Genomic DNA, 115,343 nt, shown 5'->3' with positions numbered 1-115,343 from the left:
GCGCAATGATGACGGCTGCAAATACCGCCGAAGCGGCGAGCGAGCTGACCACGACCATCAGCGATTTCAAAATCCGGCTTTGCTTCATCTGAACCTCCTTGCCAACAATGAATGAAGTCGATCAGTCAGGGCGCGATCCAGCGGGACGCTGGCGCCGATCCTCACCCGTTCGTGCCAACTGCCTTCGAAGCGGGCGGCGCAACCGTGGTTTCGCCCGCGTTTCGCACGTCCTCCGGCACCGCTGTCCAGCCGCCGCCGAGTGCCTTATACAGCGTCACATAACCGGTCATCAGATCGACCCGCCCCTGCGCGGCCGCGAGTTGCGCATTGAAGAGCTTCTCCTGCGCGTTCGTCACTTCGAGGTAGCTCGAATAGCCGCTCTCGTAACGTGCGTCAGACTGGCTCGCATAGATGACCAGCGCCTTCTGCTGATTCTCCAGGCTGGCGAGGCGCAGCCCGGACTCCTGCGTCGCAACGAGTGCATTGTCGACATCCGCTAGCGCCGAGAGCACCGCGCCCTGGTACGTCAGCAGTGCCTGCTCGCGTTGCGAACGCGCGACGCGGACCTGGCCCTGAATGGCGCCGCCTTCGAACAGAGGCTGCGTCAGGCCGGCGGAAATCCCCCAGATCTGGGACGCGCCATGCCAGAGTGCCCCCGTGGTGCTGGCCGCCTGCCCGAGAAACGCGGACAGACTCAGCGTCGGCAAATAGAGCGCCTCCGTTGCGCCAACCAATGCATTGGCCGCAACGGCGTTCTGCTCGGCCTGCAGCAAATCGGGACGCCTGTTCAACAGATTGACCGGCGGGTCCGCGTCGAGTGGCGGCAGTTGCATCCCGGCTAGCGTCTTGCCACGAGGAATCGGACCAGGCGGGCTGCCGATCAGCACCGAGAGCGCGTTTTCGGTCTGCGCGATACTCTCGCGCAGCGGCGGAATCGCCGCCTCGGTGGAATAGAAATCGTCCTGCGCCTGGCTCAGCTCCATCTCCGAAATCACGCCGTGCTGGTAGCGCAACTTGAAGATCGCGAGTGCGTGCGCACGCGCGTCGAGCGTTTGCTGTGCAATCGCGAGTTGGGCATCAAGGCCACGCAGCGAAAGGTAGCCCTGCGCAACCGATGCCGCCAGCGACAGATCGACGCCCCGTCGTGCGTATTCCGCCGCCCAGAGATCGGCCTTCGCGGCTTCGGTCTGCCGGCGAATCTTGCCCCACAGATCGATCTCCCAGCTCACGTTGCCGAGGGCCTGATACTGGTTGCTGGGACCGTCGAAACCCGATAGCGGCGTGTTCGCGAACAGCGACCGCTTTTGCCGGTCCGCGCCAAACGAGACGCCCGCTTGCGGGAACAACCCGGCGCGCGCGGTCTCCATCTGGCCGCGGAACTGCTCGATCCGCGCCGCCGCGACCCGCGCGTCGTAGTTGTTGCGCATCGCCTCCTCGACCAGCGATGACAGCACGGGATCGCCGAAAGCCTGCCACCACGCGACATCCGGATTCGCCTGCGCGTTCGCGGCACCCGCGTGGCGGTACCGCTGCACGTCCGCGGTTGCCGGGCGTTGGTAATCAGGGCCAATCGCGCAACCTGTCAGCGCGAGCGACAGTGCGGTGAGTGTGACGCCGAGTCGCTTCATCGCGCATCTCCTTCGCCAGTCAGTGTGCCTGGCTGTTTGCCGTGCGCATCCTCGGGGCCCACCGGCTTGTCGCCCGATTTGCCACGTTTGCCGCCAAGCCGCTCCGAAAGCGAGGTGATCAGATGGAAGAACATCGGCACGAACAGCAGGGCCAGCGAGGTGGCCGCAATCATCCCGCCGATAATGCCCGTGCCGATCGAATGCCGCGAATTCGCACCCGCGCCGAACGCAATGGCGAGCGGGATCGCGCCGAGAATGAAGGCGAGCGACGTCATCACGATGGGGCGCAGACGCAGTCGGGCCGCTTCCACCGCAGCCTCGATCGAACTCATGCCCTCCTTGCGCTTCTCAACGGCAAACTCGACGATCAGAATCGCGTTCTTTGCCGCCAGCCCCACCAGCGTCACCAAGCCGATCTGGAAGTAGACGTCGTTGTCGAGACCACGCAGCCAGATCGCAATCAGCGCACCGAAAATACCGAATGGCACGGCCGTCAGGATCGAAAGCGGGAGCGACCATGATTCGTACTGCGCAGCAAGAATCAGGAACACTATGATAATGCCGAAGGCAAACACAGCGACCGTCGTATTGCCGGACTTCTGCTCCTGGTACGCTTCACCGCTCCAGGCAAACGCATAGCCAGGCGGCAAGGTTGCATGGGCAACCTCCTCCATCGCCGCGATGGCCTGACCCGAGCTGTACCCCGGTGCCGCGTCGCCCGTGATCTTCGCCGCCGGAAAACCGTTGAAGCGCGTTTCGAGATCCGGGCCGCTGATGTACGAGGTCTTCACAAGGCCGGCGATCGGCACCATCTTGTTGTCGCTCTGGCGAACGTAGACGTTCTGCAGGTCCTGTACCCGGTCGCGGTATTGCGGCTCGGCTTGCAGGATCACTTGCCACACGCGGCTGTCGAGTGTGTACTGGCTCACGTACAACGAACCGAAGAGCGTCTGCAATGCGCCGTAGACGTTGGAGATCGGTACGCCGAGTGCCGCGGCCTTGTCGTTATCCGCTTCCACGCGCAGTTGCCGGGACGTCGACTTGATGGTGGTCATCAGACTGGCAAGCTCAGGCCGTTTCGAAGCGGCGGCGATAAATGCACGCGTGGTGGCCTCCAGTTGCGCCGCTGTGCCGTCCGTGCGGTTCTGCACCCAGAACTCGAAGCCGCCCTGCGTGCCAAGGCCCGGAATCGACGGCGGCGCAACCGGCACCACGACCGCCTCCTGGATTTCGCGCAACTGTGGCACGAGGCTGCGCATCACGCCGAGAATCGACAGCTTCAGGCTGCCCGAGCGCTCCTTGAAATCTTTCAGCGCAATGAACACGGTTCCCGCGTTGGTCTTGTACTGGCCGTCAATGAAGCTGTAGCCCGACAACGCCGACGAATCCTCGACGGCCGGATGCTTCCTGAACATGTCCGCCACCTGCTCCGTCGTCTTCTGCGTACGGTCAAGGCTGGCCGAGTCCGGCAGGAATGCGGCAGCCAGCGCGTAGCCCTGATCCTCCTTGGGCACAAAGCTGCTCGGAATGTGCTCGAAGAGCCCCCACACCGCGACGAGCATGGCGCAACACAGCAGAACCGACAGCGTCGCCCGGCGCATCACCGCGCGTACGCCCGAGGTATAACGGGTGGTGAGGTTGTCGAACTTCGTGTTGAACCATGCGAAAACACGCCACGGCTTGCCGTGTGTCGGCTTGAGAATCATGGCCGCGAGCGCCGGCGACAAGGTCAGCGCGACAAACCCGGAAATCACCACGGAGACGACCAGCGTCAGCGCGAACTGCTTGTACAGCATGCCGGTCGTGCCGCTGACGAAGGCGACCGGAATGAACACCGCGGAGAGCACCAGCACAATCGCGATCACCGGGCCGGTCACTTCTTCCATCGCGCGCAACGTCGCTTCCCGCGGCGACAGGTTGAACTGATGCATGTTGCGCTCGACGTTTTCGACCACGACGATCGCATCGTCAACCACGATACCGATGGCGAGCACCAACGCAAACAACGTCAACAGATTGATCGAGAAGCCGAGCGCCAGCAATCCGGCGAAGGTGCCGATCACCGAGACGAACACGGCGACCACCGGAATGACCGTGGTACGCCAGCTCTGCAGGAACACGAACACGACCAGGATAACGAGGATCACCGCCTCGATCAGCGTATGAACCACCTCGTCGATCGACGCCTTGACGAATTGCGTCGTATCGAGCGACACCTTCGTCGCGATGCCCTGCGGCAGCGTCGGTTGCATCTTCGCGAGCACATCGCGAACGCCCTTCGCGACCTGCAGCGCATTCGAGCCCGGCTGCTGATACACGGCGATAATCGTCGCGGGCTTGCCATCGAGCGACGAGCGCAGCGCATAGCTGTTCTGCCCCACCTCCGCGCGTCCGATATCGCGGATGCGCACCACCGCCGCGTTCTGGCTCGCCGCGCGCACGATGATGTTGTCGAAGTCAGCAGGTTTCGCGAGACGTCCCGGTGTGACGATCGGGAAGCTCAACACCGTGCCGCGCGAACTCGGCGCCTGGCCGATACTGCCTGCGCCGTATTGCTGGTTGTAACTCGCCACGGCATTTTGCACGTCCGTCGTGGTAATGCCGAGTGCTGCCATTCGATCAGGCTTGAGCCAGATACGCATGGCAAGGTCCGCGTCGCCCATGATCTGTGCCTGGTTCGCGCCCGGCACCCGTTTGAGCGCATCCAGCACATACAGATTCGCGTAGTTGCCGACGTATTGCTGGTCGTAGCGGCCATCCGGCGAATACACGGCGATCAGCATCAGGAAGCTCGACGAACGCTTTTGCACGTTCACCCCGTTTTGCTGTACCGACTGGGGTAGCTGCGCAAGCGCGAGGCTGACGCGGTTCTGCACCTGAACCTGAGCGATATCGGGATCGGTGCCCGTGTCGAAGTAGACGTTCAGCGACATCTGACCGGTCGGCGAACTGGTCGATTGCATGTAGATCATGTTATCGACGCCGTTCACCTGCGTTTCGATCGGCGCCGCAACCGTGTCGGCCACGGTCTGCGAATCGGCTCCTGGATAGGTCGCCGTGACCGTGACCTGAGGCGGAGTCAGTTCCGGATACTGCGCGATCGGCAGGTTGAACATCGCGACGAGGCCCGCGATCACAATCACCAGCGACAGCACGATTGCGAAGACGGGGCGCTTTACGCAGAAGGCAGAAAGCATGCGTGGCTCCGTCAGTTTGTGCCGGCCGCCGCAGCGGCGGGCGGCAACTGCTTCGAAATCCCGATCGGGGCGCCGGCGCTCAACTTCATCGCACCGTCGACGACCACGTTGTCACCGTCTCTCAAACCCTCGTTGACGAGCCATTGATCCCCGACGGTTTCTCCGACCGTCACCGGCCTTTGCTCGGCCTTGTACTGCGCGCCCTCCTTCGTATCCTTATCGGCGGGCTCCACCACATAGACGAAGTCACCCTTCGGCCCATGCATCACCGCCTGTTGCGACACCACGATCGCCGACGGGAACGACGCACCCAGCACGCGGGCGCGCACGAACTGGCCAGGCCGCAGTTGCGACTGTGCGTTCTGCACTTCCGCGCGCACGAGGAACGTGCCGGTTTGCTGGCTATAAGTGGAATCGGCAAACGTAATGCGGCCGCGCTGCGGATACGTCGAGCCGTCGCTCAAGGTCATTTCGACTTCGTACTGACCGTTCGACGGCGGCGTCAGGCGGCCCGACTTGCGGCCGTTCTGCAACTGCAGCATCTGGTTTTCCGACACGCTGAAGTTCACGCGCATGGGCGACAGCGACGATACCGTCGTCAGCAAGCTGTTCTGCGCGTTCACATACGCGCCTTCCATCTGGCTCGCGAAGCTCGCTACGCCATCGAGCGGCGAGCGGACATACGTATAGGAGAGGTCGAGCTGTTTCGCCGCGAGGTTGGCCTTCGCCCCATCGACGGCCGCTGCTGCTTCGTGCTCGTTCGCGACGGCGTCGTCGAGATCCTTCTTGCTCAACGCGTTCTGCTCGGCAAGGGGCTGCACTCGGGCGAGATTTGCCTTCGCACGTGCGAGACGCGCGTTCTGCTGCGCAAGCTCTGCCTTGGCCGCGTCGACCTGTACCTGGAACGGTTCGTGATCGATCTCGAACAGCACCTGCCCCGTCTTCACCACCGCGCCTTCTACGTAGTCGCGCTTGATGAGAAAGCCCGACACGCGCGAACGGATCTGCACTTCATGATCGCTTTCGGTCTGGCCGACGAACTCCATGGTGGCCGGCGCCTCATGCGCAGCGACCTTTTGTGCAGTGACCTGCGCCGGCCCCGTGGCAGGCGGAACCCCCGCCGGTTTGCAACCGCCGAGTGTCAGGAGCACGCCCGCCAGAAGGGCCGAGACAGTGGCCCCGCCAACTGCGGACCTCGTACGCACGCCTTGCGCGGCAGGTTTTGGAAATGTCATGAATCATCCTTATGTAGAACCATCTGCACTGGCCTATGCCGGCTTCCCTGGACCGCGTCTCCCGGCCCTTCGCCCATCTGCTGCCTCGCCTGCACCCCTGACAACGAACGCCATTCGCGCTGCCGGATCGGCAGATATGGCGCCGCTAATAAGCCACTCCCGCAACGCCACCTTAAGCCCTGCAACACGCGCGAAATTGGCCCAATAAGACCTTCCGCCCGACGTAGTTACGGACGGGCAAACAATACGCGTGAGAATTAACAGCGTGTTTGAAGCAGGCTTTCCATAACAGTGCCGCACGCAACCATAAATTCAGGTCGAATTTGGTTCGCATCCTATAAATGATTCGGCGCCATTGTGCGTTCTAACCATCCACCACTGCAAAGAAAATTTCCCATAACGACTAGGAAATTTCCCATGAAAAATAGATGAAACACTCCAATCGCCCACATATAGCATTCAATATTTCAATGCATCGCTTTACGTGGACGCACGACCTCGCTATCGCGAGAAGCCCGTCCTGCATAGGTTTTTTGAGGGATATCTTTCAGCGAGACGGCTTCTATCATTCCCGAACAACATGAAAAATTGATGCGAACGTCCAGTCTGACTTAAAGGTTTCATGCCCCGATCAGAGAGCGCCCTAGAGTTGCGTTATAGATAGTTCTTACGTACATTCTCGCTTCGCAAGCGAAATTTCCTAAAGCGCGGCGCTGCAATATCACAGAATTGCCGCACAAAAGTCAATTCAAAACTATTCGAACGAGGCTTGAATGAAAGCAACAACGGTTGGAGTCGCTCTGCTGATCTCGGTATTCGCCCATACTGCTCAAGCGCAGAATGCGCCGGCCAGCGCCACGCCGGAAGTTGTCGCGGCAGGGGCTGCCGTGCATGTCGTCGCTCAAATCGTCAGCATCGACATGGGTGCCCGTACGCTCGGCCTGAAGGGTCCGCGAGGAAACGTCGCTGTCGTTGCCGTGAACCCTGAGGTTGCAGGATTCGACGAGTTGAAGATCGGCGACAAGGTGGAAGTGCTTTACAAGAACGCCCTTCTGCTGACCGCGGATAAGGTGTCAGGTGCCGACTCCGGTATTCGCAAGCGCGTCGACACGCAGACGTATTTGCCGGGCGCGACTAATGCGCCGGGCAAGGCGGGTTATGCATCGGCACATCGCGTCGACCTGATCGCTACCGTGCTTAAGGTGGACCACAAGAAACGTCTCGTGACGCTGCGTGGCCCGTACCAGTCGCAAACACTTGCCGCCGGTCCGGACATCGATCTCAGCGATCTGAAGGCCGGCGACACCGTGCACGCGGCGTTCGAGTCGGCTACGGCCGTGCAGGTCACGCCGCAAGGCGCCCAAGCCCAATAACAGAAATTGACTTGCGTGCCGGGAGGGTAAAACTTCCCGGCATTGGGTGGTGTACGCTCTATCAGCCGGCCGGCGCGTCGCATGACTCACGCATCACAACGCATCACACCGCGTCGGTACCGCCATGATGGACGTGAACTTACCAGACCGACATTGCGGTTCACTGGTCATACGCGGCACGTACTGGCGCTGCGTCTTCGCTGGCCGGAAACGCACTTACTCAAGGGGCTCCCATGTTTTACCACTCCAATGATCGTTCCTCCGTCGGACGACGATGTGCGGCCGTCGCCGTTGTTGTCGGCCTGTCGTCCTGGCTGTCTGTTTGTGCCGCCGCGGACAGCGTCGCTTCGGCACCGGCGCCCGCGGTACAAAGCGGCGCGACGGTGGATAACGAAAGCGGCACAGTGAGTTTCATCGACAAGAAGAATTCGATCATTGTCGTGTCGGGCAGCGGTGGGCAACAGCTCAGCCTCAATGCAAAAGATCATACTGACGTGCTGGATCGTGTTCGCATCGGCGACAAGATTGCAATCAGCTATCAGGAGCCGTACGTAACCGGCCTGACTCGCGCGAAGGGTACGCCGCTCACGCGCATGGCCCGCACTGTAAAAGTGACCCAGTCCGCGGCAGAGGCTGGAAAAGACGGTTTCCAGGCGGTGCGGACCTATAACGGCGTGGTGGAAATCACCGCGATCAATCATAAGCAGCATGTCCTGACCATTGCCGACGCATCCGGTGCCGCTCACTCGATCAAGGTGACCGACCCTGCACTGGTGAAAGCCGCGAGCTCGCTTGTGCGTCACGATCATGTTCAAATCGGCTACGAATCCGCTGTCACGGTAACCATCGTTCGCTGACGCCGGCCCCAAAATCGCGCCTTGACACCGTGACATCATGACGTCATGATGTCACGCATGAACGCCGACCGAATCAGCCAACTCCCGCTCTACGCACAAGTCGAAGCGGCACTCGCCGAGCGGATCGCGAACGGCACGTATCCGCCGGGCACTCAGTTGCCCAATGAAGCGAGCCTGCTGGCCAGCTTCAACATCAGCCGCACCACGCTGCAAAAAACGGTGCAGAACCTGATCACGCGCGGCTTGATCGAAATCCGCCGCGGCAAAGGCACCTTCGTCACGCAGCCGCGCCTCACACAGCCGCTCACCGAACTGAGCGGCTTTGTCGAGGATATGCGTGCACATGGCCGCCATCCGAGCGCCCGGCTGTTAGCGAGGCAAATCGAAATCGCCAGCGGCACTGTCGCCAGCAAGCTGGCGCTCGAACCGGGTACGCCCGTCGTCCACATTCAGCGCGTGCGCATCGCCGACGGCACACCGCTTTCCTTCGACGAAACCTGGCTGCCGAAAGACATCGGCGAAAAGATCATTGAAAACGATCTGGAAGCGGAGCCGATCTTTACGCTGCTCGAAGAGAAGTACGGCATTCCGCTGATCGAAGCCGAATACCGGCTCGAAGCGATCGCCGCGAACGAAGCCGTCGCGCAGGCCCTCGAGGTCGATACGGGCAGCCCGATTTTCCTGATCGAGCGAACCTCGTATGGCGACGGCAACCGTCCGGTCGACTATGAAAAGCTGTACTACCGCGGCGATCAGATCCAGTTCGTTACCCGTCTCGCCCGGCGCAAGCCGAATAGCCAATGACCGGCGTCCAAACCGCGATGGATCTGAGCTACACGCTGTGGCTCTTCGCGGTGTCGTTCGGGGCCAGTGCGCTGGGCGGCATGCTCGGCATGGCAAGCGGCATTTTTATCGTGCCCATTCTGACCATGTTCGGTCACCTCGATATTCACGTCGCGATTGGCGCCAGCATCGTTTCGGTGATCGCCTGTTCGTGCGGGGGCGCCGCGCCCTCCCTGCGCGGCCGCTTGACCAATGTTCGCCTCGCCGTGGTGCTGGAAACCGCCACCACGCTGGGCGCATTGTCCGGCGTGCTGTTGAGCGGGCTCATTCCGGTGCCTGTGCTGTTTTTCATTTTTGCCGTCATTCTGCTGCTCTCCGCCCAGCAAATGCTCGCACGGCGTGCCGACCCGGTCGCCAGTCAAAGCGCTAACGCGGCGGGCACACGTTCGTGGGGCGCTTCGTTACGTCTGGATTCAAGCTATCCGGATCGTGCGCTAGGACGCGATGTCGACTATCGCGTGCAACGCGTGCCCCTGGGCTTATCCCTGATGGTCGGAGCAGGGTTGATTTCGGCGTTGCTCGGCATTGGCAGCGGCGTCCTCAAGATTCCGGCCATGGATACGGCGCTGCGCTTGCCGATCAAGGTTTCGTCCGCCACGTCCAATTTCATGATCGGCGTGACGGCGACAGCCAGCGCCGGCGCTTACTTCCTGCGCGGCGAGATTGTGGCTGCCATCGCCGGCCCGGTGGCATTGGGCTCGGTGGTGGGTGCCGTGCTCGGCGCGCGCATCCTCACACGGGTCTCGGGCGACAAGCTGCGCGTACTCTTTGTCGTGGTGCTCACGGTGCTTGCGGTGCAGATGCTGCTCGAAGCCTTCGGCGTCCACCTTTCCGGTGCGTCGGCATGAGCCGCATCGCGCCGGCCGGGGGGCGGCTCGAACACTGGCTTGCGAAACTCCTGCACTACGGCACATGGGTGGCGACGGCCACGATTGCGGCCGGCCTTGCAATCAGCCTGCCAGGCGGCCTGAAAAACCACCTTGAAAGCGCGCTGCCCGGCATGCGAGCGCACCCCGGACTGCTTTCAATGACGGCCGGCACGCATATTGTGACGATTGGCATCGCGCTTTTCATCCTGCTGCCGGTAATGCGGCTTATATTGATGTTAGGGATGTTCCTGCATCAACGCGACTACCAATTCAGCGCGATTGCCGCCCTCGTGCTGGTGATCGTCGCCGCGGGATTGCTGGCCGGCGCGGCGTGATGTGTGCGGCACGAACGACCCCAGGTATGATGCAATCGCGCGCCGCCCGGTGCTCGATTCATCGCCGCGCTTTGTAGCAGCGCTTTGTCGTTACGCTTTGTCACTGCGTTCAGAAGTTGCATTTGCAGCCGCGTCTCGCGCGGCACTTCATCCAGCCACGAGAACCATCATGCCCGCCCATCACGACGAAGTCCCCACTGCCAGCACCGAGCCGGGCAAGGCAAAGCACAAGGATCTGTCCATTGTGTCGCGTAATCTTCTGATGGTTGCGGTCGGCGTCGTGGTCTTCGCGATCGTTTCGACCGTCGTGCTCTACGGTCCGATCACTTACGGCGACGAGGTTCCCAACTTCGGCATCATTCTGATGATGACCGTGCCGGTTATCGCGGGTGTGGCGTTCCGGGTGGGACTGGATGCGTGGCTGGATAGGCAATGAGCGGCAATACCACCCACACCTCCAGCCCGCCGCCCTCGCGCGCATGAAACTGCACGCCGCCGCCGTGCAACCGCGCGATCCGCTCGACAATCGCAAGCCCCAGCCCAGTCCCGCCGCTATGCGCGCGAGCATTGCGGCCACGTTGAAACGGCGCTTTTAGCTGTTCCAGTTCCTCGGCCGTTAGCCCTTTGCCGCGATCGCCGACCGCGACATACGCGGCTTCGCCGGTAGCCCAACTCCGTACGGCGAGCCCGCTGCCGCCGTATACGATCGCGTTCTGCATGAGGTTCATCAGGAGCCGCATCATGCTGATCGGCCGATACGCAACCGCCGGCAAAACCGCGAGCGACAACGCAAACTCGTGACCGAGCCCCGCGAAATCGCCGGCGAGCCGCTCGATCAGCGCATTGAGATCGCCAGCTTCAGCCGGTTCACGCTCGCCACTGCCCGCGTAATCCATGAACTGCTGCAAGATCGTCTCGATCTGGTCCAGATAGGACTCCGCGGCGACCACAAAGCTGCTGTCGCTGCCGTCCGGCATGGCCATGGCCATCGAGAGCCGCAATTTGGTGAGCGGCGTGCGGATGTCGTGTGAAATGCCCGCCAGCATCAGCGCGCGCGTCGCCTCGGCTTGCTGCAGCGCATGCGTCATCTGATTGAAAGCACTGCTCACCGTGGCGATTTCGGTAGGACCGTCGGTCGGCAGCGGTGCGGGCGTTTCACCGGCGCTGACGCGGCGCGCCGCCTGCGTCAACTGCTGGAGCGGCTGGTTGAGGTGGCGCTGGATCACATAACCGGTCAGCGCCGCCAGCGCGCCCAGTCCGAGCGACAGCAGGATCGCGGCGTCGAGCCCGGCGCCTTGCGCGTCCTCTGGAATCGGCAGCGCGATCCAGTACGGCGCGCGCGGCGCATCGGCCGGCGCATGCATGCGAATCCACAACCGTTGACCGCCTTCGGACTGCCAGAGCGCGGGCATGTCGACAGGCAGATGCTCGCGCAAGCTGTCGAGAAAGACGCTGCGTTGGTACGTACGATAGGCGAGCATCAAACTGGGCGCGGGTTCGACGGTGGCCTCGCTGGGTAGCGCCGTGCGGGCGTCCAGACGTGCGGTCAATGCAGCGCGCGCGCCAGGCGGCGTGGCGGCGAGCAACTGATCCATCGTCTTCACGTAGGTCGCAAACACAGCCGCCGCGCGTTCGACGCGAGGGCGCTGCACGTAATGCATCAACACGCCGAGCGCGCAGATCTGGCTCAGCATCACCAGCACGATCAGCAGGACGATATTGCGCGTCAATAGCGTTTTCGGGAGCAGCCTCGGCAGCCAGGCGCGCGTCATGAGTCGACGTCCGCGACCAGCATGTAGCCGACACCCCACACGGTCTTGATGAAGCGCGGCTTGGACGGATCGTCCTCAACGATCTGTCTGAGCCGCAACACCTGCACGTCGATGCTGCGATCGAGCGCATCGTGCTCCCGCCCACGGGCGCGCGCCAGCAGATTGTCCCGGCTCACGGGCCGGTTCGGCGACGAAGCCAGCGCGACCAGCAGCAGCATCTGCGCCGAGTGAAGCTCCAGCAGTTCTCCAGCGCGCGACAACTGCTGCTTGCCGACGTCGAGACTGAAATCGCCGAAACGCACGCTCTGCGAGGTCACGGTGACGTCCCCCGACGCGATCTTCTGGCGGCGCAGCAGCGCATTGATCCGCGCCACCAGTTCACGCGGCAGGAACGGTTTGGCGAGATAGTCGTCGGCGCCGGTTTCGAGGCCGACCACCCTGTCGAGCGGATCGCCCTTGGCGGTCAGCATCAGGATCGGCAACGTCTGCCCTTGCGCGCGCAAACGGGCGCAGATTTCGAGGCCGTCTTCTTCGCCGATCATCAGATCGAGCACCAGCAGATCGAACGGCTCGCGCTCCAGATAGCGGTCGAGCCGCTTGCCGTCTTCCGCGATCCGCACCTCGAAACCGTGGCCGCGCAGGAAACGCTGCAGCATGTTGCGCAGTTCGGCTTCGTCGTCGAGCACAATGATTTTTGCGGGGCGATCCATACGAAAGCTCCTCGGGTTAGGCGTCGGGCGGTGCATGCCGCGCCGCGTGCCGTTCGGCCTGGCGCTGCAACAGCACGTAGATCGACGGAATGAACAGCACGGCGATGCACGTTGAAGCAAGCATCCCCGAAAATACCGCAATACCAAGCGAACGGCGTGCGCTCGCACTCGCGCCGGTGGCGATCACGAGCGGTACCACGCCGAGAATGAACGCGAACGAGGTCATCATGATCGGCCGGAATCGCAGTCGCGCCGCTTCCACCGCGGCCTCGGCGATGCTCACGCCCTGCGCGCGCAGATGCCGCGCGAACTCGACGATCAGAATCGCATTCTTCGCCGACAAAGCGATCAGCAGCACGAGGCCGATCTGCGTGTACAGATTATTAGCCGCGCCGAGCGCGGCAAGCGTACCGGCCGTACCGAGCAACGCGATCGGCACGGCGAGCACCACCGCCACCGGCAACAACCAGCTTTCGTATTGGGCAGCCAGCACGCAGAACACCAGCAATACGCCCACGGCAAACACCCAATAAGCCGAATTGCCGACCAGTTTCTCCTGATACGACATCGCGGTCCATTCGTAGCCGATACCCGCGGGCAGCGCGCGCGCGGCCTCCTGCTCGAGCGCGGCGATCGCCTGGCCGGTGCTATAGCCGTTCGCCGGAATGCCGTTGATGGCAGCGGCCGGCGCCAGGTTGTACAGCGTCGCCACGGCGGGGCCTACGCTCGCATGCGCGTCGATAAAGGTGCCCAGTTCCACCATATGCCCGCTGTTGCTGCGTATCTGCAAACGGCGAATGTCGTCGGTTTGGCGGCGAAACGCGCCGTCGGCCTGCACGAATACGGGGAACGTATGGTTGAACGTCGTGAACTGGTTCACGTAGCTGGAGCCGACGTAATCCTGCAGCAGGTCGAACACATTGCCGACCGGCACCTGCAGCGACTCGGCCTTGGCCCGATCGAGCGTGAGTTCGACGGTCGGCACGGCCGCGCGAAACGGGCTGAACACGCGCTGCAATTCGGGCCGCTTCGAGACGTTGGCGATCAGCGTGTTGGTGGCGTCCTGCAGCCGCTGATAGTTTTGCGAGCCGTCCGTGAGCATCACCTGCATCTGCACGCCGCCGCTATTGCCCAGGCCCTGAATCGGCGGCGGCACGATCACCACGGAGCGTACGTCGGGCAGTTTCGCGAGTTCGTCATTCATGCGCAAATAGAGCGAGCGAAGATCCTCGCCTTTGCCGCGCTTGCTCCAGTCGTCGAGCGTGACGTAGATCAGCGCGGAATTCGGCAGCGATGCGTTGTTGTCGAGCGGCGAGATGCCGCCGATCGACACCACGTGGCTCACGCCGGGAATCGCGCCGATACGTTTTTCTATCTGGGCGCTCGCCTCGCGGGTACGTTCGAGCGAAGCGGCATCCGCCAGTTGCGCGGCGATCAGGATATAGCCCTGATCTTCGAGCGGAATGAAACTGGTGGGCACACGCGTCAGCAGAAATGCAGACGCCGCCCCGAGCACCAGCGCGATGACGAGCGCCAGCCCGCAGCGCTGCACGAACCACGAAACGATCCGTACATAGACGCCTTCGACGCGGGCATACCCCTTGTCGAACACGCGATACACGATGTTCGGCTTGCCGGGCCGCGCGTGGCGCAGCCAGCGTACGCTCTGCACCGGCTTCAGCGTGACCGCGTTGATCGCGCTGATTATCGTCGTTGCGACGACAACCAGCGCGAACTGCCGGTACATCTGCCCGGTGACGCCGCCGAGAAACGCCGACGGCAGAAACACCGAGATCAGCACCAGCGTGATACCGACAATCGGCCCGAGCAACTCGTGCATCGCGTCGATGGCGGCCTGCTTCGGCGTTTTGCCCTGCTCGATATGCTGCGTAATCCCTTCGACCACCACGATCGCGTCGTCCACCACGATGCCGATCGCCAGCACGATCGCGAACAGCGTCAACAGATTGATCGAAAAACCGAGCATGTAAATCGCACCGAACGTGCCGATGATCGTCACCGGAATCGTCGTGGCGGGCACCAGCATCGCGCGCCAGTTCTGCAGGAACAGCAGGATCACGGCGAGCACCAGCAACGCGGCTTCGAACAGGGTCTTGTACACGTCGATCACCGACTGCCGCACGAAGATCGTCGTATCGAACGGCAATTGATAGTTCACGCCCTTCGGCATGTCCCTGGCGAGACGCGCCATGGTTGCCTTCACGGCATTGCCCACCTCCAGCGCGTTGGCCTCGGGTAGTTGATAGATCGCAATACCCGCAGCGGGTTTGCCGTCGATATTGAAGAATTGTCCGTAACTCGACGAGCCCAGTTCGGTGCGGCCCACATCGCGAATGCGAACGAAGTGGCCACCATTGTTTGAATCGGCCTTGATGATGATGTCGTCGAACTCGTGCGGATCGGAGAGCGCGCCCTGCATGTTCACCGTGAGCTGGAACGCCTGGCCGCCGGCATTCGGCTCGGAGCCGAGCTGGCCCGCGCTCACGTCCTTGCTTTGACTCTGGATCGCTTGCATCACATCGGCTGCGCTCAGATTGCGCTCGCTCAGCTTCTGCGGATCGAGCCATACGCGCATGCTGTACTGCCCCGTGCCGAACACGGTGACGTCGCCGACACCCGGCAAACGCGCCAGCGTATCGCGCAGATAAATCACCGCGTAGTTGCTCAGAAACAGCGTGTCGTATTTCGGGTCTGGCGACTGCAGCGTGTACAACTGCAGGATCGCCGTGGAGCGCTTGCGCACGGTCACGCCCTGCTGCTGCACCGCTTGCGGCAATTGCGCGGTGGCGGCCGAAACGCGGTTTTGCACCAGTACCTGCGCTTTATCGACGTCCGTGCCGACGGCGAAGGTGACGGTGAGCGTATAGGTGCCGTCGTTCGTGCTGGTCGATTGCATGTAAAGCGCGTTTTCCACGCCATTCACCTGCGTTTCGATCGGCAACGCCACGCGGTCGATCACGGTCGCCGCGCTCGCGCCCGGAAAGCGTGCGACAACCTGCACGGTCGGCGGCGTAATCGGCGGATACTGCGCGATCGGCAAGTTGATCAGCGCGACGGCGCCGAGCAGCATCACGATCAACGCGATCACATTGGCGAGGACCGGACGCTCGACGAAGAAGCGGATCATGACTGGCCCAGCGCCGCGGCGGCGACCACCTGCACTTTGGCGCCGGGTGCGACGGCCAGCGCGCCGCCGGTCACAACCTGGTCGCTCGCATTGAGACCCGAGGTGACGGCCCGCTGCGAACCGTACAGACCACCCGTAACCACCGCGCGTTTTTCGATCACGCCCGCACTGTTCACGGTCAGCACCGACGCACCCGCCTGCTCACGCAGCAATGCGGTATCCGGCACCAGCAACACGTTATGCGGCGCACCGGCGGGAATATGCACTTCGACTGACATGCCCGGAATCAGATGCGCGTCCTGGTTGACGATATCGGCGCGCAGCTTGACCGCCCCGCTGTCCGGATCGACCCGTGTGTCGACGAATTCGAGTGCGGCGTCCTCACCCTGCCCCTCACCGCCGGCCGCGCCGAGCACATTGACCCGCACCGTGCGCGGCGGCTGCGTAAAAATCCCGATGCGATTCGCGTCGCGCTCGTTGAGCGTGAAATTCACGTACACCGGCTGAATACGGTCCAACGTAGCGAGCTTCGTGGAGTCCGAAGCGCCCACCAGATTACCGACATCCAATGCGCGCGCACCGATGCGTCCGCCAAAGGGCGCGCGTATTTCCGTGTAGTTGAGATTGATACGCGACATGTCGCGTTTGGCGAGCGCCTGGTCGCGAGTGGTCTGTGCTTTTTGCAGCGTCGATTCGGAGGTCGCGTTATCGGAGGTGAGCTGCTTTTGCCGGACCAGTTCCTGATTGGCGTTGTCGAGCGCTGCCTGGTCGTAGGTCAGTTGCGCACGATACGTATCCGGCTCGATGCGAAACAGCACCTGCCCTTGCTTGACATAAGCGCCATCGGTAAAGCCGATCTCCTTCAGCACGCCTTGCACGCGCGCCACGAGCGTGACACTCGCCGAGGGCGCGACGGTGCCGCTCAGGTCGAGCTGTTCGCGCACCTCGCGCGACATCGGCCGCGTCACGCTCACTTGCGGCAAGGGTGCCGATTGCGTGGATTGCGCCGATTGCGCAGCAGGCGCGCCGCCGTCGTGGCACGCGGCCAGCGCTAACGCCACGGCCAGCACGATGCAAAGCCTCGCTCCGACGTGCCTGTTTGCCGCGCTACGCCGCGCCCCGCCCCTGTTTGTCAGGTTGTTATTTCGCATTATCGAGCCGGTCTCCACTAGTGCGCGCCAGCGCGGAATTCGCCGGCGGATTCAGCAACCGCCCCCAGTCCGTGCGCTGCGCCATCTGTTCGGCAATCTGTTCGCTCACCACCTGCTGCCCTTGCGCCACTTCCCAGCCGCCACCCAACGCGCGATACAACGACACCGCCGCGAGCGCGGCGATTCCCTGGTTCTGCGCGAGCGAGTCGCCGTCGCGCAACACCGAACGCGATGCGTCGATCACCGTGTCGTACGTGACCGAGCCGGCGCGATACTGGATATTGGCGAGCTTCAAAGCACGTTGCGACGCATCGGACGCACGCGACGACGCCGCCAGCGCATCGAGCGAGGTGCGCAGCGCGGCAATGGCGTCTTCCACTTCTTTCTGCGCTTGTAGCACCGTGTTCTGATAGTCGAGCACGGCCTCCTGGAAGGCGGCGTCCTGAATCCGCACGGCGTTTTTTAATTGGCCGCGATCGAAGATCGGCAGCGTCACGCCCGCCGAAAAGAGGCCGATGGTCTTGCTGCCCCATTGCGTCAGTCCGATACCGTGCTGCTCGCCCGACGAAAGCCCGAACAGCCCCGTCAACGATAGCGACGGGTACAGCTTCGCCTTGGCCGCGCCGATCAGCGCCGATTGCGCCGCTGCGTTGAGCGCGGCCTGGCGCACATCGGGACGGCGGCGCAACAGATCGGCGGGAATCCCCACGTCGATCTGCGTTGGCGGCACGGGAATCGCCGTGCTGCCTTTGAGTTGCGCGTCGACGGCGTCGGGGGGATCCGCGAGCAGCACGGCGAGCGTGTCGCGGTCTTGCGCGCGTGCCTTGATGAGCGGTGGAATCGCCGCCTCGGTTTCGGCCACCAGCGTGGCGGCCTGTTCGACATCGAGCTGAGTCGACGCGCCGCGTTTGTAGCGCGCCTGGGTCAGCGTAAGACTCTGCTGCACCGCCTTCAGGTTCTGCTGCGCCACCACGATACGCTGCTCGAGCGCGCGCAGATCGATGTACGCATTGGCGACATCGGCGAACAGCGACACGAGCGAGTTGTCATACGCGGCTTCCGATACACGCAGTTGTGCGCGGTCCGATTCGATCTGCCGGCGGTACTTGCCCCAGAAGTCGATTTCCCAGCCGACGTTCGCACGCAGATGCTCGGCCCACAGATGCGCCGGCGGAATGGGACCGACGCCGCTCGTATTGATATGGTCCGCGCCGGCTGAGACGCTGCCCGATTGCGGCAGCAGATTCTCCGCACTGGTCGCGAGTTGCGCGCGCGCCTTGAAAATGTGCAAACCCGCCACTTGCAGCGACAGGTTGCGCTCATACGCGCGCTGTTCCAGCGCGCTCAACACCGGATCGTTAAACGCGGCCCACCAGGCCGCCTGAGCGGCGGGCGCGGCCTGTGCCTGATGAGGCAAGCTCTCGAGCCACTGGTTTTCCAGCGTCACGTCCGGCTGTTTGAAGTCGGGCCCGACTGTCATGCAACCAGACAGCGCCACGCTCATTGACACGATCAGCGCGCAGGCGAGGGTCAGGCGGCAGGACGGGGCGGGTTTCATCGCACGCTAGGGCGTTAAAAACTCCTACGATCCCGCCGATGCCCGCGCAGCTCAGTGCGCTGCCCCGCGTTCCCGCATGAATGCCGCGATCTGCGGCAACGTGATGTAGCCCGCCTTCTGCGTGTCGATTTCGTCGAAATGCTTCGCGACCATCGGCATGCCGGCTGCCGCCTGTTCCTTGGTGAGCTTGCCGTCGTGCGTGGTGTTGGCGCTGGCAAAACGCGTTTGCAACTGCTGCGCCATGCGTTCCATGCGCTGGGGATTGGCGCCCTGCGGTGCGGCCGTTTGGGCGAACGTGACGGTGGATGCGCAGCACAGCAGCACAACGGCGATCAACTTTTTCATAACTGACTCCTTGGATTAAGCCATCGTGCGTCGCCTGCAAACCGCCGCGATCCGTTCGATGACAGGCCGAATTCTTGAGGAAAAACCGCCGGAAGGCAATGTCGGAATCATGTCGCCATGTGTCATTTTTTTCGTGGTGTCCGCCTGGCAGGCGCGCGCGCTGTTGCGGCAACACAGCATGCGCTTCATACACCCGCACGCCGGTCTCCCGGCTCGCATTCATGCGACATCAAATGAAATAAGTTCGCGCTGCCGTTTCGAATGCGGTTTGCGTATCTTTCGTTTGCCGGCGCCACCAACGCCTCAAGCGCATCAAGCGCATCAAGCGCCTCGACGGTTCGGCAAGGTTCTCAAGCAATCCGAACCAGCCACCTTGCTTCTTCACCGGAAGACGCGCCGCGCCGTTCAAAACGTCTCAGGAGTATCAAGTGAGTATTCGTCTCGTCTGCGCCTCTACCTTCACCGCCCTCGGTCTCGCCTGTTCGTCGACGGCGTTCGCCCGGGTGGTCGTCTACATGCCCGCCGCCGTGGTCTACGCGCCGCCGCCCCGCCCTGTGTATTACTACGCGCCGGCCAACCCGGTCTATGTGGTGGCGCCCCCGCCCGTTCCCGCGCCCGTTCCCGTTGTTATTCCTGTCGCGCCCGGCACGCCCGTGCCGCTGCCCGCGAAACCCGTCAACTCGTACTCGACGGTCGTGCTGCCCGCGCCTGTCGTCACTTACGCGCAGCCTGTGCTGGTGGTGCCGCGGTAACTACGTCACAGCCCTACGTCACAGTGAACGCCAACGCGGTGGATCAGGCTACGTGCGGCTAACCGCCGGCGGCAGCGGATCTGAAACGCGGCTGAATCGGGCCAGGCTGAAGCGGGCCAAAACAGGCGGTCGGGCACGGCATGGCGACCGATCGGTAGCTTGTGTTCTACGCCACGATTCTTACAGGCAGAGATGCAAAATCTGCTCGCTTTCTTTGGCGCTTCGCCATGTTGCGCCACGTTCCGCCCTGTATTGGCGGATTAAAACAGGAAGAGGGTTTGTCTGCGCCAAAGTCCTTCCTGCCTGGAAGGTGTCGATCTATCAGACAAATACCGGGCGGTTGACGGCTCGATACCCACCCAACATAGCGGCGCGCGGCACGGCTCTTGCTGAAATCTGTACCAACGTCAGGCGTGTCCAATAGTTGGACATATCCGTCCGATTGACGTGGCCTACTCACCTCTCCTTAAGGGCTGTTAGATGAGCTACCAGGACATAGACAAAGAGATTGCCCATCTCGAACACGTATTCAGGCTGATTTCCGCCAACGATCGCATTCCGTTGTCGTATTGGCGCAATCGGCTGGGCATGCTGCCTAAAACATTGCTGATGCCGACACAGCGCGCACGCCTCGCACGGCTTGAAGCCGCGCTGCGCAAACTCGAGCAGTCCGCGCAAAAACTGATGGCCGAGCGGCCCATGCGGGCGACGGGCACCCGGGCATAACGCGGGCGGTGAGGATCAGGCAATCAGAATCCGCGCGGCGAGCGCCAGCGCGAGGGCCGGCAGCATCACCACGGCCCCGACTTTCAGAAACGTCATAAAGCTCACGTCCTCGCCCTCGCGGCGAATTGCGTTGAGCCAGAGGATCGTCGCGAGCGAACCGGTGATCGACAGGTTCGGCCCCAGATCGACACCGATCAGGAACGCATCGATCACGCGCTCCGGACTATGCGCCTGCGTCACGGTCGAACTGGCGACCAGCCCTGCCGGCAGGTTGTTCATCAGATTGCTCCCGATCGCGATCGCGCTGCCCGCCCAACCGGCCGTGGCGAGTTCACTGCGTTGCGTCGCGTCCTGCAGCAGTTTGACGAAGGTCCCGATGACGCCGGTGTGATCGAGCATTTCGACCAGCACGAACAAGGCGGCGACCAGCGGCAGCACGCTCCACGATATCTCCTGGATCATCGGCAGCGGCGATTTGCGCTCCTGGATCAGCACGACCACGGCGGTGAGTGCGCCGAGTATCGCAGTGGGCAGACCGAGCGGGACATCGAAGGCGGAAACCGCCAGTAGCACAACGGCGGTCACCGCGATACCCGCAAGTGCAACCCGCCCGCTCGACGACAACTCCAGCGGCTCGAGATCGGCCTCGCAGGTGCCTGCAAGTGCTTCACGCTGAGTCCAGCGCAACAGCACATAGGTCGCAACGATCGACAGCAGCGAAGGCAGCGTGAAGCGCATCAGCCAGGCACCGAGCGCGGGCGTGTGGTTGCCGTACAGCACGATGTTGGCCGGGTTCGAGATCGGCAGCACGAAGCTCGCGGCATTCGCGATGAACGCGCAAACAAAGAGGAAGGGCAACGGATGCGTCTTCGCTTTTTTGGCGGCGGCAAATACTGCCGGCGTGAGGACGACCGCGGTGGCGTCATTGGAAAGGAACGCGGTGATGACCACGCCGACCAGATAGACGAGCAGAAAGAGCCTTCTCGGCGAGCCTTTGGCGTGATTGACCGCGAAAACGGCGACCCAGTCGAACAGGCCTTCGCGGCGCCCGACTTCCGATAGCAACATCATGCCGAACAGGAAGAGGTAAACGTCCGTGCCTTTGCCGACTGCCTCGATGGCCAGATCGACGGGAAGCAGACCCAGCGACACGAGTAATAACGCGCCGGCAACGGCCCACACGGCCTCGGGCCATTTGAACGGACGGGTCATGACGCCGGCCGTGGCGGCTATGGCGATACCCCAGGATAGAAAAATCGAATGCACGAAGTGGGTCCTGGATCCTGATCTGGAGTTTGATTGCGCGCGAGCGCGGTCGTAGACCGCAGCATAACCCATGCTCCTAATCCAACCGGAATTGGGCCGCAAGTTGCGTGCCACGCAACATTCAGCCCGCCGTACGCGTTCATTTCATCCCCATTAGCGTCATGGCTAGAACAATCTGTTCTCTTCTCGCCGTCTAGTCAGGCTTCATTGACATCCCTACCATCCGCATTCACACGTGACATACCGTACGCGGCAAGCACAACGAATTGCGAGCATGAATCCATGAAACCCCGTCCCACAGATGTCGAGCATTACAGCGGCCCTGCCGTCGCCCTGCATTGGCTCATCGCATTGCTGATCATTTGCGGGTTCTATATCGGCTGGATCATGACCGACATTCCCGGCTTCACGCCCACCAAGCTGAAGTACTTCTCGTGGCACAAATGGATCGGCGTAACCGTCTTCATGCTGGCCGTGGCCCGCGTGCTGTGGCGCGCCACGCACCGCGCACCGGCGCTCGATAGCGCAACGCCCACGTGGCAGAAGGCTGCCGCCCATCTCGTGCACGGCGTGCTCTACGTGCTGATGCTGGCGATTCCGCTGTCCGGCTACTTCTATAGCTCGGCCGCGGGCATTCAGGTGGTGTACCTCGGCATTGTGCCGCTGCCCACCTTCATCGGCCCGGATCAGGCGCTCAAGGCGATCCTGCGCACGGTCCACATACTGCTCAATTACACGCTGCTGGCACTCGTTGTGATGCATGTCCTCGCGGCGCTCAAGCATCAATTTGTCGACCGCGACGGATTACTCGCGCGGATGATTCCGTTCCTCAGATAGCACACGAACAACACACGCGTAGCAGGTCATTAGCGAAGGCCTGTTGGCAATTTAATTCCCAGCGGTGTGCAATTCGCGCGCGCCGGTTCGATAGGATGCGTACCACTATGAAATCAAACTTTTATCACGCCACTCTGGCCGGCATCGCCGCATTCTCATTCTTCGGCGCAGCCCTTGCGCACGCCGATGTCGACACGAGCAAAAGCACCGTTGTCGCTACGACGAAACAGATGAACGTGCCGGTGGACGGCAAATTCAAAAAGTTCTCGGCGCAACTGAATTTCGATCCGGCCAAGCCGACCGCCGGCAGCGCCAACGTGTCGATCGACACCGGCAGCTACGACCTCGGCGCCGACGACTACAACAAGCAGGCCCAAGGCAAGGAGTGGTTCGACAGCGCGACCTATCCGGCCGCCACGTTCATTTCGAGCGCGATCGCGCCGGCCGGCGGGAATCAGTACAAGATCACCGGCAAGCTCACCATCAAGGGCAAATCGCAGACCGTCGTGGTGCCGGTCACCATTGCCAGCCAGGGCAGCACACAAACCTTCGACGGCACATTGCCGATCAAACGTTCGCAGTTCGATGTCGGTACGGGCGAATGGAAAGACACCTCGGTTGTCGCCGACGAAGTCGTCATCAAATTTCATATCGTCGCTTCGAAGAAGTGACGAGACACACTAAAGCGGCGCAGCACTTTCCGAAGCGTCGCGGCACTTTTGAAACCAGGAGAATCACTTGAAGAAACAACTTCTGCTCGCCGCAGGCGCACTGACCGCTGCCATGTCGTTCAACGCAATGGCCGCCGATACGTATCAGCTTGATCCGATGCACACCTACCCGAGCTTCGAAACCGACCACTTCGGCGGACTGTCGATCTGGCGCGGCAAGTTCACGAAGAGCAGCGGCACCGTGGTGCTGGATCGCGCGGCGAAGACCGGCACGGTGGACGTGACGATCGATATGCGCTCGGCGGATATCGGTAACGACAAGCTCGACTCGGAACTGGTCACGGACAAGTTCTTCGATGCAGCCAAGTACCCGAGCGCGACCTACAAGGGCACGCAGATCCGCTTCGACGGCGACAAGCCGGTGGAAGTGATCGGCGCGCTGACCCTGCATGGCGTGACCAAGCCGGTCAACCTGAAGATCGAATCGTTCAAGTGCATCATGAACCCGATGCTCAAGCGCGAAGTGTGCGGCACTGAAGCGACCGCGACGTTCAATCGCGACGATTTCGGCGTCGACTTCGGCAAGACCTACGGCTTCAAGATGCTGACCACGCTGAATATCCAGGCTGAAGGCATCAAGCAGTAAGAGCTACTCCCCTGTAGCTTGCGGCAGGCGGTGGAATAACTCCCCGCCTGCTCGTCCGTCATATCTTCCGGTTTCTTCGCGCGCGAAAACCTGAGCGCGAAGAGTCGCAATAACTGAAGAGACCTCGGCGAAGACTTCCTTTACGGCCGCTTTACTGTCGCTCAACAGGCGGATAGGCGAACGTGAGCGAAAGATGGGGGGCTCGCGGCACGTAGAGACGCAACGCCAGATAGAACCCTGCAGACGGCGCCGGTAGCCAGTTGCTGCGCAGCGCGGGGTCCACAGGCTCCTCTGCAGAAATGGCGATGCGCAAACCCCCGTCGCTGTCATAGCTCAGTCCCTGCGTACGGTCACCAATCGAATAGCGCTGAAGCGGATTTTCGACGAGCATTCGCGTCGTCTTGTCGTACATCGTAATTGACCAGAACGCGTCCGTTTGCGGCAGCCCCTCCGGCAGGAAATGAAGCAGGTATTGCATGCGTCCGTCGAGCGGTGCGTCCGCGGCATCGCGATCAGCGATGACGTACATGGCTTCTTCGATCCCAAGCGCGCCAATATAGTTGAGCGCAACCTGCGCCCGTTCGCGATACCGGGTACCGAACGAATCGCTCACAGCGACAGGCAGCGCCCACCCGCCCCCCAGCGCGGACGGCAACGCCCCGCTCAATTCATCAAGCGCTTCTGTCAGCGCCCTTTCGATCGCGCCATGTTGCTGATGACTCAACGCGTCCGCATCCAGACCCGGGCCGATGCCACAGATGGCGATGTACGCGAGATCGTCCGCAGCTTCAGCAGGCAGAGGGCATTCCGCCAGCGCACGATTGACCACACGCACGAATAGCGTGGTGTCCCCTGGCCTGTCACCCGGTTGCATACCCGCATCGATCAGGCTGGGCACCCTCGCGCCGGAACCCGGCAGTGGCCTCAACTTCAGACGATCCTGTAGTGCAACCACTTGCGCGACATCGTCTGCGCCATCCACCAGAATGCGTCCGATCAACCACGTACTGTCCGTCGGGCAGACAATCGTCTGTACGCCGTCCGGCACCGTACCGTCCCAGTCGGGACCGTGCAGCAGAAATACCTCACCGTCGTTTCCGGTGGTCCGGGTGCCAATATAGGCAAACGGGTTGGTATAGAAATCCAGCAAGCCCAGCACGAAATAGCGCCCCGGCATGGATGGCACATCCAGCAGCAACGGGCCATGAGCAAGATCGAGCCACGTGCTCGAGTAAAGGGTGTCGTTATTCGGCGTGACCACTTCCCGATTCCGGGGACCTAGCGGTTCTCGCGTGTGAACCCATTGATTGGCCCATCGGCAGGTTGATTCCGGCGAGCCGCCGGCAAAGTGACCCGCGCTATCGCGCCGCGCCGAGGTAGCGGATCGCATGCGCGACATTTCGTAAAGCGGCAGGGTGAAGAGCACGGCTGCACGCGCGGCGGCGGCGAGGTCCTGGTTTTCCGCGAGCGTGGCTTGAGCGTCGGTATCGAACGTAGACATAGGTTGGTTCCAGTTAGCAGTTCAGATTGCGGACAGCCGGAATCTCGTAGCGGTTTTCAAGGAACGCTGCACCGGGCTGATAGAGCCGAAGGATCAGATAGAACCGCGCCGAGGGAGCGGGAAGCCAGTTCGCTTCAACGGCTGGCGCGTCGTGCTGAATGAGAATGCGCAGGCCACCGTCCGCTTCGTAGCGCAGGCCCTCGGTTCGATCGCCAATCGCGTGACGCGCGAGCGGATTCTCGACGAAGAAACGATCCGCGCCGTAAAGCGAAATCGACCACAACGCGCGCACCGGCGGCAGGCCACCCGGCGGGAAATACAACTCGTAGCGATGGCGCCCGTTCAGGTGCTCGCCCGCGCCATCGAAATCAGCTACGGCGTAGACGGCCTCAGTCGCGCTGAGCGCGCCAAGTCCCTTCATGGCCGTGCAGGCGCGCAGCAGATAATCGCTGCCATAGCGGCCGAGCTTCAGGTTGTAGCCCCAACTGCGCCGCCCACGGCTTTCGGTGTGAGCGGCGATCAGCCGGTGAGCGTCCCCATAGGCGAGTTGCAAACCGCGTCGCACGAAGGGCGAAAGCGTCACAACATCGACCGGTTTGCCGGGGTACAGATCGGCGCGTGCGAGGAGGCCGAACAAAGCGGTTTCGTCAGCGCGTGGTGGCACCTCTTGAAGCGCATTGAACAGGTTCTGGAAAAAATCAAGCGCGGGCTCGGTGCTCACGCGCCAGTCTCGCACGCAGGCGAATCCCACTGCGTCACGCCCGCTGAGAGCAAATCCTGACGCTGCCTGCTGAGCCTCAGGCAAGTCATCGTCTCCTTTGACAAGCACGCGCCCCAACATCCACACGAGGGGCGTCGGGCAAGCGATCGGCTCTGCGTTCAGGCTCGCCGGTGCCACCTCGCTCGCGCGATGCAGCACATACCGTTTGCCGGAAGAGCCCGCGTTAAGCGGACTCAAATTGACGAAATTGTTGGTGAACGCATCAAGCAACTCGATGACGTAATACCGGTCCTCGTCCACTGCGGGAATGTCGAGCACGACCGGACCGTCGGTGAGATCGATCCACGCGTTCAGATAAAGAAAGTCGTTCGCCGGCGTGACGATGTCGCGATCCTGATGTGTCCAGCGGCGCATGCTTGCGTGGATCGAATTGAACGGCGCACGCAGAGGGCTCGTCGAATCGGGAGACGTGTGCATTGCGCACGTACGTACCACCTCGACAAGCGGATATCCATATATGGCAACTGGCGCCGCGGCCATCCTGACGAATGCCACCCTGGGGTCGTCGTCCTGCGTCGAATCTGCCTCGCGTGTCTCTATCACATGGTTATTCATGAGTGTTCCGTACAAAAGTGGTCGGGATCGCGCCGATCCGCGCGCAGGTCGACGCCAGACACGCAAAGCGCCGCCGGTCTCCGGCCGGGTCTACCAGACACGCCGACGCGACGCCCGCGACCACGGCGAACCCGCCGGCCAGTGCGATGCCCAGGCGATAGCCCGTTAAGGCGTCGCCAGCCACGTCGATGATCTGGCCCATGACAGCCGGCGTAATGAGTCCCGCCAGCGTGGTCAGGCAGATATTGATGCCGAGCACGCCCCCGCGCTGAGAGGCGGGCACCACCTCACCCGCCAGCGCGACGCCCGTCGTGAAGGCAAACGACGCGAGCGAGAAACCGACCGTCACGGCGGCGATCAGTCCCGCACCAGGCGGCAGCACCGGCATCAGAAGAAGTGCGCTACCCGACAGCACGACGGCCGCCGCACCCAGCGTGCCCCGCGCATGACGGCTGGCGACGCCGCGCTTCATCAACCGTTGAGACCACCAGCCGAGCAGCGGCGCCATCACCATCTGGCCGAACGCGGGCAATACAACAATCCATCCCACTTGCATCAGCGAATAGCCCGCTACTCTGACCAGATAACTCGGCAGCCAGATCGTCGAGAGCGCGAGCACGACGTACGCCGCAAATCCGGACAGATTGCAGCCAAGGCATGTGCGCGACAGCAGCAATACGCGTAGCGGTATCTTTTCCTCCAGCGACGCGGCTTCTGCGACCTGGGCGCCGGGCGCACGGTCGCCGGCCGATTCGAGCGGTCCTTCACGGCCGATCGCGAGCCAGATGGCGCTCCAGACGAGACCCACTACCGCGAGGGCCAGGAAGGCCGCGCGCCAGCCAAAATACAGAATGATCGCGGTAATGACGGGCGCGATGAACCCGGCCCCGAACGCCGCGCCGATCGTCAGCAGCGCGGTCGGCAAGGTCCGCTCCGCGTCCGGAAACCATTTGTAGAGCGAGTGAATCGCGACTGGATACGCCGGGCCTTCGCTCGCGCCGAGCAGTATTCGCGACATCACAAGCGTGGTGGGCACCGCGGCGAGGAGCAGCGGCGCCTGCGACACGGACCAGACGACGGCCATGGCCAGCAGCAGCCAACGGGTTTTCACGCGGTCCGACAACAGCCCGACCAGCAGAGACGAAAGCGAAAACAGCAGGAAAAAACTGGCGGCGATACGCCCGAACTGGGTATGCGTCAGGCCGAGTTCACGCATGATCGGCTCGGCTGCAAGCCCCATCAGCGCCTTATCGGCAAAGTTGATCGCAAGGAAAAAAAACAGACCGGTCACCACGATCCACCGGTGACGGATGTCGTGCGTCGAGAGTTGCATCATGTCTCCAGTCGCGGCTATCCGGGACGTCGCCCTCAAGCTGAAGGCGACCTCGTTGCCGCGTGGAAGACATTGAACGACGCACTGATCAATAAGACAATTGCATAGTTTTCATCGAATTAATGTGTTTTCAACATTTATCCGACTGGGGTGCCGCGTTCACGCAGGTTTCACCGCGGCCGCACGCTTGATGGCCGTGATCGCCTGCTCGGCTGCCGGCGAAAGCGTACGTCCAGCCAGATGGACGATTGCGAACTGCAGCCACAGATGCGACCGGGATGGCACCGACAGCGCGACCAGACCGGCCGAGCGCTCCCGTTCCCAGCCGGACTGCTCGGTGAGCAGCAGCAACGCATCCGTCTTGCGGGCGTACTCACGCAGCACGTTGACGTCGTTACAGGTCAGGTGAAACTCCATTTCCTGCTTGGGCGGAAAACGCAACCACTTGCGCAGCGACTCGCGCATCGCCTCCGGCAGCGGGACCGATATGACGGGATAAGCTGACAGTTGCTGCACCTCGATCGGATCGTGCAGGGTCAGTGGGTGACCCTCGCGAACGAACCAGGCCGCACGGTGCCGGGGCAATGCAATGACCTCGAGCTTGCTGCTCGACGGCACGCCGCGAATGTCGACGATCAGAAAATCCAGCCGCTCCGCGTGTAACGACTCCAGCAGATTCTTCCAGTTGTCGACGGCGGCGTTGATACGCAGATTCGGATGACTTTGGGCGAGTTCGTCCAGCGCCGCGGGCAACAGCATCGCAGCCGGATAAGGCCCGGAACCAAAGTTCACCGAACCGAGATCGTGGCTTTTCAGTAAATCCACGTCGCGCAACAGGCAGCGCGCTTCGAACAGGACCTTCCGCGCGCGCTGCACGACCGTCTGGCCGGCGGGCGTGATGCGTACTTCGCGGGTGCTGCGGTCAAACAGCGCCATGTCCAGATGCTCTTCGATGGCCTGAATACTTCTGCTCAGCGCCGGCTGACTTAGATGGACGCGCACGGCAGCTCGCGCAAAGCTGCCCTCTTCTGCGAGCGCAACGACGTGTTCGAGTTGGCGAAGATTCATGAGATCGGGAGGAATAATTGGATTTCGGCCGCGTTCGTTCAGGTGCGGCGTGACGATGCATCGGAGTGTCACATAGTTCGGCTCGGCGGCAGACCCCGTTCTTGCGAACACGCCTCGTGTTCGGGGCTCAAACCGAGGCTCAAACAGACTCGCCGCACCGACCACCTCTTGTTATAATTCTCTCATCAACTCGAACAAAACATAACGTTCCTCCACACTGCGCGACAGGACCTCCATGCTGAAACCCGACCGCCTCCGCGCCCTCGCCGATGCGCTGGCCAAGCAGAGCGTGATGCGCCTGCGCGACGCCGCCAGCCTGCTGGACGTATCGGAAATGACTGTCCGGCGCGATATCGCGGGCAGTCCTGAGCGATTCACGTATCTCGGCGGCTATATCGTCAGCGCGACCGACGTACCCAACAGCGCCGGCTACTCACTCGAAGAAGAGAAGGATCATTTCGCGCAGGCCAAAGCGGAAGCCTCCGCGATTGCCGCGAAGCTTGTTATCGACCACGAAACCATCTTCATCGATTGCGGCACGACGCTCACCACGCTCGCGCGCCTGATTCCGCTCGAGCGTCACGTCACGGTGGTCTGCTATTCGCTGAATGTGGCGGAGATTCTGCGGCGCAAGCCGAATGTGCGGATGATTCTGCTGGGCGGCGTCTACGTGCCTTCTTCAGATTCGTTCGCGGGCGAAGAAAGTCTGGAGATGCTGCGCCGCATGGGCATCAACAAGGCGTTCATTTCCGCGGGCGGCGTGGATAGCGCGCGCGGGGTCACGTGCTGGAACTTTCACGAAGTGGCGCTCAAGCAGGCGGCCATGGCAAGTGCGGTCGAGCGGCATCTGGTCGTGGATCAGAGCAAGTTCGGCGTGGTCAAGGCGGTACGTTTCTCGCAGGTCGACGACTTCGATTCCATCATCACCGAGAAAGGCCAGGAGCTTCGCAAGCGCAAATGAATGCGCCAGCCGCGCAGCGTAGCGCAGCCAGCGTTCAATTTTCAGCTTTTGCGCTGCAACGCGAACAGCGTCCCGGCGATCAGAATGAACGCGCCGATGATCACTTTCTGCCAGGTGCTCGGCACGCCGATCAGAATCAGCACGCTGTTGATCAGCGTCACCAGCACTACGCCGAGCAACGTGCCGGCCACCGTCCCCGTGCCGCCCGTAATGCGCGCACCGCCCAGGATCACCGCGGCGATCACATCGAGCTCCGAGCCCACGAGATCGAACGGATTCGCGAGCCGGTTGTTCGATACATGCAGAATGCCCGCAATGCCCGCGAGCATGCCGGTATAACCGAACACGAACAGATGAATCGCGCGCAGGTTATAGCCGAGCCGCTCGGCGATCGCGAGGCTGCCGCCCATCGCATAGACGCCGCGCCCCATCATGGTCCGGTTCAACAGCCACCAGGTGACAACGGCGGCCGCCACCAGCGCCAGCACCGAAATGGGCAGCACGGCGCGCAGGCCCTCGCTGGTGTGATAGAAAAACAGCGGAATCCGGCCGAAGTGATCCATGCTGTGCGGAATGTTCATAAAGAACGTCGTGCCGATAAACGTCAACAGCAGGCCGCGAAACAGATACTGCGTGCCGATCGTGACGATCAGCGAAGGCGCTTTCAACCGATGCACCAGCAGCCCGTTGACGATGCCGAGCAACACGCCTCCCAGTGCGCCGGCAATCAGGATCAGCGCGAACGGCGCGTCCGGCCACCAGGCAAACACCGCCTTCGTGATGCCGTACATCGTCAGCGCCGCGATCGCCGTGAACGAGACGTCGATGCCGCCGGACGCCAGCACGACGAGCGTCCCCAGCGCGAAAAGCGACATCGTGGTGGCCGAATGCAGCAGATCGAAGAGCGTGGCAAGCTGAAAGAACCGTGGGTTGATCGCGCCGACAATCAGGCAGGTCGCCGCGATCAACGCGACCGTAAACCATTCGGGGTTGCGCGAGAGCCTGGTCCGCAAGGTGGGCGGCTTGACCTCGGGGGCGACTTCGACAACGGTCGGGGTGGTCATGGTCTGGTTCATGCGCGATTGGATCCGCGAGTTCATGGGTATCGGCGTCCTTATGCGGCTTCCGAAAGCAACGCGTGGTACAGGTCGGCTTCGCTCAACGTGTCGGCCCGATATTCGCTGGCCACACGCCCCTTCTTCATCATCAGGATGCGATCGCAGTTCTGCAGCAGTTCAGGCAGGTCGTCGCTGATCAGAATGATGCCGATGCCGCGTTGCGACAGGCGCTGCATGATGCGGTAGATGATGTCCTTCGATCCGACGTCGACGCCGACCGTCGGTCCATGCAGAATCAGCACGCGCGGATCGATGGCGAGCCAGCGGCCGATCAGCACGCGCTGTTGATTGCCACCCGAGAGCGACTGCACGGGTTTGTCCACGCCGGGCGTCGCGATCTGCAGATCTTTTACCGTCTGTTCCGCGAGCGCCTGCGCGCGAGCGCGATCGATCTGGCCGAAGCGGTCCTTCAGGCTCGCGATCATCGCGGTAATCACGTTGTCGCGAATCGGCTTGTCGAGAAACAGCCCTTCGTTCAGGCGGTCTTCCGGCACGTAGCCAATGCGATGATGTTTCGCATCCGAGGGCGTGCGCAATGAAATCGCCTTGCCGTCGAGCGTCACCTGTCCCGATTGCGCGGCCGCAACGCCCGCGAGTGCGCGTGCCAGTTCGTTGCGCCCCGAGTCGAGCAGACCGGTAATGCCGAGAATTTCACCGCCATGCAGCGCGAACGAGACGTCGCTGAACTGGCCCGCGCGTGTGAAGCCGCGCACGTCGAGCACGACGTCCTCGCCAACCGCGCCTTCACGATAGCGCTCGTTCGACAGATGGCGTCCCGTCATCAGCTCGCTGATCTGCGCTTTGGTGAATTGCGCGATCGGTCCCTGCGCCATCTTCTGGCCGTCGCGCAGCACGATGACTTCGCCGCCGATCGCGTAGCACTCGTCGAGCTTGTGGCTCACGAACAGCACCGTCACGCCTTGCGCGCGCAGATTCGCGAGCACGGCGATCAGATTGTCGACTTCCTTTTGCGTAAGCGACGTGGTGGGCTCGTCCATGATGACGAACTTTGCCTCGCTGGCGATCGCGCGAGCAATGGCGACGAGTTGACGCGTGGCAAGCGGCAAGTGCTCGATCAGGGTCGCCTGAAATTCGGCGTCGCCGGGCAGCCCGACCGATTCCAGCGCTCGCGCCGCCGTGCGCGCGAGCAAACGTCGATCGAACGTACGCGCAAGCCTGCCTGCGTGCGTGGCCAGCTCCGCGGTGAGCGCGACATTCTCCGCCACGTTCATGTTGGGCAGCAGCGAGAGATCCTGATAGACGGTTTCGATTCCCGCAGCCAGCGATTCCAGTGCGGAAAGCCGCGCATGCCGAACGCCTTCGATCACGAGCTCGCCTTCGTCGGGCGGCTGCGCGCCTGAGATGATCTTGATTAACGTGCTCTTGCCGCAGCCGTTCTCGCCGAGCAGGTGATAGATCTGGCCGCGCTCGAACGACAGGCTCACCCCGCGCAAAGCATGCACGCCCGTGAAGCGCTTGTGCACGCCCACAACCTGCAGAAACGGTTGCGGTGTGTCGGAACGCGGTGGCAGCGGTGACTGCCGTGAAGCTGCATCTTGATTCATGATGGCGAGTCGCAAGTTAAGGCGTGCCCACGCAGGCACGCCCCGAAGGAAGCCCCCCGCTCCGAAGGAAATCTCCTCGAAGGATCGGGGGCGTTCCGCGTCAGAACGGATACTGCTTGTAGTTCGATTTGTCGACGTTCACCCAGCCCTGGCCGCGCACGATGATCCCCTTGCCCGGCCCCTTCGCGACCGTGACTTTCGTGTAGCCCGGAATGCCGAGATCGGCGCCGTTCTCGACGGTCTTGCCATCGATCAGCATTTGCGCAACCTTATTCATCGCGATGCCCGCAAGCTTCGGATCCCAGAACGCAATGCCGTTGATCGCACCGCTCTCGAGGAACTTGCCTGCTTCAGTCGGCAGGCCCGTGCCGTAGACGCAGATCTTGCCCTGCATGCCGGCTTCTTCAACCGCACGGCCGATGCCGATCACGTCGAGCGAGGACGAGCCCTGGAAGCCCTTCAGGTCCGGATGCTTGCGTAGGACTTCCTTCGCGACTTCATAGGCGCGCTCGCCGTCGTTATTGGTTTCGAGTTTCGGTTCGACCAGATCCATCTTCGGATATCTGGCCTTGGCGTTGCCGATCCCGCCGTCAGCCCATTGCACCTGCGAGCGGCTGCCGAGCGAACCGACCAGCGCCACCCACTTGCCGTCGTCGTGCATGCACGAAGCAAGGCGTTCGTTCAGGCCGGCGCCGTAGGCCGTATTGTCGAACGCTTCAATGTCGACCATCGTGTTCTTCGCGTTGTCGGCTTCATGCGTCACCACCTTGATGCCGCGATCCATCGCCTTCTTCAGCGCCGGTTCGAGCGTCGGCGGATCGTAGGGCACCACGGCAATCGCCGTGACCTTCTTCGCGATCAGGTCTTCGATAATCTTCAATTGCTGTGCCGCATCCGCGCGGCCCGGGCCGGTCTGATACGCGTTCACGCCGGGGTTGTCTTTCGCGAATTGCTTGACGCCGTCGTCCATCCGGTTGAACCAGTTGATACCGGTCACCTTGACGACCGTGACGATCGTCTCGTTGATTGCCGCGTGCGCAGCGGCAATCACGCCCACCGTCAGCACGCCTGCTGCGAGCGCGGTACCCAGTCGAGTCAATTTCATGCGATGTCTCCTTTATGGTTCGATGTCGCCCCACTTCACTGTCACGGACAGCCAGGGCTCGTTGTCCGCCGCGTACTTCAACCTTGCTTGCGCCTCGCATCCGCTCGGCGCGCTAGCTTTTCGGGGCCGTGCCGGAACTCGCCGCACTGCCGCCACCGGCACCACCACCGCCACTGCCGCTAAAACCGAAGATCGCGCGCACCCGCTCACCGCCCGCGAATGCGAGCGACAGCAGCAACAAAAAACCCCACGCGCAATCGCCGAAAAACTGCGACACGCCCAGCAGGTTGAACAGGCTCGAGAGAAACTGCAGCACGGTGGCGGCAAAGAACACGCAGATGATGCGGCCGTGGCCGCCGGCGGGATTCACACCGCCCATCACCGCGATCAGAATGGCGATCAGCAGATAGGAGTTCCCGTAATCCCATTTCGCACTGGACGTATGCGTCGCGCTGATCAGACCGGCCAGCGACGCCAGCACGCCGCACATCGCATAGGTTGTGATCAGCATCCGCGCGCGCGGAATGCCGGCATAGAACGCGGCTTTGGGATTGGTGCCCATCAGGTAGAGACGCAGACCGAACGGGCTGCGTTTGAGCAGCCATCCCAACACGATCACCGCAGCGATAAAGATGCAGAACGCGATCGGCACCTGAAACACGGTACCGTTACCGATATTCGACAACGGGTCGACATAGTCGACATGCACCGAAGCGCCATTGCTGAGCACCACCGCACAACCCGTGAAAAGCAGTTGCGTACCGAGCGTGCAGAGAATGGGCGTGAGCCGCAGGCGCGCGATGACCACGCCGTTCAGGAGCCCGCCGAGCAGCCCCATCGTCACCACGATCGCGCAGAAAAGCGACGTGTAGAGCACCGGCGAGTCGTCGCCGCTAACGAAGCGCGGCACGATCAGTGCGGCGGCCATGCCGGACAGGTTCGCGAGCCCGACGCCCGACAGGTCGATCCCGCCGTTGCCCGACACCATCGACAACATGATGCCGAGCGCGAGCAGGCCGAGCTCGGGCAACTGCCCGCCCATCGACTGCAAGTTGTCGATATCGACGAATTGCCCGCGCGAGAGCCACGTCGCGACCAGCACGACGAACACGTTGACGATCAGCAGAAAATTCAGTTGCCGGTCGCCGAACATTTTTCCTGCGTTTCCAGCGGTAAACGAGGACTTCATGTGAGCAAGATCTCCTTGGGCCTTCGCGAATGGTCAGGACAGCGGCGAGGACGCCTGGGACAACTCGGCTGGCTGATTCAACACGCGGTTCACTTCGTCGAGCGTCGGCATGGAAGGCGCCGTCCCTGGACGTGTGACGGAAATACCCGCGAGCGCGCAGCCGAAACGCAGTGCCGACACGGCGTCGTCGCCCCGTGCCAGGGCTGCAGCGAAGCCGCCCGTAAAGCCGTCGCCCGCGCCCGCGGTCTCCACCACGCGGCCACAGCGATAGGCCGGCACCAGCACCGATTGGGTGGCCGAGTGCAGCAGCGCGCCACCTTCTCCCAGCGTGACGATGACCGCGCCGACACCTTTGGCGAGCAGCACCTCGGCGGCACGGCGCGCGTCGTCGGCATTCGCGATCGGCACGCCGGTGAGTGCGCTGGCTTCGGTTTCGTTGGGGGTGATGAAGTCGCACAACGGGAAGATAGCGTCGTCGAGCGGCATGGCGGGCGCCGGGTTGAACACGGTGATGACGCCGTGCCGGCGCGCCACTTCGAGCCCGTGGCGCGCGGCCTCGAGCGGCTGTTCGAGTTGCGTGACGAACACGCGCGCGGCGGCGATGTCGGCTTCGATCGCGTCGACGTCGGCGGCATCCATCGTGCCGGCGGCGCCGGAAGCGACAATGATCGCGTTCATGCCGGTGGTGTCGTCGACGAAGATATGCGCGGCCCCCGTGGACACGCCTTCGATCACCGAAGCGCGCGCCGTGATGCCTTCAGCGGCCCACGTTGCACGCGCAATCTCGCCGAACGCGTCGTTGCCGATGCGGGTACAGAACACCACTTCGGCACCGGCGCGCGCCGCGGCCACCGCCTGGTTCGAGCCCTTGCCGCCCGGCCCCATCGCAAACGCCGTGCCGGCGATCGTCTCGCCGATCAGCGGCATACGCGCGGCGCGAAACGTCAGATCCGTGACGTAGATGCCGAGAATGACGACACGCCCGTTTCGTTGTAACGACGTGTTCATTCGCGTTCCCCCTGAGGCACGCTCATCGGGAAGCATTCACGCGAGGCATGCGCGGCGCGCAGCGCACCAGCATTCGATACCAAAAATCGCAAATCCAGATTCTTCAGCACGTTGTCTCCTCCATTTTCTGGTTGGCGTGCATGTTGTTCAGGCGCAAGCGCCGATTTTCAGTCAGTCGCCGTACGGTATCCAGATGTTCTTCACCTGCACAGCCTGACGCAGAAACGGCCGGCCTTCGCTCGCACGGTCGAACCAGTCGAACTGGCGGCCGTGATCGACAAAGGTGCGCTTCAGATTGCCGATCGACTCGCGCTCGACCAGCGTCGAATCCGCTGCATGGCCGAAACACCAGACGGCATCGACATCGTCGTGTTTCGCAAGCGCGGGCAGCAGCGCGCCACGCTCTCCCGTGACGATGTTCAGCACGCCGCCCGGCACATCCGATGTCTCGGCCACCTGGTAAAAGTCGGTCACCGTGAGCGGACACGCCGCGCTCGGCAACACCACCACGCGATTGCCCATTGCCAGCGCGGGTGCCGCCAGCGAGACGAAGCCGAGCAACGGCGCTTCGTCCGGACAGGCAATACCGATCACGCCGAGCGGCTCGTGCATCGCCAGCGCGACACCGCGCAGCGGCGGCGTATGCACTGCGCCGTCGAACTTGTCGGCCCACGCCGCATAGGTGAACAGACGCGTGACCGCTGCCTCGACTTCCGCATGCGCCGCCGCTTCCGTCGCACCGTTTCTGATCACCAGTTGCCGCGCGAATTCGTCCGCACGAACAGCCAGGTTCTCCGCGAGATAGAACAGCACCTGGGCGCGGTTATGCGTACTCGCCTGCGACCATTTCTGCGCCGCGCGCGCCGCTTCGACCGCGTTACGAATGTCCTTGCGGTTCCCCTCGCCCACTTCACCCACCAGCGTCCCATCCGGCGCGTGAACCGGCAACGAGTAGCCGCTGTCCGGACGCACCTGCTTGCCGCCAATAAAGAGCTTCGCGGTGCGATCGATGAGCGTGACATTCGACAACGGATCGCGCTCGCCTGTGCCCGCTATCGGTTCAGCACGCGCGGCCCGACGGACGGGAAGATTGAGCCAGGCGCGCGGTTTCAGATATTCGTAGATGCCCTCACGACCGCCTTCGCGGCCATAGCCCGACTCGCGATAGCCGCCGAAGCCAACCGCCGCATCGAACAGATTGGTCGCGTTGATCCACACCACGCCGCATTGAAGGCGCGGCGCGATATCGAGCGCGCGGCCGATGGTTTCGCTCCACACGCTCGCCGCGAGCCCGTAGCGCGAATTGTTGGCAAGCGCAATCGCTTCGTCCGGCGTGCGAAAGCTCATCGTGACCAGCACCGGTCCGAAGATTTCTTCCTGAGCCAGAACGGAAGCCGGCGCCACGCCGGTGACGAGCGTGGGCGGATAGAAACAGCCGCCGGCGGGCATCGTTGTATCGGGCGACTGCCACACCGCGCAGCCTTCACGCCGTCCGGTTTCCACCAACGATTGAATGCGTTCGAGCTGCACCGGATCGACGATCGCGCCGATATCGATACTCTTATCGAGCGACGTGCCGACGCGCAGCGTTTCCATGCGGCGCTTCAGCTTCGCAATGAAGCGTGCTTCGATCCCCTCCTGCACGAGCAGGCGCGAACCCGCACAGCACACCTGCCCCTGGTTGAACCAGATCGCGTCGACGACACCTTCGACAGCGCCGTCAAGATCGGCGTCGTCGAACACGATGAAGGGCGACTTGCCGCCGAGTTCGAGCGTCAGCGATTTGCCCGAGCCGGCCGTGGCCGCGCGGATCAGGCGCCCGACTTCCGTCGACCCCGTGAAAGCGATCTTGTCCACCTGCGCATGCTCGACGAGCGCGGCGCCGGTTCGGCCGTCGCCCGTCACGACGTTCAGCACGCCTGACGGCAAACCGGCTCGATGGGCCAGTTCGGCAAACAGCAACGCGGTGAGCGGCGTGTATTCGGCCGGCTTCAACACGACGCAGTTACCCATTGCAATTGCCGGGGCGATTTTCCATGCGAGCATCAGCAGCGGAAAATTCCACGGCACGATCTGCCCGACGACCCCGAGCGGCGCGAAATCGGCGAACTCGCTCTCCTGCAACTGCGCCCAACCCGCGTGATGCAGGAAGTGCCGTGCGACGAGCGGCACGTCGATATCGCGGGTTTCGCGGATCGGCTTGCCGTTGTCGAGCGCTTCGAGCACGGCAAAGAGCCGGCTATGTCGCTGGACCATGCGTGCGAGCGCGTACAGATGCCGTGCGCGCCCGGCGCCGCCGAGTGCGAACCAGCCCGGCTGCGCGGCGCGCGCGGCGGCCACCGCCGCGTCGACATCGGCCGCGTCGCCCTGGGCGATGCCGGCGAGCCGCTCGCCCGTGGCGGGCGCGTGCGAGACGAAGCGCTCACCGGCGGCCGGCGCGTGCCATGCACCGCCGATGAAATGCCCGAAGCCCGACTCATGCTGCGCGAGCCACGCGCGCGCGGGTTGATCGTCCTCGGGTGCGGGACCGTACTCCATCGATGAAAAATACTCGGCTACGCTCATGGGATCGGTCTTCTGTTCAGGCTACGGGGTGACGGTTGAAAGCGGAGTAACGACCGCTCACGTGATGTTCGAGCTGGCGTTCGATATCGGCCAGCAGGCTCGATGCACCGATCCGGAACAGTTCCGGTTCGAGCCATGGGCGGCCGAGTTCCTCCTTCATGAGGATCTGATAGGACAGGACGGATTTCGCGCTCGACACGCCACCCGCCGGTTTGAACCCGATCGGCACGCCGGTGCGTTCCTGGTACTCGCGGATCATGCGCACCATCACCAGCGAGACATCCAGCGTGGCGTTGACGCCTTCCTTGCCGGTCGACGTCTTGATGAAGTCCGCGCCGGCCATCATGCAGACCATCGAGGCGCGCGCCACGTTGGAGAGCGTGCGGATGTCGCCGGTCGCCAGAATCGCCTTCAGATGCGCCGGGCCGCAGGCCGCGCGGAACTCGCGCACTTCGTCGTAAAGCGCCTGCCAGTTGCCGGTCAGCACGTACTCACGCGTGACGACAATGTCGATTTCCTGTGCACCGTCCGCGACCGAGGCCTCAATCTCTTTCAGCTTCAGCGGATGCGGAATCAGTCCGGCCGGGAATCCTGTCGAAACGGCGGCGACCGGAATGCCGCTGCCCTGCAGCGCATCCACCGCCGCCGCAACAAAGCGGTGATAAACACAGACCGCGCCCGTCGTGATGCCGCGCGGCGCGATGCCGAGCGCTTCGAGCAGATCGGCCCGCACGGGTTGACGCGCCTTCGCGCAAAGGCGCCGCACGCGCCCTTCGGTGTCGTCGCCATTCAGCGTGGTGAGGTCGATGCAGGTCACAGCCTTCAGGAGCCAGGCCGCCTGCGCATCCTTCTTGACGCTGCGGCGCGTCCCGAGCGTAGACGTGCGCCGCTCCACGGCGGACTGGTTGACGCGCAAGCCGTCCAGCCAGGACGCGTCGAACGGCATGCCCGGATTACGAACCGGATGGACGAGCGGGCCGCCGCGCAGCGCGACGACCGAAGAAGAAAGCACAGGCGCTTCAGGCATAAGGCATCCGGAAATTTGATGCGACGCACAACAGCCGCCGACAAGTTGTTCGCACTTATGCTACAACGATTGATAGAATTCTCACAAGCATGACGATGCAATCATGACATAAATAGATATCAAGCCCTACCAAGAGCCACAAATGTTATTGACGCACCATATTCATGATGCGAAGATCACAAGACGGTTTCGATTCGGTTTCGATCGTCAGCCCAATACAAAGAGAAAAATTTCGTCGTATCGACGCAGGAGACATACCAGATGAGTGAGCCGGTCGCGGCCGCGTCATCGCCTCAGGTTCCATTGATCCGTGTTGCGGGCGTCACCAAGCGATTTGGTGGCGTGCAGGCGCTGCGCGGCGTGAGCCTCGACGTGTTGCCCGGCGAAGTCCACGCCTTGCTCGGCGAGAACGGCGCGGGCAAATCCACACTGATCAAGATACTCAGCGGCGTTCATACCTACGACGAGGGCGTCATCGAAATCGCCGGCCAGCCCGTGGCGTTCGACTCGCCGGCGCGCTCGCGTGAGGCCGGTGTTGCGGTGGTCTACCAGGATTTGAGCCTGGTCGAATCGCTCTCGGTAGGAGCCAATCTGATGCTGGGGCGCGAGCCCCGCACGCGTCTCGGTTTCGTGAAGAACCGGCAACTGATGGCCACCGTCAGCGAATTCCTCCGCTCGCACGGCATCCCGCTCGACCCGCGTACTCCTGTTGGCGCGCTGCCGTTCGCCTACCGGCAAATGACCGAAATCTGCAAGGCGCTGATGGGCGACGTGCGCGTGCTGATCCTCGACGAACCCACCTCGGCGCTCACGGGCGGCGAAGAACAGATCCTGTTCGACGCGATTCGCGCGGTCACGGATCGCGGCGTCGGCGTGATCTATGTGACGCATCGTTTGAACGAGGTGTTCCGCATTTCGCAGCGCGTCACCGTGTTTCGCGACGGGGCCAATGCCGGCGTGTTTCAGACCGCGCAGACCGACATGAAGCAACTGGTCGCGGCGATCGTCGGCCCCGGTCATGCCGCCATGCAGGCGCGGGAGCGGATGGCTGCCGGCGTTCGGGATGACGGTTCTGCTGTCGAGCGGCAAACCCTGGCGACGTTCCATGCCGCTGCCGCGCCCATGCTCAAGCTGTCGGACGTTAGCAATGACAGGCTTCACCACGTCGACCTCATGATTCGCCGCGGCGAGATCCATGGGCTCGCGGGCCTGATCGGCAGCGGGCGCACGGAAGTGCTGCAAACCATCTTTGGCATTCGCCGAATCGAGGCGGGCGCGATCGTGATCGACGGTCAATCCCGCTCGCGTATGACGCCCGCCGAAGCGATCCGGCTCGGCGTGGCGCTGGTGCCCGAAGATCGTCATCTTGAAGGGCTCGTTCTCGATCATTCGATCGAGCGCAACCTGACCTTGCCACGGCTGCCGAGATTTTCCCGTTGGGGGTGGATGCGCGGCCAGGCGGCCGTCCACCAGGCGAAGCGCTCGATGAAGGAGCTGGCCGTCAAGGCACCCGGCTCATCGACCGCGGTCAAGTTCCTGTCCGGCGGCAACCAGCAGAAAGTGGTCTTTGCGAAGTGGAATCACCCGCGCCCCAAGATTCTTCTGCTCGACGAACCGACGGTCGGCGTCGACGTCGGCGCACGCGAGGAGATCTATGGCGTGATTCAGGACGCCGCGCGCGCGGGCACCGGCGTGCTCGTCGTGTCCTCGGACCTCGATGAACTTTTGCGCCTGTGCAGCCGGATTTCGATCGTCGTGGACGGCGCTATCGTCAAGACCGTCGAGCGCGACGATCTCGCCAACGCCGAAGCGCTTCATCACCTGATCCAACTGTCCCGTTCTTCTATCGAGTCCCCCAGCCCCTCAGAGGGACCTTCTTCGGGGCGGGAAACTTCCTCTTCCGCGCACGCAATATGAACAATTCTGTTTCTCCACTGACGGCTGAACGGCAGGCATCGCCGCCACAGAAGAGCCGTACGCGGCGCATCGCCCAACTGCTGCTGCAAGGCGACCGGCCCTATGCGCTCTACGGTGCATTCGCGATCCTGCTGGTGGTGTTCAGCTTCGCGTCGCCCTGGTTTCTATCGATCGACAACTTCCTGAATATCGGCCGGCAAACCGCACTCGTATCGATCGTCGCAATCGGCATGACCTTCGTGATCATTGCACGGCAGATCGATCTGTCGGTGGGCTCGACATTGGCGCTATCGGGCATGTCCGCGGCGCTCGCCATGGCCTATGTGGGCGACAACTGGATCATCGGCGCAATTGCCGGTATCGGCACCGGGGCGATCGTCGGCGCGATCAACGGGGTCGTGACCACGCGGCTGAACATTCCCTCGTTCCTGGTGACGCTCGGCACCTTGAGCGCCGCGCGCGGACTCGCCCTGATGGTGACGACCACGAGACCCGAGATCATCACCAACGACTCGTTCATCGCGATCTTCGGCGAGGGCGACATTGCCGGCGTGCCGGTGCCGATCATCTGGACGGTGCTCACCGTGATCGCGGGCATCCTGCTGCTGCACTACAGCGTGTTCGGCCGGCAGATCTATGCGGCCGGCGGAAATCCGACGGCGGCGCTCTACTCCGGCATCAACACGCGACGCGTAACCACCCTCGCCTTCATTCTTACCGGCATGCTGGCCGGCCTCGCCGCGCTCGTGCTCTCCGCGCGCTCGCATGCGGCACGGCCCGACGTCGTGCAAGGCATGGAGCTCGATGTGATCGCTTCGGTGACGCTCGGCGGCTGCAGTCTGTTCGGCGGCCGCGGCTTCGTGCTCGGCACGCTGCTCGGCAGTCTCATCATCGGCACGCTCAATAACGGGCTGGTCCTGCTCGGCGTCAGCTCATCGCTGCAGCTCGTGATCAAGGGGGCCATTATCGTCGCGGCTGTGGCCTTTACGAGGAAGTGACCCAGGAAGTGACGCAGGAAGCGACTCAGGAAGCGACTCAGGAAGTAACGCGGCACGTCGATCACGCATGAGCGCACGTGCCCGCGTTGTTCGTGAATGGCAGGAGACGTAGCACAAACATGAAGACCAACGGAGAAGAATCATGAAACATCGTCGTGGCTCAGGAAGCGTTCTACCCACTCTCATGGCGGCGGCCACCGTCGTGGCGCTGGCGTCGTCGGGCGCCTATGCGCAATGCGTGACCAGCCTGCCGGCCGGCTCGATCGGACCGAAGACGATTGTCGGCCAGGGGCCGAACGGCGAAAAAGCAGCCTCGGTGGATGCTGTGAAGCTGAGCGACGCCGACATCGCCAAAATCAAAGCCGGCAAATTCAAGGTCGGCATTTCGATGCAGACCATGAATCTCGACTGGTCGCAATTGCAGGTGCAAGGCATCACGGATACGCTCAAAAAATACGGCGTGGAAGTGATCGGCACGGCTTCGGCGGAATACCAGGTCGACAAGCAGATCGCCGATATCGAGAACACCATTCAGCGCCATCCGGACGGCATCATCTCCATTCCGGTCGACGGAACAGCAACGGCCGCCACGTACAAGAAAGTGTCCGAGGCCGGGATCAAACTCGTGTTCATGGACAACGTGCCGACAGGCCTTAAGCATCCTGAGCAATACGCGTCGATGATTTCCGCCGACAGCGAAGGCAATGGCCAGATCGCGGCGAAAGTGCTCTCCTCGTGCGTCCCGAAGGGCGCCACGATCGGGCTCGTGAATTTCGGCGTGGATTACTTCAGCACGACGGAACGCACCAAGGCCGTCAACGACTGGATCAAGAAAAATCGGCCGGACATCAAGGTCAAACAGGTCGCCTTTACGGACCCGTCGAAAGTGGGTCAAATCGCGGGCGATTTCCTCACGGGGAATCCGGACGTCAAGGGGCTGTTCGCCGTCTGGGATCAACCGGCGCTCGACACGCTGACCTCGATGCGGGCACAAGGTGTGAATATTCCCATGACGACAGTCGATCTGGGCCTTCAGTCCGCAATCGAAATCGCCAAGGGCGGACCGCTCAAGGCAACCGGCTCGCAACGCCCGTACGATCAAGGCGTGGCCGAAGCCACGGCGATGATGAAGGCGTTGATCGGCCAGACACCGCCGGCGTGGATCGGCGTGCAGTCTTTGGCGGTGGTTCAGTCGAACGTGCTCGAGTCGTATAAGACGGTGTTCAAGAAAGACCCGCCGCCCCAGCTTGCCGACGCATGCAAGAAGGCCAAGCCGGCTTGTGGGTGATGCTTTTGGGCCTCAACTCAGGGCCACGACTCAAGGCTTCAGGCGCGGATAATCCGGACGAAGCGCATTCATCCGGACGCCATCCGGCGCCCGGATGAGCCTGGCCGTTTATGACACCCCCAGCCGCGACACCTTGCCCGGCGGAGCAAGGTAAAATTACGGTTTGACGTCCGGCGTGCCGCACACCCGTTGCGTGCCAACGGGCGCCCGGCACAGCAAGCCACAAGATCGGGCAACGGCCGCGCGCATCGACTTTTATGCATGCTGCCCGCGCCGTCACTCCATCCGCCATCCATGAGTTCTGCAAGCCGCCGTATCGCGCATCTGGACATGGACGCGTTCTACGCGTCCGTGGAACTCTTGCGCTATCCGCAACTGCGCGGCCGCGCGGTGGTGATCGGTGGTGGCCGCAATGCCGTGCCGCAAACGCTAGAAGACGGCAGCCTTCGCTTTGCGAAGCTGCGCGATTATGCGGGCCGCGGCGTCGTGACCACCTCCACCTACGAAGCCCGCGCGCTCGGCGTGTTCTCCGCAATGGGCATGATGAAAGCCGCCGTGCTCGCGCCGGAGGCAATCTTGCTGCCCACGGATTTCGAATCGTATCGTCACTACTCGCGCCTGTTCAAAGCGGCCGTCGCCACCTTCACGGACCGGATCGAAGACCGCGGCATCGACGAAATTTATATCGACCTCACCGACATGCCGGGCGAGCCGCGCGAGATCGCCGCGCGCATCAAGCAGGCCGTCAATCAGGCAACCGGTCTCACCTGCTCCATTTGCGTGGCGCCGAACAAGCTGCTGGCGAAAATCGGTTCCGAACTCGACAAACCCGACGGCCTCACGATTCTGACGCCAGCAGACGTGCCGTTGCGTGTATGGCCGTTGCCGGTGCGCAAGGTCAACGGAATCGGGCCGAAGGCCGCGGAAAAGCTCACCGCGCTCGGTCTCGTCACGGTCGGCGATCTGGCGGCGGCGGACGCGGGCCTGTTGCAGGACCACTTCGGGCGCAGCTACTCGGCATGGCTCATGCAGGTCGCGCAAGGTTATGACGAGCGGCCGGTGGTGGTCGAATCGGAGCCCAAGTCGATGAGCCGAGAGACGACCTTCGAGCGCGATCTGCATCCGCGTCATGATCGCCCTGCGCTGTCCAGTTCGTTTACCGGCTTGTGCGTGCGGGTGGCGGAAGACCTGGTGCGCAAAGGCTATGTGGGCCGCACTGTGGGGATCAAGCTGCGCTATGACGATTTCCGCACGGTGACACGCGACCTGACCCTCGACGAACCGACTGCCGACGCCACCGAAATCCGGCGCGCGGCAACCGAATGCCTGAGACGGGTGGAATTGAATCGCAAGCTGCGGTTGCTGGGCGTGCGCGTGAGCGCGTTGACGCCGGCCAACGCGCAACCGGCGAAGCAGCGTCTACCGGTTCAAGCCGATTTGCCTTTTACCGGCGACGACGTTTAACCCGCTGCTTCCGCGGGAACACCGGCATTCGCCCGCACCGCCGGCAAGCCGCTATCCACACTCGAGGCCGCAATCGAAAACGCAAACGTGTTGATCCCGTTCGCGCTTTCCGCCGACACCGTGCCGCGATGCATTTCCGCAATCGCCTTCACGATTGCGAGACCCAGTCCGTGGTTTTCGCGGCTATTGGTGCGAGACACTTCCGCACGATAGAACCGGTCGAACAGGTGTTCGAGCACGCCCGGCTCGATCGGCTCGCCCGGATTGGCCACCGCTACGCGCACCTGGTCCGCTGCAGTCGAAATCGCCACCGTGATCGCCGCGCCCGGCGCGCAGTGCTGAATTGCGTTCATCAGCAGATTCGTGCAGGCGCGGCCGAACAGCGAGCGGTTCACCCGCGTCACCGCATCGCCGCGCAACTGCGCATGCACGCGCGCTTCTTCGAGTGGAATCTCCAGAAACTCCAGCGTATGCGCGACTTCCCCGGCCAGCGACACTTCGACGAGACCCGTCGCGCGCTCGCCCTGGTCGGCGCGGGCGAGGAACAGCATGTCGTTGATGATCGTGCGCATGCGCTCGAACTCTTCGAGATTCGATTGCAGCGTATGGCGCAAATCGTCGACCGAGCGGTTGCGTGTCAACGCCACTTCGGTCTGACCGATCAGAATCGTCACCGGCGTGCGCAGTTCGTGCGCCACGTCCGCGTTAAACGATTCGAGGCGGCCGTATGCGCCGTCCAGACGTTCGAGCGCGCCGTTGAAGGAGTTGGCCAGATCGTTCAACTCGGGCGGCAGCGAGGCCGTATTCAGACGCTGTGAGCGGTTGTTCGGGCTCACGGCGGACGCATCTCTTGTCAAGCGCGTGAGCGGCGCAAGACCCAGCCGCGTGACCGAATAACTCAGCAGCAGCACGGCGAGACTGCCCAACGCGGACAGCGCGGCGAGCGCCGAGCCGAATACGCGCATGGTGCGGGTGTTCGGCGAACAGCTGGCGGCAACCTGCAATTGCACGGGGGGGCGTGCGCCGTAAGCCGGTATCGTCACCGCGATAGTCAGCATGTCCGCGCCGCCGCCGACCGGCGAAACCCTCGAGTATCCACCCTGCCAGCTCGACACCACGGGCCCCTCGATGGGCTTGCCATAGTGAAAATACGGATCGGTGCTCGACACCGAATACACGGTGCTGCCGTCGTGCGGCATCATGTCGGTGAGCTTTTCGCGGGCCATGCGCCACTTCTCCGGCGTCACCGCGTGATAGACGATGATGCGCGCGATCTCGGTGCGATCGTCGAGCGATTCGCGCAGATGGTGTTCGAGTTGTGTGCGCAAAATCAGAAACAGCCCGGTGCCGACCAGCGTGAACACCAGGAGCGCCACAAACGCGAACATTAGCGCGAGGCGGCGCGCGATGGAACGGTTCATGATGGTTCTGCCTCTTCACGTACTTCGAGCACGTAGCCCATGCCGCGCACGGTGTGCAGCAGCTTCGAGGGAAACGGGCCGTCGAGTTTGGCGCGCAGCCGTTTGATCGCGGTTTCGACCACGTTCGTATGGCTGTCGAAGTTGACGTCCCACACGAGTTCGGTAATGGCGGTCTTCGAAAGAATGTCGCCCTGGCGGCGCGCCAGCACGCTGAGCAACTGGAACTCTTTGGCGGTCAAATCGAGACGTAAGCCGTCGCGGGTGGCGCGCCGGCCGATCAGATCGACGAACAGATCGCCCACGGAAATCAGCGTCGATTCCTGCGAACGCGTGCGGCGCGCCAATGCGTGCAGCCGCTCGACCAGTTCGAGGAAGGAGAAAGGTTTGGTGAGGTAGTCGTCGGCGCCTTCGCGCAAGCCCCGCACGCGGTCGTTCACGTGGTCGCGCGCGGTCAGCATGATGACCGGTGTCGACTTGCGCATGCGCAGCGCCTTCAGCACGCTGAAGCCGTCGCGTTTGGGCAACATGACGTCGAGGACGATCACGTCGTAGTCGAATTCGGTAGCCAGATGCATGCCTTCCTCGCCGTCGAGCGCGACGTCGACGACCCAGCCCTGCTCTGTCAAACCGGAGCGCAGGTAATCCACCACCTTATGCTCGTCTTCAACAATCAGCAATTTCATGCGCGTCCCCTTGAGTCTGCATTATACGAAACGCCTCGCCTTCCTTTTTCCTGCCTGGCCGTGTCATTTGTCGGGTGGCTCACTGCGTGGGAGCCATCGCCTCCTTCGTGTTTGCTGCGCTGGCTGTATTTACTGCGGTCGCTACTTTCGGCGTATTGCCGGGCGGCTGCGCGCCCGATACGGCCATGCCGGCATCCCAGCCGCCGCCGAGCGCCTTCACCAGTGAAACCGAAAGTGTCATCTGCTGGCCGTGAATCTGCACGTCCTGGCGTTCGCTGGTCAGCAACGACTGCTGCGCAGTGATGACGTCGAGGTACGCGACCAGACCGCCCGAATAACGGTCGTTGGCGAGCGCCAGCAGATGCTGCGCATCGGTCACCGCCTCGTGCGACTGCTTCGCCGCGCCGTCCAGCACCGACAGGCCCGTGATGCCGTCCTGCACCTGCTGGAAGGCGGTGAGCACGGTTTGCCGGTAGTTCGCCTCGGTCGCCTTGTAGCCTTCGCTCGCGAACTGGACGTTCGCCGCGCGGCGGCCACCGTCGAACAGCACCTGGCCGACCGTCGCGCCAAGCGTCCACATCAGCGTGGGCGCGCTCAGCAGACTGGCGAATTGCGTGCTTTCCCAGCCGATGCCCGGCGTCAGCGTCAGGCTCGGAAAGAATGCCGCTTTGGCGACGCCGATCTGCGCGTTCGCCGCGGCCATCGCACGCTCTGCCGATGCGATATCCGGGCGGCGTTGCAACACGTCGCTCGGAAGCCCAAGCGGAATCACCGGCACCTGCGCGTCGAGCACGTTGGGTTCGACGGCGAACTGCGGCGCGGGCACGCCCACCAGCGCGGCAATCGCATGTTCAAACTGCGCGCGCTGATTCAGCAGGAGTTGCGCCTGCACACGCGTCGAATCGAGCAGCGATTTTTGCTGCAACACGTCGAGCCCGGACACCGAACCGAGATCGTGCTCGGTCGTGACGTAATCGAGCGCCTTCTGCTGCAGTTTCACCGATTGATTCAGCACGTCGATCTCGGCGTCGAGTTCACGCAGCGAGAAATAGTCGGTGGCGAGATCGGTGGTGAGCACGAGCCGTGCGTTGGCGAGGTCGTCGGCCGATTGCTGCGCGGAGGCTGTGGCGCCCTCCACCTCGCGTCGTATCCGGCCGAATAGGTCGGTGTCGTAGTTGATCGTGGGGCCGAGTTGCAGATTGTTCTGCACCGTCGACGTGGTCGGCGTGCCGTAATTGGTCAGCGGGCGATCGTGGGAAATCCTGAAGCGCGACCCGGACGCCCCCAGATCGACCTCGGGAATCTGCTGCGCGCGGGTGTTCGCCAGCGTCGCTTTGGCTTGCGCGTAGTGCGCACTCGCCGCGACCAGTGTCTGATTCTGCGCGAGCGCCTGCGTTTCCAGCGTGGCGAGCGTCGGATCGCCGAAGGCGCTCCACCAGTCGGGCGAAATCGGCGCGTGCGAAGGCGCCGCGACGCGCCAGTACGAATCGGTTTGCCACGACGGCGGCACCTCGGCCTGCGGTCGCTGATAATCCGGGCCGACTGTGCACGCGGCCAGCAAGGCCGCACTCGCGGTGGCCGCGAGCGCCGTGAGTGTCGTCCGGGCCGATCGCCTCGTTCGCGTCATTCGAGATGTGAGTGCCCGGCGAGCGCTCGCCTGCTTCGCGATCACGACGCCCCCTTGCCGTTTTGCTGCGGCTGCGTGATCTGCACGTGATCGCCGTCCGCGATCGAATCGCTCGGGTTGATGATGACCTTGTCGTTTGCCTCGATCCCGCTTTCGATTTCAAGCGACTGCCCCAGGTCCCGCGCGATCACGATCTTGCGCAACGCCACGTTACCCTTCGCATCAACCACCGCGATCTGCGGACCTTCGGCGCGAAACAGCAACACATTGCCCGGCACCGTCAATTGCGCATGGGCAACCGCCGGCACGGCCACCTGCACATACGCGCCGGGCCGCAGCGTGTCGTCAGGATTGGGCAAGGTCACTTCGACTTGCAGCGAGCGGGTCGGCACGTCGATCGCACCGGAGATGTGCGTGATCGTGCCGTGAAACTGCTGACCCGGCAATTCGGCCTGGGTGACCACGACCTTCTGTCCAACCAACACGTTTTGCGCGTACGCCTGCGGCAATTGCACATAGACCCGCAACGGATCCGACTGCGCCAGAGCGAACAGCGCGCGGCTCGTGCCGCTGCCCGCGTCGATCAGGTCGCCGACGTCGACATTGCGCTGCGTGATCACACCCGCAAACGGCGCGACGATCCGCTTGAACGATTCGAGTTGCTGCAGGCGTTTCACGTTGGCATCGGCGGCGGCGAGGTTGGCGATATCTTGCGTGTACGTGCTCTGACGTTCGTCGAGTTCCTGCTGCGAAACCGCATCGCGTTGACGCAGTTGTTGCCAGCGTTCCAGCGAGCTTTTGGCGAGGCCGAGACTCGCGCTGGTTTGCTGACGCTGCGCCAATGCCTGCGCGAGTTCCTGATCGATTTCCGGCGTATCCAGATCGGCGAGCAATTGCCCCTGCTTCACGCGCGTGCCGATATCGACATACCAGTGCAACAGATAACCCGTGGAGCGCGCGTAAATCGGCGATTCGACACTGCCGCGCAAGGTACCCGGCAACAAGGTGTTGCCGCCGCCTTCCGTTTGCGCCGGACTCACCACGTTCACGTACTGCGTGGCGTTCTGCTTCGTCGTTTCAGCCACCGAGCGGTTTTGCAGAACATTCGCGATCACCGTGCGCAATGCGCCCAGAGCAAGCAGCGCCAGAACGATCCAGATGGCGAGTTTGGCGCGCTTCCATTCGCGGCTGCGCGGCGGCAAGGCGTGACCGCCTTCGGTCTCGCGCGCGGGAATCGCCAGCGATGCATGAGTTTTTTCGGTCATCTCAGTCAGCCATCTCAGTCAGCCATCTTGGTTAGCCAGTTCAGTCGGCCGTCAAATTCTGCCGTCAATAAGCGTCACGCGGGTTTGCCTTCGCCGCCGTGACCGCCCGTCGTGTCTGTATCGTCATCGTCGCGGTGGCGCCGCGCGAGGCGGCTATGAATGCCCGCGAACACCAGTGGCACGAAAAACAGCGTGGACACGGTGGCGAACAGCAAGCCGCCGATCACCGCGCGGCCCAGCGGCGCGTTCTGCTCAGCGCCCTCGCCGAGACCTAGCGCCATCGGAATCATGCCGATGATCATCGCGAACGCGGTCATCAGCACCGGCCTGATCCGGCTTGCACCGGCTTCGAGCGCGGCGGTGAGCGGCGGCGCACCGGCGGAGAGCCGCTGGCGCGCGAACGACACCATCAGAATACTGTTGGCGGTGGCCACGCCCATCGTCATGATCGCGCCCGTCAACGCCGGGACGCTCAGATGCGTCCCGGTCAGGAACAGCATCCATACGATGCCCGCCAGTGCCGCGGGCAACGCGCTGATGATGATCAGCGGATCGACCCACGACTGGAAATTCATCACGATCAGCAGGTACACGAGCACGATGGCCATCGCTACGCCGAGCCCGAGACCGAAGAACGAACTGCGCATGGTCTGCACCTGCCCGCGCAAGGTGATCTGGCTGCCGCGCGGCAGCGAGGCCCGCACGTCGTTCACCAGTTTGTCGACCTGGCTGGCCACGCTGCCCAGGTCGCGCTTCTCGACGCTCACGTAGAGGTCGATCACCGGTCGGATGTTGTAGTGCGTGACTTCCGCGAACTGATTTTGCGGCGAGACCCGCACAAGATTGCCTAGCAGTTGCGTCGGCCCGTTGGCCGAGCCCGAGACGGGCGTGCGCAACAATTCATCGATCGACGAAATCTGATACTGCGGGGTTTGCACCGCGACGTTGTATTCGACACCGTTCTTGTTGTTGAACCAGAAACCCGGCGACGTTTGCGAGCTGCCCGACAAGGAAATGAGCACATTTTGCGCCACATTGCTCGCGCTCAGATTGAGTTGCTGCAGCCGGGTACGATCCATCTGAAGATTGATCGCCGGTTCGTCCAGCTTCTGCTGGATGTGCGTATCGACGGTGCCGGGAATCATCCGCACCTGTTTCATCAGCTTGCGCGCAACGTCGAAGTTGCCCTGCTGATCCGGGCCGGCAATCTGCACGTCCACGGCGGCGGGCAGGCCGAAGTTGAGAATCTGCGTGACGATATCGGCCGGTTGAAAGAAGAACTCGACGCCCGGAAAGCGCTGCGGCAGGATCGCGCGCAGTTTGTCCATGTAGGTTTGCGTCGGCTTGTGGCCCTCGGTCAAGGCCACCTGAATTTCGCCGTCGAGCGTGCCGATCGTGCCCGCGTTGCTGTACGAAAGATTGATACCGCTATACGGCAAGCCGAGGTTATCGAGAATCGTGCCGAGTTCAGCGGGCGGCACGACCTCTCGGATCACCTTCTCGACCTGGTCCGCAAGACGCGCGGTTTCCTCGATGCGCGTGCCGGTCGGCGCACGCATGTGGAGACGGATGTCGCCGGCATCGACGCTCGGAAAGAAGTCCTCGCCGAGTACGAAAACAAGACTCATCGAGAGCACGCAGAAACCCAGAAACAGGCTGCCGAATGTCCCGCGGCGCACCAGCACGCTGCTGAGAATCATGATGTAGGTGGAGCGCATGCGCTCGAAGCCGCGATCGAAACGCAGATAGAGGCGCCGAAACACATTCGGCGCGGCATCGGCCTTGGGCTTGTGCGCATGGCCCATCAACAGCATCGCCAGAGTCGGCACCAGCGTACGCGACAGAATGTACGAGGCGAGCATGGCGAACACCACCGCTTCGGCAAGCGGCACGAACAGATAACGCGCGACGCCGGTCAGGAAGAACATCGGCACAAACACGATACAGATGCAGAGCGTCGAGACGAGTGCCGGGATCGCGATTTCGCCGGCGCCCTCGAGAATCGCATCGTGCAGATTCGTGCCCATATGCAGGTGCCGTTCGATGTTCTCGATCGTCACCGTCGCATCGTCGACCAGAATCCCGACGGCCAGTGCAAGGCCGCCCAGCGTCATGATATTGATGGTTTGCCCGAGCGCGTGCAGGGCGATCAGCGAGGACAGGATCGACAGCGGAATCGAAATCGCGATGATGCAGGTGCTGCGCCAATTGCCGAGAAACAGCAGAATCATCGCAGCGGTCAAGGCGGCGGCCACCAACGCCTCACGCACCACGCCCTGCACCGCCGCTTTCACGAACACGGATTGATCGAACAGGGCCGTGATCTTCAGGTCCGGCGGCAACGCGGCGCGTGCGTTCGGCAGCAAGCCTTGCAGCGTATTGACGATCGAGAGTGTCGACGCACTGCCGCTCTTCAGCACCGACATCAGCACGCCGCGGTGTCCGTCCTGCCGCACGATATTGGTCTGCGGCGAGAAACCGTCGCGCACGTGTGCGACTTCACGCAGATAGGTCGTCGCGCCATTGAGCGTGCGCACCGGAATGTCGTTGAGCCCTTCCACCGTAGGCGGCGAGCCGTTCATGTTGATCGTGTATTCCTTCGGTCCGATCTTGGCCGTGCCGGTTGGCAGAATCAGGTTTTGCGCGTTGAACGCGCTGACCACATCCGAAGGTGTCAGGCCTTTTGCGAGCAAGGCGCGCGTGTCGAGGTCGACCGAGATCAGGCGTGATTTGCCGCCGTACGGATACGGCACGGCCGCACCCGGAATCGTCACCAGTTGCGGGCGCAGGAAGTTCAGCGCGGTATCGTTGAGCGCCTGCTCGGAGAGCTTCGGGCTCGACAGGCCGAGCTGGATCACCGGAATGCTGGAGGCCGAATAGCTGATCACGAGAGGCGGCGTCGCGCCCGGCGGCATCTGCTTGAGCTGTGCCTGCTCGACGGCCACGGTTTGCGCGATCGCGGTCTGGATGTTCGCGTTCGGCTGCAGGAACAGCTTGATAATCGTGATGCCCGCAAGCGACTGCGATTCGATGTGCTCGATGTCGTTGACCGTGGTGGTCAGACTGCGCTCATTGACGGACGTGATGCGGTTGGCCATGTCTTCGGCCGACAAGCCCGTGTAATTCCAGATGATGCTGACTACCGGAATATTGATTTCCGGCAGCACGTCGACCGGCGTGGTCAACAGCACGAATGGCGTCGCCAGCAAGATCAGAATGGCCATCACGATGAACGTGTATGGCCGCTTAAGCGCTACGTTGACGATCCACATGAAACGCGCCTGAGAGAATGCCGATAGGGGATGGGTGAATCAGCACGTATGCTAGATCGGTAGCACCAACGCCTGCATGGCGCCAAAATGGCGGAATTGTCAGGAAGGCTAATGTAAGGATATGCAGCGCGGCATGATGGGAAGCAAACGTTTGATGAAGTTCAGATAGCCGATGTTAAGGGGACAATTAAAGGCATGTCTCGCCGACCGCTTGCGAGACATGCCTTTATATTTTATTGCGCAATACAAATACCTTACGCCCGACTCGCGTCCAGACGATCACCGTCCAGGCGGTTGCGCCCGTGCTTGCGACAACGTCACTTCGCAAACAACGACGACATATCCGCAAACGCCTTGAATTCCAGCGCGTTGCCCGACGGATCGAGGAAGAACATCGTCGCCTGCTCACCAACCTCACCCTTGAAGCGCACATGCGGTTCGATGATGAAGTCGATGCCGGCGTTACGCAGCTTGTCGGCGGCCGCCTGCCATTGCGCCATCGAGAGCACCGCGCCGAAATGGCGCACCGGTACCGCGTCGCCGTCGACCTTGCTGGTCTGCCGGTGGCCGATTTCCTCCGGCGCGAGGTGCGCCACAATCTGATGGCCGTAGAAGTTGAAATCGACCCAGTCCGGTGAGCTGCGCCCTTCCGGACAGCCGAGCAACTCGCCATAGAACGCGCGTGCGGCGACAAGGCTATGCACAGGAAACGCCAGGTGGAACGGCGGCAAAACGGTTTCGGCAACGCTCATGATGGGAAAACTCGCAGAGGGAAAAGTGGGATCGCGCATCGGTCGGCATCGGTCTATAAGGCACCATGAAGGCGCACGCGTGAGACCCATTTTAACCATGACTAAAAATGGTGAAAAACGATATATATTTGATCTGACCAACACCAAAATCGATCAATCGACGATGCTCAGCGAACTCAAAACCCTTATCGCGGTCAGCCAGTACGGCACGTTTTCCGGCGCAGGCGCGCGCATCGGCCTGACGCAATCCGCTGTGAGCGCACAGATGCAGCGGCTGGAAACAGAACTCGGTTTCGCGCTCTTCGACCGCACGGGCCGCTCCGCCACGCTCAACGACGCAGGCCGCGAAACGCTCGCACTCGCAGAGGAAATGATGACGCTGTACAACCGGCTCAGCGAGCGCGGCGCGGGTGGGGCCGAAAGCGGGATGCTGCGTGTGGGCGCGATTGCGTCCGCGCAAGTGTCGTTTCTCGCCGACGCGCTGGCCCGTTTTCGCGACGACCGCCCCGGCTGGCGGATTCGCGTCGTGCCAGGTGTGTCGCTCGGGCTGCTCGGGCAGGTGGATTCCGGCGAACTCGATCTCGCCGTCATCATCAAACCGCCGTTCGCGCTGCCGTCCGAACTGGAATGGCGCACGCTGGTCACCGAGCCGTTCGTGCTGCTGGCGCCCAAGGCGCTCGCGCGTGGCAAACGGTCCTGGCGCGAGCTGCTCGGCAGCGAGCCCTTCATCCGCTATGACCGGGGATCGTTTGGCGGCAGGCTGGTCGACCGTTTTCTACGGCGCGCGCGGCTGAACGTGCACGACGTGATCGAACTGGACGAATTACAGGGTATCGCGCAACTGGTCGCGCGCGGCATTGGCGTGGCGCTGATTCCGAATACGGCGGGACTCGGCAGGTGGCCCGCCAACGTTACCGCACTCGAACTCGGCGACGCGACGTTTCATCGTGAAATCGGGCTCGTGCAGCGTCCACGGCATAGCCGGCAAGCGGTGGCGGGCGCACTGGCGGATTGCATCGGTACAGCGGCGGAGGCCTGAGTTGGACAGCGCAATCCTCAGTTAGCTGAATGACCCGGCAAACGCGCGATTGTGCTGTTGCACAGGCCATCAACTGTATCTGTGAGATTTGCACGCGGGCGAGCAGAATCGTTCTTCGCGCATCGATCCGTGGATTCGGCCGTGCCGTGCCGTGCCGCACCGCACGGTTGGCCTGCTCCCAAGGTTTATCAGCCCATGACCGCCAGCACCTTCCTCACCGCCGATGTCCTGATCGCCTATAGCGCCTACTTCGTCGGCACGGCGAGTCCGGGGCCGAGCAATCTCGCGATCATGTCGCTCGCCATGAGCGCCGGCCGGAAATCCGCGCTGACCTTCGCGCTCGGCGTGGTATCCGGTTCCTACTTCTGGGCTTTGCTGGCGTCGCTGGGTTTGTCGGCGCTCCTCGCCACTTACTCGGAATGCCTGGTGGCGATCAAGATTGCCGGCGGACTTTATCTGTTGTGGCTTGGCTTCAAATCCGCGCGCTCGGCATTCAGCGCGGAAAAGCTGCCCACGAATAGCGCACGCAAAGACGAACCGCTCAAACGGCTCTATCTGCGCGGCCTGCTGCTGCATCTCACCAATCCGAAAGCGATTCTGGTGTGGCTCTCGATCGTTTCGCTGGCTATGTCGCCCGCCAACGGCACGTCACACACCGCGCCGGTGGTGCTCGGCTGCATGGTGATTGGCGTATCCGTGTTCAGCAGCTACGCGGTGCTGTTTTCAACCGCGTCCGCGCGGCGCATCTACGTCGCTATCCGTCGCTGGCTGGACGGATCGCTCGCGATCATGTTCGGCATTGCAGGGTTCAAGCTGCTGACTTCAAAAAACTAGCCGCGCCTCCTGAGCGCGCCCGCTCTGCGATACTGTCACTTTGATGACCTGAGCAGACACGCGAACACGATGAGCGGTGGCCATGACCTGAATCCGGCAGCGAAGCGCTCGCCCTTGCAAACGCGGCTTTATCTGGCAGGCGCCGTCGCGCTGCTCGCCGGTCTGATCGCCGCGGCGATCATCTATGCCATGGCCCCGGCGCCCGATAGCGCCGTCGCCATGTACAGCATCGCGGACCCACGCTATCAGATCGAATTGCAGCGCATCGGCGGCAATGCGGCGGTCCTGATGGCACAGCTTCATCAGTGGTTCGACGGTCTTTGGCACGGTACGGCGCTCGCTTATACGGTGGCCGTGCTGGGCGCCCTGCTCGCGGGCGCGTGCTTTTTTGTCGGCTACTTCTTTGCCGACGAAGAGCCGCAGGCCTGAAGCAATCCACCGTGTCCAGTCAGCCAGATATTTACGACTCGTCTTTCACGTTCGGACCTGGCTGCTCCACGCCTGCCACGCGCAGCGCTTCATGCAGGGTGCTGAAAATACATTTTGCGCCGACGGTCGGCGTGATCCCATGCCGGTCCATATCCGAGCGCAAATACCGGTTCACGCGCGCGAAGATCACTTCGACACCCTGGCTCTTTAGCGTCTCGCACATCTCGCCGACTGAACGCGCCGCCGAATAGTCGAGGTCGGTGATCGCGCCGGAGTCGATCACAAACCAGCGCACCGGGCTTGGCGCACGATCGATCAGGCCGCGGGTGTCGTCGACGAAAAAGTGGTCGTTCGCGTAGAACAGATCGGCGCCAAAGCGATAGACGATCAGCCCCGGCGCGGTCTGGAGTCCGGGCGCGGCCGGCACCGGTACCCAGATGCCGCCTTCGCCGGGCACGAGAATCATGGTGTGCGGCTGGTAACTGTGCCGCACATGCCGCAGCAGCGATAACGCCACCGCCACCAGAATGCCGTGCTCGACCCCGATCAGCACCACGGCCACCGCGGTGAACACCGCCAGCGTGAATTCACCGGGACTTTCGCGGCGAATCGAAAACAGCGTCTTCAGATTGATCAGGCCGATGGCGATCGTAAACACGATGCTGGCCAGAACGCAGTGCGGCAGGTACTGCAAATAACGGCTGAAGAACAGCAGCACCACGACCACCACCACCGCGAAGACAACCTGCGCGAACTGGCTGCGCGTACCGGCGCGGTCGGCCATGGCGGTTTGCGTCGGACTGCCGTTCACCACGAAGGCGCCGGAAAACGCCGCCGCGGCATTGGCGGCGGCAATACCCAGCAAATCGGCATTGGTATCGACGGTTTCGTGATAACGCTCGGCGAATACGCGGCTCGCGGCGGCGCTTTGCGCGACGATCATCACGAAGCACGAGGCAGCCACCGGCAACAGATCGAGCGCCTGCTGCCACGTGACCGAAGGCATGCGCAGCGGCGGCAAGCCACCCGCCACGGGCCCCAGCACGGCAATACCGTGCGCCGCGAAACCGTAGAGATCGCTTGCAGCGATGCCCGCCACCACTGCGATTAACGGCACCGGCGCACGTGGCAAAAACCGCTTGCAAACCAGAATGGAGACCACCACCAGCGCTGAAATGGCGAGCGTGGGCAGATTGATCTGCGCGGACTCGCGCACCACGAGCGCAAGCTGATCGACACTGCGCGCGGCATGCCCGGGGACGCCGGACATGTCGCCCAGCATGGCGATGCCGACCTGCACGCCGACACCGGCGAGAAAGCCGACCAGCACCGTGCGCGAGAGAAAGTCAGCGAGAAAACCAAGCTTGAAGATTCGCGCGATGAGCAGCAGCGCAGCGGTGAGCAAGGCAACCATTCCGGCGAGCGCCGCGTATTCCGCGCTCGATGCCGGCGCCATGGTCGAGAGCCGGCTGGCGAAAATGGTGGCGGTGGCGGAGTCGGCCGCGACCACGAGGTGCCGCGAGGCGCCGAAGAACGCGAACGCGATAAGCGGCAGAAAGACGGTGTAAAGACCCGTAACGGCAGGCATGCCGGCAATGCGTGCGTAGCCGAGCACTTGCGGAATATCCATCGACGCCAGTTGCACGCCGGCCAGCGCATCGCGCGCCGCCGCGGCACGGCTCAAAGGAAGAACGCCCTTCAATACGCCAAGGCGTGTGGTGATGTTTGCCAGAAAATCTCGCATGCGCGATGGTGCCCCGAACTAAGGTTATCGCGCATCGTGCCGCGACTCGGCACCTAAAGGCAAGGATGGGGGCTTCGATCGGCTAAAAATACTAGCGCAAGTCGTCGCAATGGCTCCGAACTCGCCGCTGAAACCGTCCCGCTTTGGCTTAACGCCTGAATTGCCCTGTCAGCGGATCCACGTGCCGCGCGAAACCAAACAACGCGACGATGCAAATCGGACAGGCGATGATGAACACGGCCAACATCTCGCACCCCGTAACAAACTGTTACCGCCAAGTTTAAGCGATTGGCATGCGAATTAAATGAGGGAAAACGCAAAACTCTGTTGCGGACTATTACAACACCGTTACTGCCGCAGGACAGGTGGCGCGTGAAAATGCACCTGAAAACACGACAAATAACGCGCGTAAAGGCGTGTAACGGCGCCTTCAACACGACGCGCTATGATGCGCAAACCTTTGCCACCTACAAACCGGTTACGCCATGTACACGTCAACTTTCATCTTCGCGACGAGGCAATTAGACGAACGCTTCTACCGGCTCGACGAGACCATCGCCACCGCCGCCAAGGCCATTCCCGGCTATCTCGGCGAAGAGACGTGGGAAAATGCGTCGACTGGACTGACATCGAATGTGTACTACTGGGCCTCGCTCGACGCGTTGCAGGTGTTGATGCAGCACCCCGCACATCTCGAAGCGAAGGCGGCGCAGGCGAACTGGCTCGATGGATATCAGGTGATCATCGCTGAAGTGCTGCGCACTTACGGCGCTGCAGGATTCGCGCATCCTGCAGCAGCCCATGGCTCGCATGATGGACCGATCTCCTCGGCCGCGCCGCCCGCGTCATGAAACTCCCGCCCTATTTCGCTTCCTTGAACAGCACCACACCGGCGAAACTCACCAGTCCGCACGTCAACACATACCAGGCCGGCGCGTAAAAACTACCGGACATGCGCCACAACGCGCTGACGATCAGCTGCGCGAATCCGCCGAACAGCGTCACACCCAGCGCGTAGATGATGCCGAGCGAGGTTGCCCGCACTTCCGGTTTGAACGCTTCGAGAATCAATACGAAACCCGCCGGGCTCGAAAGCGTCATCAAACCGATCAGCACGAAGACGACCAGCACCACCGTATAGATCGACGGCCAGGTTTTGATCGCGTAAAACGCCGGCAGCAGCACGGCCAGCGACACCACCGAGACCCCATACAGCAAGGTCTTGCGACGCGGCATGCGGTCCGCGAGACGGCCGGCGAACGGCGAGCCGATCAACAGCACGAGGCCCGCAGTGCATCCGGCCAGCAGCGACACCGCGGCGGGCATGCCGATCGTCATCGTCAGGAACGACGGCAGAAAAAACACGATCACGTACATCGACGAGGTACCACCGATCACCAGCATCGTGCCTGCCACGATCTGCCGCCATTCAATGCGCGCCTTGGGCGGAGCCGCGATTCGCGACCCGGCTTTTGCTGCATGCGCGGCCGGCAAGGTCTCGTCGAGATGCTTGCGCAGATAGAAACCGAGCGGGCCGATCAGGAGCCCGATCAAAAACGGCACGCGCCATCCCCAGGCAAGCAGTGCCTCATGCGACAAGCTGCGTGTGAGCGTTGCCGCCACCAGCGCGCCGGCCAGTGCCGCGCCACCCTGCGAGGCCATCTGCCAGCTCACCAGCGAACCGCGCCGCCCCGCGCTGCCCGACTCCATCAGCAAGGTGGTCGCCGCGCCCACTTCTCCGCCCGCCGAAAAGCCTTGCAGCAAACGGCCCAGCACGATGATTGCCGGCGCCGCCAGACCGATCGTTGCGTAAGTCGGCGCGAGACCGATCATGCCGGTGCCCAGCGCCATCAGCGAAACGGTCAGCACGAGGGCCTGCTTGCGGCCCACGCGGTCGGCGTAAGCGCCGATCACGATACTGCCGAGCGGCCGCACGACGAAGCCGACGCCGAAGGTGGCGAGCGACATCATCAGCGCGCCAAGCTCGCTGCCGGCCGGAAAGAACAGCTTGCCGATCAGCGCGGCAAAGAAGCTATAGACCGTGAAGTCGAAGAACTCGAGGCCATTGCCGAGCGCCGCGGCAAAGACGGTTCGGCGCGACGCGTGCCGCTCTGCCGCGCGGGTCGCGACGACACTTTCGGAGTGTTGGATTGCATTCATGGGGGAGTCACGCCTAGAAGTTGTGATACATACCCAGCGACATGGTGACTGGCGTCGTGCCAAGTTCCGGCGCGGTGCTGCCGGTTTGAGCCGGCAGCGGATTATTGTTCAGCAGTACGGTGGAAATACCGTAGTTTCGGATAAAGCCCGCGCGCGCATACAGCCCTGTGCGTTTGGAGAGAGTGTAGTCATAGCCGAGCATCACGCCGAATGCCGAATCTTTCGCGGGGTTCTTTGCCGAGTCGTGCACGCCGGACGTATCGCGATACACCACCGAAGCCCGGAACGCATTGCGCCCGACTGGCCAGATCGTGCCGAGCGTATAGACGCGCGCAATGCCGTCGTTGGCGAGCTTGGGCGCGTACTGGTTGAATGCGCCGGACAACACGATCCTGCCGGTGTCGACCACCACGCCGAGGCCGTACAGATCGTTGCGCACGCTGCCCCCGCTGGTCGCACCCCACACCTGGTTGTAGGTCCCCGTCAGGTAAGTCGTGCCGTTATACCACTGCAACAGCGCGCCCTGCGCCGCCGCGGCAGGCGACTGACCGGCCACGTTGCTCGGCGCGTACATCAGTTCCGAGCTGAAACCCGCAAAGGTTGGCGACAGGTAAGTGATCGCGTTGTTCACCCGCGCGGGCAGTTGCGTCGCGCCCGCGCCGAGGTCGCTGTTGTAGCCAATGCCCTTCGCCGTCTGCACGACGGCGGTGCCGAGCCACGTATAGACCGAATTGGTACCCACCGTGCCGAATACGTCGACGAAAAGCGGCAGACCTGTGCCGATCTGTTTGCCCAAACGCACGCGGCCATAAGTCGACGAGTTCAGCCCCACCCATGCCTGGCGATTGAAGAACGCGGTGTTGTCCTGCATGGCGCCGCTATTGGCGAGAAAGCCGCTTTCCAGATTAAATTCGGCGCGCAGACCGCCGCCCAGATCTTCCCGCCCAAAGAAGCCGAATTTCGACGTCCATTCGCCGCCGCTCTGGGTTTGCACCAGTGACTTGCCGCCCACGGTCTGATAGTTGATGCCCATATCGACCGCCCCGTACAGCGCCACGCCTTCGCGCAGGCTGCCGTTGAACTCCGGCAGCGCGGCCAGCAAGGTCGCCTGATACGGCCCGGCGTGCGCCGTGCCAGCCCCGAGCGTCAGCAGTGCCGCGCTTATTGCGATGCGTTTTTTCATGGGTCTCCCTACTCCTCGCTTGCTATTTATGTCAGGAAATGAAGTGCAAAACTGAATTGCAAACCGAACTGAAATATTCCGGCGCTCTGGATGACGTATCGAAAACGGGCGAGCGGGCCGCGCTGAGGCAGGCCCCCGAGCCAAGCTCAAGCCACACTCAAGCCACGCTCAAGCCACGCTCAAACAGCGCTCGGCGAGTCCGACAAAGTAAGCAGCGCCCCAACTGAGCGCCGCGTCATTAAAGTCGTATGCCGGGTTGTGAACCGCGCAACCACCTTTCGAGTCGACGCCGTTGCCGAGCACCACATAGCAGCCCGGCACCACTTCAGTCATCCATGAAAAGTCTTCGCTGCCCATTACCGCGTCGCGCATCAGCGTGTAGCCCTGCGCTCCGGCGAGGGCTTTGATGGTTTCGATCGCGAGGTCGGCCGCGCCGCGATGATTGACGAGCGGGCGCGAGATCTGCCGGTAGTCGACCTCGGCCGTGGCACCGTAGGTTTGCGCCTGCAGTTGTGCAATGCTGCGGATCCGCGCTTCGACGGTGTCGCGCGTTTCCGGATCGAGCGCGCGCACCGAGAGTTTCAGCGTCGCGGTTTCGGGAATCACGTTGGGCGCGGTGCCGGCGTGGATCGCGCCGACCGTAACCACGGCCGCGCGGGTCGGCTCGATGTTGCGCGCGACGATCGATTGCAAGGCCAGCACAATGTTGGCCGCCGCGACGATCGGATCGCAGCCCAACTGCGGCATCGCGCCATGCGTGCCCTTGCCGGTCACTGTGATCGTCACCGAATCGGACGAGGCCATCATGCAGCCGTGGCGCAGCGCGAAATGCCCGATTGGCAAGCCGGGCGCGTTATGCAACGCGAACACCTGGTCGCACGGAAAGCGCGTGAAGAGACCGTCCGCGATCATTTTCGAGGCGCCGCCCAGGCCCTCTTCCGCGGGCTGGAAAATCACGTTCAGCGTGCCGTCGAATTCGCCGCGTGTTGCGAGACGGTGCGCGGCGGCCAGCAGGATCGCGGTATGACCGTCATGGCCGCACGCATGCATGGTCTGCGCGACGGTGCTCGCGTATGGCAGGCCGGTGGTTTCCTGGATTGGCAATGCGTCCATGTCGGCGCGCAGGCCGAGCGTGCGGCCCGACGCGCCGCGCCGAAGCTGACCGACCACACCCGTGCCGCCGACGCCGGTCGTCACTTCATAGCCCCATTCGGCGAGCTTGCGCGCGACCAGTTCGGCGGTGCGTGTTTCAGCGAAGCCGAGTTCGGGATGCGCGTGAATGTCGCGCCGAATCGAAATGAATTCGTGCTCGGTCTCGCGCAGTTCGGCGAGAAGCTGGGGGAAAGGCTGGGTCATTCGTTTGGCTCCGATTAAGCCGGCTGTCGTTTCGCAACCGTCGAAGCAAAGCGTAATGATCAGGCGCGAAAACAAATAAGCACAAATTTTGATGTGCATAACTGCCAGTGCTATATTCCGCATCATGAAAATTCATCATCTGCGAGCGCTCGTTGCTATTGCCTCGACCGGCAGCATCAACGGCGCGGCGAAAGCGCTGTACGTGACACAACCGGCCATCACGAAAGCGGTGCGGGAACTGGAGACGGAGTTCGGCGTGCGGCTGCTGGAACGCAACCCGTGGGGCGTCGTGCCCACCGCCGAAGGCGCCGCGCTGGTGAGCCGGGCGCGCACCGTGGTGCGCGAGATGGAACGCGCCGAGGAGGATATGGCGCACCTGAAAGGGCTGCGCGACGGCAGCCTGGTGATCGGCATCACGCCGATTGTCGGTACGACGGGGCTGGCCGAGGCCTTCGTCGAATTTCGCAAACGCTGGCCGATGGTGACGCTGGAGTTTCGCGAGCTGGGTTTCAACCAGTTGCACGAGCAACTGCGCAATCGCACCCTGGATCTGGCGTTCGCCGCATTCGCGCGGCCGGCAAGCGATCTCGGCAGCGTGAAGCGGATGGTCTCGTTCGAAACGGTATTCGTCACGCGCGCACAGAGTCCTTACGCGGACGCGTCGTCGCTCGAGGCGGTGCAGGAAGCCGAGTGGATTCACACCGACGTGACGGACAACTACCCGGGCTTTGTGCGCGCGATGTTCGAATGCGCCGGGCTCACGCCGCCCCGGCGGATCACGCGCTGCACGTCGTACGCGCTGTTTTACAGCCTGACGATCAGCACCGATGCGATCTTCGCGTGGACCACACATTCGCTTGAAGGGACCTCGCTCGGGCAAAGCTTCGTGCGCCTCGCGCTGCCGGTCGCGCCGCCGCCGTTGCAGTTGTATCTGCTGTCACCGCAAGAATCGCAACTGACACGGCCAGCGGAGTATTTTGTCCACTGCATCGAGCAGGCCATCGGGCCGCTGTTGAAGGGGACTGTGGTGGGCGAAGGGGTTTGAATGGATTGGCGGGGCGGGCTCGTTGGTTGCCCCTCATCAATATTTGTCCGATACTTTCGACATATTTCGGATATTTGCCTAATCTATCGGACATGCCTCGCACCTTTAAACGTTCCTTTCCGTCGGTCGAAAAGCAGATGCGCGCTCTCGGCGAGCGGCTGAAACTCGCCCGTCTGCGGCGCGAACTCTCTACTGTCCTGTTCGCCGAAAGGCTCGGCATTTCGCGCGACACATTGAGCCGCCTCGAGAAAGGAAATCCGAATATCGCGCTCGGCACCTACATGCGAGCGCTTCGGGTGCTGGGTCTCGACAAGGACATGGACGCTGTCGCTCGCGACGACGAACTCGGCCGTAAGCTCCAGGATATTAAGTTGCCTGGCCAGCGAAAGCCGCGTACGAACGTGTCCGGCGCTGCACCTGTCAAAACCGCGCGGCCGGCAAAAACTCACCCGAAGAGGTCTGATGATCAGCAGTAAACGTCAAGAGGCGTCGGCCAAGGTTACAGGACGTTCCGGATCGAACGAATCGATCGCCGGGAAGACATCCGGCGCATAGACCCCTCCGCCATGACCATGCTCGAACGTCACGATGGCAAATCGGGCGCAAGCTACCTGGACATTGCCGAATACCTCGCCGATAACGGCGCGCAAGGTCATCTCGCTCTACCCCGTATAATCCGGCATGATCCGAATTCCGCACCCTCTCCGCCCGCAATCCGCCGCATCCGGCCGATCAGCCGCCCACCGCTTGCCGGCGGCCGCATGAAAACACCCAAACGTCTGCTCCCGCTGGTCGAAGAAGGCCTGATCGACGAAGTCATCTCGCAGTTGATGAGCGGCAAGGAAGCCACCGTTTACGTGGTCCGCAGCGGCGACTCCACGCGCTGCGCGAAGGTCTATAAGGACGCCAAACAGCGCAGTTTCCGCCAGGCCGCGTCCTATCAGCAGGGTCGCAAAGTCAAGAACAGCCGCCAGCAGCGCGCGATGGAAAAAGGCAGCCGCTATGGCCGCGAAGTGCAGGAACAGGCCTGGCAGAACGCTGAAGTGGACGCGCTGTTCCAGCTCGCCAATGCCGGCGTGCGCGTGCCGCAGCCGTTCATCTGCACCGACGGCGTGTTGCTGATGGAATTGGTGACGGATGCGGACGGCAACGTCGCGCCCCGTCTGAACGATGTCGAGATGACCGAAGCACGCGCGCTCAAATTGCACGCGCTGCTGCTCAATCAGGTGGTGCGCATGCTGTGCGCCGGCATGATTCACGGCGACCTGTCCGAATACAACATCCTGCTCGCGGCAGACGGCCCGGTGATCATCGACCTGCCGCAAGCCGTGAATGCCGCCGGTAATCTGGAAGCGCCGGCCATGCTGGAGCGCGACGTGAACAACCTCGCCACGTATTTCGGCCGCTTCGCGCCCGCGTTGCTCGACACCCGCTACGGCAAGGAAATCTGGTCGCTGTATGAAGCGGGTGCCTTGCACGTGGATGCCGGGTTGACCGGCCGTGTCGAACTGGACACCACGCCGATCGATCTCGAAGGCGTGCTCCAGGAGCTCGAAGACACGCGGCTCGACGAAGAAGCGCGCCTGCGCTACGAACAGTCGCTGCGCAGTGGGACGTAAGCGGCACCGCCACGCTACGCACACGGTCAGTAAGCCAGACCCGGCGCATCCGCGCCGCACTGCTTCGAGACGAGGTTAAGACGCGCTGCCGAAACTGGCCGCCGTCACCTTGATCGACGAAGCCGCCACACCCCGTGCCGGCCCCACCGACTTCCGCATCGTGACGCTCACCGGAAACTCGCGGATGATCTCCCACGTGGTCCGGTAGCACTGATTGACCAGCCAGCGCACGGCATTCTGCGTCAACTCCGCCGTCGGGATATGCACAGAGGTAAGTCCCGGTGCGGCATAGGCGGCCGAATAGTCATCGTCATAGCCGATCACGGAAACTTCGTCCGGTACGGCAATGCCCGCCTGGTGAAAGCGCGCCAGCGCGCTCACCGCCATGGTGTCGTTCGCGCAAAAGAGCCCGGTGAAACGCCGCCTGGAATCGAGCAACTGCTGCGCGGCAGCGTAACCGCCTTCCGGCGAGAAGTCCGATTCGATCAGCGTGACGTCCTCGCGTGCGATACCCTCGCGCAACAGTTCGGCAAAGAAGCCTTCGAGCCGGGTCTGATTGTCCGAGGCGCTGAACGGCCCGGATATCACCGCGATCTCCCGATGCCCATGATCGAGCAGCGTACGTGCCGCCAGTTCGCCGCCGCGCCGATGATCCGCGCAAAACGACGCCTCCGGCAACTGTTCGAACACGCGATTCAAAAACACCATCTTTGGATGCATGCGGTGCAGCATGTCCAGATCTTCGTCGTGCAGATCGTGGCTGATCACCACGACGCCGTCACAATCGCGGCCGATCAGAAAGTGCACCGCCTCGATGGCCTGCTCGCGCGGCGACACTTCCCCGCACCCCGTCGCCACCACCACATGACGGCGCACCGCGCGCAGTTCCGCGTCAGTCTGCTTGAGAATCGTGCCGTAGTAGGAGCCGAAGAAAGTCGGCACGAAAATGCCGATCATGCCGAGCGATCGCGTCGCCATCGCCCGGCCGATAGACGACGGCCGGAAATTCAGCGCTTCGATAGCAGCCTTCACACGCGCGGCGGCATCGGCTGAAATCGGTCCCTTACCGGAAATGGCTCGCGACGCAGTCGACATGCCGACGCCAGCCAGTGCCGCGACATCTTTGAGTGTTGCCACGCGGTTCTCCGTCAAGCCTGTTGTCTTCAACGACGCCACATCCAACCACTATAGACGCTCGCCGCCTTCTTCCCCGAACAGCGAAATATGCGCGCCGTCGAAAGAAAACGCCGCGGCATCCCCTATCGCCACCGGCGTCTTGGTCTGGTCGATCGACGCGATTTGCATTCCATGATAGTCGAGCCAGATGACACGATGGTTGCCCATCGGCTCGACCAGCGAAATGGTCGCATGCTCGTTCATTGCCATGCTCGAGCCACCACCCACGCGCACGTCTTCGGCCCGAACGCCAAGTACACAGGGCAGACGATCCGCCGGCAGGTTTTTGAAAGGATAGTGCGACACATCGAGCCGCAGATGCGCTGTGCAAAAGTGGTGCAAGCCGTCGCGCGCCTGAAGCGTGCCCTTGAGCAGGTTCATCGCGGGCGAGCCCAGAAACGTTGCGACAAACAGATTGTTCGGCCGCGCATAGACTTCGGCGGGCGTGCCGAACTGCTGGATCACGCCGCCGCGCATCACCGCCATGCGCGAGGCGAGCGTCATGGCCTCCACCTGGTCGTGGGTCACGTAGATCATCGTCGCGCCCAGACGCTGGTGCAGTTGCTTGAGTTCGCGGCGCAATTCGGCACGCAATTTGGCGTCGAGATTCGATAGCGGCTCGTCGAACAGGAACACGTCGGCCTCGCGTACGATCGCACGGCCGATCGCCACGCGCTGCCGTTGCCCGCCGGAGAGTTGCGCCGGTTTGCGCTTGAGCAGCGGGCCGAGTTGCAACATCTCGGACGCGCGTGCCACGCGCCGCTCGATTTCCGCCTTGGGCGTACCGTTGATGCGCAACGCAAACGACAGATTGCGCTCGACACTCATGGTCGGATACAACGCATACGACTGAAACACCAGCGCGATACGGCGATCTTTCGGGTCGGCCCAGGTCATGTCAACGCCTGCAATTTCGATGCTGCCGCCCGTCACGTCGATCAGGCCCGCAATGCTGTGAAGCAAGGTGGATTTGCCGCAGCCCGACGGTCCGAGCAACACCACGAATTCACCCGCCCGAACGTCGAGATCGAGATTCTCGATCACCGTGTTCGCGCCGAGCTGGATCTTCAGATTGCGCACCGATACATTGGCAGGATGCGACAGACCCGCCGCATCCGCCATGTTGCCGGCGTTAGCGACGTCTGCTGTATTTGCCGTTGCATTTGCCATCGCATTTGTCGTCGTATTTGCCATCGCATTTGTCGTCGTATTTGCCAACGCATTGGCCAACGCATTGGCCAACGCATTGGCCAACGCATTGGCCAAATTAGCCAGGTTTGTCATGCCCTATCCCTTGACCTATCTCGCTCTATCCCTTCACGGCACCAGACGCAATGCCGCGCACAAACCAGCGGCCCGAAATGAAGTAGACCGCCAGCGGCACCATGGAGGTGAGAATGGTCGCCGCCATATTGACGTTATAGAGCCGCTCGCCAGTCGTCGTGTTGATGATGTTGTTCAATTGCACCGTCATCGGCAGGTTTTTCGTGCCGGCGAACACCAGCCCGAGAATGAAGTCGTTCCAGATGCCCGTCACCTGCATGATGACCGCAACGACGATGATCGGCGTGGACATCGGCAACATCAGCTGCAAAAAAATGCGCCAGAAACCGCCACCGTCGATGCGCGCCGCCTTGAACAGCTCCTGCGGAATCGACGCGTAGTAGTTGCGAAACAGCAGCGTCATCACCGGCATGCCGAAGATGGTGTGAATCACCACGATGCCCGGCAGCGAACTGAACAGATGCACGCTCGCGAGTACGCGCACGAGCGGATAGACCATCACCTGCACGGGAATGAAGGCGCCCATCAGCAGCACGCCGAACAGCAGCCCGGCCCCGCGCGGCCGCCAGAAGGACAGCGCATAGCCGTTCACCGCGCCGACCACGATCGACAACACCGTGCTGGGCACGACGATCCGTACCGAATTCCAGAAACCGACCTGAATACCGTTGCAATCGAGCCCCGTACAGGCGGATTGCCACGCGGCGCTCCATGCATCGAGTGTGAAATGCGTGGGGAAAGCCAGCAGATTGCCGAGGCGAATCTCGCTCATCGGTTTCACCGACGTGACGAGCATCACATACAACGGCAACAGGAAGAACAACGCGGCAGTCAGGAGAAATGCGTAGACGCCCACGCGCGCGGGTGTAAAAGCCCGGCGGCGCCGGCGGCTGGGCGTACCGCCTTTCAGAGGAGGACTGAGCGTGTTCATCACACCTCCTTGCGCAACGCAGCGCGGCTGCGGGCATAGAAGAACGGCGCGAGAACCGCCAGCACCGTTGCCAGCAACACGATCGACGCGGCCGACGCGAGGCCGATATTGGCACGGGCAAACAGGTAATCCATGATGAACTTCGCGGGCACTTCGCTCGCCGTGCCGGGGCCGCCTTGCGTCATGGCAACCACGGCGTCGTACAGCTTCACGACCATCACGAAGAGCAGCACGAAGGCCGTGGACAGGGAAGGTCCGAGCATCGGCACGACGATGCTCGCATACACGCGCCAACGCGGAATCCCGTCGATACGCGCGGCTTTCCACAGTTCGTCGTCGATACCGCGCAAGCCGGCCAGCAGCAGCGCCATCACAAGGCCGGACGCCTGCCACACCGTCGCGATGACGATGGTGTAAATCACCCAGTCCTGATCGACGATCCAGTCGAAACTCGCATGCGCGAAACCGAGCTTGTGCAACACGGCCTGCGCGCCCAACTCAGGATTCAGGATCCACTGCCAGACCAGACCCGTTGCGACAAACGACATCGCATACGGATAGAGAAACACCGTGCGCAACACGCCTTCGGCCACCACGCGCTGATCGATGAAGATCGCCAGCAGCAAACCGATCACCATGCACGCCACTATGAAGCACGCGCCGTAGATCACGATGTTTTGCAGCGATAACAACCAGCGCTCGTTGTTAAACAGCCGTGCGTATTGCGTGAGGCCCGCGAAGTCGCCGGAAGGAAACGTGCGCGAGTTGCTGAGGGACACGCGCGCGGTCCAGACCATCGTGCCGAGGTACGCGAACACGACGGTCAGGACCATCGGCAGCAACGCTACCCAAGCCGCTATCGGCAAGCGCTTTCCTAGCGGCTTCTTTTTCAGCGGCCTTTTCTGCAGCCTTTTGCGAGGCTTGGTGTCGGCAGCCGGCAGCTTGAGCGCGTGCATGGCGAGCGCCTAGCTCTTCAACGCACTGGCAAACGCCTTCTGCGCATCGTCGACCGACTGGTTCTTGTTCCAGAAGTTCGTGATGACGTCGATCAACGCGCCCTGCGTGTCAGGCGAGAGCAGCATTTCCGGATTCGGCAACTGACGCGACTTGTCCTTCATGATCGCAATGCCCTCCTTCGCGCAGATGTCGAGACTGCTCGCGTCCACGTCGGGACGAATCGGAATCGAGCCTTTCTTCGCGCTGAATGCGACTTGCGCGGCCGGCGAGGTCATCACCGTGGCAAGCAGATTTTGCGCCTTGATCGCGTTGGCGTTATCGGTTTTTGGAAACACGAATACGTCGCCCGCCACTAGATACGGCGAGTGCGGACCGAAGCCCGGGAAGCAGCCGAAGTCCTTGCCGGCTGTCTGGTTGGCCGCCGAGAATTCGCCCTTGGCCCAGTCGCCCATGATCTGCACGCCCGCTTTGCCGGAAATCACCAGCGCGGTGGCATCGTTCCAGTTGCGGCCAGGCGAGCCCGCATCGACGAAATCATGCAGGCGCTTGAACGACGCGAGCACCTTCCTGAACGCGTCGGACTTGACCGCGTTCATGTCGCGATCGCGGTACACCTTCAGATAAAGATCGGGACCGCCGACGTCGGCGAAAACCGCATCGAACGTGATCTTTTCCTGCCACGGCTGGCCGCCGAGCGCGAGCGGGATCACGCCTGCCGCCTTCAGCTTGCCGAGATCGGCGAGGAATTCGTCGTAGCTCTTCGGCTCGGCGGCAATGCCGGCCTTCTGGAACACCGGCTTCGAGTAGAAGAACCAGGCCGGCATGTGAATATCGACCGGCGCGGCATAGTAATGGCCTTTCACCTTGATGCTGTCGATGATCGACTGCGGGAACACACCATTCCAGTTTTCTTTCGCGGCAACGTCGTCGACGTTGTTCAGCAGGCCCTGATCGATCAGGTCGTGAAACTGTTTGGACGTATTGAACTGCGCGGCGGTGGGTGGATCGCCGCCGAGGATCCGGTTGATCGCGGTGGAGCGCGCCTGATCGGCGCCGGCCACCGCGTTGTCGATCCACTGGCCGCCGGCCTTGTTATACGCATCGGCGAACTGGCGGATCGCGGCCGACTCGCCGCCCGAGGTCCACCAGTGAATCACGTTGGCCTTGAGCGGCTCCGCATGCGCGGCGACGCCATATAACGTCAGTGCAGCAACCACACTCGCCGCGATCATTTTTTTGCTGTTCATTCCGTCTCCTGTGTCGACCAGAGTTAGCGCTTTAGCGCTTACTCTGGTCCCATGCAAGGCGGTCGACCAGAGTTAGCGCTTTAGCGCTTACTCTGGTCCCATGCAAGGCAGTCGACCAGAGTTAGCGCTTTAGCGCTTACTCTGGTCCCATGCAAGGCGGTCGACCAGAGTTAGCGCTTTAGCGCTTACTCTGGTCCCATGCAAGGCGGTCGATCCAGAGTTAGCGCTTTAGCGCTTACTCTGGTCCCATGCAAGGCGGTCGATCCAGAGTTAGTGCTTTAGCTGTCGACCGGAGTTCGCGCTTTAGCGCGCTACTCCGGTCCCATGCAAAGCACTTACTCTGGTCCCATGCAAAGCGGTCGACCAGCGCACCTGCCGTTATACCCGCGCCTTCCTCTCCTTCAAAAACTTCGCCACCAACTCCGCGCTGCGTTTGACCGTGCGCTTCTGCGTACTGTAATCGACGTGTACGACACCAAAGCGACGCTCATAACCGAACGCCCACTCGAAGTTATCCATCAGCGACCACAGAAAATAGCCGCGAATTTCCACGCCGGCCTTGATCGCCTGATCGACCGCCGCAAGATGGCGCTTGAGGAACGAGATGCGCTGCGTATCGTCCACGTGGCCGTCGATCACCTTATCGTCCGAGGCCATGCCGTTTTCGGTGATGTAGATCGGCGGCAGATTGTGATACGTACTCTTGAAACCCGTCAGCAGATCGCGTAAGCCATCGGGAAAGACTTCCCAACCCATCTGCGTGCGCTCGACGCCTTCGAGCGGCACGTCGCGGAATCCATGCGCGCCGTCGCTCGAGACATTGGTGCGGAAATAATAGTTGATGCCGAGGAAGTCGAGCGGCGCCGAAACGGTCTGCATGTCGCCGTCGAGCATTAACGGCTCGGTGCCCGGCCACAACTCGAACAGGTCTCGCGGATACGCGCCCTTGAGCAACGGATCGAGAATCCACGCATTGTGCTGGACTTCGAACAGATGCGCCGCGCGCCGATCGGCAGTGCTATCGCTATTGGGTGTGCCGCGGCCGATGTTGGCGACAATGCCTTTCTGCGAGGCCGGATCGTTGGTGCGCAACACCGGCATCGCGAGTCCGTGCGCGAGCAGCAGGTGATGCATGGCCTGCGTCGCAAAGCCGACGTCGGCGAGACCCGGCGCGTGATGGCCGTTGCCATAACCGAGAAAGGCCGAGCACCACGGCTCGTTGAGCGTCGCCCATGCGTCGACCGTGCCGGCCAGTTCACGGCTCATCAGGTCGGCGTAGTCGGCGAAACGGTAAGCGGTGTCGCGATTCAGCCAGCCGCCGCGATCCTCCAGATGCTGCGGCAAATCCCAGTGATAGAGCGTCACGAAGGTCGTGATGCCCTTCTCTTTCAGCCGGTTCAAAAGGCGCTTGTAGAAGTCGAGCCCTTTGCGATTGGGCAAGCCTGCCGCGTCCATGACGCGCGGCCATGCAATCGAGAGCCGATAGCCTTCGAGTCCGAGCGAAACCAGCATGTCGACGTCCGCTTCCCACCGATGATAGTGATCGCAGGCAACGGCGCCGGTGTCGCCCGCCAGCACCTTGCCGGGCGTCGTCGAGAAGGTGTCCCAGATCGACGGCAAGCGGCCGTCTTCATCCACCGCGCCTTCGATCTGATACGAAGCCGTGGCGGCGCCAACCAGGAAGTTCTTGCGCCACAGCGCGGAGTCGGCGGGCGGACTGAAGGGGTCGGCGAGTGAATGGGGGGAGCGTGTGTCGGAAACAGCGGATGCGTCGTTTGCCACGGCTTCTCTCCTGCGATGAGGTCGTTGAACCGGGTACGGCGGGAGTCGATGTGGACGCTAGCTGGAAGCCACTTGAAAGTTGAAGTGGAAGCGCTTCCACAGAGACCAGCGAACGATAGCAGTGGCGGATTCACCGCGGCAATCAGGGTTTGTATGGAGAACTGATGGGGATGCACGGCGCTGGGATGCGCCGCGCATGCAGGGGGATGTCTGAGCCGCCGGTGCGGCTAACCTCAAGGCTTGGCGGGCAGATCGAACGCACCACCGTCATAAGCTTCGCAATACGCTTTCCAATCTGCATTCACCTGCGCCTCGCATTGCGTCGCGAGTTCGATCAACGGCAACTGCCAATCTTTACGATTGCCGAATGCGATCAGTTCGTCCGCAATCGACGACTTCTGCCGGCCGCCGCTGCGCAACTGCCCCCACGCGCTCAATTCAGCCATGCTGTTGATCACTGCTTCGAGCCGCGACAGCTTGTCGTCCCAGTCGCTCAACGCCACGCGGTCTTCCGAAGGCTGCAAGCTGCGCAGCACGTACGAGCGCTGATTGAATTCGACCGCATGCAGAAACGCCTGCGAGACCGCCTGATTGCGCCGTTGAATTTCAACCACACGCTGCGCCTCGCTCTCCCACTTCGGCTGCGGCGTGCGTACATGCGGCGTCACCGAAGAAGGCAGCGCCTCTTTCAGATCGAGCAGATAGTTGCCGTCCGGCGAGCCTTTGCCTTCGACGAGAATCGCGTAGCGGTCCACGCCCAGGCTGCCGGTGCCGGCAATCCGCCGCGTCATATCGACGATGCGATAGAAGTCCGGATTGGGTTGACCGGCAGCGAACTGATGCATGAACGCGGTGACGGCAGCCCGCGCCTTATCACTGACCGGCAGTGCTTTTTTGCCGTCCACTTTGAGCACGCGCGTCTTGCCCTTGAGCGTAGTACGCCGGTCGAGATACGCGGCACGCGTGCGGTTTGCCAGCGCGTCGAACAGATCGCGCACCATGCCGACCGAGGTCTCCGCTTCGATCCAGCGCGATTTGCCGAAGGCGAGCGCCGCGCTATACGCATCGACCGCGGTGTGGCAGAGGGCGAGTGCCTCCGCACGGCTCAGCTTGAGGTCGCTCGCGCCGACCAGCACGCTCGTGAGCAGCCGCACCAGTTCGTAAAGACTCGGCGCGAGGCAGGCCTCATCGAAATCGTTGTTGTCGAAATAGATGAGGCGGTTATCGCCCTTGTAGCTGCCGAAATTTTCCAGATGCATATCGCCGCAAATCCACACCGGCGGCGCATCGTCGAGCACCTTGTCGCGTGGCAAGCGCGCGTAAAACAGATGGCAGGTGCCGCGCAGAAACACGAACGGCGAGCCGCGCATGAGCTTGTATTTCATTGCGAGCCGTTCAGGATCGCGGCCGGTATTGAAGCTGGTGATGATCTTTGCAATATCGGACATGGGTTTTCCTTTCATGCGGCTCAATGGGCTTCTATGCGGATTCAGCGCGCGCCGTGCGGCTTCAATACGGGATCATTGCGGGCGGATCGAATCCGCAAGCGCATGAAGGTTGAGCGGCTTCACACGAATCACACCGCCGCGCGGACTGTCGATATCGGCGACCAGCATGAACGACAGCGACACGATCAGCGGAACGATCAGCAACAACCCGGCTCCCGCTTTCAAACCGCGCGCGCCGTAGCCGACCAGCACGTTGGCGCACACCGCAATCAGCGTCATCAGCGTCCACGCCGCGACGGGTATGCGATTCCACCACGCGGCCTGTGTGTAACCCTGCGAATTGAGTACGTCGTTCATCCCCGCGACAGCGAGTGCGGCGACCGGCGTGGGCTGCGCGGCGACGGCATTCTTCACTGTAGACCACATTGCGTTCTGCAGACGCGATGTCTCGGCATTGACCCGGGCGAGCTCCTCGGCGTCGCGCGTCGTGTAGAACAGCACGCGTTCATCCAGATATTTTTTCAGCAAGCCGCGCACGGTCGCCGCGTCGGCGGCGGGCAACAGGTCGGCACGGACGTATTCTGTGCCGATCGCGTTCGCCTCTTCTTCCTCGTAATTCTTACGTTGATCGTAGCGGCCTACCGCCATCGAAAACGTGAAACCGATGATCAGCGCGAGCAAGGTTAGCGTGGCCGCCTGAATCACGCTGAAATCGTCGCGGACCTCCTCGTCGATCTTTCTGAATTTCCGCAGCACCGACGCACCAAGGCGCGCCGACAACCACAACACAATGAAGAAAAAAATGAATACGATTCCCGGATAGTTAAGGATGTTTTGCATGAGCGGGCGTTGTTCTTATCAGGGTTTTGTGAGCGGGAACGTTGTGAACGACGATTAGACGTGCACAGCCACCGCATCATAAAAGACGCAGCGTGGATGGGGAAGCATGCGGGCGAAGCCGACCAGACACGTGGCCGGTAGTCTGGCAGCCTTCAGGATCCCGTCATCAGATAATAACGCCCGTCCGCACTGACATTGAAGCCGAAACCGCATTCCGTGAGCGAGCCATGCGTCTCGACGTCAAGCGTCTCCGGTGCGGAGAGCTTGAACTCGATCAGGCATTTGTCCGCGTGCCTGTCTGCCTGTTTGTCCGACGGTTTGTCCGCCGGTTTGTCCGCCGGTTTGTCATAAAGCGCGAGGTTGGTGATCCTGGCGGTGGCGTCGAGCGGCGCATCGCCGCCGCCATCGGTCATCGGCACGCGTGCCACACCATTGTAAAAGCGCACGTAGGCCGACAGGCTGCCCATGTTCGCGCTCGGTTGACCGTCGGCGCTAACGGTTGGATACATGAAGTCGCCTTCGATCCGATAGACGCCGCGCCGCCCTTTCACGGGCTTCACCTCGATACTGTTCCACGCGCCGAAAAACATATAACTGGCAAAACGCGCGCCGTCCGGCGGCACGCCGTTCACTACCGACTTGCCGGCAATCGACTCGAGACGTTCATGCGCAGCCGCTACGGCACGGCCGAGCAGCGCGTCGTTGGGAAAGTCGTTGCCACGGCTCACCGCGGTCCGATAGTACGCGCGCGCGTCGGGCAGCGCGCCCAGCCTCAGTTTCACGTCGCCCTGGTGGACCAGCGCCATCGCCACGCGGGCACGCGCCGAACTGGTTGCTTTTGGCGAATTCTCCTCGCCGGCCTGCATGGCGGTGGCCTCGGCGAGCGCGGCTTCCATCTCGACCAGCGTTTGCGCTTCCTTGATCCGCCCTGCTTCGAGCGCGGCTACGCCCAACGCCGCGCATGACGCATTCGTGCGGCACGGCACGTCCTTGCCCGCCAGCAGGTTGCGGCGATAGAGCTCGGCACGCGATCCGCCGGTTTCCGTTTGCGCTGCGACGAGCGCAGGCGTAAGCACAGCAATAGCAGCAGTGACGACAACGGCGGTAGCGGCGACGGCGGTTTTGACGTTCATGAGAAAGAGAGGACGGTGGCGACGACGCGTTTCGAAGACGCACTTCAAACAGCCGCGTGCGCCACACGTTTGACGTGAATCGACACGGACGCTGGCCGTGATGCTGACAGAAAACCGGCGATTGCGCGAACCCTTGCATGCCGCCGAAGCGAGCGGTCCATCACGCGATTCAGCCGCAACGCGCAGCACGCGGCGCTCTGTGAGCGTTTGGAGATGCATGAGGCTCGCATGAAGCGCATTTCATACGTCATGCGGCACGCATCAAACCGCCTGTCATGCACAAGCCGCGGATGATTCTGCACATCGGCAAGCATTCGTTTGAAACGAATCGCGCGCGCAGGAACGGCAAGACGGAAGTGACCCACGTCTACCGGGTCGTTGGCACCCCTGCCTGCACTCCGAACTTCTTACGATACGCGCCTGGGCTTGTCAATGCGATACGCCGGAAGTGCCGCCGCAACGATTCTTCGGAACCGAAGCCCGCCAGTTCCGCAACGCGCACCATCGGCAACGGGGTCGGCGCTTCCAGCAGTTCCCGCGCGATCGCCACGCGTTCCCGCACCAGCCACTCGTAGGGCGCCATTCCGGTGGCGTCATGAAACTGACGCTGCAGCGTACGCGGACTCATCGCCGCCCGTTCGGCCAGCGAGTGCAAGGTATGCGGCAACGCGGGATAACGGCGCACCCAGTCCATCAGTTTCGCCACGCGTCCGCCTTCGTCCTGCAGCATCGGCCGCGGCACGAACTGCGCCTGACCGCCCTCGCGATGCGGCGGCACCACGAGCCGCTGCGCGACCCGGTTGGCGACTGCGCTGCCGTGATCGCGCCGCACCAGATGCAGCAGCATGTCGAGCCCTGCTGCCGATCCCGCCGAGGTGATGATCTGTCCTTCGTCGACATACAACGCATCCGGCTGCACGCGCAATTGCGGATAACGCTGCTGCAGTTTGTCGGCGTAGCGCCAATGCGTGGTGACAGTCTTACCGTCGAGCACCCCCGAGGCGGCCAGCACGAACACGCCGGAACAGATCGAACAGAGGCGCGCGCCGCGCTCGAAGGCCGCCCGAATCTTCTTGAGCAGCGGCTCGGGCGGCAACTCGTCCGGGTCGCGCCAGCCGGGGATGACGATCGTGTCGGCACGATCCAGCAGTTTGAGCGTGTACGGCGCGGCGACCGTGATGCCGCCGGCGGCGCGAATCGGACCGGGTTCGCTCGCGCATACCGCGAAGCGATACCAGTCGACACCGAGTTCAGGACGTTCGAGCGCGAACAGTTCGGTCACGCAGCCGAATTCGAACGTACAGAGCCGGTCGTAAGCCAGCGCAACGACAAGATGATTGTGCATGGCGTGATGTTACCGGAGATTGACGATTACGCCACTTACCCGGCGCGCGCGGCGTCGCGACAATGAAGGCTCCAGAATCGCTTCGCCACGCAATCACGCTCGCTGTCCAACCGGAACCTTGCCATGCCCACTCAGAACTCCGTCGCCTCCGTCAACGCTGTCAACGCCTTTCCCGCTGCCGATAGCGCCGCCGCCCTCGCCCACTTCCAGGCCTCTCTGCAATTCGAAACCGATTGCTCCGACGTTCACGCGGCATTCGCGAGCGGCACGCCCGGCTTCGTGCTGCTTGACGTGCGCAGCCCGGCGCTGTTCGACGAGGGCCACGTGCCGGGTGCGCTCAATCTGCCGCACGGCAAGATCGTGGCCTCGAAGCTCGCGCCGTACCCGCAGGACACGCTGTTCGTCACCTACTGCGCGGGCCCGCACTGCAACGGCGCCGCGCGCGGCGCACTGCGTCTCGCGCAACTGGGACGCCCCGTGAAATTGATGATCGGCGGCATCACGGGCTGGCTCGACGAGGGCTTCTCGCTGACACAAGCCGCGGCCGAACGCGAGATGCTCAACGCCCATGACTAACATATTGAAAATCAATTAAATAAACGCCGCCAACTGTCGATAACAAGTTCAGCCGCTTCCCTCTCGCGGTTGGACTTAATATGCAGAGCTCATACAATTTTTGGCTGGTTGCAATCTCGTTCGTCGTCGCGGTGCTGGCGTCCTACACGGCACTCGATTTGACGGGCCGCATTTTTCTCCTGGCATCGGCAGGTCTGCGGCGCGCGTGGCGCCTCGGCGGCGCCGCGGCGCTCGGTGTCGGGATCTGGTCGATGCACTTCATCGCGATGCTCGCCTTCTCCCTGCCGATCCCGCTCGGCTACGACTTCGCGACGACCGCGTATTCGCTCGGACTCGCAATCGGCGCGTCGTACCTGGCGCTGGTCGTGACGACCCGCGCGCAGCTCACGCCGCTTCGGCTCGTGGCCGGCGGCGTACTGATGGGCTTCGGCATCGCCGGCATGCACTACACCGGCATGGCGGCGATGCAAATGGAGCCGGGCATCCACTATCGGCCGGCCTGGTTCGCCGGCTCGCTTGCAATCGCGATCGGCGCGTCGACCGCCGCCCTGTGGATCGCGCGCGCGCTCAGCAACGAGGACGCACGCCACGTGCTGCGCAACCGTGTCATCGCGGCGCTGGTCATGGGCGTCGCGATCAGCGGCATGCATTACGCCGGCATGGCGGCCGCCGAGTTTCCGACCGGCGCTGTGTGCGGCGCGGCCAATGGCGTGAACGCCGCGTGGCTCGCGACCTCGGTGGTCCTGTTCACGTTCGCGATTCTGATCGTTACGCTGATGCTGTCGCGTTTCGATGCCCGCACCAGCTCTCTGATCGGCTCGGTGTCGACATTGAACGGGCAGATCGTGCGTCTCGCCACGCTCGACACGCTGACCGGCCTGCCCAACCGCAGCACGCTCACCGACCGCATCGAACGCGCGATCCATAGCGCGCGCCGGCAGCGCTCGCTGTTCGCCATCCTGTTCATGGATCTCGACGGCTTCAAGACCATCAACGATTCGCTCGGCCACTCGGCCGGCGACGAAGTGCTGTCGGCATTCGCCCAGCGCCTGCTGCTGTGCGTGCGCGCGAGCGACACCGTCGCGCGTCTCGGTGGCGACGAATTCGTCGTGCTGTCCGAGAACCTTCACTCGCGCGAAGATGCCGGCACGATGGCCGAAGAAGTACTCGACCGGATGCGCGAGGGCGTATGGACCGATTCGCAACCCTTGCAGGTGATGCCGAGCATCGGCATCTCGCTCTTTCCCTACGACGGCGATTCCGTCGACGCGCTGTTGAAGCATGCCGACGCGGCCATGTACGAAGCCAAGCGCGCGGGCCGCAGCACCTATCGCTTCTTCGAACAACGCATGAATGAAGCCGCGACGCGCACGCTGCAAATCCAAAGCGCGCTGCATGAAGCGCTCACCGCCGGACATTTCTCACTGCATTTCCAGCCGAAGTTCCACGGCAGCGGCGACTCGCTGGCCGGTGCCGAAGCGCTGATCCGCCTGCATCATCCGCAGCTCGGCACGCTGGCGCCGCTCGAGTTCGTTCCGATCGCCGAGCGCTCGGGCCAGATTGTGCAGATCGGTTACTGGGTCTTGCGCGAAACCTGCCGGCAGATTCGCCGCTGGGTCGAACAGGGCCTGCCGTCGATGAAGGTGGCGATCAATCTGTCGCCGCGCCAGTTGTCGCAACCGAACCTCGTGGCAACGATGCTCGAGATCGTCAAGGCAGAAGGCGTGCAATGTGAACAGATCATGTTCGAAATCACCGAAACCGTCGCGATGCAGGACGCGCCGAAAACCATCGAGATGATTCGTGAGTTCCAGGCAAGCGGTTTTGAAATCGCCATCGACGATTTCGGCACCGGCTATTCCAGCCTCGCCTATCTGCAACGCTTTCGCGTGAAGCAGTTGAAGATCGACCGCTTTTTCACCAACGGGCTCGACGAGCACGGCCCGGAAGGCAGTGCGATCGTTTCCGCGATCATTGCGCTCGCGCACTCGCTGGAAATGGACGTTGTCGCCGAAGGCGTCGAAACCAAATCGCAGCTCGACATGCTCAAGTCGATGATGTGCGACGAGATGCAAGGCTTCCTGCTAGGCAAGCCGCTCAGCGCCGACGACTTCAGCGATCTGCTCCGGGAAAGAATGGTGGCCGCATGAGCAACTGGATCTGTTTGAAACCCGCGTGGCTGCGCGGTGCAGTCGTCCGTCACGGCGCGCCTCGCCGCGTGGCCTCGTTTTACCGATAAGCAGGAACAGACAGATTGGCTGGTGGAGACTTCATGAAAATTGATGTAGCAACGTTCCAAACGGTGTGGCTGATCACGTTTCTGTGCGGCGCCCTCATCACGACGGCGCTTTCCCGGATGTTTGCGCAGGTCGGTGCCTTCCGTTTCTGGGCCGTCGGTTTCTATCTGCTTGCCACCGCCACGGCATGCTTTGCGTTGCATAAGATCTGGCAAAACGATCTGCTGTTGCTGGCCACCGCGACACTGGCCTTGCAAAGCCGGATTCTGATCTGGTCAGGCACGCGCGACTTGTTCGGCGCATCGGCGCCGTGGCGCGCCGGCCTCGTCGTCACTGCCGTGTTCGGCCTGCTGTATGGGAGTGCGCTCGCGTGGAACGCGCCGCTCGTGGTGCGCGCCGGCTTGCTGGCTTCGTTTTTCTTACCGTGCCGCGCGGCGACCCTGTATGAAGTGTGCCGCCGGCGCCGTCCGCATCTTGGGGTCGCACGTACGCTGGTAGCAGTGGGTAGCGGTATCGCGACGCTCAGCGCGATCGTACCGCTCGTGCTCGTCCTGCTAGACCGCGCCAACATGACGCTGCTGTACGGCAATCCCCGCACCACCTCGGCGCTTTACGCAGTCGTGTTCGCAGGCGATCTGCTGCTGACCATCGGCCTGATCGTGCTGGCCTTGCACCAGTTGATCGTCGAACGCGACATGCTCGCCACGCTCGACCGCGGCGCGCTGGGACGTCTCGCCGAAGCACGGGAAATGCGCGGACTGCGCGATTCGCGCCCGCCGTGCGGCGATGCGCTCGGCCACGACACGTCCGCGCAACGTCAGTCGCTGCCGGGACCGGTTTGACGCCGGGCGCGGCCGCTTGACCGATTAGCCAATTAGCCGGCCTTGCGCTCCTCGCGTGCCGTATCGGCCACCGCGACGAGAATCGGTGTGACCGCCTGCGCGGTATCACGCTTGGTCAGCTTGCCGTCTACCGAGGCGCCGCAATCCATCCGCAGCTGCTGGTAGTAAATGTTGCCGGTCACATGCGCGTTGCTCTGCAACTCGACGAAGTGGTCGGCTATCACGTCACCGACGATCCGGCCATTGACCACCACGTCATAGCCATGCACGTTGCCCTCGATCGAGCCCCGGTCGCTCAATACCAGCAGCGTCTGGGTGCCCGGCTCGCCGCTGACGTTGCCCTTCACGTGGCCGTCCATCCGCAGGCCTTCGCTGAACACGAGGTCGCCCGTGATCCGCACGTCATGGGCGATAAGTGTGGCGAGCTTGGTCTGCCGGATGCCCGCGTGCTTTTTCTTGCTGAACATAAGTACCTCCTGGAAATGAAAATGACAGTCAACCGCGCGGCGCGGGTGGCTTCGCTTTGCTCTGGCCGCGCAGAAACTGCAGTTCGGCGTTCAATCGCGCGACGTCGGCAGCGGCGCCGTCCGCGGTTTTCTGCACCGCGGCGCGCGCCGCCAATTCCTGCGCCAGCGCGAGCCGCGTGCGGGCGAGTTCGGTCTGTTCGTGGTCTTCATCCACGGGCGCCGCATGGCATTGATCAGCCGGCGTGCCGGCACGCTGCGCGTGCCATGCCGCTACGGCCACCGCGCCACCTGCCGCGCCGAGCGCGCACACCAGAACCCACAAGATCACGCGAAGAACGAGCGGGCGCGCGGGCTGCAACGTATAGGCGCGATGGGCGAGACTGCCCGCATCGCGGGAAAAACGTCGTTCAACCATGGGGCGTGGGCGCGAATAGCGCGAGGTAGGCAGCCGGGTCAACCGGCGCGCCGTTGACCAGCACTTCGAAATGGAGATGCGGTCCGGTGGAGCGGCCAGTCGAGCCCACATCGGCGACATACTGACGCGGCAGCACCAGATCGCCGACATGCACAACGATGCGCGACGCGTGGCCGTAACGGGTCACGAGGCCGTTGCCGTGATCGATTTCGACCGTGTTGCCATAGCCCGATTTCTCGCCGGCGAAGATCACCCGGCCGCCTGCGGCCGCCAGAATCGGCGTGCCGGTTCGGGCGACCAGGTCGATGCCAGGATGAAAACTTAAACGATTCGTGAACGGATCGGCCCGGTTGCCGAACGGCGAGCCGAAGCGTGCGCCGTCGGCAGGCATGCGGCCGGGGAAGGCGGCGTAGGCGATCGCGTGGTCGGCGGTTTGTTGCTCGAGCGCGGACAGCGTCGCGGCGATGCAGTCCAGTTGTTGCCGGGTGCGCGCGGCATCGGCATGACCGGCCGGTTGCGGCAGGACTTCCGTACAGCGCCGCGGCGGCAAGGAAGGACCGCCTTCGCCGTCGGTAGCGGACAAGTCGGGTTCGGAGGCGGCGCCCGGCGTAGCCGGGGTGGCCGAAGTGACCGGCGCGCGCGGCGCCGGCCGCGGTGTATTCAGACGTGCCTCGAAATCACGCAATGCGCCGACCTGCATCGTCAGGCGTGCAATGCGCGGTTCGATCTGCGCCACGGACGCGTTCAGCTTGCCGAGTTGATCGATTGCAAAGTCGTGCTCGACACGGTTCGCCGCCGGGTCGCCGGAGCCGCCGTGGGCCGGCCAATGCATGCCGAGCGCGATACCTGCTGCGAGCGCCAGCGCCGCTGCGCCGAACGCGGTGACAATGGCGATGGTCAGCGCGGTGCGGCGCGTGACGAAGCTGACCGAGCCACTTGAAAGCTGACTGCCGGTGCGAAACACGGAGGGCATCAGCGGCTCCCGGCGCGGGCTATGCGGCAGGTGCGTGGTTGGGCACGGGCGGCACTACGTACATTCAGCGTGTGCCGCGTGTTGAACGAGCCCAGCATAAGCGTGCTGAGCGTGCTGAAGCGGGACTGGGGATCGGCGGATAGGACTAACTGCATGCGGCATCGACCGGAGAAAATACCGGCGGCGATAATGGACAAAGGGCGCCGATTATCGCCTGGCATCACGAACCATCATCTCAAATACAAATGGCAGCGCGCGAATCCGCACTCAAGTTCATCCTGCCGCCGCGTGCGACTCTCGCCGATCAAGCCCTTCCATCTCCCTGAGCCGCGCGACCAGCGCATCGCCGGCACGCGTCATCGGCATGCGCAACTCGTCGCGTATCAGGCCTTGCGCGGCGAGCAGGGCCTTCACCGGCGCCGGATTCGGTTCGGCGAACAGCGCCTGGATCAGTGGCACGAGCTCATGAAAAATCCGCCGTCCTTCGTCGAGCCGGCCCGCTGACAACGCTCGATACAACGCGACGAACCGTTCGGGCCGCAGATGCGCCGAAGCCGCGATCGCGCCGCTCCCACCCAGACACAAGGTGTTGAAAATATTGATGTCCTCACCGGTCAGCACCTGCAAGCGGCCGTCGCGAATCAGCGCGAGCGTGGTGTCGAGCGATCCGGCGCAATCTTTCACCGCCTGGATTCGTGGATGCGCGGCAAGCGTCAGCAGCGTGTCGAGTTCGAGCCGCACACCGGTTCGATAGGGAATGTCGTACAGCACGACAGGCTTGTCGCTCGCATCGGCAAGCGCCATGAAATGCCCGACGATGCCCGCTTGCGAAGGCCGGATGTAGTACGGCGCGGCCATCAGCACCCCAGCGATCGGCAGTGCGTTCAGTTGCTCGACGCGCGCTCGCATGCTCGCCGTGTGATTGCCCGACACGCCGACCAGCACCGGCAACGCGGATGCATCTGCGCTGTGGGCGGCGGCTTGCGCTGCGTCGAGAATCGTCGCCAGCACGGCGTCCTGTTCGGCGTCGTCTAGCGCGGCCGGCTCGCCGGTCGTGCCGAGTGCGACCAGCCCGGCAATGCCCGCGTCGGCATAACGGCGGACCAGCGCGCGCAGCGCGGCGTGATCCACCTCGCCGTTAGCGAATGGCGTAATGAGCGGAACCCAGATACCCGAAAAACTAGACATGTTTTTACCTCGATGACGACCGTATCGATTCCGATCAGCGGTGCGAGGGAGGAAAAACAGGGAATGCCGCGGGGGGCGTTGACCGGCTGTTCCGTCGCAACATCTGACGGAACAGCAGCTCCGGTCAGATGAGCGGCTGTTTTTTGGCTTTGGCGCTAACGCTCGGGAAACCCGCGCGTGCAGCCACGACGCTCGCAAAAGCGAGACGTGCGGTGGTTGACGGACGGAGTCGGAGCGTTTGGCCGGGATGCATGAAACGCAGTGTAACCGCGACCGGCCCGAATTTGCAAAGCGGGCTGGCAAACCGGTTGGGGGTTGGGGGTTTGCCGAACTAGCAAAATTGCTTGACTTCTGCGACAGGGAAACTAATATACGCACCGCGTACATATCCGGTTCGTAACCCATTCCCGACAGGTGCCCGCATGAGCGTCCCGCAACAAGCCTTCCTACGCGACGCGATGCGTCGCCTGAACATGACCCGCGACACGTTCGCGAACCGCATCGGCGTATCGCGCCGCGCGCTCGACACATGGCTGCTGCCGGACGATTCGCAGGAATCGCGGGCCATGCCGGAGATCGTGGAGCGTTTCGTGTCGGAAATCGTGGTGCATGGCGAGCCGGGCGAAAACTATACGCAAAGCGTAGATTCACAGTCGCTGGCGAGCCAGATGCTGTTCGAGGGCAAGCCGCAACTACTGTCGGTCGATCAGTTCTCGCGCGACTCGGTCGAGGCGCTGTTTCGCGTCGCCGACATCATGCAGCCGATCGCGCGGCGCCGGAAAATCTCCCGCGTGCTCGAAGGCGCGGTGCTCGGCAATCTGTTTTTCGAGGCCAGCACGCGGACCCGCGTGAGCTTCGGCGCGGCATTCTGCCGGCTCGGCGGCTCGGTGTGCGACACCACCGGCTTCACGTTTTCGTCGATGGCCAAGGGCGAGTCGATCTACGACACCAGCCGCGTGATGAGCGGCTATGTGGATGCGCTGGTGATCCGCCATCCGGAGCAAGGCTCGGTGGCCGAATTCGCGCGCGCCACCAACGTGCCGGTGATTAACGGCGGCGACGGTCCGGGCGAGCATCCGAGCCAGGCGCTGCTTGACCTGTACACGATCCAGCGCGAGTTCTCGCGGCTGGGCAAGATCGTCGACGGTGCGCATATCGCGCTGGTCGGCGATCTGAAATATGGCCGCACGGTGCATTCGCTGGTCAAGCTGCTGGCGCTGTATCGCGGCATCAAGTTCACACTGATCTCGCCGCCCATGCTCGAAATGCCGAGCTACATCATCGAGCAAATTTCGCGCAACGATCACGTGATCGAGCAGACTCACGATCTGACCGCCGGGCTGCGCGGCGCGGACGTGGTGTACGCCACACGCATCCAGAAAGAGCGCTTCACCGACGAATCCTTCGAAGGCTATACGCCGGATTTCCAGATCAATCAGGCGCTGATGGACAGCGTGTGCGGCGCCGATACGCTGATCATGCATCCGCTTCCGCGCGACAGCCGGCCGGGCGCGAACGATCTGAGCGTCGACCTGAACCACGATTCGCGCCTCGCGATTTTCCGGCAAACCGATAACGGCATCCCGGTGCGGATGGCCATTTTCGCGGTGCTGCTGGGTGTCGAAAAGCTGGTCCAGCATTCGATGCGCGACGCCGCGTGGCGCCCGCCGGTTTATCTCGGTCCGGACGACGCCGTGTTTCACGGCATCGATTGATCGGGATTCGATAATCGAAAGGCAGCCTTGCGGATCGACTCCCCCGCAAGGCCGCTTTGGCAACCGCAACCTCCATCTTCAGTACACACTCGATTGAATCCGGACTAGACTGGATTCGTCAGTTCTCTCCTCAACCGCAACATCAACAGTGTCAGTCGCCTTTAAAGAAGTCGCTTATTGCAGTGCGTCACGGATCGATTCGATCCCGGATTCACCCATATACGAACAGGACGACTCATCATGGCTGACACGAGTTATATGGCGCGCAAATCCGTCGCGGATATTGTCGCAAGCGCGGAGGGCGGTGAACGCCAGTTGTCGAAGTCACTGGGCGCACTCAGCATTACGGCGATGGGTATCGGCGCGATCATCGGCGCCGGCATCTTTGTTCTGACGGGCACGGCCGCGGCGCACTATGCGGGGCCGAGCATCATTCTTTCGTTTGTCCTCGGCGGGATTGCCTGCGCCTTTGTCGGGCTCTGCTATTCCGAACTGGCGGCCATGCTGCCGGTCTGCGGCAGCAGCTATACCTATACCTATGCCACGCTCGGCGAACTATTCGCGTGGATCATCGGCTGGGATCTGATCCTCGAGTATGCGATGGGCGCGGCGACCGTTGCGGTCGGCTGGTCCGGCTATATCGTGAGCCTCCTGCACAACGTCGGGATCAACATTCCGCCCACCATGGCGGCTGCGCCCGGCACGACAGTGACGCTCGCCGATGGCAGCACGGTGGCTGGCGTCGTCAATTTGCCAGCGGTGTTCATTATCGCCGTGCTGACTACCCTGCTCGTGCTCGGCACCAAGGAGTCGGCGCGGCTCAATAACATCATGGTGGCGATCAAACTGACCGTGGTGTTGGCGTTCATCGTCATCGGCGCCTTCTTTGTGCATCCGGCCAACTGGCATCCATTCATTCCGCAGAATACCGGCGAATTCGGCAATTTCGGCGCGAGCGGCATTCTCCGCGGATCGGCCGTCGTCTTCTTCGCTTTCATCGGCTTCGATGCGGTGTCCACCGCGGCCCAGGAGGCACGCAAGCCGCAGATCGACATGCCGATCGGCATTCTGGGCTCGCTCGTGATCTGCACGCTGCTCTACATTGCGGTCGCCGGCGTGCTGACAGGACTCGTTCCGTATACCGAACTCAACGTCCCGGATCCGATCGCGAAAGGTGTCGACGCGATCGGCGTCACCTGGTTTTCCGTGCTCATCAAGATCGGCGCGCTGACCGGCCTGACGACCGTGATACTCGTGCTGCTGTATGGCCAGAGCCGTATCTTCTTCACGATGTCACAAGATGGCCTGCTGCCGCACCTGTTCGCGCGAGTCCACCCGCGTCTGCAAACACCCCATCTGAGTCAGATGATGATCGGCGCCATCGTCGCCGTGGTGGCGGCGTTCACGCCGATCAACGTGTTAGGCGAAATGGTCAGCATTGGCACCCTGTTCGCATTCATTCTCGTCTGCGGCGCTGTGATCTATCTACGCCGCAGCGACGCAGACGCCTCGAGGCCGTTCCGCGCGCCGGGCGTGCCGGTGATCCCGATCCTCGGGATTCTGTTTTGCCTGCTGCTGATGGCCGGACTGCCGCTCGTCACGTGGTTACGGCTCTTCGTCTGGCTCGTGATCGGGCTCATCGTCTACGGGATCTACGGCCGCCATCATTCGCGCCTTCGCTATCCGGAGCGAAAGCACGACTGATGGCGCAACGCGGCGCTCAATCCCACGCTTGCGGCGACGTGCTCTCCACCACCGTGCATTGCAGACCCGACATACGGCCGGCGGCGTCGATTGCCGCCTCCAGTTCGGCAAACGGATAGGACTTCAACTCGACCGCCTCGAGCCGAATCTGCCCGGACGTGACGAGCGAAACCAACGCGAGATAGTCAGCGCGCGTGTACATGAAGTGGCCAATCAATTCCCAGTTGTTCAGCAGCATCTCTCTGTACGTAATAGGCAAGTCCACTTGCATGCTGCCCATCAGCACAAGCCGCCCGCCGCAGCGCAGGCTGCGCAATGCGGCGAGGGTTGCGTTCGCGTCGGTGGCCTGCCCGACCATGTCGAAGGCAAGGTCCACGCCGCCACCGCTAGCAGTGCGAATCGCCGCCGTGTCTTGCGCGGCATCGCCAGTCAACACAACGGAAACCACACGCCCGCGGCCTTGCTCGACCAATGCTTGCAGCGGCTCCACGCGCCGGCCGAGCGCGACGACCTTGCTCGCGCCGAGGGCCAGCGCCGCAAGCACCGCTGCGGAGCCGAAGTAACCGCTTGCGCCGTTGACCGCCACCGTTTCGCCCGCTGACAGACGGCCGCGTCGCAGACCACCGAACGGCACTGAGAATTTGCCCAGCACTGCGAGACGTGCGGCGTCGATCTCGTCCAGGCCGTTTAGCGCAATCAGCGTCGATGCCGGAAATTCGGCCACTTCGCGCAACGTCCCGTGCGGAAACTCAGCCAGCAGCGAACCGCTGTCGGCGCTGATGGCGGTGAGCCCTAACAGCGCCTGCGCGGGCTCACGCACCGTTTCGTCGGCGATCCAGTACGGATTCACCGCTACCCGCTGACCGGCGCGAAACGCCACCACGCCCTCGCCGACCGCGACGATCCGGCCAACCCCATTGGTGCCGGGCGAAAACGGTCCCGGCGGATACGCGTACGGCAACTTCCCTTCGACATAGTCACGCGTGTAACTGAGCAACGGCACCGCCTCCATCCGCACCAGCACGGCATTCCGGCGCGGTTGCGGTTGTGTCGCGTCGCGCAGGGCCAGCGGTTTGCCGGGTTCATCGAGCATCCAGGCTTTCATGTTGAAGTTCCTTCCGTTCGTTTCGGTGGTTGAACTATAGAAGCGCGGCACGTATTCTAGAAATCAATTGCTTATATGCGACCTATCAACATGATTGATCTACGCGGCATCGATTTGAATCTGCTGGTTTCGCTCGACGCGCTGCTCGCCGAGTCGAACGTCACGCGTGCGGCCGAGCGGCTGCATCTGACGCAACCGGCTGTCTCCACGCAACTCGCGCGCTTGCGGCAGATCTTCGGCGATCCGTTGCTGCTGCCCGCCGAAACCGGCCGTGGCATGACGCGCACGGCCCGGGCGCTGGAATTAATGGAGCCGCTGCATGCCGCGTTGAAGAATCTCGAAGCGGTGGTGCGCCACCAGCCTGCCTTCGATCCATTCGCCGACACGCGGCGCTTCGTGATCGCCGCCCACGACAACGCCACTGCGGTGCTCGGCATGCGCCTGATGGAGCGCTTGCCGGCTTTGGCGGGGCCGGGTGTGCGCGTGGCGTTCGTGATCGGCGATCAGCCCACCGCCGCGTCACGGCTCGAAAGCGGCGAGATCGACCTGCTGCTCGGTTCCGACCGGATGATTCCGCCGTCGATGAAAGCCCGCAAGCTGTACGACGAACATTTTGTGTTCGTGCAGCGCAAGGGCCATCCACGCGGCTCCGCCCCGCTCGATCTCGATACCTACTGCGCGCTCGATCACGTCCTGGTGTCGACCAGCGGTGGCAGCTTTCACGGCTACATGGACGAGCATCTCGACGAACTCGGCCGCGAGCGGCGCGTCGCGCTGTCGGTCCAGCACTTCACGCTGGTGCCGGAGTTGCTCTCGAAAACCGACTATGTTTCGACGCTGCCATCGCGCTTCGCGGCACGCTACACCGATCGGCTCGACACCTTTGCGCTGCCGTTCGACGCGCGCGGCTTCACGTTGTACGCGGGGTGGCATCCGCGCAATCAGGCCGATCCGGCGCTCGTGTGGCTGCGGGACACGCTGGCCGAACTCGCGGCACAGTAAGAAACCGAGCGGCCGTCCTTCATCGGAAGTCGCGAGGCACACGCTACAAAAGCCGCTCACGCGACTGACGGCAAGTCATCACCCTGTCCGCAGGAAGCCGTCAAACTCACGGCTATTCCATCCATCCTCGTCGATCAATCCACCAATTCCATGCAATGGCTCACACGCGCAACCCCATGCGCCGAAATTTTTGTTGAGAACGCTTCTCAATTACAAGCGAATTGCATAGAATGCACCCCGCAAACACTTTGTAATAAACATGGAACGTCCGGGTAAGGAACGCATTGTTCGCCCGGTCGTCAGCACTCAACGACGGGGATAAAAATGAAGTTGCGGTCCGACGAACCGAAGCTCGGCAAAATCAGCACGACACTGTGCAGCATGTTGGCGGCAGGTCCTGCCCTCGCGCAAGGCACGCCCGGCACGGCGCCGCCCGACAAGGAAAGCCAGCTCGCGCCGATCGCCGTGCAAGGCCAGACGGACGACAGCTTCAAGACCGACCACTCGGCGTCGGTCAAATTCACGGCACCGCTGGTCGATACGCCGAAATCCGTGACCGTGATTCCGCAGGAACTGATCAGAAGCACGGGCGCGTCGACGCTGACCGAAGCGCTGCGCACGGTGCCGGGCATCACCTTCGGCGCCGGCGAAGGCGGCAATCCGCTCGGCGACCGGCCGTTCATTCGCGGCTACGATGCACAAGGCAGCACCTTCGTCGACGGCCTGCGCGACATCGGCGCGACCACCCGGGAAGTGTTCAATATCGAAAGCGTGGAAGTGACCAAGGGTTCGGACGGCGCCTACGGCGGCCGCGGCGGCGCGGGCGGCAGCATCAACCTGATCACCAAGACGCCGCATCTGGGCAATTCCGCCGACGGCAGTGCGGGCCTCGGCACCGACCGCTACCGCCGCTTCACCGCCGACGGCAATTGGCAAATGGCCGATCACGCGGCCTTCCGCCTGAACGTGATGAGCCACAACAACGACGTGCCCGGCCGCGACGCGGTGAACAACGAGCGCTGGGGCATCGCACCCTCGTTCACCTACGGGATCGGCACGCCGACCCGCGTCACCGCGAGCTATTACCACCTCTCGACCGACGACCTGCCCGACAGCGGCATTCCGTACTACTACACGACCACCAACAAGCCGGCCAACGTCGACACGATCTATCCGGCCAATGTGGACCGTCACAACTTTTATGGCCTGATCGACCGCGATTTCCGCAAGACGACCTCGGATGTCGGCACGGTGCGTATCGAACACGACATCAACAGCAACCTGACGATTCGCAACACCACGCGTTATACGAAGTCCACCCAGGACTACATCTGGACGCAGCCGGACGACAGCCAGGGCAATGTGGTGAACGGCATGGTGTGGCGCCGTGCGAATACGCGCGCCAGCGACGTCTACAGCCTCGCGAACCAGACCGAACTGTTCGGCGAGTTCAAGACCGGTTTCCTGAAGCACAGCTTCACCACCGGCCTCGAACTGTCGCGCGAAACCAGCGTGAACGATTCGTACACTGTGGCGGCCGCCACCGGCGCGATCTGCAAAACCAAGGGTATCGGCGCGGCCTCGGGCTATAACTGCACGAGCCTGTGGTCGCCGAATCCGAACGATCCATGGGCCGGTTCGGTTAGCAAAGCGAACGATCCGAACGAGCAGCGCACCACCACCAAATCGCTGTACGCGTTCGATACGATCGAATTCACCAAACGCTGGCAGGCCAACGTTGGTTTGCGCGTCGACGATTACTCGACAGACTTCCGCAACACGGTTGCCAACGGCGGCAAGCACACCACGCGCGACGACACGCTGTTCAACTACCAGTTCGGACTCGTCTTCAAACCGGCGTCGAACGGCAGCGTGTATGCGTCGATCGCGACGTCGTCGACGCCGGCCGGTGCTCTGCTCGGCCAGGGCAGCGAAACGCAGTCGCTGACGCCGGGCCGTGGCGGTGTCGGTGCGAACGCGGATCAGCTCGCCCCGGAAAAGAACCGCAGCGTCGAACTCGGCACCAAATGGAATGTGCTGAACAACCACCTCTCGCTGACGGGCGCGCTGTTTCAGATCGATACGACCAACGCCCGCGTCACGCTGCCGAACAACGAATACGCGATGGTCGGCAACAAGCGCGTGCAAGGCTTCGAATTCGGCGTGGCCGGTCAGCTAACGAACAAGTGGCAAGTGTTCGGCGGCTACACGTATATGAAGAGCCAGTTGCGCGACAACGGCAAGAACACGGCGGATAACGGCAACCAGTTCCCGAACACGCCGAAGAACAGCATCAGCCTGTGGACCAACTACGACGTGCTGCCGAAGTTCACGATCGGCGGCGGCGCCTTCTACATGTCGCAGGTATACGGCGACACGGCGAATCTGCGCGCAGTGCCCTCGTACTGGCGATTCGACGGCATGGCGACGTACCGGATCAACAAGAAGGTCGATCTGCAACTGAACGTGCAAAACATCTTCAACCGGACGTATTACGACCAGGCGTATCCGGCGCACTATGCGTCGATCGCAGCCGGCCGCTCCGCCTTCCTGACACTTAACGCGCACTACTAAGCACTGCAGGATGGAACAGATAACGCTGAAGGCGCTGGCGAGCGTATCGCATGACGAACTCGCAGCGATTCTCTCCGGTCCGCCCGCCAAAGCCGCCGCGTGGGTGGCGGCAGCGGCACATAACGGCATCGTCGAAGCGCAGGCGGTGTACGGCCAGTATCTGCTCGACGGTCACGGCGTGGAGCGTAATGCCGAAGAAGCGTTGACGTGGTTCAGGCACGCGGCGCGGCGGGATCATCCGATGGCGATGAACATGCTGGGCCGATGCTACGAACACGGCTGGGGAACCACCGCGTGCGCGCCGGTGGCGGCCTACTGGTACCGGCTCGCAGCGCAAGCGGGACTCGACTGGGGCATGTACAACTATGCGTCGGCGCTGGCGCTTGGCCATGGCGTGGAATGCGATCGTGCGCAGGCGTTGCTGTGGTTCCGGCGCGCCGCCGAATTGGGTCACGTGAAGTCGCTCAATTTTATCGGCAGCTTTTACGAGGACGGCTGGGAAGTCGATGCCGACGCAGCCATCGCGCTCGACTATTACCGGCGCGCGGCAGTGGGCGGCGACTTTCGCGGCCAGTTCAACTATGCGCGGCTACTGGCCGGGCGCGGCGAGATCGACGCCGCGCTGGCATGGTTACGGCGTGTGCCACACACGGCGACGGCGGCGTTCATCGCGAAGATGCAGGCGTGGCTTGCCGCCTCGCCGGTTAGCGCATTCCGTGCGCTGGCTGAAGAGATAAACGCAGACATCCGTGTGCAAGTACGCAAGAACGTAAGCGCGAAAATTCACGCGGATATAAGCGCGGATATAAGCGCGACTGCAAGCGCGGATGCAAGCGCTGTTCCGAACGCGATGATGCCCCCGGCGCAGGCGGTACGCGCATGATGCTGCATCTGCAAGGCGTACTGAGCAAGCAGCAGGTCGCGCAATGCCGCGAAGTCCTCGACGCGGCCCAATGGACCGACGGCAATGCGACCTCCGGCGAACAGTCGGCGCAAGCCAAGCGCAACCAGCAATTGCCCGAAGGCTCCCCCGCCGCGCGCGCGATGGGCGATGCGATTCAGGACGCGCTCGGGCGCAATCCACGTTTCTTTTCGGCCGCGTTGCCCTTGAAAGTCTTTCCGCCGCTCTTTAATCGCTATGCAGGTGGCGACGGTTTCGGCACGCACGTGGACAACGCGATCCGCCACTTGCGCGGCACCGACTTCCGCATCCGCAGCGATCTGTCAGCCACGCTGTTTCTCGCCGAGCCGGACACCTACGACGGCGGCGAACTCTGCATCGAAGACACCTACGGCATGCATTGCTCGAAATTGCCGGCCGGCGACATGGTGCTCTACCCCGCTTCGAGCCTGCATCACGTCAAGCCGGTGACGCGTGGCGTGCGGGTCGCATCCTTCTTCTGGATTCAGAGCATGGTGCGCGACGACGGCGAACGCGCGATGCTGTTTCAACTCGACAACGACGTACAGCGCCTCGCCGCCGAAAAAGGTTCGAACGACGCAACTGTGGTCAGTCTCACCGGTATTTATCACAATCTGCTGCGCCGCTGGGCTGACGCCTGATTAAGCGGACTCCTGATTTCACGCAAAACAGTCTTTCTTTTTGCACCCAGAAAGAAGGCCCCTCCGCGTATTTACTTTCCTGCTCCTTAAGCGCAACGTCCATAGTTGACACGCGCCGCTGCATGTCTGGTTGCGCTTTCAACGATTCGAGCCGGTTCATCGTGACTCGCTGCCGGGTCACAGTGAATCCCGTTGCATCGCGTCGACAACCTGATCCGTACATCAACTCGCTCGGCGTGCGCGGCATCGGCGAGATCGGCATCACCGGCGTGCCGGCGGCGATCGCGAATGCGGTGTATCACGCGACCGGCGTGCGCGTGCGCGATCTGCCGGTGACGCTTGATAAGGTAATGGGGGTGAGGCAGGCGTGAAGGGGGGGGTGTGGCGTGTGGATGAGAACCGCCACGCGCACGATGCGGCTGCGCTGCGTGCGTGGACCGAAGCGCTGCGGCCGCGCTAAGTGCGTAACGCGCGGCCGACGATCTCGGCGGTGGTCGCGATCTGCGCATAATCCATCGCGAGGTTTGCGAGCGACAGCGCGTGAATATCCTCGGCCGCCCACAAGCGGCCGTTCAGATCGCGCATGTCGAAGGTAAAGGCTGCGTCGCTCGCCACCAGCGCGGTGAAGCCGAGGTTGCCGGCCGTACGCGCGGTGGCTTCGACCGAGTTGTTCGTGATCACGCCCGCGATCACAACCTGAGCGATCTGCCGCGCGCGCAACCAGCGTTCGAGCCCGCTCGCGATAAACGCATCCGGCACGTTCTTTTCGACGACATGCTCGTTGCCGTTCGGCTCGAACGCCGTCTGAAACTCGACGCCGTTCTGCCCCGGCCAGAATACCGAGTCCGGCTCACGGGAAATGTGGCGCACGTGCACGACAGGACGCGCGGTGGCGCGCCAATGGGCGAGCAAGGCCGCGAGATGGCGCTCGGCGTCGGGATTGTTGCGGCGGCCGAGCTTCGGAAACTGCATGCCCTTTTGCAGGTCGATCAGGATCAGCGCGGCATTGTCGTCGAGACGCTTCATGGCGATGAAGATTCGCTTTGATGTGAGGTAAGCGGCTCATTGTACGGGCACTGCCGCGCATGGTGGCGCCCGTCGGCGTATGCATTGGTGCTTGCCTGCCGGTGCGTTGCATCGCACAATCGGGCTCATCCTTTCTACCGGTGCCCGTCCATGGCCTACGCCTCGCTCGCCACTGGCGTGTTGCTCGCTGCCGGCTTCGGCTCACGCTTCGACCCGGACGGCCTGCACAACAAACTGCTCGCGCACATGCCCGACGGCACGCCGGTCGCACACGAAGCCGCGCACCGGCTGCTGCATGTCGTCACGCGTGTGCTGGCCGTGGTGCGGCCGGGCTCGGACGCCCTCGCGCGCCTTCTGAACGATGCCGGCTGTGACGTGGTGTTCGCCGCCAACGCCAATCGAGGCATGGGCGCGAGCCTCGCCGCCGGCATCGAAGCCTGTGGCGACGCCGAAGGCTGGATCGTCGCGCTCGCCGACATGCCGCGCATCGCCACCACCACGATCGAAGCGGTGGCGCGTGGGCTCGACGGCGGCGCTTCGATCGTCGCGCCGTTCTATCAGGGACAGCGCGGCCATCCGGTCGGCTTCGGCGTCGAACATCGGGACGCACTGATGACACTCGACGGCGACACCGGTGCACGCGCGCTGCTGACCTCACAGCGGGTGATGCGGTTGAACGTCGACGACCCCGGGATTCTGCGCGACGTGGATACGCCGGAAGATTTGCGCAATGTTTAGTTTTAGCGCAGTGGCGCCGTCCAGGAACCGGTGTGGGAATTGAATTGTTGAAACCAGATATCCAGGCTGATCAACGATTTGTTCAAAAATTGAGTACCCGCAGGCAACGCCCGAAACGAATTCGTCTGATTTGAGACGCCAATTAGTTGAACTGTCCGGATAAGAGGATTGGCTCATCTGCCGCGCAGGGAGTTTCCTGATTACCGTCGGGTACTTCTTGCCGCACCACTCACCGTCGAGGCGCAGCAAGCCGGTAAAGTCTTTCGGATCGGATGTATAGTCGTATGCAACGCATGATCATGTCTGCCGCGGCCGCGCTTGCACAAAATGCCTCACTCGAACTGGCTCCGCCGGCGCCGCGACTACGCGCTCCATAGGATGTGCCGGAGACAATTACAGCTCGCTCCATTGCTGCATCACGCAGTGCATCACATCTGAATCAGAACAGGCGAATAGATTTCGGGGACACAATCTGCTTCTTGCGCGCTGGCCGGTGGATGTGCGGAGTTGTTGACGCTCATCCGGGCACCGAATGCGGGGATCGAAGTGCATCCACGCGGCGGAGCCGCAGCCTCAGGTTCGCATAGGTGCTGCCGCCAGGCTAACGCGACTGAGGGATGGGATCCATGAAACGGTTCAAGAAATTTCTCGAGATAACGCTCGTTTTCCTGGTCGTTCTGTGGACGGGCTGTCTCGACGCTCAAGAGCGTGGAGCCGGCCCGCAAGCGGCTTCCGGCGCGCCAAATCCCTTTGTGGCACCGTTCGGCGTCCCTCTGGCGCCCCCGATCTACCTCGTCAACTTCCTGCTCCTGTACTTTGCAAATCCCGAAATTGCTGCCTACATGCCCGCCTACAGGGTGCCGCTCCCTCAAGAGGTCTACGACTGCCTTTTTACTGCTGTCAAGAATTCCTACAGCTGCCCTTACAGTGAAATGGCGCAATACTTTGCCGCGCAGGCCGTCACGAGTGGAGGTAGTCAAAACAAGGACGCTTCATGGCCGTCCTCTTGTCAGACGAACCCGAGATGGGCGAACCTGGCGCCGCCTCAGTACCGACTGCCGTATCAGATCAACCAGCCATTGGGGAGGAACAACGCGGACAGGATCGCCCAGCTCCTGGGCGTCGACCAGGGGATGATCCTGACCGATAAAGAATATGCATGCATGATCGGGACACCTCCCAGAGATGTCGCCCAAGAAATAATCTTCGCTTGCTCAGTCAACCTCACTAATTCGACGGGAAAAACGAACCTTCCCCTTTCGAGTTACGGACTGTATCTCAGTGAAGGAAACGTCCGCAGCAATTGCGCCCCTAACGCGCCCTGCCTCGAGTTCAATGCGCTGTTCGCTGGCCCATTGGAGGCCATTGCCGCGAGGTGCGGATTCGCGGATAAGTTAGCGCGCCTGGTCACCCAAACACCGATGCTCGAGTTCATCGGCGAAGGCCACGATTGTCAGACGAAGTGGATGCCTTCGTGCATCGCCGAAGCCGCTTGCCCGGGCAATGGCCGCCAGTCGAACAACAGCTGCGCGCCCCCTCTCAAAGGGGCCCAGTAGCGTGGTGGCGTTGCGAGATGGGTGGCCGAGATTTCGGTATGTTCAACGTCCGATTCGGGTCGACTTTTTGCCCTTCGAGCCCTTGAGCCCTCGAGCCCGGGAAGTCTGCTGAATTCCGCAATTCCGATCTCACGGAATGTGCCCGAGTCTCACTCAGCCAGTTTCCCTGCAGTAGCGGCGGACTTGATCCAGGCGGGCGTTTTGGCGGATACTGTATATCCATACAGTATTTGGGCCGCATGGGTACGCGCATGACGCTGCGCGCATCCACGGCGTGTCAGCATGAAACGTATTCCGATCGAACTGTCTTTCGCCGCATGGCGGCGCGCCTCGCGGGCGCTGCTGCGGCAAGGTGTCGAGCCATCGCAAATCGAGTGGGTTGAGTCTGAAGGTGAAACTGCGGCGCCAGGCATGCCGGCTACTGAGTCCGCGTTCGCTACCGCAGGTGCCTCTCACACAGGAATCGCCGCCGCCCCTGCCCTCACCGCGCCCGCCATTCCCCGCGAACTGCTCTCCTGGCTGAAAACAGCCGCATGCTTCCGCGCATCAGACCGCTGGGCGCTGCTATACCGCGTCCTATGGCGCTGGACCCACGGCGAACGCCACGTCCTCGATCTGAACGACCCCGACGGCGCGCGGCTCGATCAACGCATCCAGGCGATCGAACACGAAACCGAGGACCTGCTGACACTCACCTTGTTCAGACGGCGTGATCCGTCGATGGGGCCACCCGAATTCGTCGGCTGGTACGAGCCGCATCATGACTTGCTGGAGCGCGCCGCCGCGCGGTTCGCAACTCGCATGGGCGATTCCACATGGATGCTGGCCACGCCGTACGGCGCAGTGTTCTGGAACGGCATGTTGCTGCGCACCGAATGGCCGGCAGCGGAGGAACACGAACCAGCCGAGCGCGCGTTACCGGCAAACACCATGACCGGTGAAGCCATCACCAGCACACCCACGGAGGCCCTCTGGCTCGCGTACTATGCCAGCGCCGTCAACGCCCAGCCGTCGCCCGTGCCGCTGCGCTACTGGAGAACGCCGCCAGCAGGTCCGCCGCTGCCCGCACGCCTCGCGCGCGAGCGCAGCCGTCTCGGCGCGCAGAGCGCCGCCGTCACCGTTCCCCGCGCGCCGCCGGTCGAGTATTCGGCGATGGCACCGCCTTTGCTGGAGCCCACTGGCCCGCTCTCCACCTGCCGGCGCTGCGCGTTATGGCGCAACGCGAAGCAGGCGGTTGCGGGCGCCGGGCCCGCAGCGGCGGCGATCATGGTGGTCGGCGAACAGCCCGGCGAGTACGAGAACCAGCACGGCGAGCCCTTCACCGGCCCGGCGGGTCAACTGCTGGACGCCGTGCTTGCGCGCGCCGGACTGGAGAGGAAGGCGCTGTATCTGACTTATGCCGTCAAGCATTACAAATGGGAAACGCTCGACCGGCAGCGCGTCCATCGCACGCCTGCGCGGCGCGAAGTCGAGGCTTGCCAGTATTGGCTTGAAAAAGAACTGACGCAGGTCGCGCCACGCGTGGTCGTCACACTCGGCGCAACCGCGCTGAAAGCGCTGACCGGCGCGCACGTCAATCTGTCCGAATACCTCGGTCAAACCATTGCCCACGAGGGACGCCTGATCGTGCCGGCATGGCATCCGTCGTACGCGCTGGGAACGGCTGACGCCAGGTTGCGCGACGACATCCTGGCGAGCATTGCGACGGCGTTCAGCCGCGCAGCGGCGCTGGCGGGCAGCGGCGCGTAACTTTCTCGCTCGAAACACGGTGCACCCCCTGCTCAGAGCAATGTCGCGACCGCCTCCATTTGCCCGTTCTCGAAGGCAGGTTCAAAGGCATCGAGGTCGGCGTCGGTCATGCCAACCGACGCCGATCTCGCAACACGTTTCCAATTCCTGACCGCGTTATAGACCTCGCCGAGGACACGCCTAGCCTCGTCGGCAGCAAGCTTGAAGTAGCCCGCTTCGTTCACTGCAGCCTCAATCGAGTCGACCGGGCCGTAGTCCTCATTCAGCCATAGTTTCAACTCGGGATCCTTATCCGGGAACGGGTTGACGTCGAAAGCCGGCGCGAGCCGCCATTGCCCATGCTCGACGTGCAGGAAACCATGGTTTTGCACGTGGTCGTCCACGTTAGTGATAAGCAGATTGAACACAAGTCGCCGCCACAACTCCTCAAGGTCGCGCTTCGGGTCGACGCAACGCGCGATGATGCAATCAGCTATCTGCGTGTAGGCATGCTCGTCTTGCCGTGAAGCCTGCAGCATGGAACCGGCCGAGAGGTATGGAATCCGGCCTCCGTGCGCGACGCGGTCAAACCGGCGCACCAGTGCCACGGGAACCTCTTCCGACATGACGATGCGCGACTCCGCGACTGTGATACCCGCCTCCGCAGCCAGATGAAGAGCGAGGACCTCGCCGCGCGTCACGCTGCGATCGTCCTTGATGCTTGGAAACTTGCCGATGGCCAAATGCCCATCGTCATCGAGAACAGTGCACTTGGGCCGCATACCACCGAGAGATGTGCCACGACCGCGCAGGTACCTCAGGTCCGCCTCAGTTTCCTTGTTCATCTCGACCGCGCGCGTGGCGCCAATCAGGTGAGCCAGTTCGAGTAGCGGCGGCGTGCCGCGGCCTCCGTCTTCGATGGTGCGCAAATAGTTACCCGCCTCGTTGATCAGGCGCAAAGCACCGATGCGACTCATGTCGTCGACGCCCAGCAGGTAGTCCATCTCCGTCAGCCCGGCGCGCGGCACCTCCTCGCCTTTCTCCTGTGCCGACTTGCGACGCCTCGCGTGATCACGCGCGATGACCCGGCATCCCCATCCATCGGGCTCGGTGTCCGCAAATGCGAAATGGAAAATCGAGTCATCTCTTGAGGACGGCTTGCGAAACTGATGACCTTCCACCAGTCGCAGATCGGGCGAAATCTCGAAACGATTGGCCGATGTCAGCCAGGTCTCGTGATAGGCAAACGTTGAGCTTTCTCGTGCACCGTCCCTATTGAAAGTCAGGCTGCCGACCGGAAGCGCGGCCTGACCGAGTGCGACCTTGACGCTCTGTTGCAAAACCGACCGCTTCATAGCGCCCCCGATTCAGGCGTGACGCGTTTTTTGCGAACGCGCTGCGGCAACTGCTGGTTCATAAGAGTCAGTCCGATGCCGTCGGCCGCCGTGTCGAGCAACCCGTTGATTTTGTCCAACTCGCCGAGCACCAGAAACGCTTGCGCAATGGTTCCGATCGGGATGCGTTCGTCCCCGTGCTCCATGCGGCGCAGCGTAGCCACAGACGTCTGAATGCGCTCAGCCAACGATGCCTGGGTCAGCCTTCTGCGGCGCCTCGCCAGCGCGAGGTCGGCCCCCAACTTCTTCAGCGCGCGTGCAACTGGCATAGGAAGAGGATCTCGCGAACGTTTAGCGCTCATCTGTGAGCGCTTATCTGCCTTTATAGTGTCCATGTGAGCGGTTACAGCGCATTCGGATAATAACGTTATTATCTGCGCGTGCAGGCTGGCCGGTCAAGGAAAAGAGTCAGTTAATCGCTCACCTGTGAGCGATTAACCGTCCTTATCGCTCACAGGTGAGCGGCAAACGTCAATCCACGCGTTCCGCTTGCGTTCGCAGACGTCCAGCGTACACCCACCCGTCAAACCACACGTAGAAGGTGAGCACATTCAGGAACCGCAGCCCGCGGGACGGTGAGCTTCTACGGGACGCCTTGCAGCATCCGGAACATCCAGGCACGCGGTTTGCGCACCTCACAACGGTTACACAAGCCGCGCCAATTCCGCCTAAGCTGATGTGACGCCGCCAATCCAGCAAGTTCGTCTCGCGCCGCACTAACGCTTCGAATGCGGCCCCGCGCGTTTCGAAACCACCACACATTCATGAGCGAAACCAGCCCACGCCTTTTCATCGTCTCGCCCCATTTCGACGACGCCGTCTTCAGTTGCGGCGCACTACTCGCCGCCCATCCCGACGCCGCGGTCTGCACGGTGTTCGCCGCGCCGCCCGAGCAGGAAATGCATACCGAATGGGATGAAAAGTCGGGTTTCACGAGCGCCCATCAGGCCATCCACGCCCGCACGCTCGAAGACAATCTCGCACTTGAGGTGCTCGACGCGATTCCGCTTCGCATGCCGTTTCGCGACAACCAATACATGGACTCGCCGTCGATCGCCCGATTGGCGGCAGCGCTTGAAGAGACCATCTACCGCACGACCGCGAATACGCTGCTCATGCCGCTCGGCCTGCATCACGAGGATCATGTACGGGTGTTCGAAGCCTGCTGCGAAGTCCTGCCCCGCCTGTCGCATCTCACATGGTTCGCCTATGAGGACGCGATTCACCGCCGCACACCCGGTGCCGTGAAGGCGCGCCTCGCCGACCTCGCGCAACGCGGCATCGTCGCCACGCCCGCCTATCCGAGCGCGAGTCATACGATCGATCTCCCGCGCCGCACCCAGCTTAAACGCGAAGCGGTCAACGCCTATGAAAGCCAGCTGCGCGCTTTCGGCGCGGGCAATTACGACGACGTTTTCGCCGCCGAACGCTACTGGCAATTGAGCGTGGGCCGCCGCGGGAAAAAGTAAGGGCCGTGACGTGCTGGATCGCCTACGCTAGAAGGAAACGGTCCGCGTGCTGAATCGCCTGCGATTGAAGGAAACGGCCGGCGTGCAGGTGGATTCGACCGCCAACGGCCGCCCCCCCCGCTTTCAGCTCGCTTCTCAGCGAAAAGGTGATGCAATGAGCTACGACATGCATACCAGTCCGATCCCCGATCCAAACGCCGATCCGAACCGGGACCCGGAAGCCGATCCGCTCGTGCCGCCGTCGCCGGGTCATCACACCGAGGAGCCGCAGCGGCCCGATGGACCGCCGGACAAAGACCCGGTGTGACGCCGCCGTGCGCCTGTGGCCGGTCGTCGCCAGGTCGTCACCAGGTTGCGACTGGAACGTGCCCTGACGCACGCCTGAACGCGTGCCTTAGCGTGTCAACGCGGTAAAGCCTTCCAGGAGACGGTCAATGTCGGCCGCGTGGATGTTGCCCATCGTCGAGATGCGGAACAGCTCGGCCGACAGCCCGCCTTGACCGGCATAAATGACGAAACCGCGCGCTTTCAACGCGTCGTGCAGTTGCGGATACGAGACGCCGTCCGGCAAGCGATACGCGCGCAGCACCACCGACGACTGCTCCGGCGGCAACACGCTGCCGATGCCCCGCTCAGCCAGCCCCGAGCGCGCCTGCTCGGCGAGCGCGGCGTAACGCGCGTGGCGCGCACGCCAGCCCCCTTCGTCGGCGAGTTCGCGCAGCGCTTCGACCAGCGCATAGTACGCATGGACCGACGGCGTGAACGGCGTATTGCGCTGGTCCTGCAACCGCGCGAGGCGCCCGAGGTCCAGGTAATACGTGCGGCTTGCCGCCTGCGCGAGCGCCGCGCGCCGCACCAGCACGAACGAGGCGCCCGGCACACCGTGCAGACACTTGTTCGCGGTCGCCGCGACGGCGTCGAGACTGGCGTCGGCGAAATCGATCGCTTCCGCACCGAAGCTGCTGACACCATCCACCAGCAAACGCAGACCACGTTCGCGGCACATGGCGCCGAGCGCCTGCAGATCGTTCAGACGGCCGGTCGTAGTTTCGTGATGAATCACCGCGACGTGCGTGAACGCCTGGTCCGCGTCGAGGCGTTCGGCGATCTTCGCGAGATCCGGCGCCTGCATCCAGTCGTGTTTCAGCGACGCATGCGCGATGCCGTATTGCGTGGCGATCTGCGAGATACGCTCGCCGTACACGCCGTTTTCCACGACCAGCAGCTTGCCGTTTTGCGGCACCAGCGCGGCGGTCATGCTTTCAACCGCCGCCGTGCCGGAACCGGTCATCAGGACCGCCTGCCATTCGTTGGCGTCGAGGCCGTACAGTTCGACCAGACGTGTGCGCGCCTCTTCCTGCAAGTCGAAAAACTCGCTTTCGCGATGACACAGATCCGTTTGCAACAGGCTGTTGCGGACGCGTTCGGTGAGCGTCACGGGGCCTGGATTGAGCAGCAGCATAAGCACACTCCTTAAGCGGCGCCGATGTGGCGCATCAGGCGCGTCTTCACATCGGGCGGGGTAATAGTGGGACGCGGGAGGCCATCGGGCGTACCGCGGCGAATCGCCAGTCGCGCGAAGCGCGGACCATGAGGCGACGGCGCTGATTCGAACAGTTCATCGATCAGGTTGATGTCGTCGCTTTCGATTGCCGACGCGTAACCGCAAGCCGCGGCGACGCCTGCAAACGATACCTGCGACGACACCGTCGCCTGACCGCCGGTCGAGTCGTGTGCGCCGTTGTCGAGGAGCACGTGCGTAAGATTCGACGGACCGTACGCGCCGAGCGTGGCGAATGCGCCCATGCGCATCAGCGCGGCGCCGTCGCCGTCGAGCGCGACCACGTGCAGGTCAGGACGCGCGAGTGCGAGACCCAACGCGAAGGGCGTCACGCAGCCCATTGAGCCGACCATGTACAACTGATTCGGACGGTCGTCGATTGCATAGAGTTCGCGGCCGCAAAAACCCGTCGACGCGAGCACCACTGTCGATTCGACCGGCGTGTGCGCGATGACTTTCCGCAGCGCGTCGTGACGTGAAGCCAACTCAATGGCCGTGACGTTTTTAAATTGCGAACGCGGCGCTGCCGGCACTCGACGAGCTGGTGAATCGCCCTCTTTCAACTCGTACGGCGCCACGCTGCCCTTTTGCATCACGAGCGCGTACGGACGGCCGGTTTCATCCATATGAGCGATGGCGCGATCCAGCGCCGGGCCGATCGCGTCGGCTTCGGTCGGGAAGGTCTCCCACGGAATCTCCATCGTATCGAGCATCGCGGGCGTGACCGGTCCCATCAACGCGTGCTGCGGTTCGTCCGCGACGCCGGGTTGACCGCGCCACGTGACGATCAGCAATTGCGGCAGACGGAAGGTCCATGTGAGCGAGGTCAACGGGCTCACCGCGTTGCCGAGGCCGGAGTTCTGCATCATCGTGATGCCGCGCCGGCCGTTTTGCGCGCCGAGGGTGACGCCTGCGATCAACGCGACCGCATCGCCTTCATTGGCGGCCGAGACGTAATGCAGCGATTCATCCTGCAAGACGTAGTTGATGAACGGCGTCAGATACGAGCACGGCACGCCTGCATACCAGTCAAAGCCGCGTTCGCGCGCCGCCTCGACAAACTGTGCTGCCTCGATCATTGCATCGCTCCGCTAGCGTCGTTCGTCTTGCTGCCGCCCGCTGCCGCGAACGGCGCTTGCGCATGGGCGAAATCGCCGGCACGCCGGAAATCCTCCAGATCGTTCACCCCGCGCCAGTGGCCGTGCACGTATTGCACTTCGATTGCTTCACCCGCTTCGATCAGCGCATTGAGCAGCGTGGGCATGTCGAGCGAATCGAAATCCGGGCGTGCCTGCAGTTTGCCGAGTACCGCCTGCAGGCGCTCACGACCCGTATCGCGAACATTCAGGAGCCCCACCCAGCGGCCATGCGGCGTTTGCGAAGCGATGGCGGAGGTTGCCTCCTGCCCGCTCGACACGTGACGCAGCGTGACCTTGTTGCCGAACAGGCCGCGATCGTCGGCTGCCGAGCACCATGCGAAATCGCGCACGCTGGCGTTTTCCGGATCGGTCAGCGACGAATCGACCACCACGCTGAACGCGGCTTCGCTCTCGACGAGATCGCGCAGGATGTAGCTACGGAACAGCAGATCGCCGTACGAGACGACGGTGTCGCCTGCAAGCGTGCCGACTGCGCAGGCGAGCGACGCCAGCTCGCCGGTGTGCGCGTGACGTTCATTGACGACCAGCTTGATACCGGCCGTATCGATCGCATCGGCGCGATAACCGCCGACCACGGTGATGTCATTGACGCTCTGCTTCTTGAACGCATCGACGAGCCAGCGCAGGAGCGGCTTGCCTGCGATCGGCAGCATGACTTTCGGACGATCCTCGGTGACGGCTTCGAGCCCTTTGCCGCGGCTTGCCGCGAGCACGATCGCCGCGCCGGCCGCGCGTCCGCTCGACAGATAGCGGTCTTCGGCTTCCGAGTATTCGTCGGCGTCTTGCAGACGGAAGATTTCGTTGACGGCGGCGATGCTGTCTTCGACGTTGACGAGCGTTTCGCTTGCGTGGATGTCTTTGGCGACGGCCTGCATGGCCGAGGTTGCCGCGCGAATCAGATGATTCGCCCAGATGACCGTGCTGATGCCGGCTTCGCGGAACACTTCGGTGGGCGTGCTGTAGTACTTGGTCGGCACGATGACGAGCGGCGCACGGCCGGCCCATTCGCGCGCGAACTCGAGAATTTCATCGGGGCGCGAGAGTTTGCTGTGAATCAGGATCGCATCGGCGCCGGCTTGCCGATAGGCTTCCGCGCGACGCAGGGCTTCGTCCATGCCCCAGCCGGCGATAAGCGCTTCGACGCGGGCGACGATCGAGAAGTTTTCATCCGACTGCGAGTCTTTACCGGCTTTGATTTTGCCGCAGAACTCGTCCATATCGGCGAGCGGCTGGGCTTCGCCGTTGATGAAGCTATTTGTTTTCGGAAATTGTTTGTCTTCGATACAGACGCCGGCGATGCCGCGTTGTTCGAGTTTGCGCACGAGGCGGCGCACGTTGTTGAAGTTACCGTAGCCCGTATCGCCATCGAGGAGGATGGGCAGATCGCTGGCGTCGGCCATGAATTCGAGGGTATCGACGACTTGTGTCCAGCTGGCTTCGTTGTTGTCGCGCACGCCGAATTGGGCGGAGATCGCGAGACCCGAACCCCAGATCGCCTTGAAGCCGGCTTCGCGGACGATACGGGCGGAGAGACCGTTATGGGCCTCCATCATGAATTCGAGTTCATGGCTGACGAGCATCTGGCGCAGGCGTGCGCTGCGCGAAGCAGAGATGAATGCGGGTTCGCGGGCGTTCATTTTCTTTACTCCTTGTGGCGGGCTTATTGAGGCTCTTTTTTTGCCCGGCTGGCGGCTGAAAATGGGCGACTATAGCTGAAATCGTTTTTATGGGTTGTCTGGGTGGTATTTGGTTTTTTTGATGTTGTTGTTAAGTGGGGAAATGTGTTGTTTTTTGCATTCCATGCAATGCGGGTTTGGTTTGGATTTTTTTGGCGTTATGTGGAGGAATGTTATTTCCCTATACTGGGCTTGGTTTTGTTGTGGTCTTTATTTTGTTTTCTTTTGTCTTATTTTGGTGGTTCTTTTGGTTTTGTATTGTCTTTTATCATTTCATTTCTGCACTTATTATGTTAGTGGTCTATTAGCGTTGCCCCTGTGCGGGGCGGCACTTACTTTCTTTGCCGCCGCAAAGAAAGATAAGCAAAGAAAGCGGCTCAAACCGCTAATTCTTAAGCGGGTCCCCTGGCTTGGAGGAGGCAGTGGTGCATCTGGAATCTGTGTTCCCGCACATTCAGCCCTGGTGACAAAGCCGTCATTCTTCCGGCGGCGCTGCGCGCGCCGCAGCGGTACTTCGTAAAACCATTCGCTTCGTTTGATACCCGTATTTTTCTCGCGAGCGTGACTCGTCATTGCATTGCTACTGCAAGACGCCGACATTTGATTCACCGTTGTCGGTGCCATAAGTGCGCAGACGTTTTTGATGGTGTGAGGCCGACGGTCCCCGGCGCCAAACGAAGCCCCTGGATTCCCATGCATACCCATCCGCGACGCACGCAGTGCGGAGTGGGAGCGAATGAGCCCTTAGTCACTAACGCGGAGTGTGCGAGGGCACGGATTCCAGATGCACCACTACCGTGGCTGCGCGGGGGACCCGCTTAAAAGTTAGCGGTTTGAGCCGCTTTCTTTTGCCTACTTTTCTTTGCGGCAGGCAAAGAAAAGTAGGTGCCCCCCCGCACAGGGGGAACGCTAATAGACCGATAAGAAAACAAGGAAAGGCCAACGCCACAGGCAGCCAGACGCTAGCGAACCACTAAGAAATCAAACAAAAACCAACCCCATAAAAACACAGCCAAACCCAAGCCCCGCAAATTAGTCAGACAAAAAACAACGGGTTTCCCCTCCCCTGCGGAGCAACCACCAACAAGCCGTAAACACAGCAAGCGACAAGCCAATCGCTGCAAGCGAAAAAGTGAAAGAGCAACCACCCTGACCGACCACCTCGCGAAAGCGAAAGCAAAAGCGAAACCCCATTGCTATGACTCTGAACAAAAAACTAGCCTCAATGATCGCGGTCCTCTGGACCGGCCTGATCCTGATCGGCGGCTTCGGCGCATGGCAAAACCGCGCGTCGATGATCTCGGACCGCCGCGATCAACTCACCGCGTTGATCGACCAGGCCAACCATATCGTCAACCGCTACTACACCCTCGCCCAGCAACACACGATCACCGAAGACGAAGCCAAAAAGCAGGCGCTCGAAACGCTCGCCGCGATGCGCTACGGCAAAGACGGCTACATCTCCGTCAACAACTCGCAATCGGTCATGTTGATGCACCCGATCAAGCCGGAACTGGTCGGCAAGAACATGACGCAATTCACCGACCCGGCCGGTCATCACCTGTTCACCGACATCGTCGACGCAGGCAATCACGAGGGCGGCGGCTTCGTCGACTATCTATGGTCCAAGCCCGGCAGCGATAAACCCGTGGCGAAAACCAGCTTCTCCCTGCACTTCGCGCCCTGGGACTGGTACCTCGTCACCGGCATGTACATGGACGACGTGCAGCGCGCGTTCTACGCCAATCTGCTGCGCTGGCTCGTCATCACCGTGACGCTCGGCACGATCGCCACCGTCGTCATGCTGCTAGTGTTGCGCAGCATCCGCCGCACGCTCGGCGGCGACCTCGAAGTCGCGGTCGAAGCAGCCCAACTGATGGCGCGCGGCAACCTCGCCACGCAGGTGCCGGTACAGGCGAACGACACCGGCGGCAGTCTGTTGCACGCACTTCACACCATGCAGGCCGGCCTCGTCGATACGGTTTCGCGCGTGCGTCTCGGCACCGACAACATTAATATCGGCGCGACCGAAATCGCCGCCGGCAACACGGATCTCTCACAGCGCACCGAAGAACAAGCCGCGGCGCTCGTCGAAACGGCGTCGAGCATGGATCAGATGACCGTCAACGTGAAGCAGAACGCGGACAGCGCGCTGCAAGCGGCGCATCTCGCCGGTCAGGCAGCGGATGTGGCCACGCGCGGCAGCCGCGTGGTCGACGACGTGGTCCGCACGATGGGCGAAATTACCAGCAGCTCACGGCAGATCGGCGACATCATCGGCGTGATCGACGGCATCGCGTTCCAGACCAACATTCTCGCGCTCAACGCCGCCGTCGAAGCAGCCCGCGCGGGCGAACAGGGACGCGGATTCGCTGTGGTCGCCGCGGAAGTGCGCAGCCTCGCGCAGCGCTCGGCCACGGCCGCGAAGGAAATCAAGGCGTTGATCGAAACATCCACCCATACCGTCGAAGCCGGTGCGTCACTGGTCGCCAACGCCGGTTCGACCATGGGCGAGATCGTGCAGTCGGTACGCCGCGTGAACGAAATCCTCGAGGAGATCAGCAACGCTTCGCGCGAACAGAGCGCGGGCATCGAACAGGTCAATCGCGCAGTCGGCGAAATGGATCAGGTCACGCAACAAAATGCCGCACTCGTTGAAGAAGCCGCCGCCGCGGCCCATTCACTGAAAGATCAGGTGGGCGTGTTGCGCGAGGCGATCTCGAGCTTCGCCCTGCCGGCCTGAGGCCACCGGCTTCCTTCAGGCAGGGGAACATCAGGTGAAGGGAGCATAAAAAAAGAAGGCGCTCTACAGGCAGAGAGCGCCCCTTTAACACGCCGCGTCGGAATCGACGCATTAATCGAACGAACCAGCCGCGCGGATTTTTCAAGTCCGCGCGGCTTTTTTGTGGCCGCTCGTGGCTATGGGCGCAACCGCGTCTGCTTGGCGAATGCGCAGGCCCTGCCGTTCAGCGAACGCTTATCGCGCGCCTTGCGGCAAGCCCCGACGCGGCGACTTTCCTCTCGCGCGTGCGGTCTCACCAAGGCCTGCCCTCATGGTGCGCCACCGCCTCTACCTGCTTGCGGGCATCGCCGAAGTCATGTCCGCCGCCATGACGGGCATGCGCCGCGGCATTGAGATCTTCGGCAACTATCTCCTTGCATTGGCCTCGCATCGACATTACGTTTTAATTACAATCAGGGCAGCGTCGATTGCCGCGGCCGGCGCCGAATGGCTGCGCCGCCGGCAAAAGCATTCACCGCCGCCGATTCGGGCGGCGCAAGCCAATCCCGCTGCACGCCACGCGCGTGCGGCTTTCACTCGAGGAGCTCGCTCGACAGCCACGCGCAACAGGCCGCCGGCGTTGCCGGTTTCAGTTCGCAACGCATCGCTGTTCGTTCACCGCACTCATGGTCCAAAAGAAGAAATCTCAGTCGCACGATCCGTACGCGCCCGTCGCGAAGAACCAGCTGCTGGCCGCGCGCCTGCCGATGTGGCGCTCGAAATTTATCGTCCTGCTGGTGTTCGGCGCGTTCGCGTCGCTGGCGGGTCGCGCGTTCTGGGTGCAGGTGGCCAATCAGGACTTCTACGTCGATCAGGGGCAAAAACGCTATCAGCGCACCATCGAGCTCGATGCGACGCGCGGGCGCATTGTCGACCGCAATGGCTCGATGCTCGCCGTCAGCCTCGCGACCTATGAGATCTGGGCCTCCCCCAAATTGCTCGACGAAGCCGCCTTCGCGCCGCTTTCGAAGCTGCTCGATTTGCCGCTGGCGGAACTGCGCCGGCGTCTGAACGGCGACAAAACCTTCGTGCTGCTCAAGCGCCAGGTGGACGCCGACACTGCCGATCACCTCAACAAACTGGGCCTCGCCGGCATCACGCAGATTGCGGATTCGAAGCGTTTTTATCCCGAAGGCGAATCGGCGGCACACGTGGTCGGCTTCACGGATATCGAGGACAACGGCCAGGAAGGCGTCGAGCTCGCCGCCAACGAGCAACTGCTCGGCGTGCCGGGCCAGCGCGAAGTGATCCGCGACCGTCTCGGCCGGGTCGTATCCGAAACCCGTCCGCTCGTGCCCGCGCAGAACGGCGACACCATCCACCTGACGATCGACCGGCGCATTCAGCAACTCGCCTACGCGCAACTGAAGGACGCCATTGCCAAACATCACGCTGAAGCCGGCAGCGTTGTCGTGCTCGATGCGCGCAATGGCGAGATTCTCGCGCTCGCCAACTATCCGAGCTTCGATCCGAACGACCGCGCGCGTCTGACCGGACGGCAACTGCGCAATCGCGCGGTGGTCGACACTTTCGAGCCGGGCTCGACGATCAAGCCGGTCGTCGTCGCGCTCTCGATCGACGAAGGCAAGGTACGGCCGCAAAGCATTATCGACACCGCGCCGGGCTGGTACAAGATCGGCCCGGCCGTGATTCACGACACGTCGAATCATGGCGCGATGACGGTTGCCGAAGCAGTGCAGAAGTCGAGCAACATCGCGCTCGCCAAGCTCGCACTGAATCTGCCCGCCGAAAAGATCTGGAACAAGTATCAGGAATATGGCCTTGGGTTGAGACCCGAGCTGACCTTTCCGGGCGTCGCGTCAGGCAAGGTGCGCCCGTACAAACGCTGGCGTCCGATCGAACAGGCGACCATGGCGTACGGCTACGGTCTGTCCACTTCGCTGCTGCAGATCGCGCAGGTCTACACCGCTTATGCCGGCGACGGCACCCTGCATCCTGTGAGTCTGTTGCGTAAAGAAGGAAACACCGACAGGGACGCGGACGGAAACGCGGCTGCGAATGACGCGGCGCAGGCCACCGGCAAAGGCCATGCGGTCACCACGCCCGCCACCGCGCGCGCGATCCGCTCGATGCTGGAAATGGCGACTGGCCAGGGCGGCACAGGGCGCGCCGCGGCCGTGGAAGGCTACCGGATCGGTGGCAAAACCGGCACGGCGCGCAAACAGGTCGGCGCCACCTACGCGAAAAACCGTTACCGCGCGCTGTTTGTCGGCATGGCACCGATGAGCGACCCACGGCTGATCGTCGCCGTCATGATCGACGACCCGGCCGGCAAGGCGTTTTATGGTGGGACGGTGGCCGGGCCGGTGTTCGGCGCGGTGACGGGCGGCGCGTTGCAATTGCTGGGGGTGCCGCCGGATGCGTGAGGAGCGCTCCGTCGCCCCGTGAATCGTGCAGCGCCATTGCAGCGGCGACGGCTAACGCGGCGCGTTATCGCCGTCCGCTTTCACGAGCGCCTCGATGCGGTTGCGGCCGTTGCGTTTGGCCTGATACATCGCCCGATCGGCTTCTTCCATCATCGCGTGGCCCTGCGCGGCCGCATCGGCCGGCGCACCGGTAATCGTGCGTGCCGCCACGCCGATCGACACGGTCAACGCGATGCGTTCGCCGTGATCGTCCTGCAAATCCAGCCTTTCTACGGCTAGCCGCACGCGCTCGGCCACCGTCAGCGCATCGGCCCGATCGCCTTGCAGCAGCGCGGTAAACTCTTCGCCGCCGTAGCGTGCCACGGTATCGCCCAGCCGCACCTGCTGTCGCACACAGGCCGCCACCGCTGCCAGCGCGCGGTCGCCGGTCTGATGTCCGTAGGTGTCGTTGATACGCTTGAAACTGTCGATATCGATGAAAAGACACGCCACCGGTACGCCATAGCGGACCGCGCGCATGATCTCCTCGCGCAGCCGTTCGTCGAAGTAGCGGCGATTGGCGAGGCCGGTCAGCGAATCGGTCATACCGAGCTGCTTGAGCCGCTCACGATGCGCGACATTGTCGAGACTGGCCGTCACGATGCTCGCGAAGCGCTCCAGAATATCCGTTGCCATGCCTTCGGCGAAGCGGCCCGGATCGTCGCTGCAGAGGCACAGATAGCCGCTGACGGTATCGCCGGCGGCAAGCGGCAGCAAGATCGCGCTCGCCGGCGTGCCGGCGTCACCGAAGAACGCGCGCCGTGCGGTTTCGTCCAGCTCGCTCAGCTTGCCTAGCCACGGCCGCCCTGCGTCGCATAGACCCTGGGCGGCGAGACCGCCTTCACGTGACGTTCTCAGATTGGGCTGGTCGAGCGCATGCAAAGCGCCCGGCTCAAGCAGTTCGAGCAACATCGGCGCGCGGTCGTCGAGCCACAACGCCACCCTCGCGAGCGAGAATTCTTGCGGCAGATGGCTAAACAGCGTGTCGAGAAACGACGCGAAATCCTGCGCGCCGATCAACTTCAACTCGACGTTCTGGAACCGGCGCAGCGTGCGCTCATTGTGCTGCACAGTATCGACGAGCGAGCGAAGGCGGTCTGAAAGCGGCGTTTGAGCGAGATTCGTCACGTTATCAATGATGCGGGCCCGGAGGCGAAGCGGGGTCGGCGGCCCCAATCGCTGTAATAACGGCCAATTCCCCAAGGTCTTGAGGGTTGCATCACCGCACATGCAAAACAGCGGCTTAACGAGACGATCAGGCAGAGGGACCAGGCACGGGGATTTTGAGCGCGATCTTAAGTTTGGCTTAATTCTGACCTGTAACTATGACGCACAACATCCCCTGTTGAGCCGCCAGAACATCGGCGGCGCTTTTTTATCCAGGGGTGTCGCCGACGCGCCGATAGATGGACAGCATGCCTGCGAAGAAGGAGTCAAACGATGGTGGAAGACACGGTATTCGAGCATTTGCGCGCGATGCCCGGCAACGAATGGGTGCGCCAGATCCACTCGTGCAAGGTCTCGGACCCTTTGCAACCCCCTTGGGGACGCTCGTACAGACTCGTCGAATGGACCATGAAGCACACTCCCGAGTCTAGCCGCCGCGTGGTGCCCGCGGAAAGCACGCCACTCGAAATCGCCCAGGCGGTCGTGTCGCACATTCCGGGGCGCCGCTTCTGCCAGCACAGCGACGACTAATCGCGCAGCCGGCAACCTCCCTCAGCTTTTCGCGCGCTTCGCCACTTCTTCCTTAAACAGCGCGAATTCTTCCGCAGCGGCTTTTGCCACACTCGGGCGCTGCATCAGCCGCTTGTAGTACTCAGCCACCGCCGGCCATTGCGACAGGTCGACGCCGCCATACGACGCCCAGTTCAGCACGGTGACCAGATAGGCGTCGCCCACGCTGAACGCGTCGAGCAGATACTCGCTTTGCGCCAGATGATCTTGCAGAACGCCTAGCCGCAACGCGGCCTTGTCGCGTGCATAGCGCTTTACGTCTTCAGGCGCACGCACATCGAGTAGCGGCACAAACACCGCCTTATGCAACTCCGTGCTGATAAAACCCAGCCATTGCTGCAGCCGCGCGCGCTGCGCCGTGCCCGCGGCGGGCGCGAGCCGTGCGCCCGGAAAATGATCGGCCACATACGGCAGGATCGCCGTGTTTTCGGTCAGCAGCCAGCCTTCGTCCGTACGCAGAACCGGCACCTGCCCAAGCGGACTGATCGGATAGAAGTCCGAGCCATCCGACAATTTTTTCGACTTCGTGTCGACCTGAATGTACCCAGCCTGCGCCCCCGCCTCGTACAGCGCGATTCGGGTGGCCAGTGAACAAGCGAGCGGCGAGAAGTACAGATCCATGGGGAATCCCCTGTCGTTGGTGTTTTTGTACTATATTGCATTTAAATCACTTCAACCATATTTTTATGCCGACCAGTACAAAAAAAGAAGTCCGCCCTCGCGGCCGCCCGCGTGCCTACGATTCCGACCAGGCGCTCGCCGATGCAAGAGACGTGTTCTGGCGCAGCGGCTACGCGGGCACCTCGCTGGATCAGTTGAGCGCCGCGACCGGCATGAACCGCCCGAGCCTGTACGGCGCATTCGGAGACAAACATGCGTTGTATCTGACCACGCTTGAACGTTATATCGAGGCCGGCCGGCTCGCGATGGTTCATGCGCTCGGCGAAGACCGGCCCTTGCCGCAGGCGCTGCTGCGCGTTTATGACGGCGCGCTCGCGTGGTACTTGCCCGTCGACGGCGATCCGCTCGGCTGCTTCATGATCGGCACCGCCGCGGTCGAAGCGGTGGATGACGTCGAGGTCCGCGTAGCGCTTGCCGAGGGACTGCGCACTTATGACAAGGCGTTTGAGAAACGCTTCAAGCTGGCGCAGGCCACGGGCGAACTGGCCGCCGATGCGCAAGTGCCGCTCCTCGCAAAGCTCGCGTCGGCGATTTTGCACAGCCTTGCGTTGCGCGCCCGCGCGGGCGACTCGCGCGCATCACTGCGGGCGACAGCGGTTGCGGGGGTGGCATTGCTCTGCGGCAATGCGGGCGAGCCGGCTGTGTCTGCAACAGGAAAAACCGCAGCGAAGGGACGTGCGCGATAGCGCGGAAGGTGTTTCGCCCGCGTCGTTTAGCATCCTCGCGGATCATAGGCGGCCGGATAGCAGTGCCTTTGCAATGCTTGACAGTCACGCAGAACGGTTATGCCTATGATGGATTAATTCGCCCGACACCCAATGGTTTCGCCATGAACTATCCGTATGACATACTGACCGCCGCCTGTCTTTTCATCATCGTGGTCTCCACCTCCATCATGCTCGCGCTCACCTGAGTGGTGGTGTAACGCCCCCTCTTGCAGGGGCTGCGAACCGCTCAACGCGCGCTACGCGGTTCCGTAAAAAGACGGGATATACTGTACATATATACAGGTGCGACCTGAAGGTCGCTATCGCAACTGTCTTGCCGATAGTAATCGGACAAGACCTGCTGTTCTGCCAGCAGTAGCCTACTCGATCGTGCGTCGCCGGTAACG

99 protein-coding genes and 1 pseudogene (1 of these 100 running past the window's edge) are annotated in these 115,343 nt (G+C 62.5%); 43 read left to right on the top strand and 57 right to left on the bottom strand.

The annotated features are described in order from the left end of the window. The 4 genes from KHO23_RS25975 to KHO23_RS25960 form a co-directional block, all read right to left on the bottom strand. Positions 1-88: the 5' portion of a YXWGXW repeat-containing protein gene (locus KHO23_RS25975; protein WP_211614396.1), read on the bottom strand. Its footprint begins 212 nt before the window's first position; only the first 88 of its 300 coding nucleotides appear in the window; the start codon lies at positions 86-88; its stop codon lies beyond the left edge, outside the window. A gap of 73 nt (positions 89-161) precedes the next feature. Then, on the bottom strand, positions 162-1,628 hold the full coding sequence (locus KHO23_RS25970; RefSeq protein WP_211614394.1) for an efflux transporter outer membrane subunit: 1,467 nt from the start codon (positions 1,626-1,628) through the stop codon (positions 162-164). Further along, positions 1,625-4,825, bottom strand: a complete 3,201-nt coding sequence (locus KHO23_RS25965; protein WP_211614391.1) for an efflux RND transporter permease subunit — start codon at positions 4,823-4,825, stop codon at positions 1,625-1,627. The genes KHO23_RS25970 and KHO23_RS25965 overlap by 4 nt, the downstream gene beginning before the upstream one ends. Positions 4,826-4,836: 11 nt before the next feature. Then, on the bottom strand, positions 4,837-6,060 hold the full coding sequence (locus KHO23_RS25960; protein WP_211614389.1) for an efflux RND transporter periplasmic adaptor subunit: 1,224 nt from the start codon (positions 6,058-6,060) through the stop codon (positions 4,837-4,839). A gap of 773 nt (positions 6,061-6,833) precedes the next feature. On the opposite strand from KHO23_RS25960, the gene KHO23_RS25955 reads away from it, so the two are divergent. From KHO23_RS25955 to KHO23_RS25930, 6 genes are all read left to right on the top strand, one after another. After that, positions 6,834-7,433, top strand: a complete 600-nt coding sequence (locus tag KHO23_RS25955; protein ID WP_211614387.1) for a hypothetical protein — start codon at positions 6,834-6,836, stop codon at positions 7,431-7,433. Between the two features lie 233 nt (positions 7,434-7,666). After that, positions 7,667-8,290, top strand: coding sequence for a hypothetical protein (locus KHO23_RS25950; RefSeq protein WP_211614386.1), 624 nt, complete (start codon positions 7,667-7,669; stop codon positions 8,288-8,290). Between the two features lie 57 nt (positions 8,291-8,347). Further along, on the top strand, positions 8,348-9,094 hold the full coding sequence (locus tag KHO23_RS25945; protein ID WP_211614385.1) for a GntR family transcriptional regulator: 747 nt from the start codon (positions 8,348-8,350) through the stop codon (positions 9,092-9,094). Continuing rightward, positions 9,091-9,981, top strand: a complete 891-nt coding sequence (locus KHO23_RS25940) for a sulfite exporter TauE/SafE family protein (RefSeq protein ID WP_407946071.1) — start codon at positions 9,091-9,093, stop codon at positions 9,979-9,981. Before KHO23_RS25945 ends, KHO23_RS25940 begins: the two co-directional genes overlap by 4 nt. Then, positions 9,978-10,337 (top strand): DUF1634 domain-containing protein, encoded by a 360-nt coding sequence (locus KHO23_RS25935; protein WP_211614384.1) that lies wholly within the window; start codon positions 9,978-9,980, stop codon positions 10,335-10,337. The genes KHO23_RS25940 and KHO23_RS25935 overlap by 4 nt, the downstream gene beginning before the upstream one ends. A 169-nt stretch (positions 10,338-10,506) precedes the next feature. Further along, entirely contained in the window at positions 10,507-10,773 is a 267-nt protein-coding gene (locus tag KHO23_RS25930) for a hypothetical protein (RefSeq protein WP_211614383.1), read from the top strand. Here the strand turns inward: KHO23_RS25930 and KHO23_RS25925 are convergent. From KHO23_RS25925 to KHO23_RS25895, 7 genes are all read right to left on the bottom strand, one after another. After that, entirely contained in the window at positions 10,718-12,109 is a 1,392-nt protein-coding gene (locus KHO23_RS25925; protein ID WP_211614382.1) for an ATP-binding protein, read from the bottom strand. The genes KHO23_RS25930 and KHO23_RS25925 overlap by 56 nt on opposite strands. Then, positions 12,106-12,819 (bottom strand): response regulator, encoded by a 714-nt coding sequence (locus KHO23_RS25920; RefSeq protein WP_211614381.1) that lies wholly within the window; start codon positions 12,817-12,819, stop codon positions 12,106-12,108. The genes KHO23_RS25925 and KHO23_RS25920 overlap by 4 nt, the downstream gene beginning before the upstream one ends. A 16-nt stretch (positions 12,820-12,835) precedes the next feature. After that, positions 12,836-15,967, bottom strand: coding sequence for an efflux RND transporter permease subunit (locus KHO23_RS25915; RefSeq protein ID WP_211614380.1), 3,132 nt, complete (start codon positions 15,965-15,967; stop codon positions 12,836-12,838). Next, positions 15,964-17,028: an efflux RND transporter periplasmic adaptor subunit gene (locus KHO23_RS25910; RefSeq protein WP_236066995.1), complete on the bottom strand. Its 1,065-nt coding sequence runs from the start codon at positions 17,026-17,028 to the stop codon at positions 15,964-15,966. Before KHO23_RS25910 ends, KHO23_RS25915 begins: the two co-directional genes overlap by 4 nt. 79 nt (positions 17,029-17,107) lie before the next feature. Continuing rightward, positions 17,108-18,676: an efflux transporter outer membrane subunit gene (locus tag KHO23_RS25905; RefSeq protein ID WP_211614378.1), complete on the bottom strand. Its 1,569-nt coding sequence runs from the start codon at positions 18,674-18,676 to the stop codon at positions 17,108-17,110. A 51-nt stretch (positions 18,677-18,727) separates the two neighbouring features. Beyond that, positions 18,728-19,021, bottom strand: a complete 294-nt coding sequence (locus tag KHO23_RS25900) for an EF-hand domain-containing protein (protein WP_211614377.1) — start codon at positions 19,019-19,021, stop codon at positions 18,728-18,730. Between the two features lie 15 nt (positions 19,022-19,036). Further along, entirely contained in the window at positions 19,037-19,210 is a 174-nt protein-coding gene (locus tag KHO23_RS25895) for a hypothetical protein (RefSeq protein WP_211614376.1), read from the bottom strand. Positions 19,211-19,449: 239 nt separating this feature from the next. Here KHO23_RS25895 and KHO23_RS25890 point away from each other — a divergent pair, with 239 nt between their 5' ends. Both KHO23_RS25890 and KHO23_RS25885 read left to right on the top strand, forming a co-directional pair. Further along, positions 19,450-19,773, top strand: coding sequence for a hypothetical protein (locus KHO23_RS25890; RefSeq protein ID WP_211614375.1), 324 nt, complete (start codon positions 19,450-19,452; stop codon positions 19,771-19,773). A 480-nt stretch (positions 19,774-20,253) separates the two neighbouring features. Continuing rightward, a complete protein-coding gene (locus KHO23_RS25885) occupies positions 20,254-20,499 on the top strand; it encodes a hypothetical protein (protein WP_211614374.1) in 246 nt (81 codons plus the stop codon). 15 nt (positions 20,500-20,514) lie between these two features. On the opposite strand, the gene KHO23_RS25880 is transcribed toward KHO23_RS25885, so the two are convergent. Then, positions 20,515-21,765 carry an arsenic transporter gene (locus KHO23_RS25880; protein WP_211614373.1) on the bottom strand — a complete coding sequence of 417 codons (1,251 nt, stop codon included), beginning with the start codon at positions 21,763-21,765 and terminating at the stop codon, positions 20,515-20,517. Positions 21,766-22,047: 282 nt separating this feature from the next. Here KHO23_RS25880 and KHO23_RS25875 point away from each other — a divergent pair, with 282 nt between their 5' ends. The 3 genes from KHO23_RS25875 (at position 22,048) to KHO23_RS25865 (ending at position 23,919) form a co-directional block, all read left to right on the top strand. Next, positions 22,048-22,602, top strand: coding sequence for a cytochrome b (locus KHO23_RS25875; protein ID WP_211614371.1), 555 nt, complete (start codon positions 22,048-22,050; stop codon positions 22,600-22,602). A 107-nt stretch (positions 22,603-22,709) separates the two neighbouring features. Further along, complete coding sequence (locus tag KHO23_RS25870; RefSeq protein ID WP_211614369.1) at positions 22,710-23,273, top strand: YceI family protein; 564 nt, start codon at positions 22,710-22,712, stop codon at positions 23,271-23,273. A 67-nt stretch (positions 23,274-23,340) separates the two neighbouring features. Further along, complete coding sequence (locus tag KHO23_RS25865; RefSeq protein ID WP_211614366.1) at positions 23,341-23,919, top strand: YceI family protein; 579 nt, start codon at positions 23,341-23,343, stop codon at positions 23,917-23,919. Positions 23,920-24,070: 151 nt separating this feature from the next. Here KHO23_RS25865 and KHO23_RS25860 read toward each other — a convergent pair whose 3' ends face one another. From KHO23_RS25860 to KHO23_RS25845, 4 genes are all read right to left on the bottom strand, one after another. After that, positions 24,071-25,420, bottom strand: coding sequence for a DUF1254 domain-containing protein (locus tag KHO23_RS25860; protein ID WP_211614364.1), 1,350 nt, complete (start codon positions 25,418-25,420; stop codon positions 24,071-24,073). A 13-nt stretch (positions 25,421-25,433) separates the two neighbouring features. Beyond that, positions 25,434-26,756, bottom strand: a complete 1,323-nt coding sequence (locus KHO23_RS25855) for a DUF1254 domain-containing protein (protein WP_211614362.1) — start codon at positions 26,754-26,756, stop codon at positions 25,434-25,436. Further along, complete coding sequence (locus KHO23_RS25850) at positions 26,749-28,092, bottom strand: MFS transporter (protein WP_211614360.1); 1,344 nt, start codon at positions 28,090-28,092, stop codon at positions 26,749-26,751. The genes KHO23_RS25855 and KHO23_RS25850 overlap by 8 nt, the downstream gene beginning before the upstream one ends. Before the next feature lie 156 nt (positions 28,093-28,248). Beyond that, positions 28,249-29,157, bottom strand: a complete 909-nt coding sequence (locus KHO23_RS25845) for a LysR family transcriptional regulator (protein WP_211614357.1) — start codon at positions 29,155-29,157, stop codon at positions 28,249-28,251. A gap of 235 nt (positions 29,158-29,392) precedes the next feature. On the opposite strand from KHO23_RS25845, the gene KHO23_RS25840 reads away from it, so the two are divergent. Further along, complete coding sequence (locus KHO23_RS25840; RefSeq protein WP_120295734.1) at positions 29,393-30,118, top strand: DeoR/GlpR family DNA-binding transcription regulator; 726 nt, start codon at positions 29,393-29,395, stop codon at positions 30,116-30,118. A gap of 41 nt (positions 30,119-30,159) precedes the next feature. Here KHO23_RS25840 and KHO23_RS25835 read toward each other — a convergent pair whose 3' ends face one another. The 7 genes from KHO23_RS25835 to deoC form a co-directional block, all read right to left on the bottom strand. After that, positions 30,160-31,218, bottom strand: a complete 1,059-nt coding sequence (locus tag KHO23_RS25835) for an ABC transporter permease (RefSeq protein ID WP_211614355.1) — start codon at positions 31,216-31,218, stop codon at positions 30,160-30,162. Between the two features lie 14 nt (positions 31,219-31,232). Next, positions 31,233-32,801 carry a sugar ABC transporter ATP-binding protein gene (locus KHO23_RS25830; protein WP_211614354.1) on the bottom strand — a complete coding sequence of 523 codons (1,569 nt, stop codon included), beginning with the start codon at positions 32,799-32,801 and terminating at the stop codon, positions 31,233-31,235. A gap of 100 nt (positions 32,802-32,901) precedes the next feature. Then, entirely contained in the window at positions 32,902-33,906 is a 1,005-nt protein-coding gene (locus KHO23_RS25825) for an autoinducer 2 ABC transporter substrate-binding protein (RefSeq protein ID WP_211614353.1), read from the bottom strand. Between the two features lie 112 nt (positions 33,907-34,018). Next, the gene (locus KHO23_RS25820; protein WP_211614352.1) at positions 34,019-35,095 is read right to left on the bottom strand and encodes an ABC transporter permease; all 1,077 of its coding nucleotides are present in this window, start codon (positions 35,093-35,095) and stop codon (positions 34,019-34,021) included. A gap of 33 nt (positions 35,096-35,128) precedes the next feature. Beyond that, positions 35,129-36,103, bottom strand: a complete 975-nt coding sequence (gene rbsK / locus KHO23_RS25815; protein WP_211614351.1) for a ribokinase — start codon at positions 36,101-36,103, stop codon at positions 35,129-35,131. Between the two features lie 171 nt (positions 36,104-36,274). After that, positions 36,275-38,668, bottom strand: coding sequence for an aldehyde dehydrogenase family protein (locus KHO23_RS25810; protein ID WP_211614350.1), 2,394 nt, complete (start codon positions 38,666-38,668; stop codon positions 36,275-36,277). A 16-nt stretch (positions 38,669-38,684) separates the two neighbouring features. Beyond that, the gene (gene deoC, locus KHO23_RS25805) at positions 38,685-39,695 is read right to left on the bottom strand and encodes a deoxyribose-phosphate aldolase (protein WP_211614348.1); all 1,011 of its coding nucleotides are present in this window, start codon (positions 39,693-39,695) and stop codon (positions 38,685-38,687) included. A 261-nt stretch (positions 39,696-39,956) separates the two neighbouring features. Between deoC and KHO23_RS25800 the strand changes: the two genes are divergently transcribed. From KHO23_RS25800 to dinB, 4 genes are all read left to right on the top strand, one after another. After that, on the top strand, positions 39,957-41,612 hold the full coding sequence (locus tag KHO23_RS25800; RefSeq protein WP_211614346.1) for a sugar ABC transporter ATP-binding protein: 1,656 nt from the start codon (positions 39,957-39,959) through the stop codon (positions 41,610-41,612). Then, positions 41,609-42,610 carry an ABC transporter permease gene (locus KHO23_RS25795; RefSeq protein WP_211614343.1) on the top strand — a complete coding sequence of 334 codons (1,002 nt, stop codon included), beginning with the start codon at positions 41,609-41,611 and terminating at the stop codon, positions 42,608-42,610. The genes KHO23_RS25800 and KHO23_RS25795 overlap by 4 nt, the downstream gene beginning before the upstream one ends. Before the next feature lie 142 nt (positions 42,611-42,752). Next, positions 42,753-43,898, top strand: a complete 1,146-nt coding sequence (locus tag KHO23_RS25790; RefSeq protein ID WP_211614341.1) for a substrate-binding domain-containing protein — start codon at positions 42,753-42,755, stop codon at positions 43,896-43,898. Between the two features lie 294 nt (positions 43,899-44,192). Next, positions 44,193-45,362 carry a DNA polymerase IV gene (gene dinB, locus KHO23_RS25785; RefSeq protein WP_211614340.1) on the top strand — a complete coding sequence of 390 codons (1,170 nt, stop codon included), beginning with the start codon at positions 44,193-44,195 and terminating at the stop codon, positions 45,360-45,362. Here the strand turns inward: dinB and KHO23_RS25780 are convergent. The 6 genes from KHO23_RS25780 to KHO23_RS25755 form a co-directional block, all read right to left on the bottom strand. Continuing rightward, positions 45,359-46,783 carry a heavy metal sensor histidine kinase gene (locus tag KHO23_RS25780; protein ID WP_211614339.1) on the bottom strand — a complete coding sequence of 475 codons (1,425 nt, stop codon included), beginning with the start codon at positions 46,781-46,783 and terminating at the stop codon, positions 45,359-45,361. The genes dinB and KHO23_RS25780 overlap by 4 nt on opposite strands. Next, positions 46,780-47,466, bottom strand: coding sequence for a heavy metal response regulator transcription factor (locus tag KHO23_RS25775; RefSeq protein WP_211614338.1), 687 nt, complete (start codon positions 47,464-47,466; stop codon positions 46,780-46,782). The genes KHO23_RS25780 and KHO23_RS25775 overlap by 4 nt, the downstream gene beginning before the upstream one ends. A 79-nt stretch (positions 47,467-47,545) precedes the next feature. Continuing rightward, positions 47,546-49,093, bottom strand: coding sequence for an efflux transporter outer membrane subunit (locus tag KHO23_RS25770; protein ID WP_211614337.1), 1,548 nt, complete (start codon positions 49,091-49,093; stop codon positions 47,546-47,548). Between the two features lie 41 nt (positions 49,094-49,134). Beyond that, positions 49,135-50,358 carry an efflux RND transporter periplasmic adaptor subunit gene (locus KHO23_RS25765; protein WP_211614336.1) on the bottom strand — a complete coding sequence of 408 codons (1,224 nt, stop codon included), beginning with the start codon at positions 50,356-50,358 and terminating at the stop codon, positions 49,135-49,137. Between the two features lie 74 nt (positions 50,359-50,432). Continuing rightward, positions 50,433-53,630 (bottom strand): efflux RND transporter permease subunit, encoded by a 3,198-nt coding sequence (locus tag KHO23_RS25760; RefSeq protein ID WP_211614335.1) that lies wholly within the window; start codon positions 53,628-53,630, stop codon positions 50,433-50,435. A 317-nt stretch (positions 53,631-53,947) separates the two neighbouring features. Beyond that, a complete protein-coding gene (locus KHO23_RS25755) occupies positions 53,948-54,382 on the bottom strand; it encodes a VOC family protein (protein WP_211614333.1) in 435 nt (144 codons plus the stop codon). Positions 54,383-54,545: 163 nt separating this feature from the next. Here KHO23_RS25755 and KHO23_RS25750 point away from each other — a divergent pair, with 163 nt between their 5' ends. The 3 genes from KHO23_RS25750 to KHO23_RS25740 all read left to right on the top strand — a co-directional run bounded on the left by KHO23_RS25750 (position 54,546) and on the right by KHO23_RS25740 (position 56,684). Next, entirely contained in the window at positions 54,546-55,421 is an 876-nt protein-coding gene (locus KHO23_RS25750) for a LysR family transcriptional regulator (protein ID WP_211614430.1), read from the top strand. Between the two features lie 195 nt (positions 55,422-55,616). Further along, positions 55,617-56,255 (top strand): LysE family translocator, encoded by a 639-nt coding sequence (locus tag KHO23_RS25745; protein WP_211614331.1) that lies wholly within the window; start codon positions 55,617-55,619, stop codon positions 56,253-56,255. Positions 56,256-56,324: 69 nt separating this feature from the next. After that, positions 56,325-56,684 (top strand): hypothetical protein, encoded by a 360-nt coding sequence (locus KHO23_RS25740; protein ID WP_211614329.1) that lies wholly within the window; start codon positions 56,325-56,327, stop codon positions 56,682-56,684. 31 nt (positions 56,685-56,715) lie between these two features. Here the strand turns inward: KHO23_RS25740 and KHO23_RS25735 are convergent, their stop codons facing one another. Beyond that, the gene (locus tag KHO23_RS25735; protein WP_211614327.1) at positions 56,716-58,428 is read right to left on the bottom strand and encodes a SulP family inorganic anion transporter; all 1,713 of its coding nucleotides are present in this window, start codon (positions 58,426-58,428) and stop codon (positions 56,716-56,718) included. Between the two features lie 485 nt (positions 58,429-58,913). Here KHO23_RS25735 and KHO23_RS25730 point away from each other — a divergent pair, with 485 nt between their 5' ends. Next, positions 58,914-59,279, top strand: a complete 366-nt coding sequence (locus KHO23_RS25730) for an antibiotic biosynthesis monooxygenase family protein (protein WP_211614325.1) — start codon at positions 58,914-58,916, stop codon at positions 59,277-59,279. Between the two features lie 10 nt (positions 59,280-59,289). Here KHO23_RS25730 and KHO23_RS25725 read toward each other — a convergent pair whose 3' ends face one another. The 3 genes from KHO23_RS25725 to KHO23_RS25715 all read right to left on the bottom strand — a co-directional run bounded on the left by KHO23_RS25725 (position 59,290) and on the right by KHO23_RS25715 (position 63,127). After that, on the bottom strand, positions 59,290-60,588 hold the full coding sequence (locus KHO23_RS25725; RefSeq protein WP_211614323.1) for an MFS transporter: 1,299 nt from the start codon (positions 60,586-60,588) through the stop codon (positions 59,290-59,292). A 13-nt stretch (positions 60,589-60,601) separates the two neighbouring features. Next, complete coding sequence (locus KHO23_RS25720; RefSeq protein ID WP_211614321.1) at positions 60,602-61,771, bottom strand: porin; 1,170 nt, start codon at positions 61,769-61,771, stop codon at positions 60,602-60,604. Positions 61,772-61,939: 168 nt separating this feature from the next. Next, the gene (locus KHO23_RS25715; RefSeq protein WP_211614319.1) at positions 61,940-63,127 is read right to left on the bottom strand and encodes a M20 aminoacylase family protein; all 1,188 of its coding nucleotides are present in this window, start codon (positions 63,125-63,127) and stop codon (positions 61,940-61,942) included. A 124-nt stretch (positions 63,128-63,251) separates the two neighbouring features. Here KHO23_RS25715 and KHO23_RS25710 point away from each other — a divergent pair, with 124 nt between their 5' ends. Together KHO23_RS25710 and KHO23_RS25705 are read left to right on the top strand one after the other, a co-directional pair. Further along, positions 63,252-64,172 (top strand): LysR family transcriptional regulator, encoded by a 921-nt coding sequence (locus KHO23_RS25710; RefSeq protein ID WP_211614317.1) that lies wholly within the window; start codon positions 63,252-63,254, stop codon positions 64,170-64,172. 26 nt (positions 64,173-64,198) lie between these two features. After that, complete coding sequence (locus KHO23_RS25705) at positions 64,199-64,648, top strand: helix-turn-helix domain-containing protein (RefSeq protein WP_236066994.1); 450 nt, start codon at positions 64,199-64,201, stop codon at positions 64,646-64,648. Between the two features lie 3 nt (positions 64,649-64,651). Here KHO23_RS25705 and KHO23_RS25700 read toward each other — a convergent pair whose 3' ends face one another. After that, the gene (locus KHO23_RS25700) at positions 64,652-64,828 is read right to left on the bottom strand and encodes a hypothetical protein (RefSeq protein ID WP_211614315.1); all 177 of its coding nucleotides are present in this window, start codon (positions 64,826-64,828) and stop codon (positions 64,652-64,654) included. 105 nt (positions 64,829-64,933) lie between these two features. Between KHO23_RS25700 and KHO23_RS25695 the strand changes: the two genes are divergently transcribed. Continuing rightward, the gene (locus tag KHO23_RS25695; RefSeq protein WP_211614312.1) at positions 64,934-65,791 is read left to right on the top strand and encodes a PA4780 family RIO1-like protein kinase; all 858 of its coding nucleotides are present in this window, start codon (positions 64,934-64,936) and stop codon (positions 65,789-65,791) included. A 75-nt stretch (positions 65,792-65,866) separates the two neighbouring features. Here the strand turns inward: KHO23_RS25695 and KHO23_RS25690 are convergent, their stop codons facing one another. The 10 genes from KHO23_RS25690 to ftrA form a co-directional block, all read right to left on the bottom strand. Continuing rightward, positions 65,867-66,928: a LacI family DNA-binding transcriptional regulator gene (locus KHO23_RS25690; protein ID WP_211614310.1), complete on the bottom strand. Its 1,062-nt coding sequence runs from the start codon at positions 66,926-66,928 to the stop codon at positions 65,867-65,869. 48 nt (positions 66,929-66,976) lie between these two features. Continuing rightward, on the bottom strand, positions 66,977-68,137 hold the full coding sequence (locus tag KHO23_RS25685; RefSeq protein ID WP_211614426.1) for an ABC transporter ATP-binding protein: 1,161 nt from the start codon (positions 68,135-68,137) through the stop codon (positions 66,977-66,979). A gap of 139 nt (positions 68,138-68,276) precedes the next feature. Beyond that, positions 68,277-69,182 (bottom strand): carbohydrate ABC transporter permease, encoded by a 906-nt coding sequence (locus KHO23_RS25680; RefSeq protein ID WP_211614308.1) that lies wholly within the window; start codon positions 69,180-69,182, stop codon positions 68,277-68,279. Beyond that, positions 69,182-70,138: a carbohydrate ABC transporter permease gene (locus KHO23_RS25675; protein ID WP_211614306.1), complete on the bottom strand. Its 957-nt coding sequence runs from the start codon at positions 70,136-70,138 to the stop codon at positions 69,182-69,184. Before KHO23_RS25675 ends, KHO23_RS25680 begins: the two co-directional genes overlap by 1 nt. A gap of 9 nt (positions 70,139-70,147) precedes the next feature. Then, positions 70,148-71,386 (bottom strand): ABC transporter substrate-binding protein, encoded by a 1,239-nt coding sequence (locus KHO23_RS25670; RefSeq protein ID WP_211614304.1) that lies wholly within the window; start codon positions 71,384-71,386, stop codon positions 70,148-70,150. Positions 71,387-71,764: 378 nt separating this feature from the next. After that, entirely contained in the window at positions 71,765-73,168 is a 1,404-nt protein-coding gene (locus KHO23_RS25665) for a GH1 family beta-glucosidase (protein ID WP_211614302.1), read from the bottom strand. 233 nt (positions 73,169-73,401) lie between these two features. After that, complete coding sequence (locus KHO23_RS25660; RefSeq protein ID WP_211614300.1) at positions 73,402-74,616, bottom strand: DUF2252 domain-containing protein; 1,215 nt, start codon at positions 74,614-74,616, stop codon at positions 73,402-73,404. 72 nt (positions 74,617-74,688) lie between these two features. Continuing rightward, positions 74,689-75,456, bottom strand: a complete 768-nt coding sequence (locus tag KHO23_RS25655; protein ID WP_211614298.1) for a bestrophin-like domain — start codon at positions 75,454-75,456, stop codon at positions 74,689-74,691. Positions 75,457-75,608: 152 nt separating this feature from the next. Continuing rightward, on the bottom strand, positions 75,609-76,589 hold the full coding sequence (locus tag KHO23_RS25650; RefSeq protein ID WP_211614297.1) for a hypothetical protein: 981 nt from the start codon (positions 76,587-76,589) through the stop codon (positions 75,609-75,611). Positions 76,590-76,956: 367 nt separating this feature from the next. Continuing rightward, positions 76,957-77,934 (bottom strand): transcriptional regulator FtrA, encoded by a 978-nt coding sequence (gene ftrA / locus KHO23_RS25645; RefSeq protein WP_211614296.1) that lies wholly within the window; start codon positions 77,932-77,934, stop codon positions 76,957-76,959. A 123-nt stretch (positions 77,935-78,057) separates the two neighbouring features. On the opposite strand from ftrA, the gene KHO23_RS25640 reads away from it, so the two are divergent. The 3 genes and pseudogenes from KHO23_RS25640 (at position 78,058) to KHO23_RS25630 (ending at position 81,589) form a co-directional block, all read left to right on the top strand. Beyond that, a complete protein-coding gene (locus KHO23_RS25640) occupies positions 78,058-78,510 on the top strand; it encodes a rhodanese-like domain-containing protein (protein WP_211614295.1) in 453 nt (150 codons plus the stop codon). 74 nt (positions 78,511-78,584) lie between these two features. Beyond that, positions 78,585-80,660 (top strand): annotated as a pseudogene (locus KHO23_RS25635) (putative bifunctional diguanylate cyclase/phosphodiesterase); the annotation flags it as partial. 122 nt (positions 80,661-80,782) lie between these two features. Continuing rightward, the gene (locus KHO23_RS25630; RefSeq protein ID WP_211614293.1) at positions 80,783-81,589 is read left to right on the top strand and encodes a hypothetical protein; all 807 of its coding nucleotides are present in this window, start codon (positions 80,783-80,785) and stop codon (positions 81,587-81,589) included. A 32-nt stretch (positions 81,590-81,621) separates the two neighbouring features. Here KHO23_RS25630 and KHO23_RS25625 read toward each other — a convergent pair whose 3' ends face one another. The 4 genes from KHO23_RS25625 to dapA all read right to left on the bottom strand — a co-directional run bounded on the left by KHO23_RS25625 (position 81,622) and on the right by dapA (position 84,632). Continuing rightward, the gene (locus tag KHO23_RS25625) at positions 81,622-82,056 is read right to left on the bottom strand and encodes a bactofilin family protein (RefSeq protein ID WP_211614291.1); all 435 of its coding nucleotides are present in this window, start codon (positions 82,054-82,056) and stop codon (positions 81,622-81,624) included. Between the two features lie 28 nt (positions 82,057-82,084). Next, positions 82,085-82,471, bottom strand: coding sequence for a hypothetical protein (locus tag KHO23_RS25620; protein WP_211614289.1), 387 nt, complete (start codon positions 82,469-82,471; stop codon positions 82,085-82,087). Next, entirely contained in the window at positions 82,464-83,444 is a 981-nt protein-coding gene (locus tag KHO23_RS25615) for a M23 family metallopeptidase (protein ID WP_211614287.1), read from the bottom strand. Before KHO23_RS25615 ends, KHO23_RS25620 begins: the two co-directional genes overlap by 8 nt. 273 nt (positions 83,445-83,717) lie before the next feature. Next, on the bottom strand, positions 83,718-84,632 hold the full coding sequence (gene dapA, locus KHO23_RS25610; RefSeq protein WP_211614285.1) for a 4-hydroxy-tetrahydrodipicolinate synthase: 915 nt from the start codon (positions 84,630-84,632) through the stop codon (positions 83,718-83,720). 422 nt (positions 84,633-85,054) lie between these two features. Between dapA and KHO23_RS25605 the strand changes: the two genes are divergently transcribed. Then, the gene (locus tag KHO23_RS25605; protein ID WP_211614283.1) at positions 85,055-86,347 is read left to right on the top strand and encodes an aspartate carbamoyltransferase; all 1,293 of its coding nucleotides are present in this window, start codon (positions 85,055-85,057) and stop codon (positions 86,345-86,347) included. Positions 86,348-86,587: 240 nt separating this feature from the next. Then, the gene (locus KHO23_RS25600) at positions 86,588-88,051 is read left to right on the top strand and encodes an amino acid permease (RefSeq protein ID WP_211614281.1); all 1,464 of its coding nucleotides are present in this window, start codon (positions 86,588-86,590) and stop codon (positions 88,049-88,051) included. Positions 88,052-88,067: 16 nt separating this feature from the next. On the opposite strand, the gene KHO23_RS25595 is transcribed toward KHO23_RS25600, so the two are convergent. Beyond that, positions 88,068-89,156, bottom strand: coding sequence for a zinc-binding dehydrogenase (locus KHO23_RS25595; RefSeq protein WP_211614279.1), 1,089 nt, complete (start codon positions 89,154-89,156; stop codon positions 88,068-88,070). 90 nt (positions 89,157-89,246) lie between these two features. Here KHO23_RS25595 and KHO23_RS25590 point away from each other — a divergent pair, with 90 nt between their 5' ends. The 5 genes from KHO23_RS25590 (at position 89,247) to KHO23_RS25570 (ending at position 94,666) form a co-directional block, all read left to right on the top strand. Beyond that, entirely contained in the window at positions 89,247-90,158 is a 912-nt protein-coding gene (locus KHO23_RS25590) for a LysR family transcriptional regulator (RefSeq protein WP_211614278.1), read from the top strand. A 324-nt stretch (positions 90,159-90,482) separates the two neighbouring features. Then, a complete protein-coding gene (locus KHO23_RS25585) occupies positions 90,483-92,732 on the top strand; it encodes a TonB-dependent receptor (RefSeq protein ID WP_211614277.1) in 2,250 nt (749 codons plus the stop codon). Positions 92,733-92,742: 10 nt separating this feature from the next. Further along, positions 92,743-93,615, top strand: a complete 873-nt coding sequence (locus KHO23_RS25580; RefSeq protein WP_211614276.1) for a tetratricopeptide repeat protein — start codon at positions 92,743-92,745, stop codon at positions 93,613-93,615. Continuing rightward, the gene (locus KHO23_RS25575; protein WP_211614275.1) at positions 93,612-94,295 is read left to right on the top strand and encodes a Fe2+-dependent dioxygenase; all 684 of its coding nucleotides are present in this window, start codon (positions 93,612-93,614) and stop codon (positions 94,293-94,295) included. The genes KHO23_RS25580 and KHO23_RS25575 overlap by 4 nt, the downstream gene beginning before the upstream one ends. Before the next feature lie 122 nt (positions 94,296-94,417). After that, entirely contained in the window at positions 94,418-94,666 is a 249-nt protein-coding gene (locus tag KHO23_RS25570; protein ID WP_211614437.1) for a hypothetical protein, read from the top strand. Between the two features lie 85 nt (positions 94,667-94,751). Here KHO23_RS25570 and KHO23_RS25565 read toward each other — a convergent pair whose 3' ends face one another. Continuing rightward, complete coding sequence (locus KHO23_RS25565; protein ID WP_211614274.1) at positions 94,752-95,321, bottom strand: cysteine hydrolase family protein; 570 nt, start codon at positions 95,319-95,321, stop codon at positions 94,752-94,754. Positions 95,322-95,471: 150 nt separating this feature from the next. Here KHO23_RS25565 and KHO23_RS25560 point away from each other — a divergent pair, with 150 nt between their 5' ends. The 3 genes from KHO23_RS25560 (at position 95,472) to KHO23_RS25550 (ending at position 99,364) form a co-directional block, all read left to right on the top strand. Further along, positions 95,472-96,059, top strand: coding sequence for a nucleotidyltransferase family protein (locus KHO23_RS25560; protein WP_211614273.1), 588 nt, complete (start codon positions 95,472-95,474; stop codon positions 96,057-96,059). Between the two features lie 626 nt (positions 96,060-96,685). Further along, the gene (locus tag KHO23_RS25555) at positions 96,686-97,615 is read left to right on the top strand and encodes a hypothetical protein (protein ID WP_211614271.1); all 930 of its coding nucleotides are present in this window, start codon (positions 96,686-96,688) and stop codon (positions 97,613-97,615) included. 282 nt (positions 97,616-97,897) lie between these two features. Further along, complete coding sequence (locus tag KHO23_RS25550; RefSeq protein WP_211614269.1) at positions 97,898-99,364, top strand: UdgX family uracil-DNA binding protein; 1,467 nt, start codon at positions 97,898-97,900, stop codon at positions 99,362-99,364. A 32-nt stretch (positions 99,365-99,396) separates the two neighbouring features. Here KHO23_RS25550 and KHO23_RS25545 read toward each other — a convergent pair whose 3' ends face one another. Then, positions 99,397-100,698 (bottom strand): type II toxin-antitoxin system HipA family toxin, encoded by a 1,302-nt coding sequence (locus tag KHO23_RS25545; RefSeq protein ID WP_211614267.1) that lies wholly within the window; start codon positions 100,696-100,698, stop codon positions 99,397-99,399. Continuing rightward, complete coding sequence (locus tag KHO23_RS25540) at positions 100,695-101,006, bottom strand: helix-turn-helix domain-containing protein (protein ID WP_236066993.1); 312 nt, start codon at positions 101,004-101,006, stop codon at positions 100,695-100,697. Before KHO23_RS25540 ends, KHO23_RS25545 begins: the two co-directional genes overlap by 4 nt. Before the next feature lie 495 nt (positions 101,007-101,501). Between KHO23_RS25540 and KHO23_RS25535 the strand changes: the two genes are divergently transcribed. Both KHO23_RS25535 and KHO23_RS25530 read left to right on the top strand, forming a co-directional pair. After that, complete coding sequence (locus tag KHO23_RS25535) at positions 101,502-102,206, top strand: PIG-L deacetylase family protein (RefSeq protein ID WP_211614263.1); 705 nt, start codon at positions 101,502-101,504, stop codon at positions 102,204-102,206. A 154-nt stretch (positions 102,207-102,360) separates the two neighbouring features. After that, complete coding sequence (locus KHO23_RS25530; RefSeq protein WP_165614491.1) at positions 102,361-102,513, top strand: hypothetical protein; 153 nt, start codon at positions 102,361-102,363, stop codon at positions 102,511-102,513. A gap of 87 nt (positions 102,514-102,600) precedes the next feature. On the opposite strand, the gene KHO23_RS25525 is transcribed toward KHO23_RS25530, so the two are convergent. The 3 genes from KHO23_RS25525 to aepX are packed head-to-tail and all read right to left on the bottom strand — an operon-like array spanning position 102,601 to position 106,564. Then, positions 102,601-103,668: a 2-aminoethylphosphonate aminotransferase gene (locus KHO23_RS25525; protein ID WP_211614262.1), complete on the bottom strand. Its 1,068-nt coding sequence runs from the start codon at positions 103,666-103,668 to the stop codon at positions 102,601-102,603. An 11-nt stretch (positions 103,669-103,679) separates the two neighbouring features. Then, positions 103,680-104,846, bottom strand: a complete 1,167-nt coding sequence (gene aepY / locus KHO23_RS25520; protein ID WP_211614260.1) for a phosphonopyruvate decarboxylase — start codon at positions 104,844-104,846, stop codon at positions 103,680-103,682. Further along, the gene (gene aepX, locus KHO23_RS25515) at positions 104,843-106,564 is read right to left on the bottom strand and encodes a phosphoenolpyruvate mutase (protein ID WP_211614258.1); all 1,722 of its coding nucleotides are present in this window, start codon (positions 106,562-106,564) and stop codon (positions 104,843-104,845) included. Before aepX ends, aepY begins: the two co-directional genes overlap by 4 nt. Before the next feature lie 1,237 nt (positions 106,565-107,801). On the opposite strand from aepX, the gene KHO23_RS25510 reads away from it, so the two are divergent. Together KHO23_RS25510 and KHO23_RS25505 are read left to right on the top strand one after the other, a co-directional pair. Continuing rightward, entirely contained in the window at positions 107,802-109,346 is a 1,545-nt protein-coding gene (locus KHO23_RS25510) for a methyl-accepting chemotaxis protein (protein ID WP_211614256.1), read from the top strand. 665 nt (positions 109,347-110,011) lie between these two features. After that, complete coding sequence (locus tag KHO23_RS25505; RefSeq protein WP_211614254.1) at positions 110,012-111,772, top strand: peptidoglycan D,D-transpeptidase FtsI family protein; 1,761 nt, start codon at positions 110,012-110,014, stop codon at positions 111,770-111,772. Positions 111,773-111,823: 51 nt separating this feature from the next. Here KHO23_RS25505 and KHO23_RS25500 read toward each other — a convergent pair whose 3' ends face one another. Beyond that, a complete protein-coding gene (locus tag KHO23_RS25500) occupies positions 111,824-112,939 on the bottom strand; it encodes a GGDEF domain-containing protein (protein ID WP_211614252.1) in 1,116 nt (371 codons plus the stop codon). 312 nt (positions 112,940-113,251) lie between these two features. Here KHO23_RS25500 and KHO23_RS25495 point away from each other — a divergent pair, with 312 nt between their 5' ends. Next, positions 113,252-113,509 (top strand): DUF2866 domain-containing protein, encoded by a 258-nt coding sequence (locus KHO23_RS25495; RefSeq protein ID WP_120295794.1) that lies wholly within the window; start codon positions 113,252-113,254, stop codon positions 113,507-113,509. A 21-nt stretch (positions 113,510-113,530) separates the two neighbouring features. On the opposite strand, the gene KHO23_RS25490 is transcribed toward KHO23_RS25495, so the two are convergent. Continuing rightward, positions 113,531-114,169, bottom strand: a complete 639-nt coding sequence (locus KHO23_RS25490; protein ID WP_211614250.1) for a glutathione binding-like protein — start codon at positions 114,167-114,169, stop codon at positions 113,531-113,533. Between the two features lie 65 nt (positions 114,170-114,234). Here KHO23_RS25490 and KHO23_RS25485 point away from each other — a divergent pair, with 65 nt between their 5' ends. Together KHO23_RS25485 and KHO23_RS25480 are read left to right on the top strand one after the other, a co-directional pair. Further along, positions 114,235-114,915, top strand: a complete 681-nt coding sequence (locus KHO23_RS25485) for a TetR/AcrR family transcriptional regulator (protein WP_211614248.1) — start codon at positions 114,235-114,237, stop codon at positions 114,913-114,915. A gap of 68 nt (positions 114,916-114,983) precedes the next feature. Further along, complete coding sequence (locus KHO23_RS25480) at positions 114,984-115,142, top strand: hypothetical protein (protein ID WP_211614246.1); 159 nt, start codon at positions 114,984-114,986, stop codon at positions 115,140-115,142. Positions 115,143-115,343 lie beyond the last annotated feature (201 nt).

The organism is Paraburkholderia haematera (assembly GCF_905220975.1).
Taxonomy (GTDB): domain Bacteria; phylum Pseudomonadota; class Gammaproteobacteria; order Burkholderiales; family Burkholderiaceae; genus Paraburkholderia; species Paraburkholderia haematera.
This window is presented reverse-complemented; position numbering and strand designations above follow the sequence as displayed.

Excerpts from the sequence above, each read along its gene's own strand:
- KHO23_RS25875 (WP_211614371.1), top strand. The coding sequence starts at position 22,048 with ATGAAACCCCGTCCCACAGATGTCGAGCATTACAGCGGCCCTGCCGTC.
- KHO23_RS25710 (WP_211614317.1), top strand. The coding sequence starts at position 63,252 with ATGAAAATTCATCATCTGCGAGCGCTCGTTGCTATTGCCTCGACCGGC.
- KHO23_RS25495 (WP_120295794.1), top strand. The coding sequence starts at position 113,252 with ATGGTGGAAGACACGGTATTCGAGCATTTGCGCGCGATGCCCGGCAAC.
- KHO23_RS25900 (WP_211614377.1), bottom strand. The coding sequence starts at position 19,021 with ATGAAAAAGTTGATCGCCGTTGTGCTGCTGTGCTGCGCATCCACCGTC.
- KHO23_RS25895 (WP_211614376.1), bottom strand. The coding sequence starts at position 19,210 with ATGAAGCGCATGCTGTGTTGCCGCAACAGCGCGCGCGCCTGCCAGGCG.
- KHO23_RS25575 (WP_211614275.1), top strand. The coding sequence starts at position 93,612 with ATGATGCTGCATCTGCAAGGCGTACTGAGCAAGCAGCAGGTCGCGCAA.
- KHO23_RS25545 (WP_211614267.1), bottom strand. The coding sequence starts at position 100,698 with ATGAAGCGGTCGGTTTTGCAACAGAGCGTCAAGGTCGCACTCGGTCAG.
- KHO23_RS25680 (WP_211614308.1), bottom strand. The coding sequence starts at position 69,182 with ATGAACACGCTCAGTCCTCCTCTGAAAGGCGGTACGCCCAGCCGCCGG.
- KHO23_RS25960 (WP_211614389.1), bottom strand. The coding sequence starts at position 6,060 with ATGACATTTCCAAAACCTGCCGCGCAAGGCGTGCGTACGAGGTCCGCA.
- aepY (WP_211614260.1), bottom strand. The coding sequence starts at position 104,846 with ATGATCGAGGCAGCACAGTTTGTCGAGGCGGCGCGCGAACGCGGCTTT.
- KHO23_RS25570 (WP_211614437.1), top strand. The coding sequence starts at position 94,418 with ATGTCTGGTTGCGCTTTCAACGATTCGAGCCGGTTCATCGTGACTCGC.
- KHO23_RS25920 (WP_211614381.1), bottom strand. The coding sequence starts at position 12,819 with ATGGATCGCCCCGCAAAAATCATTGTGCTCGACGACGAAGCCGAACTG.
- KHO23_RS25580 (WP_211614276.1), top strand. The coding sequence starts at position 92,743 with ATGGAACAGATAACGCTGAAGGCGCTGGCGAGCGTATCGCATGACGAA.
- KHO23_RS25615 (WP_211614287.1), bottom strand. The coding sequence starts at position 83,444 with ATGCCCTCCGTGTTTCGCACCGGCAGTCAGCTTTCAAGTGGCTCGGTC.
- KHO23_RS25565 (WP_211614274.1), bottom strand. The coding sequence starts at position 95,321 with ATGAAGCGTCTCGACGACAATGCCGCGCTGATCCTGATCGACCTGCAA.
- KHO23_RS25790 (WP_211614341.1), top strand. The coding sequence starts at position 42,753 with ATGAAACATCGTCGTGGCTCAGGAAGCGTTCTACCCACTCTCATGGCG.
- KHO23_RS25660 (WP_211614300.1), bottom strand. The coding sequence starts at position 74,616 with ATGTCCGATATTGCAAAGATCATCACCAGCTTCAATACCGGCCGCGAT.
- KHO23_RS25595 (WP_211614279.1), bottom strand. The coding sequence starts at position 89,156 with ATGAAAGCCTGGATGCTCGATGAACCCGGCAAACCGCTGGCCCTGCGC.
- aepX (WP_211614258.1), bottom strand. The coding sequence starts at position 106,564 with ATGAACGCCCGCGAACCCGCATTCATCTCTGCTTCGCGCAGCGCACGC.
- KHO23_RS25485 (WP_211614248.1), top strand. The coding sequence starts at position 114,235 with ATGCCGACCAGTACAAAAAAAGAAGTCCGCCCTCGCGGCCGCCCGCGT.
- KHO23_RS25840 (WP_120295734.1), top strand. The coding sequence starts at position 29,393 with ATGCTGAAACCCGACCGCCTCCGCGCCCTCGCCGATGCGCTGGCCAAG.
- KHO23_RS25505 (WP_211614254.1), top strand. The coding sequence starts at position 110,012 with ATGGTCCAAAAGAAGAAATCTCAGTCGCACGATCCGTACGCGCCCGTC.
- KHO23_RS25640 (WP_211614295.1), top strand. The coding sequence starts at position 78,058 with ATGCCCACTCAGAACTCCGTCGCCTCCGTCAACGCTGTCAACGCCTTT.
- KHO23_RS25715 (WP_211614319.1), bottom strand. The coding sequence starts at position 63,127 with ATGACCCAGCCTTTCCCCCAGCTTCTCGCCGAACTGCGCGAGACCGAG.
- KHO23_RS25855 (WP_211614362.1), bottom strand. The coding sequence starts at position 26,756 with ATGAATAACCATGTGATAGAGACACGCGAGGCAGATTCGACGCAGGAC.
- KHO23_RS25605 (WP_211614283.1), top strand. The coding sequence starts at position 85,055 with ATGAGCGTCCCGCAACAAGCCTTCCTACGCGACGCGATGCGTCGCCTG.
- KHO23_RS25695 (WP_211614312.1), top strand. The coding sequence starts at position 64,934 with ATGAAAACACCCAAACGTCTGCTCCCGCTGGTCGAAGAAGGCCTGATC.
- KHO23_RS25860 (WP_211614364.1), bottom strand. The coding sequence starts at position 25,420 with ATGTCTACGTTCGATACCGACGCTCAAGCCACGCTCGCGGAAAACCAG.
- KHO23_RS25820 (WP_211614352.1), bottom strand. The coding sequence starts at position 35,095 with ATGAAGTCCTCGTTTACCGCTGGAAACGCAGGAAAAATGTTCGGCGAC.
- rbsK (WP_211614351.1), bottom strand. The coding sequence starts at position 36,103 with ATGAACACGTCGTTACAACGAAACGGGCGTGTCGTCATTCTCGGCATC.
- KHO23_RS25810 (WP_211614350.1), bottom strand. The coding sequence starts at position 38,668 with ATGAGCGTAGCCGAGTATTTTTCATCGATGGAGTACGGTCCCGCACCC.
- KHO23_RS25675 (WP_211614306.1), bottom strand. The coding sequence starts at position 70,138 with ATGCACGCGCTCAAGCTGCCGGCTGCCGACACCAAGCCTCGCAAAAGG.
- KHO23_RS25745 (WP_211614331.1), top strand. The coding sequence starts at position 55,617 with ATGACCGCCAGCACCTTCCTCACCGCCGATGTCCTGATCGCCTATAGC.
- KHO23_RS25560 (WP_211614273.1), top strand. The coding sequence starts at position 95,472 with ATGGCCTACGCCTCGCTCGCCACTGGCGTGTTGCTCGCTGCCGGCTTC.
- KHO23_RS25630 (WP_211614293.1), top strand. The coding sequence starts at position 80,783 with ATGAAAATTGATGTAGCAACGTTCCAAACGGTGTGGCTGATCACGTTT.
- KHO23_RS25835 (WP_211614355.1), bottom strand. The coding sequence starts at position 31,218 with ATGAACTCGCGGATCCAATCGCGCATGAACCAGACCATGACCACCCCG.
- KHO23_RS25600 (WP_211614281.1), top strand. The coding sequence starts at position 86,588 with ATGGCTGACACGAGTTATATGGCGCGCAAATCCGTCGCGGATATTGTC.
- KHO23_RS25850 (WP_211614360.1), bottom strand. The coding sequence starts at position 28,092 with ATGATGCAACTCTCGACGCACGACATCCGTCACCGGTGGATCGTGGTG.
- KHO23_RS25530 (WP_165614491.1), top strand. The coding sequence starts at position 102,361 with ATGAGCTACGACATGCATACCAGTCCGATCCCCGATCCAAACGCCGAT.
- KHO23_RS25795 (WP_211614343.1), top strand. The coding sequence starts at position 41,609 with ATGAACAATTCTGTTTCTCCACTGACGGCTGAACGGCAGGCATCGCCG.
- KHO23_RS25720 (WP_211614321.1), bottom strand. The coding sequence starts at position 61,771 with ATGAAAAAACGCATCGCAATAAGCGCGGCACTGCTGACGCTCGGGGCT.
- KHO23_RS25685 (WP_211614426.1), bottom strand. The coding sequence starts at position 68,137 with ATGGCAAATGCAACGGCAAATACAGCAGACGTCGCTAACGCCGGCAAC.
- KHO23_RS25935 (WP_211614384.1), top strand. The coding sequence starts at position 9,978 with ATGAGCCGCATCGCGCCGGCCGGGGGGCGGCTCGAACACTGGCTTGCG.
- KHO23_RS25700 (WP_211614315.1), bottom strand. The coding sequence starts at position 64,828 with ATGACCTTGCGCGCCGTTATCGGCGAGGTATTCGGCAATGTCCAGGTA.
- KHO23_RS25765 (WP_211614336.1), bottom strand. The coding sequence starts at position 50,358 with ATGACCGAAAAAACTCATGCATCGCTGGCGATTCCCGCGCGCGAGACC.
- KHO23_RS25585 (WP_211614277.1), top strand. The coding sequence starts at position 90,483 with ATGAAGTTGCGGTCCGACGAACCGAAGCTCGGCAAAATCAGCACGACA.
- KHO23_RS25735 (WP_211614327.1), bottom strand. The coding sequence starts at position 58,428 with ATGCGAGATTTTCTGGCAAACATCACCACACGCCTTGGCGTATTGAAG.
- KHO23_RS25670 (WP_211614304.1), bottom strand. The coding sequence starts at position 71,386 with ATGAACAGCAAAAAAATGATCGCGGCGAGTGTGGTTGCTGCACTGACG.
- deoC (WP_211614348.1), bottom strand. The coding sequence starts at position 39,695 with ATGCCTGAAGCGCCTGTGCTTTCTTCTTCGGTCGTCGCGCTGCGCGGC.
- KHO23_RS25760 (WP_211614335.1), bottom strand. The coding sequence starts at position 53,630 with ATGTGGATCGTCAACGTAGCGCTTAAGCGGCCATACACGTTCATCGTG.
- KHO23_RS25550 (WP_211614269.1), top strand. The coding sequence starts at position 97,898 with ATGAAACGTATTCCGATCGAACTGTCTTTCGCCGCATGGCGGCGCGCC.
- KHO23_RS25725 (WP_211614323.1), bottom strand. The coding sequence starts at position 60,588 with ATGAATGCAATCCAACACTCCGAAAGTGTCGTCGCGACCCGCGCGGCA.
- KHO23_RS25870 (WP_211614369.1), top strand. The coding sequence starts at position 22,710 with ATGAAATCAAACTTTTATCACGCCACTCTGGCCGGCATCGCCGCATTC.
- KHO23_RS25905 (WP_211614378.1), bottom strand. The coding sequence starts at position 18,676 with ATGAAACCCGCCCCGTCCTGCCGCCTGACCCTCGCCTGCGCGCTGATC.
- KHO23_RS25525 (WP_211614262.1), bottom strand. The coding sequence starts at position 103,668 with ATGCTGCTGCTCAATCCAGGCCCCGTGACGCTCACCGAACGCGTCCGC.
- ftrA (WP_211614296.1), bottom strand. The coding sequence starts at position 77,934 with ATGCACAATCATCTTGTCGTTGCGCTGGCTTACGACCGGCTCTGTACG.
- KHO23_RS25955 (WP_211614387.1), top strand. The coding sequence starts at position 6,834 with ATGAAAGCAACAACGGTTGGAGTCGCTCTGCTGATCTCGGTATTCGCC.
- KHO23_RS25510 (WP_211614256.1), top strand. The coding sequence starts at position 107,802 with ATGACTCTGAACAAAAAACTAGCCTCAATGATCGCGGTCCTCTGGACC.
- KHO23_RS25740 (WP_211614329.1), top strand. The coding sequence starts at position 56,325 with ATGAGCGGTGGCCATGACCTGAATCCGGCAGCGAAGCGCTCGCCCTTG.
- KHO23_RS25800 (WP_211614346.1), top strand. The coding sequence starts at position 39,957 with ATGAGTGAGCCGGTCGCGGCCGCGTCATCGCCTCAGGTTCCATTGATC.
- KHO23_RS25915 (WP_211614380.1), bottom strand. The coding sequence starts at position 15,967 with ATGATCCGCTTCTTCGTCGAGCGTCCGGTCCTCGCCAATGTGATCGCG.
- KHO23_RS25775 (WP_211614338.1), bottom strand. The coding sequence starts at position 47,466 with ATGAAATTGCTGATTGTTGAAGACGAGCATAAGGTGGTGGATTACCTG.
- KHO23_RS25940 (WP_407946071.1), top strand. The coding sequence starts at position 9,091 with ATGACCGGCGTCCAAACCGCGATGGATCTGAGCTACACGCTGTGGCTC.
- KHO23_RS25625 (WP_211614291.1), bottom strand. The coding sequence starts at position 82,056 with ATGTTCAGCAAGAAAAAGCACGCGGGCATCCGGCAGACCAAGCTCGCC.
- KHO23_RS25540 (WP_236066993.1), bottom strand. The coding sequence starts at position 101,006 with ATGCCAGTTGCACGCGCGCTGAAGAAGTTGGGGGCCGACCTCGCGCTG.
- KHO23_RS25620 (WP_211614289.1), bottom strand. The coding sequence starts at position 82,471 with ATGGTTGAACGACGTTTTTCCCGCGATGCGGGCAGTCTCGCCCATCGC.
- KHO23_RS25755 (WP_211614333.1), bottom strand. The coding sequence starts at position 54,382 with ATGAGCGTTGCCGAAACCGTTTTGCCGCCGTTCCACCTGGCGTTTCCT.
- KHO23_RS25845 (WP_211614357.1), bottom strand. The coding sequence starts at position 29,157 with ATGAATCTTCGCCAACTCGAACACGTCGTTGCGCTCGCAGAAGAGGGC.
- KHO23_RS25730 (WP_211614325.1), top strand. The coding sequence starts at position 58,914 with ATGTACACGTCAACTTTCATCTTCGCGACGAGGCAATTAGACGAACGC.
- KHO23_RS25830 (WP_211614354.1), bottom strand. The coding sequence starts at position 32,801 with ATGAATCAAGATGCAGCTTCACGGCAGTCACCGCTGCCACCGCGTTCC.
- KHO23_RS25930 (WP_211614383.1), top strand. The coding sequence starts at position 10,507 with ATGCCCGCCCATCACGACGAAGTCCCCACTGCCAGCACCGAGCCGGGC.
- KHO23_RS25950 (WP_211614386.1), top strand. The coding sequence starts at position 7,667 with ATGTTTTACCACTCCAATGATCGTTCCTCCGTCGGACGACGATGTGCG.
- KHO23_RS25535 (WP_211614263.1), top strand. The coding sequence starts at position 101,502 with ATGAGCGAAACCAGCCCACGCCTTTTCATCGTCTCGCCCCATTTCGAC.
- KHO23_RS25925 (WP_211614382.1), bottom strand. The coding sequence starts at position 12,109 with ATGACGCGCGCCTGGCTGCCGAGGCTGCTCCCGAAAACGCTATTGACG.
- KHO23_RS25780 (WP_211614339.1), bottom strand. The coding sequence starts at position 46,783 with ATGAACCGTTCCATCGCGCGCCGCCTCGCGCTAATGTTCGCGTTTGTG.
- KHO23_RS25750 (WP_211614430.1), top strand. The coding sequence starts at position 54,546 with ATGCTCAGCGAACTCAAAACCCTTATCGCGGTCAGCCAGTACGGCACG.
- KHO23_RS25650 (WP_211614297.1), bottom strand. The coding sequence starts at position 76,589 with ATGAACGTCAAAACCGCCGTCGCCGCTACCGCCGTTGTCGTCACTGCT.
- KHO23_RS25945 (WP_211614385.1), top strand. The coding sequence starts at position 8,348 with ATGAACGCCGACCGAATCAGCCAACTCCCGCTCTACGCACAAGTCGAA.
- KHO23_RS25770 (WP_211614337.1), bottom strand. The coding sequence starts at position 49,093 with ATGACGCGAACGAGGCGATCGGCCCGGACGACACTCACGGCGCTCGCG.
- KHO23_RS25655 (WP_211614298.1), bottom strand. The coding sequence starts at position 75,456 with ATGCAAAACATCCTTAACTATCCGGGAATCGTATTCATTTTTTTCTTC.
- KHO23_RS25970 (WP_211614394.1), bottom strand. The coding sequence starts at position 1,628 with ATGAAGCGACTCGGCGTCACACTCACCGCACTGTCGCTCGCGCTGACA.
- KHO23_RS25965 (WP_211614391.1), bottom strand. The coding sequence starts at position 4,825 with ATGCTTTCTGCCTTCTGCGTAAAGCGCCCCGTCTTCGCAATCGTGCTG.
- KHO23_RS25590 (WP_211614278.1), top strand. The coding sequence starts at position 89,247 with ATGATTGATCTACGCGGCATCGATTTGAATCTGCTGGTTTCGCTCGAC.
- KHO23_RS25490 (WP_211614250.1), bottom strand. The coding sequence starts at position 114,169 with ATGGATCTGTACTTCTCGCCGCTCGCTTGTTCACTGGCCACCCGAATC.
- dinB (WP_211614340.1), top strand. The coding sequence starts at position 44,193 with ATGAGTTCTGCAAGCCGCCGTATCGCGCATCTGGACATGGACGCGTTC.
- KHO23_RS25885 (WP_211614374.1), top strand. The coding sequence starts at position 20,254 with ATGAGCTACCAGGACATAGACAAAGAGATTGCCCATCTCGAACACGTA.
- dapA (WP_211614285.1), bottom strand. The coding sequence starts at position 84,632 with ATGTCTAGTTTTTCGGGTATCTGGGTTCCGCTCATTACGCCATTCGCT.
- KHO23_RS25555 (WP_211614271.1), top strand. The coding sequence starts at position 96,686 with ATGAAACGGTTCAAGAAATTTCTCGAGATAACGCTCGTTTTCCTGGTC.
- KHO23_RS25825 (WP_211614353.1), bottom strand. The coding sequence starts at position 33,906 with ATGAAATTGACTCGACTGGGTACCGCGCTCGCAGCAGGCGTGCTGACG.